The 96,479-nt window shown below is 44.0% G+C and carries 79 protein-coding genes and 9 pseudogenes; 67 read left to right on the forward strand and 21 right to left on the reverse strand.

Annotation, left to right across the window (positions count from 1 at the left end; translation table 11 throughout):
• The first annotated feature begins 800 nt into the window (after positions 1-800).
• Positions 801-1,106: a DNA-binding protein gene (locus HMPREF9010_RS20685; RefSeq protein ID WP_008647055.1), complete on the forward strand. Its 306-nt coding sequence runs from the start codon at positions 801-803 to the stop codon at positions 1,104-1,106.
• Positions 1,103-1,432: a hypothetical protein gene (locus tag HMPREF9010_RS20680; protein ID WP_008647060.1), complete on the forward strand. Its 330-nt coding sequence runs from the start codon at positions 1,103-1,105 to the stop codon at positions 1,430-1,432. The genes HMPREF9010_RS20685 and HMPREF9010_RS20680 overlap by 4 nt, the downstream gene beginning before the upstream one ends.
• 156 nt (positions 1,433-1,588) lie before the next feature.
• Here HMPREF9010_RS20680 and HMPREF9010_RS20675 read toward each other — a convergent pair whose 3' ends face one another.
• From HMPREF9010_RS20675 to HMPREF9010_RS20655, 5 genes and pseudogenes are all read right to left on the reverse strand, one after another.
• Positions 1,589-2,566, reverse strand: coding sequence for a hypothetical protein (locus tag HMPREF9010_RS20675; RefSeq protein ID WP_032852587.1), 978 nt, complete (start codon positions 2,564-2,566; stop codon positions 1,589-1,591).
• Positions 2,567-2,647: 81 nt separating this feature from the next.
• Positions 2,648-6,617 (reverse strand): annotated as a pseudogene (locus HMPREF9010_RS20670) (N-6 DNA methylase).
• 153 nt (positions 6,618-6,770) lie between these two features.
• Positions 6,771-6,950, reverse strand: a complete 180-nt coding sequence (locus HMPREF9010_RS26255) for a hypothetical protein (protein WP_008647065.1) — start codon at positions 6,948-6,950, stop codon at positions 6,771-6,773.
• The gene (locus HMPREF9010_RS20660; RefSeq protein ID WP_008647066.1) at positions 6,940-7,383 is read right to left on the reverse strand and encodes a DUF1896 domain-containing protein; all 444 of its coding nucleotides are present in this window, start codon (positions 7,381-7,383) and stop codon (positions 6,940-6,942) included. The genes HMPREF9010_RS26255 and HMPREF9010_RS20660 overlap by 11 nt, the downstream gene beginning before the upstream one ends.
• A gap of 104 nt (positions 7,384-7,487) precedes the next feature.
• Complete coding sequence (locus HMPREF9010_RS20655; RefSeq protein ID WP_008647068.1) at positions 7,488-8,783, reverse strand: DUF3945 domain-containing protein; 1,296 nt, start codon at positions 8,781-8,783, stop codon at positions 7,488-7,490.
• Between the two features lie 440 nt (positions 8,784-9,223).
• Here HMPREF9010_RS20655 and HMPREF9010_RS20650 point away from each other — a divergent pair, with 440 nt between their 5' ends.
• From HMPREF9010_RS20650 to HMPREF9010_RS20630, 5 genes are read left to right on the forward strand one after another with little or no spacing between them, the layout of a single operon-like run.
• Complete coding sequence (locus tag HMPREF9010_RS20650; protein WP_008647070.1) at positions 9,224-9,442, forward strand: helix-turn-helix domain-containing protein; 219 nt, start codon at positions 9,224-9,226, stop codon at positions 9,440-9,442.
• A complete protein-coding gene (locus HMPREF9010_RS20645) occupies positions 9,442-10,650 on the forward strand; it encodes a DNA cytosine methyltransferase (RefSeq protein ID WP_008647071.1) in 1,209 nt (402 codons plus the stop codon). Before HMPREF9010_RS20650 ends, HMPREF9010_RS20645 begins: the two co-directional genes overlap by 1 nt.
• A 2-nt stretch (positions 10,651-10,652) precedes the next feature.
• Positions 10,653-13,265 carry an ATP-binding protein gene (locus HMPREF9010_RS20640; protein ID WP_008647073.1) on the forward strand — a complete coding sequence of 871 codons (2,613 nt, stop codon included), beginning with the start codon at positions 10,653-10,655 and terminating at the stop codon, positions 13,263-13,265.
• Positions 13,262-13,957 carry a hypothetical protein gene (locus HMPREF9010_RS20635; protein WP_008647075.1) on the forward strand — a complete coding sequence of 232 codons (696 nt, stop codon included), beginning with the start codon at positions 13,262-13,264 and terminating at the stop codon, positions 13,955-13,957. The genes HMPREF9010_RS20640 and HMPREF9010_RS20635 overlap by 4 nt, the downstream gene beginning before the upstream one ends.
• Positions 13,944-14,687: a hypothetical protein gene (locus HMPREF9010_RS20630; protein WP_232284311.1), complete on the forward strand. Its 744-nt coding sequence runs from the start codon at positions 13,944-13,946 to the stop codon at positions 14,685-14,687. Before HMPREF9010_RS20635 ends, HMPREF9010_RS20630 begins: the two co-directional genes overlap by 14 nt.
• 167 nt (positions 14,688-14,854) lie before the next feature.
• Here the strand turns inward: HMPREF9010_RS20630 and mobC are convergent.
• The 3 genes and pseudogenes from mobC to mobA all read right to left on the reverse strand — a co-directional run bounded on the left by mobC (position 14,855) and on the right by mobA (position 18,685).
• Positions 14,855-16,882 (reverse strand): annotated as a pseudogene (mobC, locus tag HMPREF9010_RS20625) (conjugal transfer protein MobC).
• A gap of 47 nt (positions 16,883-16,929) precedes the next feature.
• On the reverse strand, positions 16,930-18,144 hold the full coding sequence (gene mobB, locus HMPREF9010_RS20615) for a conjugal transfer protein MobB (RefSeq protein WP_050428249.1): 1,215 nt from the start codon (positions 18,142-18,144) through the stop codon (positions 16,930-16,932).
• A 106-nt stretch (positions 18,145-18,250) separates the two neighbouring features.
• Positions 18,251-18,685, reverse strand: a pseudogene (mobA, locus tag HMPREF9010_RS26450) (conjugal transfer protein MobA).
• Positions 18,686-19,451: 766 nt separating this feature from the next.
• On the opposite strand from mobA, the gene HMPREF9010_RS26720 reads away from it, so the two are divergent.
• From HMPREF9010_RS26720 to HMPREF9010_RS20545, 22 genes and pseudogenes are all read left to right on the forward strand, one after another.
• On the forward strand, positions 19,452-19,544 hold the full coding sequence (locus HMPREF9010_RS26720) for a ParA family protein (protein WP_146110359.1): 93 nt from the start codon (positions 19,452-19,454) through the stop codon (positions 19,542-19,544).
• Positions 19,541-19,759: a hypothetical protein gene (locus HMPREF9010_RS26270; RefSeq protein WP_192919020.1), complete on the forward strand. Its 219-nt coding sequence runs from the start codon at positions 19,541-19,543 to the stop codon at positions 19,757-19,759. The genes HMPREF9010_RS26720 and HMPREF9010_RS26270 overlap by 4 nt, the downstream gene beginning before the upstream one ends.
• A gap of 52 nt (positions 19,760-19,811) precedes the next feature.
• Positions 19,812-20,216 (forward strand): ParA family protein, encoded by a 405-nt coding sequence (locus HMPREF9010_RS20605; RefSeq protein WP_032852590.1) that lies wholly within the window; start codon positions 19,812-19,814, stop codon positions 20,214-20,216.
• A gap of 5 nt (positions 20,217-20,221) precedes the next feature.
• Positions 20,222-20,713: a DUF3408 domain-containing protein gene (locus HMPREF9010_RS20600; RefSeq protein ID WP_008647085.1), complete on the forward strand. Its 492-nt coding sequence runs from the start codon at positions 20,222-20,224 to the stop codon at positions 20,711-20,713.
• A gap of 3 nt (positions 20,714-20,716) precedes the next feature.
• Complete coding sequence (locus HMPREF9010_RS20595; RefSeq protein ID WP_008647086.1) at positions 20,717-21,598, forward strand: hypothetical protein; 882 nt, start codon at positions 20,717-20,719, stop codon at positions 21,596-21,598.
• Positions 21,599-21,926: 328 nt separating this feature from the next.
• A complete protein-coding gene (locus HMPREF9010_RS20590) occupies positions 21,927-22,382 on the forward strand; it encodes a hypothetical protein (protein ID WP_008647087.1) in 456 nt (151 codons plus the stop codon).
• A gap of 21 nt (positions 22,383-22,403) precedes the next feature.
• Entirely contained in the window at positions 22,404-22,832 is a 429-nt protein-coding gene (locus tag HMPREF9010_RS20585; RefSeq protein WP_032852443.1) for a hypothetical protein, read from the forward strand.
• A 445-nt stretch (positions 22,833-23,277) separates the two neighbouring features.
• Complete coding sequence (locus HMPREF9010_RS0123975; RefSeq protein ID WP_032852444.1) at positions 23,278-23,577, forward strand: DUF4134 domain-containing protein; 300 nt, start codon at positions 23,278-23,280, stop codon at positions 23,575-23,577.
• Positions 23,578-23,600: 23 nt separating this feature from the next.
• Positions 23,601-23,921: pseudogene (locus tag HMPREF9010_RS26040) on the forward strand (DUF4133 domain-containing protein).
• A gap of 3 nt (positions 23,922-23,924) precedes the next feature.
• Positions 23,925-25,949: pseudogene (locus HMPREF9010_RS0123990) on the forward strand (TraG family conjugative transposon ATPase); the annotation flags it as partial.
• Between the two features lie 630 nt (positions 25,950-26,579).
• Complete coding sequence (gene ltrA / locus HMPREF9010_RS20580; RefSeq protein ID WP_008647089.1) at positions 26,580-28,226, forward strand: group II intron reverse transcriptase/maturase; 1,647 nt, start codon at positions 26,580-26,582, stop codon at positions 28,224-28,226.
• An 8-nt stretch (positions 28,227-28,234) separates the two neighbouring features.
• Positions 28,235-28,828, forward strand: coding sequence for a TraG family conjugative transposon ATPase (locus tag HMPREF9010_RS0123995; protein WP_032844123.1), 594 nt, complete (start codon positions 28,235-28,237; stop codon positions 28,826-28,828).
• A gap of 22 nt (positions 28,829-28,850) precedes the next feature.
• Positions 28,851-28,982: a hypothetical protein gene (locus HMPREF9010_RS26685; RefSeq protein WP_008020351.1), complete on the forward strand. Its 132-nt coding sequence runs from the start codon at positions 28,851-28,853 to the stop codon at positions 28,980-28,982.
• Positions 28,983-29,258, forward strand: a complete 276-nt coding sequence (locus HMPREF9010_RS0124000) for a hypothetical protein (protein ID WP_004313115.1) — start codon at positions 28,983-28,985, stop codon at positions 29,256-29,258. It begins immediately after the preceding gene.
• A gap of 4 nt (positions 29,259-29,262) precedes the next feature.
• A pseudogene (locus HMPREF9010_RS0124010) lies at positions 29,263-29,892 on the forward strand (DUF4141 domain-containing protein).
• A gap of 27 nt (positions 29,893-29,919) precedes the next feature.
• Complete coding sequence (gene traJ / locus HMPREF9010_RS20575) at positions 29,920-30,933, forward strand: conjugative transposon protein TraJ (RefSeq protein WP_008647096.1); 1,014 nt, start codon at positions 29,920-29,922, stop codon at positions 30,931-30,933.
• A gap of 30 nt (positions 30,934-30,963) precedes the next feature.
• Positions 30,964-31,587 (forward strand): annotated as a pseudogene (gene traK, locus HMPREF9010_RS20570) (conjugative transposon protein TraK).
• A 262-nt stretch (positions 31,588-31,849) separates the two neighbouring features.
• Entirely contained in the window at positions 31,850-33,118 is a 1,269-nt protein-coding gene (gene traM, locus HMPREF9010_RS0124020; protein ID WP_008647099.1) for a conjugative transposon protein TraM, read from the forward strand.
• A 7-nt stretch (positions 33,119-33,125) separates the two neighbouring features.
• The gene (gene traN, locus HMPREF9010_RS20560; protein ID WP_008647100.1) at positions 33,126-34,025 is read left to right on the forward strand and encodes a conjugative transposon protein TraN; all 900 of its coding nucleotides are present in this window, start codon (positions 33,126-33,128) and stop codon (positions 34,023-34,025) included.
• Between the two features lie 18 nt (positions 34,026-34,043).
• Positions 34,044-34,637 carry a conjugal transfer protein TraO gene (locus HMPREF9010_RS20555; protein ID WP_050428250.1) on the forward strand — a complete coding sequence of 198 codons (594 nt, stop codon included), beginning with the start codon at positions 34,044-34,046 and terminating at the stop codon, positions 34,635-34,637.
• 26 nt (positions 34,638-34,663) lie between these two features.
• Positions 34,664-35,125, forward strand: a complete 462-nt coding sequence (locus tag HMPREF9010_RS20550) for a TraQ conjugal transfer family protein (RefSeq protein ID WP_008647108.1) — start codon at positions 34,664-34,666, stop codon at positions 35,123-35,125.
• A 157-nt stretch (positions 35,126-35,282) separates the two neighbouring features.
• Positions 35,283-36,194: a M48 family metalloprotease gene (locus HMPREF9010_RS20545; RefSeq protein WP_008647109.1), complete on the forward strand. Its 912-nt coding sequence runs from the start codon at positions 35,283-35,285 to the stop codon at positions 36,192-36,194.
• A gap of 21 nt (positions 36,195-36,215) precedes the next feature.
• On the opposite strand, the gene HMPREF9010_RS20540 is transcribed toward HMPREF9010_RS20545, so the two are convergent.
• The 6 genes from HMPREF9010_RS20540 to HMPREF9010_RS0124030 form a co-directional block, all read right to left on the reverse strand.
• The gene (locus tag HMPREF9010_RS20540) at positions 36,216-36,677 is read right to left on the reverse strand and encodes a hypothetical protein (protein WP_008647111.1); all 462 of its coding nucleotides are present in this window, start codon (positions 36,675-36,677) and stop codon (positions 36,216-36,218) included.
• A gap of 361 nt (positions 36,678-37,038) precedes the next feature.
• Entirely contained in the window at positions 37,039-37,278 is a 240-nt protein-coding gene (locus HMPREF9010_RS26455) for a hypothetical protein (protein ID WP_008647113.1), read from the reverse strand.
• Positions 37,279-37,393: 115 nt separating this feature from the next.
• Complete coding sequence (locus HMPREF9010_RS20535; protein ID WP_008647115.1) at positions 37,394-39,295, reverse strand: ParB/RepB/Spo0J family partition protein; 1,902 nt, start codon at positions 39,293-39,295, stop codon at positions 37,394-37,396.
• A 26-nt stretch (positions 39,296-39,321) separates the two neighbouring features.
• Positions 39,322-39,912: a hypothetical protein gene (locus HMPREF9010_RS20530; RefSeq protein WP_008647118.1), complete on the reverse strand. Its 591-nt coding sequence runs from the start codon at positions 39,910-39,912 to the stop codon at positions 39,322-39,324.
• 66 nt (positions 39,913-39,978) lie between these two features.
• Entirely contained in the window at positions 39,979-40,995 is a 1,017-nt protein-coding gene (locus HMPREF9010_RS20525) for a hypothetical protein (RefSeq protein WP_008647120.1), read from the reverse strand.
• Between the two features lie 32 nt (positions 40,996-41,027).
• Positions 41,028-41,321, reverse strand: a complete 294-nt coding sequence (locus HMPREF9010_RS0124030; protein WP_032852447.1) for a hypothetical protein — start codon at positions 41,319-41,321, stop codon at positions 41,028-41,030.
• Positions 41,322-42,125: 804 nt separating this feature from the next.
• On the opposite strand from HMPREF9010_RS0124030, the gene HMPREF9010_RS20520 reads away from it, so the two are divergent.
• Both HMPREF9010_RS20520 and HMPREF9010_RS20515 read left to right on the forward strand, forming a co-directional pair.
• Positions 42,126-43,058, forward strand: coding sequence for a glycerophosphodiester phosphodiesterase family protein (locus HMPREF9010_RS20520; RefSeq protein ID WP_008647122.1), 933 nt, complete (start codon positions 42,126-42,128; stop codon positions 43,056-43,058).
• Between the two features lie 15 nt (positions 43,059-43,073).
• Positions 43,074-44,297, forward strand: coding sequence for a clostripain-related cysteine peptidase (locus HMPREF9010_RS20515; protein WP_050428271.1), 1,224 nt, complete (start codon positions 43,074-43,076; stop codon positions 44,295-44,297).
• Positions 44,298-44,318: 21 nt separating this feature from the next.
• Here the strand turns inward: HMPREF9010_RS20515 and HMPREF9010_RS20510 are convergent, their stop codons facing one another.
• Positions 44,319-44,954, reverse strand: a complete 636-nt coding sequence (locus HMPREF9010_RS20510; RefSeq protein ID WP_008647124.1) for an RNA polymerase sigma factor — start codon at positions 44,952-44,954, stop codon at positions 44,319-44,321.
• A 352-nt stretch (positions 44,955-45,306) separates the two neighbouring features.
• Here HMPREF9010_RS20510 and HMPREF9010_RS20505 point away from each other — a divergent pair, with 352 nt between their 5' ends.
• The 21 genes and pseudogenes from HMPREF9010_RS20505 to HMPREF9010_RS20425 all read left to right on the forward strand — a co-directional run bounded on the left by HMPREF9010_RS20505 (position 45,307) and on the right by HMPREF9010_RS20425 (position 65,929).
• Positions 45,307-46,263 carry a FecR family protein gene (locus HMPREF9010_RS20505; protein WP_008647125.1) on the forward strand — a complete coding sequence of 319 codons (957 nt, stop codon included), beginning with the start codon at positions 45,307-45,309 and terminating at the stop codon, positions 46,261-46,263.
• A 239-nt stretch (positions 46,264-46,502) separates the two neighbouring features.
• A complete protein-coding gene (locus tag HMPREF9010_RS20500) occupies positions 46,503-49,640 on the forward strand; it encodes a TonB-dependent receptor (RefSeq protein WP_229096857.1) in 3,138 nt (1,045 codons plus the stop codon).
• 48 nt (positions 49,641-49,688) lie between these two features.
• The gene (locus HMPREF9010_RS26045) at positions 49,689-51,020 is read left to right on the forward strand and encodes a hypothetical protein (protein WP_032852449.1); all 1,332 of its coding nucleotides are present in this window, start codon (positions 49,689-49,691) and stop codon (positions 51,018-51,020) included.
• 66 nt (positions 51,021-51,086) lie between these two features.
• Complete coding sequence (locus tag HMPREF9010_RS20495; RefSeq protein ID WP_151927034.1) at positions 51,087-52,109, forward strand: hypothetical protein; 1,023 nt, start codon at positions 51,087-51,089, stop codon at positions 52,107-52,109.
• A gap of 104 nt (positions 52,110-52,213) precedes the next feature.
• A pseudogene (locus tag HMPREF9010_RS20490) lies at positions 52,214-52,989 on the forward strand (DNA-binding domain-containing protein).
• 134 nt (positions 52,990-53,123) lie between these two features.
• Complete coding sequence (locus tag HMPREF9010_RS20485; protein ID WP_008647129.1) at positions 53,124-53,792, forward strand: hypothetical protein; 669 nt, start codon at positions 53,124-53,126, stop codon at positions 53,790-53,792.
• 248 nt (positions 53,793-54,040) lie between these two features.
• Complete coding sequence (gene rpsQ, locus HMPREF9010_RS20480) at positions 54,041-54,337, forward strand: 30S ribosomal protein S17 (protein ID WP_008647131.1); 297 nt, start codon at positions 54,041-54,043, stop codon at positions 54,335-54,337.
• 91 nt (positions 54,338-54,428) lie between these two features.
• Positions 54,429-54,875, forward strand: a complete 447-nt coding sequence (locus tag HMPREF9010_RS20475) for a hypothetical protein (RefSeq protein WP_008647138.1) — start codon at positions 54,429-54,431, stop codon at positions 54,873-54,875.
• A 224-nt stretch (positions 54,876-55,099) separates the two neighbouring features.
• Complete coding sequence (pstS, locus tag HMPREF9010_RS20470) at positions 55,100-56,206, forward strand: phosphate ABC transporter substrate-binding protein PstS (protein ID WP_008647140.1); 1,107 nt, start codon at positions 55,100-55,102, stop codon at positions 56,204-56,206.
• Positions 56,207-56,395: 189 nt separating this feature from the next.
• On the forward strand, positions 56,396-56,938 hold the full coding sequence (locus tag HMPREF9010_RS20465; protein WP_008647141.1) for a hypothetical protein: 543 nt from the start codon (positions 56,396-56,398) through the stop codon (positions 56,936-56,938).
• A 134-nt stretch (positions 56,939-57,072) separates the two neighbouring features.
• Positions 57,073-59,526, forward strand: a complete 2,454-nt coding sequence (locus tag HMPREF9010_RS20460) for a hybrid sensor histidine kinase/response regulator (protein WP_032852451.1) — start codon at positions 57,073-57,075, stop codon at positions 59,524-59,526.
• Entirely contained in the window at positions 59,504-60,799 is a 1,296-nt protein-coding gene (locus tag HMPREF9010_RS20455; protein ID WP_008647143.1) for a sigma-54-dependent transcriptional regulator, read from the forward strand. Before HMPREF9010_RS20460 ends, HMPREF9010_RS20455 begins: the two co-directional genes overlap by 23 nt.
• Positions 60,800-61,005: 206 nt before the next feature.
• Positions 61,006-61,647 (forward strand): RteC domain-containing protein, encoded by a 642-nt coding sequence (locus tag HMPREF9010_RS20450; RefSeq protein WP_008647144.1) that lies wholly within the window; start codon positions 61,006-61,008, stop codon positions 61,645-61,647.
• A gap of 410 nt (positions 61,648-62,057) precedes the next feature.
• Complete coding sequence (locus tag HMPREF9010_RS0124040; RefSeq protein WP_032852595.1) at positions 62,058-63,110, forward strand: DUF6047 family protein; 1,053 nt, start codon at positions 62,058-62,060, stop codon at positions 63,108-63,110.
• 4 nt (positions 63,111-63,114) lie between these two features.
• Positions 63,115-63,291, forward strand: a complete 177-nt coding sequence (locus HMPREF9010_RS26280; RefSeq protein WP_008647154.1) for a hypothetical protein — start codon at positions 63,115-63,117, stop codon at positions 63,289-63,291.
• Positions 63,292-64,008, forward strand: a complete 717-nt coding sequence (locus tag HMPREF9010_RS20440; protein WP_008647155.1) for a DUF6047 family protein — start codon at positions 63,292-63,294, stop codon at positions 64,006-64,008. It begins immediately after the preceding gene.
• A gap of 10 nt (positions 64,009-64,018) precedes the next feature.
• Positions 64,019-64,201 carry a hypothetical protein gene (locus HMPREF9010_RS24950; RefSeq protein ID WP_008647156.1) on the forward strand — a complete coding sequence of 61 codons (183 nt, stop codon included), beginning with the start codon at positions 64,019-64,021 and terminating at the stop codon, positions 64,199-64,201.
• 207 nt (positions 64,202-64,408) lie between these two features.
• Positions 64,409-65,161 carry a DUF6047 family protein gene (locus tag HMPREF9010_RS20435; RefSeq protein WP_192919019.1) on the forward strand — a complete coding sequence of 251 codons (753 nt, stop codon included), beginning with the start codon at positions 64,409-64,411 and terminating at the stop codon, positions 65,159-65,161.
• Between the two features lie 23 nt (positions 65,162-65,184).
• Complete coding sequence (locus HMPREF9010_RS26050) at positions 65,185-65,457, forward strand: hypothetical protein (RefSeq protein ID WP_032852452.1); 273 nt, start codon at positions 65,185-65,187, stop codon at positions 65,455-65,457.
• On the forward strand, positions 65,458-65,622 hold the full coding sequence (locus HMPREF9010_RS26055) for a helix-turn-helix domain-containing protein (RefSeq protein WP_008647158.1): 165 nt from the start codon (positions 65,458-65,460) through the stop codon (positions 65,620-65,622).
• Between the two features lie 4 nt (positions 65,623-65,626).
• On the forward strand, positions 65,627-65,929 hold the full coding sequence (locus HMPREF9010_RS20425; protein WP_008647160.1) for a helix-turn-helix domain-containing protein: 303 nt from the start codon (positions 65,627-65,629) through the stop codon (positions 65,927-65,929).
• Positions 65,930-65,987: 58 nt separating this feature from the next.
• Here the strand turns inward: HMPREF9010_RS20425 and HMPREF9010_RS20420 are convergent, their stop codons facing one another.
• Complete coding sequence (locus tag HMPREF9010_RS20420) at positions 65,988-67,217, reverse strand: site-specific integrase (protein WP_008647161.1); 1,230 nt, start codon at positions 67,215-67,217, stop codon at positions 65,988-65,990.
• 774 nt (positions 67,218-67,991) lie between these two features.
• Here HMPREF9010_RS20420 and HMPREF9010_RS20415 point away from each other — a divergent pair.
• From HMPREF9010_RS20415 to HMPREF9010_RS20375, 9 genes are all read left to right on the forward strand, one after another.
• Positions 67,992-68,561: an RNA polymerase sigma-70 factor gene (locus HMPREF9010_RS20415; RefSeq protein ID WP_004307824.1), complete on the forward strand. Its 570-nt coding sequence runs from the start codon at positions 67,992-67,994 to the stop codon at positions 68,559-68,561.
• A 246-nt stretch (positions 68,562-68,807) separates the two neighbouring features.
• A complete protein-coding gene (locus tag HMPREF9010_RS20410; RefSeq protein WP_004307825.1) occupies positions 68,808-70,010 on the forward strand; it encodes a FecR domain-containing protein in 1,203 nt (400 codons plus the stop codon).
• Between the two features lie 39 nt (positions 70,011-70,049).
• Complete coding sequence (locus tag HMPREF9010_RS20405) at positions 70,050-73,418, forward strand: SusC/RagA family TonB-linked outer membrane protein (RefSeq protein ID WP_008647162.1); 3,369 nt, start codon at positions 70,050-70,052, stop codon at positions 73,416-73,418.
• An 11-nt stretch (positions 73,419-73,429) separates the two neighbouring features.
• On the forward strand, positions 73,430-74,959 hold the full coding sequence (locus tag HMPREF9010_RS20400; RefSeq protein ID WP_008647163.1) for a RagB/SusD family nutrient uptake outer membrane protein: 1,530 nt from the start codon (positions 73,430-73,432) through the stop codon (positions 74,957-74,959).
• Positions 74,960-74,978: 19 nt separating this feature from the next.
• Positions 74,979-75,749, forward strand: coding sequence for a DUF4843 domain-containing protein (locus HMPREF9010_RS20395; protein ID WP_008647164.1), 771 nt, complete (start codon positions 74,979-74,981; stop codon positions 75,747-75,749).
• Positions 75,750-75,767: 18 nt separating this feature from the next.
• Positions 75,768-77,480, forward strand: a complete 1,713-nt coding sequence (locus HMPREF9010_RS20390) for a PKD-like family lipoprotein (RefSeq protein WP_008647165.1) — start codon at positions 75,768-75,770, stop codon at positions 77,478-77,480.
• 84 nt (positions 77,481-77,564) lie between these two features.
• Positions 77,565-79,874, forward strand: a complete 2,310-nt coding sequence (locus HMPREF9010_RS20385; protein WP_232284313.1) for a S9 family peptidase — start codon at positions 77,565-77,567, stop codon at positions 79,872-79,874.
• 13 nt (positions 79,875-79,887) lie between these two features.
• Positions 79,888-82,626 carry a prolyl oligopeptidase family serine peptidase gene (locus HMPREF9010_RS20380; RefSeq protein ID WP_008647167.1) on the forward strand — a complete coding sequence of 913 codons (2,739 nt, stop codon included), beginning with the start codon at positions 79,888-79,890 and terminating at the stop codon, positions 82,624-82,626.
• A gap of 6 nt (positions 82,627-82,632) precedes the next feature.
• Positions 82,633-83,055: a lipocalin family protein gene (locus HMPREF9010_RS20375; RefSeq protein WP_008647168.1), complete on the forward strand. Its 423-nt coding sequence runs from the start codon at positions 82,633-82,635 to the stop codon at positions 83,053-83,055.
• Positions 83,056-83,231: 176 nt separating this feature from the next.
• Here HMPREF9010_RS20375 and ybeY read toward each other — a convergent pair whose 3' ends face one another.
• Both ybeY and HMPREF9010_RS20365 read right to left on the reverse strand, forming a co-directional pair.
• Positions 83,232-83,651, reverse strand: coding sequence for an rRNA maturation RNase YbeY (gene ybeY, locus HMPREF9010_RS20370; RefSeq protein ID WP_008647169.1), 420 nt, complete (start codon positions 83,649-83,651; stop codon positions 83,232-83,234).
• Between the two features lie 16 nt (positions 83,652-83,667).
• On the reverse strand, positions 83,668-84,900 hold the full coding sequence (locus HMPREF9010_RS20365) for a nucleoside recognition domain-containing protein (protein ID WP_008647170.1): 1,233 nt from the start codon (positions 84,898-84,900) through the stop codon (positions 83,668-83,670).
• Between the two features lie 126 nt (positions 84,901-85,026).
• On the opposite strand from HMPREF9010_RS20365, the gene ruvB reads away from it, so the two are divergent.
• The 5 genes from ruvB (at position 85,027) to HMPREF9010_RS20340 (ending at position 91,943) form a co-directional block, all read left to right on the forward strand.
• Positions 85,027-86,058, forward strand: a complete 1,032-nt coding sequence (gene ruvB, locus HMPREF9010_RS20360) for a Holliday junction branch migration DNA helicase RuvB (RefSeq protein WP_004298040.1) — start codon at positions 85,027-85,029, stop codon at positions 86,056-86,058.
• A gap of 62 nt (positions 86,059-86,120) precedes the next feature.
• Entirely contained in the window at positions 86,121-86,897 is a 777-nt protein-coding gene (locus HMPREF9010_RS20355; protein WP_004298042.1) for a dienelactone hydrolase family protein, read from the forward strand.
• Positions 86,898-86,927: 30 nt separating this feature from the next.
• Entirely contained in the window at positions 86,928-88,424 is a 1,497-nt protein-coding gene (locus HMPREF9010_RS20350; RefSeq protein WP_008647171.1) for a polysaccharide biosynthesis C-terminal domain-containing protein, read from the forward strand.
• Between the two features lie 2 nt (positions 88,425-88,426).
• Positions 88,427-89,782, forward strand: a complete 1,356-nt coding sequence (locus HMPREF9010_RS20345) for a TIGR00341 family protein (RefSeq protein ID WP_004298044.1) — start codon at positions 88,427-88,429, stop codon at positions 89,780-89,782.
• Between the two features lie 19 nt (positions 89,783-89,801).
• Complete coding sequence (locus HMPREF9010_RS20340; protein ID WP_004311915.1) at positions 89,802-91,943, forward strand: S46 family peptidase; 2,142 nt, start codon at positions 89,802-89,804, stop codon at positions 91,941-91,943.
• 28 nt (positions 91,944-91,971) lie between these two features.
• On the opposite strand, the gene HMPREF9010_RS20335 is transcribed toward HMPREF9010_RS20340, so the two are convergent.
• Entirely contained in the window at positions 91,972-92,838 is an 867-nt protein-coding gene (locus HMPREF9010_RS20335; protein WP_008647173.1) for a DMT family transporter, read from the reverse strand.
• A 143-nt stretch (positions 92,839-92,981) separates the two neighbouring features.
• On the opposite strand from HMPREF9010_RS20335, the gene HMPREF9010_RS20330 reads away from it, so the two are divergent.
• Positions 92,982-95,639: an alpha-L-rhamnosidase gene (locus tag HMPREF9010_RS20330; protein ID WP_008647174.1), complete on the forward strand. Its 2,658-nt coding sequence runs from the start codon at positions 92,982-92,984 to the stop codon at positions 95,637-95,639.
• Here HMPREF9010_RS20330 and HMPREF9010_RS20325 read toward each other — a convergent pair.
• On the reverse strand, positions 95,633-95,872 hold the full coding sequence (locus HMPREF9010_RS20325; protein ID WP_085939278.1) for a sugar-binding domain-containing protein: 240 nt from the start codon (positions 95,870-95,872) through the stop codon (positions 95,633-95,635). The genes HMPREF9010_RS20330 and HMPREF9010_RS20325 overlap by 7 nt on opposite strands.
• A gap of 262 nt (positions 95,873-96,134) precedes the next feature.
• Positions 96,135-96,479, reverse strand: a pseudogene (locus HMPREF9010_RS26060) (IS66 family transposase); the annotation flags it as partial.

The raw sequence follows: 96,479 nt of genomic DNA on the forward strand, positions 1-96,479 counted from the left end.
TGCATACAATTATGTTAGACCGCATCAAGGCATACAATGAGAACTCCGATGGAATATATTCGTAAATGCAGTGGAAAGGTAGCTGAAGTCCCGCTCGTCGGGACGGGTGCTCCCGCCCCTTGCCGCTAGGGCGATCCCCGAGACGAAGAGTTTTTGTTGTTTAATGAAAGTTTACAGCCCGAAGTCTTGCACTTATAAGAGAAGATACATAATTTTGCAACATATCTAAAATGACAACTTATACAGGAATTACAAAGGGACAAGTAAACTTATTTAGGTTTTAAAAAATATTGAGTAAACTAACTTAGGTATAACAAGCGAAGTTGTCAACTAAATCCAGTACAGTACAAACCTTATTTGAAACACTTTGTTTCAAGGCTTGAAACGATTCGTTTCCTTATGAAAAACAAAATATTTCGATATAACTCTCTGAAGATAAGATAAATATAGAGAGTGTAAAAGATGCAGGTAACGATTTGGATATGGAAGTCCTGCTTCGGGTTACACTGCTTTGCATAGTTTCAAATAACTCACATACAAAAATAGGCAAAATTTGGAATATAACAAAATATTTTCTTGTTTATTTTTTGTATTATTCTGATTGTTAAAGCGTTAATGGTAAAACGTGTACCTATTGATGCTTGCTTGTCGTAAAATAGTCGGGAACAGTGCCTCCCGGCTTTTTTTGTCCCGACTTGTCGTTTCCTGTCTTTTTTTGGCGGTTGCTCAACGGTTGAGTAACCAACGGCCTTATAATATCTCCGTAATATTGCACCGTAAACAATAAAAACAAGGTCATTATGAACAACAGAAGAACTGCACCGGGTGGGCAGATGACCCACATGCTCAGTGCCATACTCGCCAAAGTAACCAGCATTGAGAAGTTATTGGCTCCTGCCATACATAACTTGCCCGACAGCGAGATACTGGATTCAAAAGGCGTGCGCCTGCTTACCAAGATGTCCGACAGGACACTTCTTAGACGCCGCAATGACGGTTCGTTGCCTTTCCACCGTGACAAGGGGAAGATTTACTACCGCCGTTCGGACGTGCTGCGTGCCATGCTGCTGGAAAAAGAAGAACACTCTAAAAATAAAAGGTTATGAGAAAGATGATTAAGGTTGAAAGCGGCTCGTTCGCCGCACTCGTGAGAAGTTACAAGAAGTCCCTCAACATGCTGGCCGTGCTGCAACATATCTGCGAGGACAACAGTGTCGAACTCTCCATGCTGCCCGATGAGGTTTGTGAGCTGATAAACCTCGACCCGGCAGAGATTGAGAAACAGCGTCTGAGCGGGCGTCTGCGTTTTGCAGAAGAGGAGAACGGGACCAGGCATTATTCGATTGTGGATATAATCAATCTGAAGGATTCCATTGACTGGAAGGTTATTAACAGACAGGTGGAGAGCCTTTCCTTTGAGGAAGAGGAATGACGGAATGGCTTTCTTCCCTTTACAGACAAGGGTATGGCCGGCAGGCCGGATTTATCCGGATGCCGGCCATACCTTTGTCCTTTCCTGAAAAGCGGCTCTTTGCGGCAGACTGCGGAAGCACAGCTTCCGGGGTTGCCGCAATGTGCCGCGGGAAACTTAGGATATTTTTTTCAGCCCGTTTGACGGGGCGGCAATTTTCATTGGGGGGACGTGCCTCGCTTTCTGTGACTGTTCCGGTCCGTCATCCGTTCCGTCTTCATGCCCGCCTGCCGGCTTTATGGCAAGCTGTATTTTCCGGTTCAGCGTGGCAAGCTCTTCATTCAGCCGTTTGATTTCCGCATCCTTGGGCCATGAGGCCGCCACAATCTCCTGAAGGACCGGGATGTCCTTCGACAGCTCCGCGTTCTCCTTCTCCCGTTTCTCTATCATGGCGGGAATGCGTTCCAGCGCATTGATGAAGTTCATGACGGCCAGTTTCGGGTCTTTGGCAATATAACCGTTGTTGTAGGTATATTTGATGCCGTCCAGCCCCTCGACCATGAACTTGTTCTGCAAAGCCTGCATGTCCCCCTCACAGGTCCTTTCGGTACGGACAAGGATACGGAAATCGAACAGGGTCCCGATTTTCATATAGTCATCCTCCGTCCGGGCATTCCGGTTGATTGCGGCAAGCCGGTTGCCGAGTACCTCGATATTGTCCGAGTCCACGCCGTCCAGTTTCAGGGGATTGGGACGGAGTCCGGTTTTCGCATCTGCGGGGGCCACCTTGTTGAAATATTCCCAGTCCCTGGTGAAACGCCCGATAAAGGCATTGTTTTTTTCTATTCCCGAAGTCCTTTCATTCAGCTTGCCTTTCGCGTTTCCCTTGTTACGGTGGAATGCCTGCCTCTCGCTTTCGAGGACCGCCAGTTTCTTGTCCAGCTTCGCCTTTTCCAGCAGGTCGTCGTTGCCTGAAAGGATGGCCACGTATTCGCTGAAACTGCCGCCTCCGTTTTCGTCAATCGCCCCCTCGTCAATGGTACGGGCGGCCAGATTGCGGCTTTTGAGCTGGTTGATGAACACCTGCTTGTTTTGCAGCAGGTTGAACTTGTAGCTGTCCAGTGACTTCTCCACCGCATAGATATAGCAGTCCACCTTGTTGCCGGCGTACTGCTTGGCAATAATATTGCCTTTTCTCACCGCACGTCCGTTGCGTTGCTCCAGGTCGGACGGCCTTCAGGGTATGTCCAGATGATGGATGGCCACGGCCCGTTCCTGCGCGTTGACACCCGTACCCAGTTTCTGTGTGGAACCGAAAAGGAAACGGATGCGCCCGGAGTTCATATCCTTGAACAGTTCCTTGCGTGCGTTGTCGCTGTTTGCTTCCTGAATGAATTTTATCTGCTTTTCCGGGATATTATGGTCTTCCACGAGTTTGCGCCTTATCTCACTGTAGATGTTCCACTGGTCGGGTTTATAGGTACTCAAGTCTGAAAAAATGAACTGTGTGCCTTTCTGGTCAAGATATTTATAGTAATATTCCGCAATCTTGGCTGCGCAATGGGACGCCTTGTTTCCCGGACTGTCACCGTACTGTTGGTCTATCAGCCGCATGTCAAGCGACATCTTGTTCGAGTAGTTGGTGGTGATCAGCATCTGTGCCTTCTCCTCCGCTTCGGACAGAGGCTCCCTGTCTATGTAGGTCGCATCCCCGGTTTCAGCGAACTTTATCAGTTTCTGAATGAAAACCTCCTGCTGGGGAGTGGGCGGTATGTGATACAGTTGCTCGTTGAGTTCCGGCCTGTCAACCCCTACGTCCTCGGCCGTTTTGTAATCGGTTATCTCCGCATAAAAATTGGCGAGTTCCGGCACTTTAATAAAATAGCGGAAACGCTCTTTCTGCACCACCTGGTTGGTCACTGAAAATTCAAAGTCCGTGCTTTTCTTCGCATAGACGGCCGCCCAACCGTCAAAACAGGTAATCCCCTGCCGCTCCATTTCCTTCGGACGGAGATATTTGAAAAGGAGATAGAGTTCTGTCAGGCTGTTGGAGATGGTCGTACCGGACAAGAAAGTGGCCCCCAAATCCCTGCCCGTACGCTCCTGTATGGTACGGATGGCGAAAAGCATGTTCATGGCCTTCATGCTTCCTTCGGGGTTGCCCAGACCGGAAACTCTTGCATGACGTGTATTGAACATCAGGTTCTTGAAATTGTGCGATTCGTCAACGAAGAGGTGGTCGATGCCCATCTGTCTGAAATCTGTAACATCATCCGTCCGGTCCTTTATATCCTGTTCCAGCTTTTCAAGTTTGGCCTCAAGGTTTTCCTTTCTTTTTTCCAGCCCCTTTTTTTATCCAGCCGGTCACTTCATTGCCCTGCTGCTCGAATACGGCGAGATTCTCTTCGATGCTGTCTATTTCCTGCGTATATATTTCCTGCTGTATTTCGGGGGACTGGGGTATTTTCCCGAACTGGTCGTGTGTCAGGATGATACAGTCCCAGTTATTATTTTTGATGTCATGGAATATTCCGACACGCTTCTCCGGCGTAAAGTCCTCCTTGCCCGGATACAGCACTCTGGCATTCGGATAGGCCCTCTTGAACGTGTCGGCTATGTCATGCACATTGCTCTTGAGTCCGATAATCATCGGCTTGTTCGCCAGTCCGAGACGTTTCATCTCAAAGGCGGCTATACACATGATAAGGGTTTTGCCCGTACCTACCTGATGGTCGATTATCCCGCCTCCGTTCATCTTCAGCATCCATACGGCATTTTTCTGGCTGTCGTACAGGGACGGTATGCCCAGCCCTTTCAGGTCAAGGAACGGGAAGCTTTGCAGGGAACCGTCGTAATCGGGACGTACATAGCAGTTGAACTTGCGGTTGTACATGTCCGCAAGGTTCTGCTTGAACTCGGGCAGCTGTTCATTCAGCCAGCCGGTGAAGGCGGAACGTATCTCGTTGATTTTGGTGTCGGCAAGCTGGATGGCCTCCGCATCACGTACCTTAATGTCATTGCCCTCCTTGTCCTGTACGGTCTTGGTTATGTCGGGTACGGTGTTGTGCAGCGCATGTTTCAGCAGGTCGTTTCCGTAATAGCCTCTCTTTTCCCCTTTCACATAATATCTGTCGGTGATGTTCGCGTTGGTGCTCTCGAAGCTTACGCTGAACTCGTCGATGGATTCCGTATAGTGGATATGGGCCTTTGTCTCAAAGAGGTATCCGGCGAATTCCTCATATACGGACATGGGTATCCACCGTTCTCCCAGGTTGAAGTCAAGCTGTTCGAAACTTATAGGCTCCGGTATGGCTTTCCGAAGGGCCTCCAATGATTTTCTGCTCGCGCCGTCATCGGGATAGTCTCTCAGGTGGTTCTCTATCCATTCTGCTTTGGCGATTACATTGCCAGCTATGAAACGGTCCTTGATTTCATGGCTCTTCATCATGGGATTGTAGAAGATGCGCTCTTCCAGCTGTTCGAGCAGTTCCTGCCTGCCGATGTCGCTGAGATTCTCCATATATTCCAGATTGACCTCGCCGAACTTGTTCAGGGATGCCGCAAGGGCTTCCTGCGGTGTATCCACATGTGTCACCTCGTTGGCGTTGAACGATACGGGCACGGTGAATATGTCCGCCTTCTGTATCTTCCCGTTGACGGAACGCTCCAACGAGAGCATTTCCCGTCCTCCTGCATCCAACAGCAGGAACTTGGCGTTGTCCTTTCCGTTCAGCTCCCTGAACATGCGGTGGAAACGGTCATACTGCCGGTTCAGTTCCTCCCTTAGTTCCGGCTGTTCGGTTTCTGTTTCGGCTTCCGCATTGTAGAGATTGTGGTAGGCTTCACGGAGCGGGATATAGTAGGCGGCCCGGTATTGTTGTGTGACAGTCAGCCTGAGCGGATGGAACTGTACTTTGGGAGTACCCAATCCCTGCAAATACCCGTATTGCTCACCGGCTTTCACGAGAGAGCCGTTCTTGTATTCGGGGCGTATTTCTCCGGTAAACGGACGTGGTTCCGTTTCTTTTTTCCGTTCTTCCTCGAACCGTAGTCTGCGCTCCTGCCATTTCGCTTCCGCTGCCGCCTGTTCCCCGGTCATTTCTTCTTGTGAGACAGCTTCATCATACATGTTCTCTTGCGAGAACAGATTGAACATTTCCGGTTCGTTTCCTTTTCTTTTGCGGGATGCCGACGCTGTCCGGCCCGGTGATGGCCGGCTTTCCATCATCTGCACCTCCGCTTCCTCCCCGTCCGCATAGGCGGCAAACAGATTAAGCATGGGTTCATAAGGCTTGGTTGACAAGAGACTTTCTTCCTGCATCTCCTGCCGGTGCTCCACTGCTGTTGTTTCCGGTGGGACTTCCGGTCCGGTTTTCAGGGCAGTGGAAACACTGGAACGGGACAGGTTTTCTTCATAAAGTTTCCGGTCAAGATGGTTTCCCACATCTTGCGCCAATAATAGCCTGAGATGTTCGGAAATGGCTCCGATACCCCCTTCATGGATAAAATTCATGGCCGGTTGTCCGTACATGTTTTTACCCATGGATACGGAAGTATGGATGATATAGTCCAAATCGGCATAGCTGTTGTTGATATTGATACTGCCCGATATAAGACGGGTTTCAATAAAGTTCCGTTCCTTTTCGGTCAGTTCCGATTTTCGGGTATTCTTCTGCAATACGATCAGGTCGCTGCCTACTTCCGTACCCGCATCGGTAAACAGATTGTCCGGCAGACGGATGGTAGAAACGAGATTGGCATGGTTTACCAGCCACTCCCTGACGGGACGGTTCTGTGGCGAGTCCATGACGCCCGAAGTCGTGATATAGGCCAGTATCCCGCCTTCACGCAGCGTATCCATGCCTTTGAGAAAGAAATAGTTGTGTACGGCAGCGAGTGAGGATTTGCGCACCGGGTCGTCACTCCGGTCAAAGTCCCGGTCATAAATCCTGGTATTCCCAAACGGGATATTGGAAGAAACAACATCGAAGTAACTGTTATAATAAGGCTGTATGGACTGGAAACCCTCTATGTTCACCTTGCTTTCCGGATAGAGGGATGAGAGTATCCTTCCCGTCAGCCTGTCCTTCTCGAAGCAATGGATTTCGGGGACATCCTTCAGAGTGCTGATGAACATGCCCGTTCCGGAGGAAGGGTCAAGAAAACGTTCCGGGCGGATTTCCGGTACCAGCAGGGCTTCCTGCATGGCCGTTACCACCGGCTCGGGTGTGTAAAAGGCTGTAAGGACGGAATTCTTAAGACTTTGGACGTATGACTTGTATTCTTTCTCGTCTTTGGAATACTCACGCAGAAGTTCATGCAGCAGCCGGACCTGGGGAAACAGCTCCCTGTCTGTCCTTCATTTTTCTATGTCCGTATCCTTCTCCGCCGGATTCAGGATGCACTTCAGTCCTCCGAAACCCGAATAACCGTTCAAGACCTTGCGTCCCTGTTCCGTAAGACAGAACTCCGGACGCATGAATATCAGTTCAAGTGCGGCTATGTTGTCCGCCAGATGTTGTCGTCTGTTATACGCCATATTGTTCTATATAGGATTGTATGAAACCTGTAAGTTCAACGGTAAGTGTATGACAGGCCGGAGATGATTCAAACCTGTCGTCTATGGAATATTTGCCGAATACCGCTTCTGCGGGTGACAATACCTTCAGGCAGAAATCCGTCCGTCTTTCGGGCCGTACTTCGGGAAACCACTCCGATACGACCTCGAAAACCGTATCGAACCGGGAAAAGCGCAAGTCCTGATAGAGAACGGCGTCAGCCTGTTCCAAAGCCTGCCTGACGGATAGGCCGTCACGTATGGCATGTTCGTAAGCCTTTGCGGCACTGTCCGCACGCTCCCGGATGAATGCCTTGTCATCGGCCATGTGCGGATGGCTTTCTCTCAAATAAAAAAGGAGAGCTGACTTGAAGCAGGACAGTTCTCCGTTGTTGTCATGTTGTGTAATCATCATCTGTTGTCATTGGATTTTGAATGGGGAAATAATTTGTGACATACCCGGTAACCTGAGAGGAAACCGGGTATATGGATTCGGTAAACGTTCCGCCTGCTGCCGGATTACGAGAACGAGAGGCTGTTCTTTCTGGCCTGCGGTCTGGGAGATACGACATGGCGGGCCGTCTGCTTTGTTTCTTGTTTCCTGTCGTTTTTGGGGGGTTCAACCGCCGGCTTGTATTCACGGGCATTGCGTCCTATGAGCAGGTTGTTGCTCTTGTTGCTGAAACGCACATCATCCGAGAACAGCTGTCTGGTCTTGGGATTGCGCATGTTCTCGATGAATACCATGCCGTGATTCTCCAGTATCTTTTTTTGTTCGGGGGTTATCTTGGCTCCTAAAATCGTATTGTTGACCTTCAGCTGCTTGTCGGACTGTTTGAATGCGATGTCCCTTATGGTCGGATCAACATAGGCCACACCGGAAAGCATGGTGTCGTTCTTGCGCTGTATGTCATTGATGGGGACTTCGCCACCTGAAGCGAGTATCTGCTTCTGCTTGTCGTCCAGTCTCTTCCCATAAATGTAGTCCGGGATTTTGATGGCATCCACGGGCATGGTGATGATGCGGTTGGTGGACTCGTGGAAACTGACATAGCATTTGCATACATTTCCTGTAAGCGTGTCCTTCATTTCCTTGATTCCTCCCAACGTACCCGTTTCGGCCAGTTTGTCCTTCTCTTCATCCGTGAATACGCCTTTATAGACCGGCAAATCATATTGGGGCTTGTCCAGACGGGTGAGTGTCTTGAGTTCCACTTTGCCGTCCGCACCTTTCACACACATGAAACAGGCCTCGCCCAAATCTTTCTTTTCTCCGTTTATCTCCTTGCTGATGGGCAGTGCGGTGGAAGTGATTCTTCCTTTGAGAAGTTCTCCCATGCAATGGTTGTTGAACAGAGTCTCCTTGTCAAGACCGAGTGCGTTCAGATCTTTCCACGGCAGCTGGTGCTCATCAAACTTATACCGCCGGGCCAGTTTGGCGATACGTCCCTCGTCGTTGAGTTCGCTGTTTTCTACCAGTTTCTTGCCGTCCGGTCCGGGGTCTTCCCCTTTCCGAATCTGGATGACCGCGTTCAGTGTCTTGTCCAAAACGGCAAGTGGTACAAGGAAGAAACTGAAGCTTGTAGGATTTTGGTACTGGTTCTTGAAATTCGTGAAGAACAGTTCCAGAGGTGTGGTACGGTCCAGTTTGAGAAAACTGTTGTTGTTCTTTTTGTCCGGCGGTACGACTTCGATGCTGCCGTCCTGTTCGTTCATCTTGGAGATGACTGCGGTCTTGTTCGTTCTCTTGTCAAGAACTGCCATTACATGCTCGTCCTGACTCTGCTCTTGTTGCTCTTGTTTTTTCTTAACCATAAAATTAATAGTTTAAGTGATACAATAATTAATCAATATCGGGTAAACCTTAGCCCGTCGGTGCGAATGTAGAAGTTTAATAAATAGTATGTTACGTTTTAAAGACTAATGGAAATGAGTGGCGGGAATTGGCATCAAATGGCGTAAGGAGTGCAATAAAAAAAGAGATTTTCTATTATCGTGTTCTTCTGTATCGGAATTTTTAAATTCTTCTTTCTCCCTGTTGTCTTTCTTTTAGCAGCTCTGTTGGTGTTTTTCTCCCCAAAAACACGAAAACGAACTAATAGATTGATTGTAAGTACTCAAAATAATAGGGACTTGTGCCAAAATTTGTTTGGTGTAAAAATTTACAGCCTTCAAATTAATGTTTCGATTTTCTTTATTTTTGTATTGATATTCTAAACCTTTGTTTATCTTTGCAAATGAATCAGTAGCTAAATATGACTATATTAGGAAAATATTTATCGGAAAAATCTATCAATAAAGCCGATGTGTCTCGTAAGACAGGTATTAGTAAGTCTAGATTGAGTGAGTTGAGTAGAAAAGAAACTGCAAAATTAAAGGCAGATGAAATTTACTTAATAGCACTTGCTATTGGCGTTCCTCCAGAAGAGATCTTACAAAAAGTTTGTGGCCATCTTAAATTAATTAAGCTATAATGAAAAAGCCTACCTATATTGATATATTTGCTGGATGTGGGGGTCTTTCTTTAGGACTTCATAATGCTGGATGGCAAGGCTTGTTTGCTGTTGAAAAAAATGCGGATGCCTTTAAAACGCTTGAATATAATCTTATAAAGAAAGTTAATCATTTTCTATGGCCTGATTGGTTTCCCAAAACCTCTCATGATATTAATGTTGTCTTGAAAGATTATAAAGAGCAATTGTTAGGTTTGCAACAAAAAGTTGATCTTGTTGTAGGTGGCCCTCCATGCCAAGGGTTTTCTATGGCTGGCAGAAGAAAGGAAAATGATCAACGTAATAATCTTGTAAAATCTTATATCAAATTCATCAAAACAATACAACCAAAAATAATTTTTTTTGAAAATGTAAAAGGGTTTACCTTGGAGTTTAAAAAAAATAAGGACAAGGGTAAAGAGTATTCTTCTTATGTCGAACGCGCTTTAAATAGAGCGGGATATTATGTAAAAGGAGAACTTGTTAATTTTGGAGAGTATGGTATTCCTCAAAAAAGAACACGTTTTATATTAGTTGGAGTAAGAAAGGATGTGCCAAATGTCTCTAAAGATACGGCTTCGCAATTTTTTAGTCTAATAAAGAATAATCGCCATTCTTTTTTGTCTGAAAAAAAATTGACCATCGAAACTACTTTAGGGGATGCTATTTCTGATTTATTAAGAGAAAATGGAGAGGTGGACTCGCCTGATACAAAATCATTTAAAGCAGGAATGTATTCCCCTATAAAAAGTTCCTATCAGCAATTAATGAGAATAGGAGTAAATCAATGTATTCCTGACAGCCATCGTTTTCCAAAACATCGCCCCGAAATCTCAAGTAAATTTCAAATTATTTTAGATACCTGCAGAAAAAATAAAGATATAGACTCTTATACAAGAGAGCGTTTTAATATAAAAAAGCATACAATAATACCGTTGGATGAGAAAAAAAAGAGTCCAACTATTACAACGCTTCCAGATGATTATATTCATTATTCAGAGCCTAGAATTTTGACGGTAAGAGAGTATGCAAGAATACAATCTTTCCCTGATTGGTATATTTTCCAAGGAAAATACACAACAGGAGGTAAAAGGCGGACACAGGAAGTTCCACGTTATACACAAATAGGCAATGCTATTCCACCATTGTTTGGAGAGCAAGTAGGAATTATCCTAAAAAAAATGATATAGAAATGGATTTACATTTTAAAACAAATATACAACTCAAAAGTATTATTGGTAAAGATCTTATCAATGATGACAATATTGCCATTCTTGAATTAGTGAAAAACTCTTTTGATGCTGATGCAAAGCGAGTAGATATTTCATTCTCAAATTTAAAAGAAAATGATGACAAATCAATTGATTCGTATTCAGAAAAGACTTCACGTTTAATTATTAAAGATGATGGCTTAGGTATGAATTTGGACGACATCAAGAATAAGTGGCTAAATATTGCATATTCAGAAAAAAAACAAAATACTCGTCAACATAATCGGATGATGGCAGGTGCTAAGGGAGTTGGACGTTTTTCTTGCGACCGACTGGGTGAGTTTTTAAATCTATATGCTAGAAAAAATGATGAAAAATCCTACATACTTCTAAAAATAGATTGGAAGATGTTTGAAGTTGAAGATGAAAATAAGGAAATACAAAGTGTCATCCTCGATTATAAAGAATTAACAGCAGAAGATTTAGTTAAAAGAAAAGTTGAGCCATTCAAACAAGGAGTTATCTTAGAGATAATAAAATTAAGAAGCAATTGGGTCTATGAAATTAAAAATGACAAAGGTATCATTATAGATTGGAATACAGACAAGCTTGTAAACCTAAAAAAATACCTTGAAAAATTAATTAATCCCAATCAGGCATTTGAGGAAAATGATTTTGGCATTTATTTGAATGCACAAGAATTTGTAATTGAAAATAATAATAAGGATGATTCTCAAAAATTTATAGGAAAAATAGATAATACTATTTTTGAGAAACTTGATTTTAAGACAACAAGTATCGAAAGTGAAATAATTGAAGAAGGACAAATTATTTTAACAACATTAAAGGATAAAGGAAAGACAATTTTTTGGATAAAAGAAAAAAATGAGTTTTATCCAGAAATAAAACATGCAAAATGTTACCTATACTATTTAAATCCATATTCTAAGGCTTTTTTTACAAAACAAACGGGGGTAAGACCTGTAGAATATGGCTCAATATACTTGTTCTTGAATGGTTTTCGTATTCCCCCATATGGCGAGGAGAGTGACGATTGGCTAAATTTAGAACAGAGGCGAGCGCAAGGTTATGCTAGATTTCTTAGTTCAAGAGATATTGTTGGACGGATAGAAGTTCTAGATTCAGAAAATTCATTCCAAATAATATCAAGTCGAGAGGGATTGGTTAGAAATGAAAGTTTTTCAAAATTAACTAATCGCGAAGGTTATTTTTATAAATCTTTTAAGCGGTTAGAAAAATATGTTGTTGATGGTTTAAATTGGGATAGCATTCCAGAGGAAGATAAAGATAAAATAAGGGATATTGAAAAAAAAATAATTTCGGGTCAGTTAAAAGAAAGTGAATTAATCTTTCGTGAAGATGAAGTTATAAAAAGAAGGCGTATTTATTCGAGTATTCATTCTATTATCGGAGCAAAAGCTAGCGATGTTATTGAGCTCTATATTAATGAGGATTTAATACTTGATAAAATCGAAGAAGAGAAGGCTAACGCAGAACGAGAATTTGAGCAACTTATTACTGATTTTGAAAAAAAGAAAATTGATGCTGATACCCTAAATCGAATTTTGCAAAAAAAAGCCATTGAAAATAAAGACCTAGAAAAACAAATAGCCGATTTCTCAAAATATTCTACTAATGAAGCCACTGCTAAGGCCATAGCAGAACTCCAATACTACAAAAATACCATAGAAAAGCAAACACGAATAATTGAAGAATTAAAACTTCAATTAGAGCGAGAAAAAGAAATTAATGAGAAACATCAACAAGAACTGGAAAAACTTCAAGCGGAAAAACTTCAAGCGGAAAAAACGGCAGAAGAAGAAACGAAAAAACGTGTTGATGTTGAGAAGGAAAAAGAAGAGATTGAAAAGGAAAAAGAGAAGGAAATTCAATTAGAAAAATTGAAAGTCGAATTTTATAAAAAGCAATCGACTCCGGAAACAGATGCTTTAATACATCATGTAAAAAATAATAACCAAAAAATAAAAGAAACAATTTCACTTATCATTAATAATCTTACAAAAGAACAACTTGGAAATTCTTTAAAAGAGTCAATTATAGAATCTTTATACGAGATTTTGCACTTTGCAGATAAGTCACTAAAAGCAACAGATTTGATTCTTGAAAGTGATTTGGATAAAGCTGATGCACAAAAAATTAATCTTCCAGATTTTATATCCGGTTATTCCAAGAATAACAAATATAAGATTAAGGTACATTCAATCAATGGTGTCCGCCTATTTTATATAATTGGAAGCAAACTTGATTTGGCTCTGATGATAGATAATTTTGTAGATAATTCAGCAAAATGGGGGGCGAAAAATATATGGTTTAAGACTAAATTAGATGGCAACTCTTTAATCTTAAACATATATGATGATGGAGAAGGGTTGTCTTCTAAGTATAAAACTAACCCTAATGATATATTCAAATTTAGAGAAACAGCAAAAGAAAATGGTACTGGATTTGGATTGTATCTCGTTTCAGAGTCTCTATCAAAAATGAATGCCAAAATAGCGATTGATGAGCCTGAAATAGGCAATGGTATGAATTTTAAGATTATTTTCAAATGATTCAAAAACACTTAATACTAGTAGATGAGCAATCTCAGAGTGCCGTCTTACAAAACATAAAAGCTACTCTAAAAAATGATGGCATTGAGTTAGTTTTTAAAGAATTTAATCCTATTAATTATCAGAAAAGGGAGAATGGAGAAATTCTATTTGATGCAGAGTCTTTTAAAACTGATTTATTAAGATTACCTTACTTTAGACAACTTGATTCTATTGTTTGTGATTACAATTTAATTTCAGGTGTTATAGATGGATTTCAGATAATAAAAATTATAAAATCAATAAATCCTAATTACAAAAAACAAGTAATTCTATATTCCGCACAAATAGAGAATGTTATTGAAGATATTATAAAAACAGATGACTTTGAAAAACAAAAAGAAAATCTTAAATCGCTGATTGATTGCAATATAGACTTTCGAAAACGAGACAATGATTATGAACAAGAGCTTGTTAAACATGTAAAGAAAGAAAAAGAATTCAACTTTGAAGATGAACTAATTAAATGGTTTTTTCTTCGAAGAGATGATACATTTAACTATTTATTTCCCAAATATGCAGGTAAAAGATTTGAGGAAATAGCTACTTGTCTTCAATCAAAAACACCTAATAGTATAGAGTTTAAAAAAGACTTAGTTGAACAGATTATCTCTTATTTGTCATCAATTAATGGCTTAGATGAAACATATTAATTTTATGACGAAAATTTTTGGCATATATCCTACAGATAGACAAGAATCTATTACATTCTTAAATAGGATAAACACTTATCTTTGTAGAAAGCTTGACAAGCAATGGCATTGCTATAAGATAAAATACTCTGATGCGGATCATGAGTCTTGTATAAAAAAAGCTATGGACAGTAATGCAAAGTTTATTTTGTTTATGGGACATGGGCGAAGCGATTGTTTGTTTGGTTCTTGCAATAAGAAATCTCAAGACTTTATAGCTGAAGAGGCTGTGATTGAGAATCCCGAATTTTACAGAAATGAGCATTTTATTCATTCAGACAATATTTCAAAGTTTAAGGGTAAAATTTTTTTTAGTCTTTCTTGTCTCTCCAATAGGAATGACACTAAAAGTCTTGCTCGAAGTGCAATAAATAATGGTGTTATAAGCTTTGTTGGATTTGGTGATATTCCAACTGATTATATTGTAGGGAAAAATATTCCATTAAAGGCTATTGCTATTTACAAGGGGATTATATCTAAAGTGATAAAAATTAGCATTAGCATATCCATCCAAAACAATTACACTGTTGAGGAAATGGTCTCTTTAATAAAAGTTCTTACAACTAAAGAAATACAAAAGATAATTCTTTCTCCATATAAGAATAGACACAAGGAGATCATAGTCAAAAATCTTTTTCTTTTTAAACAAGAAATTATGATATTTGGGAATAGGTATGAAAGGCTGTTATAACAATAATATATTAAATGATATATATACACAGAATTTTAGTTTATTAGAGGCTGTTTCTTCTTGTCCTTTCTTGAAGAACGTTTTTTGCGGCAATCTACGGAAGTGAAATCTGACAGCTTCCGAGATTGTCGCAATGTGTTGTGGAAAACATGTTGTTATGACATTGTTTAGGCTTTGCTCGGTTCCTTTTCGTTATTCCCTAACAGATGTTTGAGTTCCGGGTCATTCTCTATGCGGAGCAATTCGTTCTCCACTAATTCGACAATATCCTGCTTGATTTGCAGATAGTTGGCCTGTATCTGCTGCTCCATCGTATCATTGCCGTTCTCGTCCAGAAAGCTGCTGATTTCAGGAATGGGTTGATAGGCGGCTGTCTCTTTCTGTACCGCATCATTATCCACTACTATCTGCGCATGGAAAATCTTCTGCTCGATTGTCTCTCCGAAGTTGTCTGCTACGGCACCGACAAACATACCCTGCGAGAGTGTACTGATTTTACTGGCAGGTATCAGGCTATCCAGTTGTGTGCTGATGGAAGTGGAAGTATCGTTACGGTTGATACTCATAGACTCCCGCTTTTGCAGGATTTTCCCGAATCTTTCCGACAATGTTTTTGCCGTTTCCCCCACCACCTGACCGCTGAATATATTACCCACAGTTGACATGATGACGGCGGCCTCCTTGTCTCCGTAATCGCGCTTCAACTGGCTGAAATCCTGAAAACCTAACACAACCGCCACTTTGTTGCTTCGTGCCGTGGCAATCAGATTGTCCAAACCTTTAAAGAAAATCGTGGGTAACTCGTCAATAATCACACAACTTTTGAGTTGCTTCTTTTTGTTTATCAGCTTCACGATACGGGAGTTATACAGACCTAAAGCTGCCCCGTAAATAGAAATTCTATCGGGATTGTTGCCCACACATAACACTTTCGGTTCTTTGGGATTATTAATATCCAGCGTAAAGTCACTGCCGGACATTACCCAATAGAGTTGCGGACTTATCAGTCGGGACAGCGGGATTTTGGCAGATGCAATCTGCCCCATTAACTGCTCACTGGCACCGCCTTTCCATGCGTCAATGAACGGACTCAGATAGTTCTCAAGTTCGGAATAGCTTGTCAGAATGGTGAATACATCCTCGTACCTTTTGTTTAGTAGTTCTATCGCATGGGGGAATGTACAATACTTGCCGTCTTCATAGATTTTTAAAAACCATATTATCGCCGTAAACAGGACAATCGGGGATTCCACAAAGAAGTCCCCCTGCTTCTGCACCCACGACTTATTGAGGTTAAGCATTATGGTGTACGACGACTCGTAAGCGTCTGAAATATCCGTCATCAGTTCCGGTGCCAACGGGTTACAGCGATGGCTCTTGCGTGGGTTATCGAAATTTATCACGTAGAACTTGGGCGGTATCTTATAGCGGTGTCTGTACTTAATCAGATGGTTATAAGCGATAACGGACAAGTCATCAAATTTAAAGTCGTATATATAAAGTGCATAGGACTTCTCGATTGCCTGCTTTATGTAATTATTGACCACGGCATACGATTTCCCGCTACCCGGTGTACCTAAAATCATGCTGGCCCGAAAAGGATTCACCACGTTTATCCAGCCTTTCCATTCCTTTCTCCTGTACCAGAATTTAGTCGGCAGGTTAATGGAATACTCGTTTTCCATAAGGCGGGTTTCCTGCATGAACGATTCATTTTCGGTGTTGAAAACGTCCTCCAGCAAATTGTTCTTCAACAGACGGCTTATCCATAAACCGGATGCCAACAGGCAGAAGAAACCACCGACCAATGTCGTGGTATAAAGTATGACGCACACACCGGATGATGCGTCAATGGACAGCAACCACCAGTTCAGGAAAAAGAGTATGCTACCAGCTATGGCCGCAATAGTTATCTGCCTTCATGTGATTTCATGCTTCTTCACTCCCTTGTTGCCCATGCAGGACAGACCGAGGAAGAGGACACAAAACAGTTTGGTGTAAAGCAAAGATGAAAATAGTCCGGTGGTACGCTGGAAATTGGACAATATCTTATCCACAATATCAAGCGTCCAGCCCATTTCGTGTAGCCAGCCGTAACAAAACCAATAGATGTGTATCGTCAAAAATAGAAAACTGATGGCCCGCATAAAGTCCGTGACTTTGGCAAGACCTCTTAAATCATCTTCATTCTGCATAATTGTAACTGTTAAAATTCGACTTTTTGTTCTATACCTTAATTATATTATAATTTGCGCCTGCGCTTCTTCTTTTTCCTGCGTCCGAAGCAGAAGGCCGGATCGATGTACTCGTGCGTATGGTCATCTTCCATGAATACGGAGAAAATGTCAATGGCACCGAGTGCGGACGTATCAATCAGACTGCCGGACGGTTCACTCTGATAGCCTTGATTTTCCTGTTGCCGGTATTCTTTCCTTTCCAGTCTTTCTTCCGTATCTTGTTCCTGTCGGGGTGTATCCTGCTCCGGTGGTGGTATCAGCCTTGTACGGTCCGCATCCGGATTGTTGAACAGCTCGTTGAACACATTGGCCGAAAAGGCCTTGCCCAGACGCGAGCCGTTAAGCACTGTCCGGCTGGTATGGTCTATGAAAGTGATGCCGTACAGACGTCCTTCGGGATTGATACGGTAAACCGTCTCTATATCCGCCTCTTTCAGCTTTCGGGCGAAATCCTCTTTCGTGCCGATGTCCTGCATGGCTTTAATGACTTCCTGTCTTGTCCTTTCGGCAAGGCTGTTCCTTTTCACCTTTTCAGTAGAAGCGGCAAACTTCTTTTGCAGTGCTTCATAACCGAATGCCTTACCGAACTTGCTGGACTTGAAAGGTGTTCCCACCTGCTGTCCGTTATCATTCAAAGCTCCGTACATAATACCGTGGTATTCCTTCCCGTCCACACTTCCCCTGACTTCATAAACGGTTACGTTATACAGGTTCAGAAGAGTGCCATATTCGGCAAGCGAGTGACAGTTGTAACATTCCAGCAAGGTTCGGGCAGTATGCTTTACCTGTGCTTTCACGTCCCCTTTCGGATAATCCACTTTTTGTAGGGATGATAGTTCCCTCTCACCGTGTTCTCCGAATGTGGGATGAAGCCCGTACTTCACTTCCATTTCACGGCAGATGTTCTGTGCCCGGATAGCTTCCCGGTTATGGTCTATTTTTTCTCCGGTTTCATCAATACGTACCGATACGATGTGCATGTGCTTGCGGTCTATGTCTTCATGCAGCCATACGATATAGGGCTGGTTCCCGTAACCGAAGTTTTTCATGAACTCCTGAGCCAGTACGGTCATCTGCTCTTCCGAAAGAATGTCTTTCGGGGACGGGTTCAGGGAGATGTGGATAACCGGTTTCCGGACGTGCGAGTTGAGTGCGATGTAAGGTTCAAAAGCCTGTACACAGTGTTCAATCGGTACATTGTCGGAAGTGTCCGCTGCTATTTTCGGATGTCACAATACCTTTGCCGTACCGTCGTCCACCTTTATCTTATTATAGGCAATCACTCCATAGAATGAACTGCCGGATGTGATATTCGGCACCATGACGTTATTCCTTTTTAGTGAGATACTCCTTTTCGTACCGCTTTGTCAGTTCGATAACCTGCCTGCATACTTCTTCCAGTTTACGGGTTTCTTCTGCCAGTTTATAAAGGAACGCAAGCGATTTCTTTTCTCCATAAATGGCATGAATGACCTTTACACATTGGTTATAGTTATTCCCGATACGGCGGAACTGCTGATAGAAAGCGGTGAGCTGGGCATAATATTCCTGCGCTTCCTTATCAATCTTCACCACCTTGAACTCTCAGCCGAAGATACGGGCGAAGATAAATTCGGCCTTGTTCTTCATACCCGATTGTTCAAACATCATGAGGAATTTTTCATTTTCCTCACTGCTCAACCGCACTGAGTGGCGATGCACCCGTGGGTCTGCGAGCACCTTGTGCCCCTTTTCATTGCTTACAAGCATCCTTTTCTTCATGACATGAATATTTTAGAAGGTTCGACTTGGGAGAACCGCCACCCCCGAAAGACCTTTCGGGGCGGGACTTTGAGGGCCTGAACTTCAAGTGAGGGCCTCAAAGTACACCTTGCTATATGCTGACGCATATTAAAATCCGGCTGGGCCGGATTAAAGGTCTGAAGGATTTGTTTGACGTTCTCTTTTCGAGAACGGGCTGCGCTCTCCCGGCGACAAAGGTAGATAGTTTTTTCGGTATGGCTATTACCCGGTATCCCGCCAACAGCCGCCAATAAATGACTTTGAAACCACAGGTGCCTCACGGATGCTCTTTTTGAGGTTTATTTGCAGCCGGATAGCTATTCAGCTACTTATTTGGATAGATAAAAAGGTAGTTATCAGGATAGCTATCCGGACGGTTTTCTATCTGAATAGCTTTCTGTCTGAATAGCCATTTGATTAAGTATGTTTTCAGACAGGCATTCATAAGGCTATCTATCCGCTTATACAGCTATGCATATATAAAGATGTATAGACGGGCAGGTAGATATTCGGATAAATGAATATGTAAAAGGACTATTAGCTAAATATTTAGACAGACAGCCGGATAGCTATATAGCTATATAATTGAATAGCTATGTAAGTATGTAGCTAAATAGACAGATAGCTAAATAGCCATATAACTATTAAGCTAAACGGATAATGAAATGACTGAACGGATAAGTGGACAGGTATCTATCCGCTTAATTATCAATAAATCAAATTATTTACTTAAAATCAGGTTACAATGGAAAAGAGAAAGGAAACGGTATTCATTTCGTTCGCTTCCCAGAAGGGGGGCGTAGGTAAATCGACGTTTACGATTTATGCGGCATCATGACTGCATTATGTGAAAGGACTGAACGTAGCGGTGGTGGATTGCGACTATCCGCAACATTCGATTATGAAACAGAAAAAACGGGATATGGAAGTGGTCAAGACTACACCCGTTTATCAGAACCTCTTGGTGGAGCAGGCCGGGCGGTTGAAGAAAAAGGCGTATCCGGTTATTGGAAGCACACCCGCGGATTGCATGGCGCACTGAAGGGCATTTGAAGAGAAAGCGGATACGCATTATGACGTGGTGCTATTCGACTTGCCCGGAACAATGGGTAGCGATGGGGTTATCGCCACAATCAGTTCGCTCGATTATCTGTTCGTGCCGATAAAGGCTGACCGACTGGTACTGGAAAGCACGCTGAACTTTGCCACCACCATTAATGACCGGCTGATAAAGACCGGCGTGTCCGCTCTGAAAAGTCTTCATCTGTTCTGGAACATGGTTGACCGCAGGGAACGCACGACATTGTATGATGTGTATCAGCAAGGCTTTTCTTTGTTAGGGTTGGATTGTCTCAAAACACGTACCGTGCGCAGCAACTTTACCAAAGATTTGTCCGCTACGGGCGGCTCCGTTTACCGGAGTACGCTGTTCGCTCCTGATGCGGCATTCACCAAAGAGTGCGGCTTCGATACGTTTATGGATGAAATCATATCTATACTTAAAACCTAATAATCATGGCAAAGAAAACAAGCGGACAGAATCCGGTGGATGAAGCGTACCTGCGCAGCCTGATGGCAGGGGTTCCGATAGAGCCTCCTTTATCCTCCGCACCTTCAACCGGCGGAGGTAATGGCGAAAATAGAGAAACCGCTTTATCTGAGGAAAAGGGAAAAGCGGATGACATTGTGAATGAAACAGTAAGCGGTATTTCCGGTTCGGATGATGCCGGATGTTCGGCGGTTACGGAAAAACCGTCACCGAAAACGATTCGCACGGCACTGGCTGACTTTATACGCAAGTTCCTTACACCCTACAAATGTGAAGGCAGACAAGGGGTGTATATAGACAAGGAACTGCACCAGAAAATATCGGTCATCGTGGGCATTGCCGGAAAACGGCAGTTGACGGTAGGAAACTACATAGACAATGTATTGAAGGAGCATTTCGAGAAACATGCGGATGAGGTGAAGACCTATTTACAAAAGAGTTATAACAAAATATTTTAGGGTATGGATATACAATCAAGTTATTATGAGGCCGGAATCGTTTTGTTCTGGCTATTGTTCGCCTATCTGTTCATGGACAAGTTCGTATTCAGGGGACAGCTTGGCGAGATATGTTTCGGGAAGGCACGCCGCCGCATGGCAAAAGCGCTGAGGGGTATTGCCGGGTGGTTCGATCCGGTAAAGGAGGAACAGAAAAAAGGGCGCAGGCGCACGAAAGGGAAAGCGGAAAAGAAAGACCTCCCGGACACGCATACGGAAGTGAAAAACGAGGAAAAGGCAGAGGGCAGGAACATGGAAAAACCTCCTCAGAAACGGTCTGAAACAGGCAGCCTTGTCGTGACAAAAAGCTACGGGACACGCCAACGGCCGCCAATAAACGCCACCGGTTCCGGGGCTATTGCAGGTAAAGAAAATGCCTCTACTTTTGCTGGCAGAAACGAAGATACAGCGCCACAAAAGGCAGCACAAGTGCCGCCGGAGCGCATTCCGGAACTGTTCCGGGACAAGCGCGTGGAAGAGTGGCGGGCTTCTTCGGATGAGAGTTCCGGCAAGCGGGATGGCGATAGCGGACAGGGAGGAAACGGTGACGAAGTGGATACGGACGAGTTGAACGAGGAACTGGATGATTTGAACTGTATCCGCGAAGATTATTCGGGCGAAGCAACCGGCATAGGGCCGGAAGAGATCGACCTGATTATCGACCTCTGCAACGGCAAGGATATTCCGACAGACAAACGATTGTCCCTTTTAAGGGCGATCCACCATATCAAAGATACGCAGATTGAACGCTCGATACTGGAAAGTATCAATGGCAGCGACAGCCGTATCAGCAAATTTCTGGATGAAGCCGAGCAAATGAGCGGGGCTGCTCCAGACAGTGATTAACCGATTAAAAAAGGAGGTAACAATGACAAGAGGTTATTTTGATACGGGTTGACAGCCCGTATCACTTTAAAGAGAGAGATTCGCTATGGTATTAATGACTGAATAAACCAACAAAACCATGTATATGACTTATTTCGATTCGGGTTGATAAATGGATGTTCCCGCCTGATAAGGGAACACTCCGGGCAAGAAAAGACAATACCTTTGGTAACTTACTTATAAAACAGAATGGCTATGACAAAAGGCTATTACGATTCGAGATGACAGACCGTCTGCGGCATTCACCCGGTAGGGCAACAAGAACTATTCACCATTAAATTTTATCCGTATGAATATAGGACTGGTAGATGTGGACGGACATAACTTCCCCAATTTTGCGCTGATGCGCCTTTCGGCTTATTACAAGGCAAAAGGACATCTGGTGGAATGGGCGTTACCGGCACAGCGGTATGACAAGGTACTGGCAAGCAAGGTGTTCACCTTTAGTTCCGACTATGATTATAGCCTGCTGAATGCGAAGGAAGTCATTAAGGGTGGAACCGGATATGACATTACGGGCAGGCTTCCCGAAGCTGTGGAAAACAGCCGGATGATGGATTATTTCATTTACCCCCAATATCCTTTTTCCCTTCAGTTCTTTTCAAGGGGCTGCATCCGTAAATGTCCTTTTTGTCTCGTTCGTGAAAAGGAAGGATACATTCAGAGCGTGGAACCGGTGGAACTGAATCCGAAAGGAAAATGGATTGAGGTGCTGGACAATAATTTCTTTGCCAATCCGCAGTGAAGGTCGGCGGTGGATTATCTGATGAAGACCCGGCAACCCGTTAAACTGCACGGTGTGGACGTTAGGATTATGAACGAGGAACAAGCCTGGCATCTGAATAGAATGAAGATGAAACAGAACATTCATATCGCGTGGGATTTGCCCCGACTGGATCTGACCGACCGTCTGAAAGAGATGGTCAGGCATGTGAAACCTTACAAGATAACCTGCTACGTGCTGATAGGATTCAATTCGACCGTTGAACAGGATTTGTTCCGGTTGAACGTACTGAGGGAACTGGGGATTACTCCCTTTGTTATCCCTTTCCGGGATTATGCAAACAAGCGGACGCCTACACAGTACGAGCGTGACCTTGCCCGATGGGCGAACCGGATGTGGCTGTTCAAGTCCACCTCCTTTGAAGACTATACACCCCGCAAGGGTTTCAAGTGCGGGGAATACCTGAAATAAACCGATAAGGACAGTAAAGACAATGAGAACAAAAGGCTACTACGATTCGGGATGATTCGCATTCCGCTTCCAAGAGAGAATTAACAAGAGTGTTTCACCACAAAATCAAGTAACGATGCGAATAACATATTATGACTCCGGCTGATTCCCCACCGGAACTTACCCCCTGAATCAATAAACCATAAGCGGCCACGGCTGCCTTATGGGGATAGTGAAAGAGGGCAGTCCGTGGCTTTTTTAATTACTTACTGATTTTTCGCAAGTTCGGGTGTCTTTGCCAAATTGCATTTTGGTTACGCTGAAACCCCGTTTTGTCGAGTCAGCGACAAGAGGATGTCAAGTCAGCGACAAGGCAACGCCGAGTCAGCGACAAGACAAACAGGCTTGGATAACCTCAAATGCACGCTTGCGAAATATGAATCACCTAAAAAAATCACGGAAACAAATGAAAAAGAAAAGATTGATTATGATGCTGGCCGCTGTTGCGGCGGCAAGTGCGACAATGGCGCAAGGAAACGGACAAGCCGGTATCACCGAAGCGACACAACTCGTGACCGGATATTTCGATCCCGGCACAAAACTGATTTATGCAATCGGTGCTGTAATCGGCCTCGTCGGTGGAATCAAGGTATATCAGAAATTCAGTTCGGGCGACCCCGACACGAGTAAAACTGCCAGTTCGTGGTTCGGAGCCTGTATCTTTCTGATAGTCGCCGCCACCATTTTGAGGTCGTTCTTCCTCTAAAAACATAAAAAAGACAATAACTTATGGCTGATTTTGAAATAAATAAAGGGGTGGGCCGTGAAGTTGAGTTCAAGGGACTCCGGGCACAATACCTGTTTATTTTCGCTGCCGGCCTGCTTGCCGTATTCGTGATGTTCGTCATCATGTATATGGCGGGCGTCGGACAGTGAATCTGCATCGGTTTCGGAGTATCGGCAGCTACGATATTGGTATGGCTGACCTTTACGCTGAACCGTAAATACGGCAGCCACGGGCTGATGAAGCTGTTCGCGGCCCGGCAGCATCCCCGGAGAATCCTCTCACGAAAACGTATCACACGTCTGATCAACAAACAACAATCGTAAATTATGAGAAGTATATTAAAAGCATCCACACTGGAAAGCAAGTTTCCCATCATGGCGGTGGAACACGGCTGCATCGTCAGCAAGGACGCCGACATCACGGTCGCTTTCCGGGTCACACTGCCGGAAGTGTTTTCGGTATCATCCGCAGAATATGAGGCGATGCACGCCACATGAGCGAAGGCCATCAAGGTGTTGCCGAACTATTCAATCCTGCACAAACAGGATATTTTCATCACGGAGAAATACGAGCCGGACATCCGCCGGGACGAACTCAGCTTTCTCTCCCGCAGTTTTGAACGCCACTTCAACGAACGTCCCTACCTGCACCACGCCTGCTACCTGTTCCTCACCAAGACCACCAAAGAGCGCTCCCGGCAACAAAGCAACTGGAACACGCTCTGCCGTGGTTTTCTGGTTCCGAAGGAGATAAGGGACAAGGAAACGGTGGAGCGTTTCATGGAAGCGGTGGGACAGTTTGAAAGTATCGTTAACGACAGCGGACTTATCAGGCTGGAACGGCTGACCACGGAAGAGATTACGGGAACGGAAAACGAACCGGGTATTATCGAACGGTACCTTACGCTCTCGGCAGACGGAACTACCATGTTGCAGGACATGCAATTGAATCCGGACGGGATGCGTATCGGAGATAAGCGGCTCTGCCTGCACACGCTCTCCGACCTCGACTATCTGCCGGGAAAAGTGAGGACGGATGGACGGTACGAACGCCTCTCGACAGACCGCTCGGACTGCCGTTTGAGCTATGCCGCCCCCGTGGGCGTGATGCTGCCCTGCGACCATATCTACAATCAGTGGATATTCATAGACGACAGTAACGAAAACCTTTCCCGTTTCGAGAAGATGGCGAAGAACATGCAGTCGCTTTCCCGGTACAGCCGCAGCAACCAGATCAACAAGGAGTGGCTGGATGAATACCTGAATGAGGCGCACAGCAACGGACTGCAATCCGTGCGCTGCCATTGTAACATCATCGCATGGGCGGAAAACGGGGACGAACTCCGGCGGGTGAAGAACGATGTGGGAAGCGCACTGGCATTGATGGAATGTACTCCGCACCATAACACGACCGACCTTCCGGCTCTCTATTGGGCGGGCATACCGGGAAATGAAGCGGACTTTCCGGCCGAAGAGACGTTCTACACGTTTACCGGGCAGGCACTCTGTTTCTTCACGGCTGAAACCTGTTACCGGAACTCGCTCTCTCCCTTCGGCATCCGCATGGTGGACAGGCTGACGGGAAAGCCCGTCTTCCTCGACATATCGGATTTGCCCATGAAAAAAGGGGTAGTGACTAACAGAAACAAATTCATACTCGGCCCCAGCGGCAGCGGGAAAAGTTTCTTTACCAATCATCTCGTGAGGCAGTACTGGGAACAAGGGACGCATATCCTGCTGGTGGACACCGGAAATTCGTACAAGGGACTCTGTGACCTGATACATCAGAAGACCGGAGGGGATGACGGGATTTATTTTACATACAAGGAAAATGACCCGATTTCTTTCAATCCGTTTTTCACCGAAGATTACCGGTATGACATCGAGAAGCGGGACAGCATCAAGACACTGATACTCACCCTTTGGAAAAGGGAGGACGAACCACCCCGACGTTCGGAAGAGGTGGCGCTCTCGAATGCGGTCAGCCTGTATATCGAAAAGATAAAGAAGAACCGGAAGATAAAGCCGAACTTCAACTCGTTCTATGACTTTGTAAGGAAAGACTACCGGAAGGTGCTGGCAGACAAGAATGTGCGGGAGAAGGACTTTGACGTGGACGGTTTTCTGAACGTGCTGGAACCTTATTATAAGAACGGTGAATACGGGTATCTGCTGAACTCGGACAAGGAACTGGATTTACTGAACAAACGGTTTATTGTATTTGAGTTGGATGTTGTGAAAGATAATCCAATCCTCTTTCCGGTTGTCACCATCATTATCATGGAGACGTTCATAAATAAAATGAGACGTTTGCAGGGTATCCGCAAGATGATACTGATTGAGGAAGCGTGGCTGCGACATGTAAGTCTTGTATATGATTGTTTAACATTCCATTCCACGCGCTGGAAATAGAACGATTAAACCTGTTGTTTCGTCAACAGTAGCCTATGGGAGCGTGCGATAGTAAGCAATGAGGTCGTGCGATAGCAGAACCAACAATGAAGCCCTTCCGAAAGGAGAAGTCAGAACCGCGAGGGAACGACAACTGCCGTTAGTATCGAATGGCAGGGGAGCTAGGCTGAATGGTATGAATAACGTAATGTGAACCGTTGATAAACGTCGTAACTTCGAATGAGCTGTTAATGATACTGGGCTCTAACCCAAAAGGGACGCAGTCGGATAACCTTCTTCATGCTAAGGTTACACGAACATGATGACTGCCGGCGGATAGACGGATTCTAACCCATTCGTTTGTCATATACAAGAAACATGGTAAACCCGTATTTCTCCTGTATAACAGCAGGTAAGCAAACCGTAAGGAAAGCCGAATGAAATGCGGGCAGAGGAATGTGGAAAAAGCGAATGCCGTTCTGTAATGGAGCGGATAGAGGTTGAAACATCACCTCACACGAAAGTGGGCTGACTTCCGCAAGGTGACTTTTTACAAGAAACTTTTAGAACTTATTCAAAGGAGAAAAGCAAATGAACGAAAGTAAGACATCGTGTGCATCTACTGACCAAAAGTGGAGCACCTGGGAAAGTATAGACTGGAACAAGTGCGAAATAGCGGTTAATAAGCTACAAGCACGTATTGTAAAAGCTCAGAAAGAAGGCAAACACGGCAGGGTGAAAGCCTTGCAGTGGATGCTGACGCATTCGTTTTACGCTAAAGCTTTAGCGGTAAAACGTGTTACATCGAACAGAGGCAGTAAAACTGCGGGTGTTGATAAAGCTGTGTGGGCAACTTCCAACAGTAAATTCAAGGCCATCAGCGAGCTGAGAAGAAGAGGCTATACCCCTCAGCCTCTAAGAAGGATACATATTAAAAAGAGTAACGGGAAGTTGCGCCCATTAGGGATTCCGACGATGAAAGACAGGGCAATGCAGGCATTGTATCTGCTCGCATTGGAACCTGTGTCAGAAACAACTGCTGACAGCAACTTCTACGGATTCCGTAAAGAGAGAAGTGCTGGCGATGCAAGAGAACAATGTTTTTGCGTCCTTGCCAAGACAGCTTCTCCCGAATGGATTTTAGAAGGAGACATCAAAGGTTGTTTTGACCATATCAGTCATGACTGGCTGTTGGAAAATATTCCAATGGATAAAGTCATGCTGAAAAAATGGCTCAAATGCGGTTTCGTTTTCAACAAGGAATTATTCCCTACGGAAGAAGGAACTCCACAGGGTGGAATTATCTCGCCAACTCTTGCCAATATGACATTGGACGGTCTGCAAGCAATGCTCGCAGAAAAGTATTATAGGAAATCCGTTAAGGGACAAGTATATTATTCAAAGGTTCACATGGTTCGATACGCGGATGATTTTATCATTACGGGAAGGACTAAAGAAGCATTGGAGCAAATAAAGCCGTTAGTGGAGAACTTCCTTGAAAGTCGGGGACTTACTCTATCAGAAGAAAAGACAAAGATAACCCATATTGAAGAGGGCTTTGATTTTCTCGGGTACAATATCCGTAAATACAATGGAATACTTCTAATAAAGCCGTCCAAAAAGAGTCTGAAGGGATTCATGGAGAAAATCAGAGGAATCATTGATTCCAATAAAGGTAGTAAACAGGAATCTCTTATAAGACTTTTGAATCCGGTAATAGTCGGTTGGGTGAATTACTACAAGAATTGCGTGGCTTCGGACACATTCAGAAAAGCTGATTACTTGATATTTGAAAAGCTATGGCAATGGGCCAAGAGACGACATCCCAAGAAAGGTAAATATTGGATTGCCAGCAGATACTTTACACGAATAAAGAATCGTAACTGGTGCTTTGTGGCGAACTTCAAAAGGGGTAAAGCGGATGATAAGATTGCCCTCAAAAGACTGTACGACACGAAAATCACCCGATACGTAAAAGTGAAAGGTGAAGCCAATCCTCTCGACCCTGAATGGAAAGAATATTTTGAAAAGCGCAAGACTTACAAGATGCTCAAGTCGCTTAATGGTAGAAAATCATTGCTGTATATGTGGGAAAGACAAAATCATTTATGCCCCATATGCGGAGAACCCATAGACAAAGAACACTCGTGGGGAACTAATGAAAGAATTGTCAATGGAAAGAAAGTTAATTTCTTGGTACATGACAGTTGCAGAAGAAAAGTCATTCAACTTAAATAGATGTAACAATGAGCTGGTTTCTATTAGATAGAAATTTAAAGTTGCTTGAGCCGTATGATTGGAAACTTTCACGTACGGTTCTTAGGGGGGAAAGGGGCAGTAATGCCCCCGACCTACCCGGCAAGGCAATCGCCAAGGAAGGTATGGCAAACTACATCCGTTATCTTTTTAAAACAGTCAGAAAGTTTTACGGAGAGGCGGTTGTAGTGACGCAGGAAGTGGATGATATTATCTCTTCCCCCGTTGTGAAAGAGACGATTATCAACAACAGTGACTGCAAAATACTGCTCGATCAGCGGAAGTATCAAAACAAGTTCGACCAGATACAGAACCTGCTCGGCTTGACGGACAAGGAACGCAGCCAGATACTTTCTATCAATCTTGCCAATGCAGCGAACCGCCTTTATAAAGAGGTCTGGATAGGGCTTGGTGGTACGCAAAGTGCGGTATATGCAACAGAAGTTTCGGCTGAAGAGTACCTTTGCTACACCACCGAAGAGACTGAGAAACTGGAACTTACCCGCCTTACGGAAAAGCTGGGCGGAAACATCGAACTGGCTATCAAACAACTTGCCGAAAGCAAACGGCAGGAAAACAAGTAACCATATTAATCTATAGACAACAATGAGTAAGAAAGATTTATTAAGCCAATGCAGGGAAGCACTCGGAGATGCGACCCTGACCAATCTGGATCTGCTGAACCTGATTGGGGAAATGAAGAAAGAACTGGAACACGACCGCATCTGCGGTCACTGAATGAACAAGGAAGGCGGCTCCACGCTGACAATCCGTAAATCCAACCATGTGACGGACGGATTCAAGGGATACAAGGCTACGCTGTTCGCCGGAGAAATGAGTTATACCGAAATCAATATCCCGCTCCGGAAAGGGGACGACCTTTTCCTGCACGGGAACAAGGATGCCGGATGTATCGGGTATTTCAGCGGAAGCGAGGTATTGCTGTTCGGCTGTTACGGACTGTTTGCCCGTGATGACGACAGCCGGTATTTACTTACCAAAGAAAGGAGATAGACGCATGAAAAAGAGAATGATAATTTTATTCATGGCACTACTGTCCCTTTCGGTGACAAGCAAAGCACAGTGGGCAGTGATAGACCCTACGAACCTTGCTCAAGGCATTGTAAACTCGGCCAATGAAATTGTACAGACTTCCACAACGGCACAGAACATGTGAAGTAACTTTCAGGAGACTGTAAAGATTTACCAGCAGGGAAAGGCCTACTACGACGCTTTGAAATCCGTACACGATCTCGTAAAAGGGGCACGCAAGGTACAACAGACTATCCTTCTGGTAGGTGACATCAGCGATATTTACGTGACTAATTTCAATACGATGATGGGCGACCCGAATTTTACCGTGGAAGAACTCTCGGCCATTGCTTTCGGGTATAACCGGTTGCTTGAAGAAAGCAGCAACCTGCTGCTGGACTTGAAGGAAGTGACCACGGCTACCGGACTCTCGATGACCGACAAGGAACGGCTGGACATCATCAACCGGATATATGGCGAAGTGCTGGAATACAAGAACCTGACATGGTACTATACCCGAAAGAATATCGGCATATCGTACCTGCGCAGCAAGAAGAAGGGGGATTCCCAGCGGGTGCTTGCCCTGTACGGGACACACGACCAGCGTTACTGGTAATCATTCATCATTAAAAAAAGATAGACTATGATATTACTATCAATAGACTGGACGAACCTACATGAGTTGCTGCGTTCGCTTTACGATGAAATGATACCGCTGTGCGAGGATATGGCAAGCGTGGCAAAAGGTGTGGCGGGTATCGGTGCCCTGTTCTACGTGGCTTACCGGGTGTGGCAGTCCCTTTCAAGGGCGGAAGAGATAGACGTGTTCCCACTCTTCAGACCATTTGTGCTGGGCCTTTGCATCATGTTCTTTCCTACTATGGTGCTGGGGACAATCAACGGGATTCTTTCCCCCGTATGCAGTGCCACTTCCTCACTGGTGGAACAGCAGACTTTCGACATGAAGAAGTATCAGGAAGAGAAGGACGAACTGGAACGGGAAGCGATGCTCCGTGACCCGGCAAAGGCTTTCCTTGTGAGTGATGAGGAATTTGACAAGAAGATAGACGAGCTTGGCTGGTCGCTGGGGGACATGGACACGATGATAAACATGTACGGGCAGAAGGCGGTGTATGACATGGGGGAAAAGGTGAGGCAATGGTTCCGGGAACTGCTGGAACTCTTCTTTCAGGCAGCCTCGCTGCTGATAGACACGCTGAGGACTTTTTTCTTGATTGTCCTGTCCATACTGGGGCCTATCTCTTTTGCACTGGCCGTCTATGACGGGTTCCAGAGTACACTCACCACATGGTTGTCACGCTATATCTGTATTTACTTATGGCTGCCCGTGGGCGACCTGTTCGGCGCTATCCTCTCGCGCATACAGGTTCTGATGTTGCAGCAGGATATCAAACAGATGCAGGACCCGACATTCATACCAGACGCATCGGGCAGTGTGTATTGTATATTCATGATTATAGGTATCATCGGTTATTTCTGCGTTCCCACGGTGTCCTCGTGGATTATCCAGGCAGGCGGTGCGGGAGCTTACGGGCAGAAGGTGGGCGGTGCCGGGAAAATGGCCGGAAACGGTGCGGCGGCAGTCGGTGGGGCAGTCGGCGGATCGGTAGCCGGACGCATCAAGAAAATGTTCTAAACGTATCACTTAAAAAAACAGAAAGAAGACATGGAGTTCAAATCATTAAAAAACATCGAGACATCGTTCCGGCAGCTACGGCTGTTCGGAATGGTATTCCTGGGAGTATGCGCACTGGTAACGGTCTTCGCCACCTGAAAGGCATACGAGTTTGCCGAGGCGCAGCGGCAGAAAATCTATGTACTGGACAACGGAAAATCGCTGATGCTGGCACTCTCGCAGGACGTGCAGCAGAACCGCCCCGTGGAAGCGAGGGAACATATCAGACGTTTCCACGAACTGTTTTTCACCCTATCACCGGACAAGAGCGCCATTGAAAGCAACATCCAGCGTGCCCTTTACCTTTCGGATGAAAGCGCCATCGGTTACTACCGGAACTTGCAGGAGAAAGGCTACTTCAACCGGATGATAGCGGGAAATATCTCGCAGACCCTGACGGTGGACAGCATACGGGGAAACTTCAACAGTTATCCCTACCAGATGAAGACCTATTGCCGGCAGCACATCATCCGTTCGAGCAGCGTTACCGAAAGGTCGCTTGTCACGACCTGCCGTCTGAGAAATGTAACCCGGAGCGACAACAATCCGCAGGGCTTCCTGATAGAGAGTTTTACAATCATTGAAAACAGGGACATCGGACAGTATGAAAGATAACGGGATGAAAAAGGTCTTCCACTCGTTCAGAACGAAGAAAGACCGCTGTATGGTAAAACTCCGCAGACGCGGCGGCGATTGAGCTACCGGCAGCAAAGGATGATCATCCTTTACCTGCTCGGCCTTTTCGCCGCCATCGACCTTGCCTACATCGTGGGCGGATTTTGCGGGAAAGACAAATTTCCGATTGAGGTACAACACATCCAAAGGATTGTGCTTCCCCAAACGGACAGTATCCAACCATTCAAAAACAATATATCCAATGGCACAATCAGATAAGAAAGAAGAAAAAGAGAAAGAACGGGAATCACAGAAGGCGAAATCCGCTTTAGAAAAGGAAAAGAAGCAGGGCGGCAAGGCCGTTGAAAAACTCAAATTCTACGGCGTGGTGGCATTCCTCTCCCTGCTTTGTGCCGGGTTCATCTGGTTTATCTTCAAACCGGACGCGCCCGAAACGGTGGAAGGGATGGCGGGTATCAATACGACGATACCCGACGCTATCGCACCCGAGACGATGGCCGACAAACAGAAGGCCTATGAACTGGAAGAGATGAAGAAACGCCGCAAGGAAAAGGTAAGAACCTTGCAGGACATGGCGGGGGACTATCTGACACCGGACACGCTCGATGGGCTGAAGCCGGAAGAAAGAGCGCCGAGGGTGGATGCAATCCGCGAGTCCAGGGAGAAGCAGCGACAGATTTCACGCCAGATTACCTCCTTTTATCAGGAGCCGAAGGAAAGTCCCAGGGTGAGCGAACTGGAACGGCAGGTGAAAGAACTTAGCGAAAAGCTGGAACGTGAACGCAAGTCACAAGACCCGCTGGAACTGATGGAGAAATCGTATGAAATGGCGGCACGCTACTTCCCCGGACAGACGGGCGGACAGGTGAAAAGCATACAGACTGCCGGTGGAACGGGTGCGGGCAATCCTGCCGCAATAGCCGCCGGACGTGTCACCGAAAACGTAGTATCGTCACTGGCTGCGCCACCATTGCCGGATTCAATACCCCGTAATTACGGTTTTGCCACGGCCGTAGGCGGCGGGCAGTTTGCCGGAGCCAATACGATACGTGCCTGCGTGGCGGAAGACCAGACGGTGACTACCGGATCACGTATCAAGTTCCGGCTGTTGGAACCGCTGCAAGTGGGCAGTGTACTCGTCCCCGCAAACACTCCGCTATTCGGCACGGTGCGTATCGAGGGACAGCGGATGGCGGTTAGCGTGAACTCCATCGAAAGCGGCGGCAATATCCTGCCGGTGGAACTGGCGGCTTACGACATGGATGGACAGGCCGGACTTTTCGTCCCGAATACCGCGGAGCGTACCGCCATGAAGGAAGCCGCCGCCAACATCGGAAGCGGTTTCGGGACAAGCATCTCGTTTGCCCGCAGTGCCTCGCAGCAACTCGTCATGGACGTGACAAGGGGTGTACTTAGCGGCGGCTCACAATACCTGGCCACAAAGATGCGGGAAGTGAAAGTGTCCGTCAAAGCGAATTATCAACTTTTATTAATATCCCAAAAACAGTAATCAGATTATGAAGACAAGAATTATTTTATCAATAGTCATGCTTTTCTCTCTGCTGGGTGTAAAAGCGCAGGAACCGGTGGAAACAAAGATTTTCCCCACCAATCAGATTATCGCACCGCATAAGATTGAGGTGACTTTCCAGAAGACCGTGCATATCCTTTTCCCCTCGGAAGTGAAATACGTGGATTTAGGCTCGTTCGACATCATTGCGGACAAGGCCACGGGAGCGGAAAACGTAGTCCGCATCAAGGCGGCGGTAAAAGGATTTGAGGGGGAAACGAATTTTTCAGTCATCACCGCCGACGGTTGTTTCTATTCTTTTAATGTGGTCTATAAGGACGAGCCGGCACAGCTTTCCATCGAGATGGAAGACTGGCTCCGGGACAATCCCGAAGGCGGTTTTGCCGGCGACCGCATGTTCGTGAAGCTGAAAGAACTGGGCGGGGAGACACCGCTGGTGGTGAACCGCATCATGTACACGCTATATAAGAAGAACAAAAAGGACATCAGGCACATCGGCTGCAAGAAGTACGGGATTCAGACATTGCTCAAAGGGCTTTATATCAACAATGACCTGCTGTATCTGCATACTTCCGTGCGCAACACCTCGGACATATCGTTCGACATCGACTACATCCGCTTTAAAATCATCGACAAGAAGGTGGCCAAGCGCACGGCCATGCAGGAGAACTTCATAGAACCGGTAAGGACATACAACCGTCTGAGAACGGTGGACGGGAAAGCTACGGTACGTAACATATTCGTGTTGCCAAAACTTACCTTGCCGGATGACAAGCTGCTCGTCGTGGAGGTTTACGAAAAGGGCGGTGCCCGTCACCAGTCATTCCGCATAGAGAATACCGACCTTGTGGCGGCAAAACCAATCAGTGAGTTGCACCTGAAATAATAACCTCCATATAATATAATGTATATGCAAAGAATACTATTCATATTGGCATTAGCCGTGGCGTTGTTCTTCACAGCGGACAAGGCATACGCGCAGCGTGACCTGCCGGGACAAACGGGTGTACAGTTTACGACAGGTGGAGTCGACCGTTTCCTTTCGTGGAAGAGTGGCGGTGAGCGTCACTACTTCACCTCGCTGGCCTTTACACGTACCAACCGTAACCGTACCTACTGGCTGTACGGCCTGGATTATCAGATAAAGGAATACACGTATGAAAGTAAGGCGATACCCAAAGCGCAGTTTACGGGGGAACTCGGTTACTTCATTCCCGTAGTATCGAACAAGGGCCGGAACGTATGCTTCCGTATCGGGCTTTCCGCGCTGGGTGGTTTTGAGACAGTCAACTGGGGAACCTCCCTGCTTCCTGACGGGGCGTCAGTGACGAACGGGGACAGCTTTATCTATGGCGGCGGCCTGACGGCGGCTTTCGACGTCTGGCTGACAGACCAGATTATCCTGCTGATGCAGGTAAAGGAAAGGGCGCTCTTCGGAACGGATGCGGGGAACTTCCATACGCAGATAGGATTGGGCGTTCGCCTTATTATTAACTAATAAAAAGTGAAAGGAGAAACAGAAAAATGAAAAACGTATTATATATATGTATAGGCGCACTAATTACAGTGCTGGCCTTGAGTTCATGTAACGATGCGATAGACATCCGGCAGGATTATGATTTCAAGCTCTCTTCTTGGTATCTGCAAAAACAGATTACAACGGGTGAAACGGTGGAGATACGCTTTTATCTTGACCGTGAAGGGGACTATGAGAAGGCGGAGTATGGACTCGGATATATACAAGTGGAAGGTAAGGGTGAAGTATTCGACAGCGAAGGCGTGAAACTTATCAACCGGGAAGTAAGGCCGCTGGCGGAGGTGCCGGGGCTGGATACGGAAAATCCGGTGAAGCAGGTATTCACACTCTTTTACCGTTCGACAAGCGCCAAACGCTCGGAACTGAAATTCTTTGTCCGTGATAATTTCGGACGGGAAAGGGAACTGACGGTAACCTTTGATACGGAAAACAGTACGGCGGAAGAATAGCCGTTACCAAAATTCACAAGGAAAGACGGCGGGGCAACCTGTCGTCCCCTATTTTATGAAATTTGCTTAATGAAAACAAATGAATAAGTAATTGTTCCGGATTGCACAAAATTTGTTTCTATATTTAGCCGGAAGTTAATTAATCAATCAGATACACATGAAAACAACACTCAGGATATTCCGCATTGTACTCAAGTTGCTCCTGCTCTCTTACGTAGCAGTGGTAAACATTATCCTCATATCGGCCTTTTATGTCCTGCTGCTGGCAATCGTCGGCTGGGTGGCCCCTTCATTCCTGCCGGGGTTGTTCGCCCAATACTCCTTTGCGCATCATCTGGTCTATTCGTTGCCTTTTTATATCGTATTGCTTTATATCCTCTACAGCCTTTCGCCGCTGAACGTATGGGTGATGCGGATGAAAGAGGGGTACAAACCGCTGGATGCCAATGAACGGGCACGGCTGGAACGCCTGCTCCTGGAAATGGGGATGGAAAGGAAGCTGAACATTTACCGTAACAGGGACGCACGCACGAACGCCGTGACTTTCGGCTTCAACACTATCGGTTTGACGGGCGGCATACTCGGTGCGGCCTCGGATGAGGAACTCAAAGGGATCATCTGCCACGAAGTGGGACATATATCGCATTATGATTTCGTCTATCAGGTGCTTCTTTTCTCGATGCAGTCGCTGGGCTACCGTTGTCTGTACGGGCTGTTCCTTATTCCTTCCCTGATTTTCGGGGTGATTGGGAACTTTATGATCGGTGTGGTGCCTGCCGTCCGTTTTGCCGTGGGGGGAATAGCGAAATTGTGGTGGAGTGCCTACAAGTTGTTGCACCACACGATTTACGGTCTCAGCCGGATAGCCGACGTGAATATCAACAAATACGCCGAATACCGTTGCGACACGTATGCGGTGCGCTACGGTTGCGGAGAGGGCCTGCTCTCGTTCCTGCGACGGTTGGCGGTGGCGGAGACGGGCGGGGAGCGGACTTCGTTCACCGAATATATTATGAGTACGCATCCGTCAACAGAAAAACGGATAGCCCGGCTGGAAAAACTGCTATAACCTGCGGCAAAGAATAGGTGCCTATATCATTTTCCGGATATTGGTATAGGGAATGCCCAATGCACGCACCTGCCCGATTTCATCCGAAGTGTCTTCATAGTAACAGACGATGTGACTGCTTGTAAGCACTTCTTGAAGACTGTCTTTTTCTGAAAGCGTTTCTCTGTTGCCCGCCTGTTTGAGCAAATCGTCGTATAAGGCGCAATAAAGCTTGTCGGCGCCGGCCGGATAAGGTGTTTCGGGTATGACTGCCGAAAGAATGATGTCCGGGCATTTGTCCGCGTCGCGCAACATGACTATCGTATCGGCCGCCAACAGCCCGATATAAGTATTCAGGTGGCAGGAGAATGTGCGGTATCCTTCATCATACAGTGAAAGAATGCGCCGGTAGAGTTCCATGCGGATTTTATCTTCTCTGAATTGGTCGTATTTTGTTGTCTTTTCAATGGTACTGCCGGTTATGGCAATGTTCTTATTATACATCTTGCTATGGTTTATTGATTAGTACCTTGTCCGTAACTTCCTGCTAGGTACCGAAAAAAGCACGGTACTTAACAAGTTTTACTCTCAGGTACGACCAAGCACCCATGCAGGAAACGAGTTAAGACCGTGCCATAAGCGTATGACAAGGACTTCGCCCGTTTATTCTCCTGCATTAAAATTGGTCGTTTTGAGAGTAGAATAAACAGCTAAAAGCTATTATACTATGTAATCATTCAACTTTTTTTGTCTTCTAACTATCTTTTTAAAATTCAACTGCACAAAAATAGAAAAAAGCCGGGCAACCGCATTATGATTGCCCGACTTTTTTAAGATGTCTTTTGCAGGTGTGGGGTGTGGCAGGTCAGTCCACGGGTTCGCCGCCATATCTTAGGCGGCAGATGTCTTCATGGATTTCCCGCATGATGTTCAGTTGCATCCGCCTGCTGATATGGCGGCTTGGCGAACGCATGAACAACCGGTTCTCTATCAGGCTGCAAAACTTGGTGCCTTCTTTACTTACCATGCAAATGATTTGATTTTCAAGGAAAAATTCCCTATCGGTGGAATATTCAACGTTCGGGGATATTCTGATGTATTTCATACATTGACGGTGTGAAAGGTGATTACGGTGGCGGTGTGGGTGGGGTCGTCCGACCCTTCCCTGCCGCATGGGTGGGAAAAACGTGCCGGAATTGTCTCCGGCACGCCTGCTGTTTTTAAGCGGCTTTTCCGCTATCAAGTTTCTCCGCTTTCGGGGAGGTGACTTTCTTTTCCGTCTTTTCGGCTGCCGTTGTCGGTTGTTGTCCCGCTTCTTTGGCTGCCGCCTTTTCCGCTTTCCTCATTTCCTTTATCCTCTCGTCCAAACGTTCGTGACGTTTCTGATATTCTTCCTCGTGGGTGGCTTTGGCAAGTCCGTACTGGTCGGGGAAGTGCATGTTTGCGAAGTCCCTCAACAGTTTGGATGCGCTGTTGTCTCCGTAAGCGTCCTCGCAAAGAAAATGACTGATGAAGTCCCGTTTGATGACCGTTCTTTGTGCGTCCGTCAACTTGGCTACAATCTTCATGCGTTGTTTTTCGTCCAGCGGCAACGGCTGGTCTTTGATGCCGCAAAGCGGATAATGCTTTCTTTGCAGTCTGGTCAGCATGATGAAATACATCATCCCGTCCTCGTACTGCGTGAAAGGGCTTTCGGGATAGTCGTTTTCACGAACTACTTTCTTTGTATCGGCTACAACCTTCTCTACGGACAACTGTTTGAAACGCTTGTCCTTTTCCTGCAATGTTTCGATGGTGACGGGGGCGGTTTCTTTCTTGTTTATCTCAACATAGCAAAGTTCGGGTTCTCTCTGCCCTACCTTTACATAGGTCTTTATCCTGCCTTCTTCCTGCTTGCGGTTGAGTTCCTCCACTTTTAGGGTGTAGTCCGTCTGTTTCTTTTCAAACGTCTTTACGGCTTCTTCATACTCTTTCGGGTTGGTGAATTTTTCCTGCTGCGGTACTTCGGGGGCTTTGGGGAAATTCTGTGCCGAAACGGTGTAATTCAGTTCTTTTATCTCGTGCCCTTTCTTGTCGAGTTTTTGAAGTGCCGTTTCGTTCATGCCACCGTAATAGGGTCGGGCTATCACCAATTTCGGATCGGATTTCAACAGTTTCTCCGTCTCCTTTGCCACGAATGCGGCATTCTTGGCTTCCAAACACTTGCGGTTGGTGCAATGTCCGCACCCGTTATGTTCGGCAAAAAGGTTGTAGTTCGCTGCGTTGTGTACACATTCCCTGCATTCCGTCTTGTCGAACTTGTATTGTGCAAGGTCGGTGGTATAGTATTTCTCAAAATGCTTTTTAAAGAGGTTCAATGTATATCCCGTCCAATTGTCTCCGCTGCCCTCTTTGAGGTGCTTCTCGTAAACGTCCTTTTGGATGTGCGGTTCATAGGTGCTTATTTCCTCGGCTACGCTGATGGTGATTGTTTCATTGTCCAACAGTTCACCGATAGGCTGATACAGTTCGTTCAGTTTTAGGCGGGTATAGATATATTTCTCGCTCCGTCCGAAACGGCTGACGAGTGAATACATATCGTACCGTCCTTTTTCAAGCAAGCGTTTGAACGCTCTCGCTTCTTCGGTGGGGCGTACCTGCTCACGCTGCAAATTTTCACTCAGTGACATATCTTCCGCTTCATCATCCGTGATGTTGCCGTATATGGTTGCCTTTATCGTCTTTGCTCCTGCAAGCAATGAGGCACGGTAACGGCGTTCACCGTAAATGATTTCGTAGCCTCCTGCCGTGCGTGGGCGTACTGCGATAGCCTGCAAAACGCCTACTTCCCGGATACTGTCCGCAAGTTCCTGCAAAGATGCGTCATTGAATGTCTTGCGGTGGTTCTCTGCGCTTGGCTGCACGGTGGTTATGTCAAGGTCGGTTTCGGCTGTAGCCGTTGCAAGCGGGGTTTTAAACTCGGCTGGCTGCGGTGCTTCTTCAGTGGCGGCAGGCACATTCGGCCCACCGATTAACATCATCGGCTTTTGGATGACTGCCAAAGCGGTTACTTTTACTTCTGCTGTCGCTTTCTCTGATTTTTGTACAACGTTGTTCTTCTGTACTTTTTTGCTCGTTTTCATAATGATAAATTTTAAAATGTTGATAATTAATTAAATAACTTTCCGTCTGAAAGGTATTCCCAATTGTGGGCGTTACATTCCTCTACAAAGTATTCCATCGTTTGGGTGCTTTCCATATCATCCCGGCAGGCACGGAAAAAACTGCGAAGACAAGCATTTATAAGATTGTCAAACGTAACGTTCTCTGACGGGGATTTTAGAAAGTCATACATCGGGGCAAGAATATAGTTGTCTATGTAATATCCCGTAAGGGGGCAACAAGTATCTATAAAGATTCTGCTCTTTCTTCCTTTCGTCCCTTTCCAAAAATATTTGGGGGCGTATAGGTCGCTCCAATGGTTGTTCGTCAGATAGGTTGCCAGCCGCCAGCCGTTTAACCTGTCTATGCAGTCTTCCTGTCTGCTCCGATAGTCATAGCTATAATTGTATGCGTCATATCTCCAATTGCGGCACACAATGCCGAAGCGTTCGCAAAAGGTATCAAGGGTCTGTCGGTTCTCACCCGTCCAGCCGTAAAAGTATCGGTTGCATAACCATTCGATGTGCGCCTTTTCTTTGGCTTCTTCGGATAACTCGGTTATCTGATAAAGGGTATATGTTCTTGTTTCTGTTCTCATATCGTTATATGTGTTTAGAAGTTTTTAGATAGCGGGGCGGATTGCTCCGCCCTGCTGTGGGTGTTCTTATGCTTGGATGCACGCTGCAAGTGCTTCCCTTACTTTCGTCTCCTGCTTCTTGCTGTATATCCACCCTGCACGCCTTTCACCGTTATAGGTGAGGTTCGCACGGAAAAGACCGTTCAAGCCTTTGAGAACGTCCTTTATCGGCTTGGTATCACCGAATACGGCTATCGCCTTTTCACTGTACTCTACGATTTCAAGGTTAAGTGCAGAAAGGTCTGCGGATACTGTCGGCTGTTCGGCCGTGTCTGTCGGGGGCTGCGTTGTTTTCAGACAAATGTTCGCTTCATCCCCTGCCGTATGCGCATACCGTTCCAAGAGTTTTTCAAGGCTGTAAATCGGTTCTTTACTAATCGTCCAACCGTTGTACTTGTTCCTGCCCAAATACATACCGTCTCCCATGCTGTAATTTTCACGGTGTTCGTAGTCTGCGTTATATTCGGCCAAATGGGCTGTTCCCTCAAAATTGGCCGCATACTTGCGCATTTCTGAAAAGAGGTTGCGTGTATGTTTGGAAAAGCCCAAAATCACGGTTCTTTCTATACGGTAGTTGTAATAGTCCGTATAACTGTCGCATTCGCTTACCCGTAGTTCACCGATAATAACGGCTTTTGCGTCCGATGGGATGAGGGGGAGCAACCGTGCCGCACCGATTTTCGAGATACGTTCGTGTTCCTCCCGTGCTTCCTTTGCTTTGCGTTCTTCTTCGGCTTTCTTCTCTTTCGCCTTGGCAAGCAAAGCGGCTGTTTCCAACGGATCTAAAAATGTCGGGTTCTCGCTGTCGTAATAGATGCCTATTCCGAACTTTTCGGATAACGGGCGGATAAGGTCGGATGTGCTGAAGTCGTACGTACTTGTGTGTACGAGATGATAAGTAAATCCGTATCGGTCACGGGTGATGTCATAGACTACATAACTGCCGCCTGCATAACCTTCCAACACGACAATCTGATTGATAGAAACGGTCTGTACGTCTCTATCGTAGCTTCTGTTAGCTCCTAATAAATGTACTTTAGCCATAATGGTTTGATTTTAAATGAATTAATATTTAGTTAGAGTATCACGCAAATAAGAATGAGCAAAAGCGCATACACGCAAAGGGAAAGGAATGTCCAAAGGATGCGCCACACGGTACGGATAAGGAGGACCACCACTGCCAAAACGGCCAACGTGGGCAGCAAACCACCCAAACCAACGGCAACACCCCCAATAAAGGCACACACGAAACGCACCGCCACATACGCCACGAAGCCGACCGCCAACCATTTCACCAATTTTTTAATGCCGGTTGGAGCGGAGCCGAAGCCTCGTTTCAAATCTTGCTGTATTTCAGTTCTCTTTTTCATAACATTGACTTTTTTTTATGCCTTGTCGGTGGCTTCACCTTGCTCGTTTCAGGGGGCAGATACGGACGGGGAGAAAATATGCAAGGCTTTTGGTGAAAAATTTTCAACCGCCCCACTGGACGGATTGAAAAATTTTCGCCAAAACCCGTAGGGCGCGAAGCGGGCTTGCAGATTTTTAGGGGCCCCGGCCGTAGCTTCGCACCCTGAACTACGGCAAGGTGAAGTCATGACAAGGTTATAAAAAAGGGGAAATGGCTATAGTGGGGAAAAGAGAACTGAAATACGGCAAGATTCGGAAGGCTGTGCCGACCGGATTATTTATATGATTATAATCGGGTTTTATATCGGGGAAAAAGAAATGGATGTTTATATCCATAAAAAAAGTGCCTCTATCTTTTGGGGATAGCGCACTTCTTCAGTTGTGTGTCTTCAAATAATAGGTCCTCACGGATTTTCTGATTTTATATTTAATGCCTATTGAATTAATATAACTATTACAAAATCAAGCTGGAACAAAAGTAAATGTTGTAAATGGCAATAAAAAGTAACACAAATAACAGGATGAAGCATTTATCATTCATTAACGATTTACATAAGGTGATGCTACGCAGGTATTACAAATATTTGTTTTCCAGTATCATTAACTGTAGTTGAATGATTGCATTAAAGATGTAATAGCAAACATCGTTGGGAATACAAAAAAGAAAATAAGGATAATATCTTAATCAAAGAACTTTAGTTTGTAGTAAAATCGTAATATGGTTTTACTACATTTGCCACATTGACAATCAGATACATAGAATTATGAAAAGTAGATTATGGTTATTTGCCTGCTTGTTATTAACGGCAGGGACTGTGTTTCGTGGATGCCATGTACCCCAGAAAGAGAAACTTCCCCTTGTACACGCACATAGAGGCGGTGCGGCACTTTATCCCGAAAATACGATACTTGCAATGACACATGCTGTGGCAACGGGAGTTCCGGTCATGGAACTGGATTTGCATGTGACGAAAGACAGTATGGTAGTAGTATCACATGATGCCTATTTGAACCATGTTAAAACACTGACACCCGAAGGGGAACCGATTCCGGCCGGCAAGGACAAGGATTATAAGATCTATGCAATGACCTATGACAGCCTGCGGCGGTATGATGTGGGCAGCCTTCCGAATCCGGCTTATCCGCGGCGGAAGAATGTGAAATGCTGCGTGCCCCGGGTTACGGATTTGATTGACAGCGTGGAACTTTTGACGGAAAGCAATGGCATCGCTCCGGTGGGCTATAATATAGAGATAAAGTCCGATCCGTTAAAGGACAGCATTTATTCCCCGGATTACCGGACGTTTGCCGACTTGCGCATGAAAGTGCTGTTGAGCAAGAAGCTGGGTGACCGATTGCTGGTGCAATGCTTTGACGCGCGTACATTGAACTATCTGCATGAAAAATATCCGGATGTCCGTTTGTCCTATCTGGTGGAGGATAAAAACACCACCTTCGAGGAACTAATGTCGCGTTTGGACTTTGTGCCGCAGGTCTATAGCCCGCAGAGCGACATGCTGACGGAGGAGATTGCCGTGAAAGTCCGTGCGAAAGGGATGGAGCTCGCCCCGTGGACGGTGGATGACAAGCCGGAAACAGGGCGGCTGAAAAAGTTGGGCGTGGATGCCATCATAACCAACCGACCGGACAGCGTAATGCAGTGGTTGGGATATCCGCAGAATAAGAGGAAAGAATAATTAATGAGCAACATTATGAAACCAATCATTATTGTATTTTTCAGACCCTGCAAACAGCTTTTCTTGTCGGGCATGTGCCTGCTTCTTTCCGTATTCACCGGCTGTTCCAATGACAAAGAAGACCTGCCGCCTGCTCCCGTTTCTTACACCGCCCTGATATATATGATAGCCGATAATTCAATGGATTCGGATGTGGACTACAGCATCAGTCAGCTTAAAGCCGGGGCAAGGCACAGCGCAGGAACAGCCGTAGTCTATGTGGACCGCTTGAACGAAGCTCCGCGCTTGTTCAAGATTACCCAGGCGGGCGAGGAAGTGCCGCTGAAAAGCTATGCAGAAGACAACTCTGCCAATATTGAAACACTGGTGGAAATGATAGAAGAAACGAAGAAACTTGTGCCCTCGGAGAAATTCGGGCTGGTGTTATGGTCTCACTCCATGGGATGGCTCCCGAACGGATATTCTTCCGGTTTGCGCATGACGCGCGGCAAGGCGGAGCAGGACTTTCCACGCACACGGTATATCGGGCCGGACTTTCATCCGGGCGATGTCCCTACTTCCGATAACATGATAGAAGTGGATGAACTGGCTGAAAGTTTGCCCGACCATGTAGCCGAATATATCTGGTTCGATGTCTGTCTGATGGGCTGCGTGGAAGGTCTGTATGCGGTGCGGAACAAATGCAATTACCTGATAGCCTCGCCTACGGAGGTGCTGGCGGAAGCCGACTATGACGCGTCGGGCATTCCCTATGCTAAAGTACTCCCTTACATGTTTGGCGGTGCAGAGGAATTGAAACAGGCTTGCCGGGCATACTACAACCACTATAACGGCATGAAATATGACGTGCTGCGTTCGGCTACCATAACTTTGGTGGATGCCAAGCAACTGGACGGGCTATATGACGTCGTACATGGGATACTGGGCGGTCATTTATCAGAGGTGGAAAGCATGGACACAAGCGGGTTGCAGGCGTATCATACAAAGGACGTGCCGGGGGTGTTTTTCGACCTGAAAGATATGGTGAATCGCTTGAAGAGTACGGATGATGCCATATTGGAGGCCCAATTAGAAAAGACAGTTGTTTATACAGAAGCTACGGTTTCGTTTAAGAATGTGGCTATTGACAGAAATAGATATTGCGGACTGAGCGTTTATGTTCCTCTGAGAAAGTGGGAAAAGAATGCGGAGTATAAATATTACTTTGAAAGTTTAGAATGGGGAAGAATATACGATTAAGAAACCTCCGGGACCGTTGTGTTATGACAAGCTGCAAAAGCAGATGCACGTGAGCAGGCTGTAGTAATACCCGGCCAGTTTGAGCTGGAAGCGTAAATCCTTCATTATGATAGATACCTTCTTGTAAATGCTTTCAATGCTGATATTGAACTGGCTGGCGGTTCGTTGGGCAGGATAGTCCAATTCTTTCTGACAGATGAAAACCTGTTTGTCCAGTTCGGGATATTTATTGAGTACCTTCTCTGTTATCTTGCGAATCTCCCCGGCACAATAGTCGGATTCGGGTGATGAAGAGGATGAATCATTGTCGGGTAGATTGAGAAAATCATCCAGCGGGCTTTCTTTACTACACTTGGGAGAACGGTAGTAATCGACTACACGTTTCGTTGCCATATTGAAGAAAAGGCTTTCAGCCGAGTCCATGTTTTCGTATATGAGCCGGGATGCATTTTGCCAGATGTATAGCCAGAAGTTCTGGCTTAAATCCAAGGCGGTATCAGTATCGTTCGTTACATTATCAAAATACCGTAACAGCTTTTGCCCATACCGGTCATAAAGAATTAAAAATGCTTCAGAATCGGCCGATGTGGCGATTGCCTGTAACAATATCCGGTCTGCCTGGAGTTTCTTTAGTTGATTTGATACATTTTTATTCATACTTCTTTTTAGGATTTTGTGCCTCAAAAGTAAAAAGAGGTTATTTCAGAGTTGTGACAGTCCATTAAAAAGATAGATAGGTCGTTAAAATTTACATGGCTGTAATGTGCGTGAAACAGAAGTGTAATATTTGGCAGGGTAATCGGCCGGAGGACAGGATAATGTATATAAGTGATAGCTATAAATCGGAATATAATGGGAAAGTTAAAAAGCAGGGATAAATGCAGGAACCTTTTAGTTTTAACTCTTTTTAAAGGAAGGTTTTGAGGGTATCAAACGATTTATTAGTGTAAAGGTTCTCAAAGTGATGCGGGAACTTGAATGTAGAACAAATAAAAAACAGATAATTGATATGATTAAATTTTGGAGAAACAGGACGAAAGTAACACCTGAACAAGAAAAACGCGTATGGAACCATATAGATTCCCTCTATTCGAAACTTGAAGAAGGAAATGCTACCGAAGATGAACTCAAGCAGATTGACGGCATCTCCAAAATAATTATGGATGTTATCGGCAAGAGTAGCAAGGTGAAGAAAGAAAAGAGATTGCAGTTCTTCCATAGTATAAAGTATGCGGGAGTAGGAGTTGCAGCAAGCGTTCTATTGGTGATGGGAATTTCATACTCTGTGAGTGAAAAGCTTGCGGATAGTACGGATGCCATGGCATGCAATGTAATCCAATGCCGGAATGACAGTGTGCTTCACCTGGCAGACGGCACGGTTGTTTACCTTGCAGGCGGCAGTAATCTGAGCATTGCGAATAATTTCGGAAAGAAAGACAGAACGGTGGCCTTGACAGGAGAAGCCTTCTTTGAAGTGGCAAAGGACAAGAAGAAATCCTTCATCGTAAAGACGAAAGAGATTAATGCCATTGTACACGGAACCTCGTTCAATGTGGTAGCTTACGGCGGGACAGTGGAGAGCCAGGTTGCAGTCCGCACTGGATGTGTGGAAGTGGCGAAAGGGGAGCAATCTTTCGGTAAGTTCCACTGTGGCGACCGGGTGGTTTATGATAAGGCAGCCAACAGAGTTTCGCATGACACGGTGAATCCCGATAATATCGGAGCATGGACTACCGGTGGTTTCGTACTGGAGGATGCTACGGTAGAGGAGCTGAAAATAAGGGTGAAGAACCGTTTCCACCGGGAACTGGTGATAGAGAAGGATGCCATACCTGCGGACGCCCGAATCAATTATTGCTCGTATAGGCTGGAACAATCCGGAGTAAATAATGTGATGAAAAATATATGTGCCATTTACGGTACGCGATATGAAATCAGTGACAACCGGATTGTTGTAAGCCGGTAACCATATACATCCACGCGCCACCTTACGAGGACTGCACGCGTAACGAAAGAATAAAGAAAGACAAGCCTGTGGTATGCGGTGACGAGCTGCATACGTGAAAGAGAAATTTCCCTATGTAAAGGGAAACGGCCATTGCCTTGTCTTTTCGGAAATGAAAAATGAAAGTTTAACTAATTGAAAATAAGTGATTTATTAAGTAAAATATTAACGAATTAAAGATGAAAAGGAGTAATAAGAAAATGAGATTACGAACGGGCATATTGTTCCTACTGGGAATGTTGCTGCTATCGTCGGTCTGCCATGCGAGTGACGACCAAAAGGCAACGAGCTATCCGGCAGAGGCACTGGAACTACGGTTGAACCGCATCGCCAAGACGTATAAGGTAGAGGTTGCATTCGACGGGAAGAATATGAAAGCCATTAGTGTGCCTGCTGCGACCAAGCGCAATTCAGTAGAGGTGGATTTATCCAACAGTCTTTCAAACACCGATTATTCATATAAGAAAGTATCAGCGGAATCATATTCCGTATATCAGGACGATAATAAAAACAAGAAAAGTTCCGGAAAGGGAACTATCACGGGAACCGTACTGGATAAGGACGGATTTCCGATACCGGGAGCTACGGTGGTCATTGCCGGCAGCAACACCGGTACGGCAACGGACATTAAGGGAAACTTCACACTGAAAGATGTGCCGGCACGTACCTATATGGTAGAAGTGAGCTGTATCTCGTATCAGAAAATGCGCATCAGCGACGTGAAAGTAGCAGGAGGAAGAACCACTCCGTTGGATGTAATCCTGCAAGATGAGACAGAGATGCTGAATGAAGTGGTGGTAACCGCTACCTATAACAAGGCATCTGCCAATGCGCTGTACTCCAAGCAAAAGACAATGGTTGCTATGAGTGACGGTATAAGTGCCGATCTTGTGAAGAAAACCAGTGACAACAATATGGCGCAAGTGCTTCGCCGTGTGTCCGGTGTGACGATTGATAACGGCAAGTATGTAAATGTGCGTGGTATGGGCGAACGCTATAACAATGTGCAGTTGAACGGTGCATCCCTGCCAAGTACGGAGCCGAACCGCAGAAACTTTGCTTTCGATGTGATACCGAGTGGTTTGGTGGATAATGTGACTATTGCAAAGACCTTTACTCCCGACCTGCCGGGTGAATTTATCGGAGGATTGATAGAAGTACAAACCTTAGCGGTACCGAGTAAGAAGTTTTTCGATATAAGTCTGGGTACAGGTATGAACACCCAGAGTACGGGAAAAGACTTCTTGAGCAACAAGCGTTTCAAATCCGACTGGCTGTTCGGTGAAATGAATGACCGCCAATGGTATGCCGGCAGAAGTGAAGACGAAGGTAAAATAGGCACGCAGAATGCTGCATTGAAAAATACTTTCGGAATGAAGAAATTCACAGCTATGCCGATACAGAACTACTCTCTTACCTTTGGTGCTCCTATCGAATTGGGTTACGGACACAAACTGGGGGTAGTGGCTGCTTTGACCTACCGTAATGAACAGACTACGGAAGAATATAAAGAGATGAATACCATAACTAAAGACAGTTTGAACGGACCGGGTAAACGCTATAAGTTTTTGACTTCTGTCGGTGCTGTGGCTAATATCGGTTGGGAAATTCAGAATCATAAGATTACCTGGCGAAACATGTTCAACAACCGTTTTCAACATACGAATCTTGAACGTTACATTTTTAAATATACTACAGCGTTTAATACCTATGAGCAGTATAGTGTCCCTTTGCGCAGCCAGCTCTGGCAAACCCAATTGGAAGGCGAGCATCGGTTGTTCAACGAAAATCTGATAGCGACATGGAATGCGTCTTATAATCAGGTTGGTCGTACCAATCCGGATGACCGTTACGCATTGGGAAATGTTCAAGGAGATGTGGAAGATGGCTTGGTTGATTGGAGCAGTACTGTTACCAGCAGCCAGTTCGGACTTGAAGACGGACACTTGATGTATAGTAACCTGAAAGAGAAGAAGAAAAGCATTGGCTTAAATCTGGAACATCCTTTTGTAGTAAAGGGAAATAAGCAAACCATCAAGACCGGATATATGGGAACTTTCCGGACCTCCAATTATGAACAGCAATATCTTCATGCTATGTTTGGCAACAAAGGAGAAGGATGGGACGCATGGAAAGAACTACAGGAATCACATCCGGAATTGGGAGAGTTGTATGACCCGAAGAACTTCGCAAGTAAGGCAATTTATTATGCACCTTCCGGATTATCCGGATTAAATGAAGCCGATTACTACGAAGGGAAACAAAACATACATGCGGCATATTTGATGGGCGAATTTACGTTCTTCCGTAAACTGCACTTAACGGCAGGTGTCCGTATGGAAGATGCCACTACTGAAGTGCAAACAACAATCGGAGCGGATAGAGTTGATAGTTTGGTTTCGGTAAAGAAAGCCGACTGGTTGCCTGCCGCTACTCTGGTGTATAACATCACGGATAACATCAATGCCCGCTTTGCCTACAGCCGCACCATCGCACGTCCGGACTTTAGAGAGCTTACCCCTTGTAACTATTATAATGTAGACGACCGTATAGAAGTGAAAAGCCGTGGAGGCTTGAAGCAATCCCATTCGGATAATTTCGACCTCCGTTTGGAGTGGTATCCACAGGCAGGTGAAGTAGTTTCGGTAAGTGCTTTTTATAAGAAATTCAAAGATCCTATTGAAATGGTGACGCGAGAGACGATGGATTTACGATATGTCCTGCACCCTTTCAATATAGATGATGCCAGCGTAAAGGGTATTGAGATTAATCTTCGCAAGTCATTGGCCTTCATTGCTCCGGGTTCTTTCTTGAAGGATGTGTATGTCAGCGGAAACGCAACTTTTCTGAGTGGAGACGTTACATACAATCTTGAACGATTGCAAAACGCTGCTTCCGGGATTGATAGAGAAGTTAAAACGCAAGACCGCAGTCGCCCCTTGCAGGGATTGTCTCCATATACTGTGAATGCCGGATTGGCCTATCAGGGAAAAATACTCGGTGCAGCATTGAATTACGGGCGTAATGGACGTAAATTGCTGTTTGCCGGAGATTACGAAAAGTATGACCAATACGAAGCATCGAGAGACGTACTTGACTTGCAAATCTCTGCCCGTTTCCTGAAAGAAAAGTTGGAAGTGAAATTCAATGCCAGTGACCTCTTAAATCAGGACGTGATAGTGTACCGCAATTGCGGATATGAACCGGGTGTTGACCCGAATAACGATAAAGGATATGCTGATTTAACTTCAAATATGAATTATAATAGCGGAGATTGGGTGCTAAGCCGGATAAAAAAAGGTATAAACCTGTCTCTGTCAGTTGGATATAAATTTTGATTTTTCAGTGTTTATCAGTTTTATTTATTAACTTAAAAAAGAAAAGTTATGAAAATTAATTTGAAAAGCCTTGTAGGTGTTTTAAGTGTAGCAGCTACAGCAGTGTCGGTTACTTCATGTAGCCAAAGTGAAGAGATGCTTCCCGTGGGTAATACCCGTGCAGCCAACGTGGTAACCGTATCCGGTGTTATCAATACCAATATGACTTGGAGTGCTTCAAATGAATATCATTTGAACGGTAAGGTTTATGTGTCTGGTGGCGCTACATTGACTATTCAGCCGGGTACGAAGATTGTAGGTCTGTACAATGATGTTCCGGCAAAAGCTTCTGCTTTAGTTATTACCCGTAATGGTAAAATTAACGCAGCAGGTACCGCTTCCAATCCCATTGTGATGACAGCAGAGTCTAATCATCAATATCCTGGTGGTTGGGGTGGTTTCGTTGTATTGGGTAATGCTCCTATCAACCAAACTAACAATCCAGTTATTGAAGGCATTGAATCAGATGAACTTCCTGCCGATGTAGATATTCATTATGGTGGTAGCAATGCTAACGATAACTCCGGTACGATTCAGTATGTACGTGTTGAATATGCCGGTGCTAACGTTTCACAGGACAATGAATTAAATTCATTTACTTTCGGTGGAGTAGGTGCAGGTACAACTTTTGACCACTGTCAGGCATACTACGGTGAAGACGATGCATTCGAATTTTTCGGTGGTACAATTAATGGTAAATATTTGGTATCTACCAGTACTCATGATGATGCATTTGACTTCGACTTTGGTTACACAGGTAAACTTCAGTTCTTGGTAGCAACTGTAGATGCAAATAGTACTTATTATACTAAAGATCCCAATGGTATAGAATGCGATAACGACAGTAAAGGAACATCTTTAACTCCGTTCACTCACCCGACAATCAGTAACTTGACAATAGTTGGTACCGCTGATGGTAAGGTAGCAAAGTCTGCAATGTCTGATGGTAAATCCATGAAATCTTGTGCTAACTTCCGTAGAAATTGTCAGTTTACTTTAGCGAACAGTATTCTTTACGGATATCCTACCGGTATCTTGTGTGAAACATCTAACAGCTATGTTTTCAAAAACAATGTTGTAAATGGTGTTTCAACAAACTTCTCTGGAATTACTGCTGATGCTACTAATACTGCTGCTGCAAGTGTTGATGCTATTGGTTTGACTTCTCCATGGGGTGCATATAAAAGCCAAACAAATCTGCGACCTAATGCTGCTCCGGCACTTTCTGGTGCCGATTTTGGTGGTTTGGATTCTTGGTTTACTGTTACTTCTTACAAAGGTGCAATTCCCCCGACCACTGGAGGTGCAAACTGGATGATGCAAGGAACTTGGGTGAAATAATAATTAAGTAAAGTTGAGCCGTGAATGGATTTTAAGTCTGTTTACGGCTCTATTTATTGATTGGAAATGAAGAAAAATATATATTTAATATTATTTGTATTTTCACTGCTTTTTGTCAGCTGCGATACTGAAGGTGATTTTATAGAACATGGTTATACCAACTATCGAATAACAGTCATGTATCCGGACCATTTTGCTGACTTTAACAATCTGTCGGTTACTATTGACGGAGAAGATATAAAAGATGGAATCTTTAAGGGAAAAGAAGAAAGAATAGGTATATTGGCAATATCCTATCTGGATTATGTACCATTTCAGCAAAAGGTTAACTTGCAACCGAATGAAACGTTACAAATATTATTATTGCCTGGAAAAGAAATTGAACTATATGAAGAAGAAAAGTATATCACTTTTAATGGTAGTTTTATATTGAATAGTGGGTATACTGTAAAAATAAACGGTCAGGAACTTATACAAGGTCTTAATTATATTAGTAAGGAAAAAGCAGTGGGAAATCTTGAATTTTATAAGGAAGGAGAAGATGAACCGATAGCTACGATATCTGATATATCTATTGAAGCTGATTCCACTCTGAATTTAATGCAATTATCTGATACGGAATTTATAGAAGTACCAAAAGACGATGAACCTGATCCGCTATCCAATAAAATATTGAAAGCACGTTTTCTTTATTTGGGCGATGACATGCTTACAATGGATAAAGTTCAAGTAGACTTTTATATCAATGATGATTGGTGCTGGATGTTCTTCCCTGAACGTATAGGTACTATAACGTTAGAAAAGGGAGAAATGTCTGAATATATCGAATTGGATTATTCATTTAGAGAACCTGATGCTTATGGTAGTTGTACTAGTGAAGGTTATGGATATTCATTCTATTATGATGTTATAGATCCCGAAACTAATATCACGATAGTGGACCACAATTCTTATTCAGCAATTTTGGGTGCTAATGATATGCCAAGTATAGACTATATGTCTTGGACATATAAGAAAGCTACATTTATTTTGAAAGATGGCGGCAATGCCTGCGATTTTCAGAAAGGATTAGGTATACCTTGGAATTAATAACTTTGTTGAAGCCCTCTGACAAAAAGCAAATTCCGGCATGTGTTAAATGTCAGAGGTGCTTTTCTTGATAATGAATATTCACTAATTAAAAAGTAAGAATAATGAAACACACCCTAAAAGGTTGGTTGGTAGACAATGCCGTCACCGTAGACAATAAAGAAGACAAAATTCTGATGCTGGAATCAGTCGGCAGCCTTACGCTGGAGGATATACTCAGCGAAATGAAGAAAGAAGACACAGGTCTTCGTGAAGAAACCATTGAGCACGCAGTGAAGCTATACCACCGTGTGTTATCAGACTTGATACTGAGCGGCTATTCGGTGAATACTGGACTTTTCCGAGCCGTACCCCAATTCCGTGGTGTCGTAGATAACGGGCAGTGGGACCAAAAAAGAATTCAATCTACGTCTCTTTCACACAGGACAAGGACTTGCGCGAAGCCATTGCGCAGACTTCGGTCAACATCTTGGGAGAGAAACGGGACGCCATGTATATAATAGGTGGCGAAGATGCCGCCACCCGTGCCACGGACGGCATGGCAACCGCCGGACGCAACTACACCTTGAACGGACGCTTGATAAAAGTCGTCGGTGAACATGAATCGGTAGGTATCACCCTGACTGATGCTTCCGGCAAGGTCAGCAAGTTGCCTAATGATATGTTGGTGGTGAACAACCCCTCACAACTCATTATCTTGCTTCCCTCCGATTTAACGGACGGTGACTATACGCTGACGGTCACTACGCAATACAGTGGTACAAATACATTGCTGAAAACTCCGCGTAGTACGAGCAAAGTGATTACCATCGGGCAAAGTAGTGGTTCCGAAGATGGAAATACCGGTGATGGTGGAATAGATGAGAATCCTTTAGGATAAAGCCTCTTATCCGGCCTTTTTAGACAGAGCTGTCTAAGGAGATTAGATAGGGCTATCTAAAGCTCTTCGATAAAGCGGTTTCAGACATCAAAACAAATGCTTTCTTTCATTGAATAATTTGAAATAATAAAAGAATGATAGACATTATAGCAAACATAGCTTCTATTCTGGGTTTTACCATGCAGATGAATGACAAGTTCTTTGCGCATGGAATGAATAAAGAGCAGGCGGACAATGAAATGCTGCTGTTGTTTCTGAAGCAATTGTCCGTCAAATCCAAAGCAATAAAAGAGATACATCAGAAGTATCATTCGTTGAGTAATGATTTTCGCCTTGTAGCTGTTTTCCTGACTAATCCCGTCATCTACGAGAAAATAGTGACCAACCGGAGCCGGGCATTAAGAAATGCACTGAAAGAATCCCTGCAAACGCCGTCGGCACGTATCGCTCAAACACAACTTTCTGCCCAGTTGCGTCCCTGCTTTGAAAATCTGTTGGTGAGCATAAAGGACGAATCCCACTTGTCTGTGGAGTTTTCCGGGATAAATGATTGCGAGATGAAAGCCATATTGCGGAAAATACTTAATGCACAGAAAGAAATCTTCCAGTTGCACCAACAATTCTGTGGAATAATGAAAACCATCGGCAGTTATCCTCTCGGTAACTGGGGCGACAGTGAGTTTGACTTTATCAAAACGAACCAACGGGTATTTATCTCGGATTTCTATAGCATCATTGATTATGCGGATATCATCCTGATGGGATATTTGGATATCTACCATTGTGCATTGAACCTCAAATAACGGATTGTATGGAAAATGGTATTGAAGAAATATTGAAAGAACATGAGGCACTGTGCAGCCGGGTATTTCATCTTCTGAATACAGGTAATCCGCAAACTAAGGATATAGAACTTATCATACCTAAAGTGAAAGAACTGTTCGGAATGCTGGAAGCCATCAATACCAAACAAATTACTGCACAGCAATATAACGGCTTGCTGAATGTGATGAGTGAATGGAACGCTATTTTCAGCTATTTCAATATTAAGATGGTGCCGTGCCGTTTACGGCCTTTCTTATGGAACTCTCCAAAGGTAGCAGTGAAAAGAATACCCCGGCAATGTATCGAGGGGATAGTGGTAAGCACGAAAATGCAAAAGACGGCTGTCATAGAGGTGGAACGTACGAAAAAGCATCCGAAGTATGGGAAAACAGTACAATATACGAAAAAGTATAAAATACATGATCCCCTGGAGGAATGTAGTGTAGGAGACCGGGTGCTTGCTCATGAAACCAGACATTTCAGTAAGACTAAATATTTTAGATTTTACAGGAAACTGTATTGAGACGGTAAAAAAAGAGTAGGTATTTCAGGATTAATATTGGATATATCACTATATGGAAAGCAAATGCATTAACAATTAAGGACTATTGATTATGAGAAGACTAACCGTACTGCTGTTCCTTGTTTGTCTATTCTCTTGTCAAAACGATGATAATGAGAAAGAGACACAACCTGAAGAGAAAGAAAGCGTATTCAGGTTTATTGATAAAGCTAATATCACAAATACGGACACTTATGAGAAAGCCGAATTTTGTTTAAGAATATACTATCCGAAGGGGGACTATACCAAATTTATAAATGACTTTATATATGCGGATAATATCCCTGACACTTTGGATTACACAGTGCCGGAACTGTATGAAGGATGTATCTATGAGTATCGTGTCTTTTTGAGTAACAAGTCGTGGGATGCACCCAAGAAGTCAAAGGAATATCGATTTGCGGAGGTCAGAGTGGAGCATTCATGTGATTCCGTGCATTTTGAATATCCTAAGGATACGATAAATGCAATTGAGGCATTGGAAATAAACAGACAATGAAATTTAATGTATCTCTAATAAAAACACCTCTTGCTCGAAAAACAATTGCTCTTTGACAGAATGGGAAATATACGGAAATAAAGTAAAGATAAGCCATTGATAGTTTGTGTATTTGCGTAAAATAATTTTAAAATAATGGTTTAAAACATCACTCAGACATTTTCTTTATTTCCGTCCCACTATGTCTGAAAAGGATATAATTTTAATCAATAATAAAAATATTTATGGCAACAATTAGAAACAAAAAGATTAGCAGAACAGGCAGTGTACGCCTGTCATTCGTAGCTGTACTGGTAATAGCGGCAGCTACCCTGTTCACCAGCGGAAAGCCGGTTGAGGAATTATCCGGGAATGCCGCCGCAGGCCGCAAGCCGGTCATCACCGCCGCCGGAGCCACCCTGCCGCTGCCTTTCTACAACGAAGCATTCAAGAAGTACTGGGAACAGAACGACATCCCCGTCACCTATGCCGGCATCGGCACGGAGAAAGGCTTCAAAAGCCTGAAAAACGAACAGATAGACTTTGCGGGCGTCGACGTACCGCCTACCAAAGCGGAACTGGACAGCCTGCCCGCCAAAACGGTGCTCGTGCCCACCTGCATGGGCGCCATCACCATTGCCTACAATCTGCAAGGCGTGGACAACCTGCGCCTGACCGGTGAACTGATAGCGGACATCTACCTGGGCAAAATCGTAAAATGGAACGACGCAAGGATTGCCACCGTAAACCCCGGCATGCAACTGCCGGACAAGGAAATCTACCCCGTATTCCGCCTGGACGGTAGCGGAACGACCTACATCTTCAGCGACTACCTGACGAAGACAAGCGCGGACTGGAAAGCGGCAATGGGAACCGGCAAATTGCTGGCATTCCCGCGTGGCGTGGCCGCCGCCGGAAATCAGGGCGTAGCCGGACTGGTGGGTAAAATCCCCGGTGGCATCGGTTATGTGGCAACGGAATATGCCGCCAGCTTCGGCACGCAAAGCGCACGGGTGAAGAACGCCGCCGGGAACTTCGTGCAGCCCTCGCAGCAGAGCATCATCACCGCCGCAAGCACGGGCGATGCCACGGGAATGATTACCAACTCGGAGGTAGCGAACGCCTATCCCATCAGTTGTTTCACATGGGTGGTGCTTTATCAGGAGCAGAACTACGGGGGACGTACGCGGAAAGAAGCGGAAGAAACCGTGAAGCTGCTGGAATGGCTGGTCGGCCCGCAGGCGCAGGCCATCACTACCCGGGTGCAATATTCACCGTTGCCGCAGAAGGCCGTGGAATATGCCAAGCAGGTGCTGGGGCAGATTACTTACGGCGGAAAGAAGTTGAAATAAAGGCCCGGGACTGTTGACTTTTGACAAGTCGCCGCATGCCGTGCCGAAAAAAAATCTGATATGGATTAAATAGAACATGTCATGACGAAGGAAGAAACAATTCTCTGTTGGAAGGCGCTTGTCGCCTTTCTTTTTGTGGTGGCTGCCATGTTCCTTAGCGTCCTCACCTCGTAAAAGCATTTAATACCAATGATTCAATATAACGGAATAATCTTGCTGCGGGACGAGGACGGAAGCCCGCTGCAAGTAAACATCGACCTGCGGGTGCACGGCACGGAAATGGATGCCTTCATGCGTGCCCACGGGCTTGCCTCGCTGGAACAAAACGAGATGGCGCGTTCGGTGACCGGGAAAGGCATCTCCCCGACTTATGCGGCCTGCGAGACGGCGCAACTGCATATACGCTATTTGCCGGAAGTAAAAAGATTAGTGCAAGCGGAAACAGACCGCCTGTTTGCAAGCAGGAAGACAGGACCCGTGGGAGTGATAAAGAAAGAGTTCCCGGATTTGCTGCTGCATCGCATCGACCGCGCCCTCACACCTATCCCCCGCACGAAGGTGGCAACGCCGAAGGCCTTTGAGCGGTATTGCGGGCGGGATACCTTCTGGACGCGGTTCAAGATGAAGCCCGTGCCGGATGTCGTTTGGTGTGTCTTCTTTACGATACATGACGGGGGGATTGTACTGGTGAGGCACCTTGCCGCCACCGCCGGAAACGAGGAGGAGCTATGAACGGCGGGATAATCATCGGAGTGCTTTTCATCTGCATATCCATCGGCTTTCTTGCCGCGTTGGTGTGCATAGGGGGCAGCGCGCAGGGCAGAAAAGCGTATGGGGACGAGGAATAGAACGAAACGTTTGAGAGAATGGGATTGAAGTTTAAAATATTTATAGGTTATGCCATGCTGGTACTGTTGCTGGGATTCATCATTTATCTGTTCCGGGGGGAACGTGTGAAACGGGATGAGTTGGAACGCGAGATGAAAGAGCTGGGCGTGACGCGCGAGCTCACACGCAAGGCTTACGGCTGCCTGCTGGAACTGGCATCTCAGGGCGAAGTGGCAAGCATCTGGAGTGAAAGCGACTTGTGGCAATACCGTGAAAAAAGAGAAAAGACGTGTGGCGTCCTGAAGGAACTCAGAGAGTTTGTACACGTGCCGCAGCAGCAGGAACGCATAGATTCGGTGTGCCTGCTGCTCGAACAGAAAGAGATGCTTCTGGCGGCAGCCATGAGCACGTTTGACGAACTGGAGAGCATCGGCGAGACGGTGGGCGAGAAAGTTCCGGTTATTGTCAGGCAGGTGCGCAGGCAGCCGGCAAAGAGAGCCCGTGCCCTTGCGGTAAAGGAAGGCCATGCCGGGGAAGGAGTTTCCGGGGAAGAACCGCCGGAGAAGGAGAAAAGTTTTCTGAAAAGGATTTTCGGCGGAAAAGAGAAGAAATCCGCTTACAGGCAACAGCGGGAGCGGCGACAGGCGGCAGAGGAAAAAGCGCTGCCGCCCGCCATCCAAAACGACGGAAACAATGCCGCGGTCCATCTTCTGCATTCGCTGGACCGTGAAGTGGCCGGAAAGCAAAAAGAACAGCGGGAAAAACTGTTTACGCAGATGGACAGCCTCCACCTTAGCAGCCAGGCGCTGAACAAGAGGCTGAACGGGCTGGTCGGCGATTTTGACAAGGTAGCCGGCAAACGGCTGGAAGCAAGATATAATGCCATCGCGACAGACCGTGAAGAATCCTATAACGTGGCGGCAATGCTCGCCCTTTTCGTATCCCTGCTTACCATCGTATTGTATGCCATCCTGCACCGCGACGTGAACAGGCGCACCCGATACCGCAGGGAGCTGGAAGCTTCCGACATAAAAAACAAGGAACTGCTGCAATCCAGAAAAAACATGATGCTATCCATTGCCCATGACCTGCGTGCACCGCTGGCGGCTGTCAGGGGATACGCGGAACTGATGCCCGGAGAGGCGGACGGAAAACGGAAAGACGAGTATGCGACGCATATCGTCTGTTCGTCCGACTACATGATAGGACTCGTGAACTCGTTGATCGAGTTCTATCTGCTGGATGCGGGCAAGGGGAAAATGAACGTGGCGGTTTTCCGTCCGCTGTCGCTTTTCGATGAGATAGTGAAACTGCATACGCCGACGGTCAGAAAGGCGGGGCTTTTGCTTTGTACGGATTTCTCAGAACTTGACATAGTAGTGGAAGGAGACCGCCCGCGTATCATGCAGATAGCCAACAATCTACTTTCCAACGCCATAAAATTCACCCGGAAGGGAAAAATCAGTCTGCAGGCGGCATACAGGCAAGGAGAATTACACTTCAGCGTGCAAGATACAGGGCCGGGCATGACGGAGCATGAACTGCGAAGGATATTCAGTGCTTTCGAGCGTCTGGACAATGCAAGGCATCTGCCCGGATTCGGCCTCGGACTGGCCGTTGTATCCCGTCTGACGGAACTGCTGGGCGGGCGCGTCACAGTGGAGAGCTGTCCCGGAACAGGTAGTCTGTTCCGGGTGGCCCTCCCCCTGCCGGAAGTGGCAGAACATGAGGAGGACGGAGAAACCGGACATGCGGAGGACTACGGACTGGAAGGCGTACATGTGCTGGTTATAGATGACGACCGGATACAACTGGATGTAACCCGCAGGATGCTTGTGAGGAACAAGGTGCGGTGCGAATGCTGCCGGACGGTGCGGGAACTGATGGCGGTATTGAGGGAAAGAAAATACGACCTGCTTTTGTCTGACATGCAGATGCCGGACATGGACGGTTACAGGATGCTTGACCTGCTGCGTTCCTCCAATATGGAGAACGCACGCATGATACCCGTACTGGCGGTCACCGCCTGCGCCGAGGATGAAGAACATTATATTTCCTGCGGGTTCGTGGGTTGCCTGCGGAAACCATTCTCAATGGACGAACTGGTAAGCTCCGTAAGCCGTTTGGCGATGAAAAACGGGAAGAAAGAACCTGATTTTTCGTTCATCCTTTCGGGGGAAGAGGACAAGGGAAAGATGCTCGACATCTTTATCCGGGAAACGGAAGAGAGCATCAACACACTGGAAGGGGCGCTTCACCGACGTGATAGAGATGCGATCCATAAGGTGCTGCACAAGAACCTTCCATTATGGGAAACGGTGCGGATGGATTTTCCGATGGTCCACCTGCGCAATTCGGTGACTCACAAGGCGGCTGTATGGGAGGAAGGACAATACATGAAAGTCGGGGAAATAATCCATGCGGCGAAAAAACTGGCAGAGTCGGCAAGAAAAATCAGGGAGGGAACAGATGAAGGCAATACTGATTATTGAGGATGACATCATTTTCAGCCGTACCATAAGCAACTGGCTGGTGAAGCAGGGCATGAAGACACAGTGCGTGACGACCATAGCGGACGCCCGCAGGGCGATTGCGGGAAAGGCATTCAGCCTGATACTGGCCGACATGCGTCTGCCGGATGACAACAGCTTGTCCTTGCTGGAATGGATGAAGGAAAAGCGGTGCACGGTTCCGGTCATCATCATGACCAACTACGGGGAAGTGGAAAATGCAGTGACGGCTATCAAGCTGGGAGCCACGGACTATCTGCGCAAGCCCGTGCAGCCCGACATTCTGCTGGAGCTTATCGCCGGAATAAGGGAAGAGGACAGCGGCAAGCCGTCTTTCTACCGTGGCGAAAGCTCGAAGACGCAGGAGATGTACAGACAGATAGAACTGATAGCGTGCGCCGACATTTCGGTATTGCTGCGGGGAGCTTCGGGTACGGGAAAGGAGCATGTGGCACACGAAATACATGAGCGGAGCCACAGACGGGACAGGCCGTATATTCCCGTTGATTGCGGTACAATTCCGGAAGATCTTGCGGCATCGGAGTTCTTCGGACATCTGCGGGGCGCGTTTACGGGTGCGGAGAACGACAAGGCGGGACTGTTCCGCACGGCTGACAGAGGTACGCTGTTTCTGGACGAGATAGGGAATCTCTCGTACCGGACACAAGTAATGCTGTTGAGAGCCTTGCAGGAAAAACGGTACAGGCCGTTGGGAGACACAAAGGAGTACCCGTTTGATATACGGCTGATAGCCGCCACTAATGAAAATCTTGAGAAAGCCATTGCAGAGGGACGTTTCAGGGAAGACTTATTCCACCGTCTGAACGAATTTACCATACGCCTGCCGTTATTGACGGAATGCAGGGAAGACATACTTCCGCTTGCGGATTTCTTCCTTGAAGAGGCCAATAGTAAACTGGGAAAAAGGGTGGAAGGCTTCGGCAGGGAAGCCCGGAACAGGCTGGTTGCCTATCACTGGCCGGGAAATATGAGGGAAATGAAAAATGTAATAAGAGGTGCCGTGCTGCTCACACCCGACAGGAAATGGATAGCACCGGACAGTCTGGTTTTTCCGATGACGGAGAGGGACGGGGCAGGCGTATCGGGGGTGACGGCACTGAATGATGCGCAAAAGGAGAAGGAATGCATCCTGCGGGCACTGGAACAGACTGGAGGCAACCGCAAGGAGGCGGCAAAGCTGCTGGGAATATCAAGGAGCACGCTTTATGATAAATTGCGGAAGTACGGCTTCTAATAGCCTCATATCTGATTTTATGTGTGTCCGGTCTCCGTACACGTGTCCGGCTTTTACACAACACATCAAGATGCACATATTCTTTCATAAAGCGCTCAAGTGTTTGTAATACATCGGTTTGGCTTTGTTGTTGTCAACTAATTCCGCACGATGGCATCTTTCTTGCCTTTCTATGGTATGTAAATAAGATAAATACAATTATTGCCATGAAAATCTTGAAAGACACTATCTTGTTCGGATTGTTCGCCTCTTATGCGGACGGAATCCGCAATGGTGCGGAAAAGCTGCCTTCCGCCTATAATGATTTTGCCATGCTGCTGGCTACACTCCCGGCAGACGGGACAAGTGTATGCGCACAACTGCGCAGGCTGTTCTATACGAAAATAGAATTGAAAGGGATTCAAGAGACCATTTCCGCGAATGGAACGGAAAAGCATGTCCTGTTCGAGGTATATATTAATAAGGCACTGGCATTGCTGGATGCGGAGGAGCAAATGATGAAAGAGGTGCTCCGGCATGGAGGAACGGGAGCAATGGGATTGAAGGAAGCAGCAGCAGTATGCAGCAACGGAAAGAAGGGCTCTGTAACATTGACCTGGAACGGTACGGACAGCGACCTGATAGAACTGGTGGCTGCACTGATGGCTGCCGGAGTGATAGGAACGGCGGAAGGCAGGGAGTTGAAAGTAGTGGATGTCATCCGGGTATTTGAAGAAATATTCCATTTGAAAATTAATGCGCTGTACACCAAACGGGGCAAGGTGTTCGACCGATGCACGGACACCACTCCCTTCATCGACTCCCTTCGCAAAAGCTATAACCAAATGCTGGACAAGCGACTGGCATAAGGATTGCGCGCCAACAGCCGCCAACGGACGACTTGCGTGTCCGCCGTGTTGCAGATTGGCGGACAAAGCGTTTTCTTTGCGGTTATAAATTTCTGTAAATTAATCAAGTTATGGGACTATTGAAAGATTGGAGGACGCGCTGGAGGTTTCGCCTGCCGGAACGTCCGGCGGCTGAGCCGGGCAACGTGTTCATCACGATGGACGAGAAAAATACACCGGTGGATGTACGCACGGGTAATGCAACGCCGAAAGCGTATGAGGACTATATCGGGAAGATGGTGAAGGAGTTCGACAAACGAGGCTACCTGCCCGGTTGAACGATTCTAAAAGTGGATTTTGCAGACAAAAGGAAAATCCCTTCCCGACGGGGAGACTTGGCGAACTGGTATTTCCATAAGCTGGTTCCGGCTATCCATAAACATAAGGCTGTCACAGGAAGGCAGATTCCATTAAGGGATGCCGCTTATACGCTGAAGGCGGGATTAAAACTGTTCAGCCGCCGGACATCATCCGCAGCACTGCAAAAGGACAAGCAATACCGGGAGTTCATACGCCATAACGAGACGGAAGGCTGGAACAGCGGAAAATCGGCTGAAGAAAAGAAACGGGTGTATGCCGTGGCTACGGATGAGGGCGTGCTGTTCTTTTCGGACAGCGAAAAGGGTATGAAAGCCCGTAACAGCTATCTGCAACATCTGGCAGACGGCTTTTTCAACTTTTCCAAAGGAATGGAAACATTGAAACTGTATGAGATAGAAAACCCGGTTCGGCAGGTGGCGGAACTGGTGGACAACAGCATCGACAAATTGGCAAAAGCTGACCTGCGCAGTGCCGATACGCAACTGCGTAAATCGGAGTTTAGTTTCACCCAAGAAAAACTGGCCGGAAAAGAGATGCTGGAAGGTGCCGTCTGCACGGACAAATACGACCTTCGCCCGGACTATAACAACTTTGACCGGTTGACTAAGGACTTCAATCTGGGCATTTCTCCCCGCAATTATGATGTTGCTTCCTTGCTTTATATCTCGGAAAACGGATATGCCGGTCATGTGGCGGCGGACTATTTTCATCCGTTCAGTTATGAGTATGAGTTCAGGGACTTAGCCGGAAAACTGGGTGACAGCATCAAGGCACGACAGGAAGCACCACTGTCCTTGCATGATTTCGGCTATGCGGCTTTACAAATGGAAGCAAAAGTAATGGCAAGGGATATTCTGCAATCGGAGTTCCATATAACAAACGGAGAGTTTAGGCTGGGCGGAAGTATCAACCGGATGGAAAAAACGGAAAGAATGCAAACTGCTTCCTATCAGCATTCTAAGGAACAAAGGCCAGGTAAGTCATTCGATGTAGCCCCCATACGGGAAGCTCCTGCTGAGAAACGGGGTAACGGTAAACGGCAGGCAAAACATGTAGCTTCCATTACCCTAAAGAAGAAGGAAAAGAAACAATTAATCATATAAATGTATGAAAGAGAAGAAAATGCAAATGACGGAAAGCGGTAGTTTGTATATGACGCTGGACGCTTTCTACCGGCCCGTTTATTTAAGTATGCGGGGCCAGGGAGAAGAAGGGTTCTCCCGTTATATCAGTAATAACGTGCGGTTTCATACCGCAGGCAGGGAGTTTGTGCCCGACCACTGAATGTTCCGTTTCGATTTCAGGGATAAAAGTCTGATTCCTCCCATATTTGGAACGGACAATGCGGATTATCTGGAAAGGCTGTGCCCGGTGCTGGAACGGGAAAAGATTCATCCTTCGGGTGTGGTAAGACTTAGGGATGCGGCATTTTGTGAAGAAAGAGGCATCGTTCAATTGTCATCATTGTCCGAACATACGGCTTTGCTTGAAAACGAAGATTACCTGCGGCTGGGACATCGCTTCGGCATGGACGGGGATGTGATAAGGAACGGACTGGCGGCTTTCCCCACTTGTACGGCTGTGGAATACGGACAGAAAGTATTGTTGCTGGGAAAAACGGATAAAGGAGATAAGGCTATGGAAGAGTTCCTGAATGATTTGGCGGGGCACTTTTTCGACGGGAAACGAAAGCCGGAGGAATTAAGGTTCCATGAGGTGGCACCGCTGGATGCAAAGTACCGGGTAGAGATTGGAGATTGCAAGACTGCCTCACCGGATATACTTCGTTACGGGATTTGCACGAAACGCTGTAACATGGCACCGACACTAAGAAACTTTAATCGCCTCAGAAACCTGCAATTGATGAGTAAACCACTGACAAAGGAGCAGGAACGGATTGTTTCGTTGCTGGTTACACGGCCGGATAATGTCTGGTTCCCGGAGACGGAAGTAAAGACGAGGATACCTTTTAAAAAGAAGGGGCAGAGTATAAACATTTAACTACAGTAGAATGAAGATAGAAAAGAAAGAAGACAGGAATTGGCAAGAAAGTGGTAGTTTGTATATCGCAATGGATGAGAATTTCAATACCTATCATATCAGTATGAAGGGAAAAGGCAAGGAAGGGTTGGTGGAGTTCTTGCAGGAAGACGTGGAAAGGGCTTTGAAGGGAAAAGACATGCCTTCGGGGTGAATAGTGCATTACGAGGTGCCAGAGATGTTTATCCTGCCTGCCATCATGAGAGACCATAACGAGGATTACTATCACCGGGCTGATAAGGTGCTATATGAATATCACGGCATAATACCGGAAAGGATGCTTTCGATTCCACAAATAATCAAACGGTTATGGAATGAAGAGGACATATTGAAAACAGGTACTAAAGATAAGGCGAAAGATATGCTTCAGGAAGCGGAGTGGCAGTTGATGAAAGAAAGTCCGGAAGCTGTTGAGGATATGCTGGATGATTTAAAACACGGAAACCGTTACTATACGGCCATAGAGACGGACAAAGGTTTGCTTTTCTTCAGCCGGGATATGGAGGGACGAAAACAGTGCGGAGATTATCTGACTGAATTTGTAGCAAACCGTTTCTTCGATCCCGGACTGGATATAAAACAGCTGACGGTACATGAAATGAGAGGTTGGCCTTCGATTATGGATAAGAAGGTGAACCGTTGCCGTAACTGTTTCGGTGAATGGGAACCGGAGGATATTATGAAAGAATGGGTGTACCGGGACAAGTCGGAATTGAAGAACGTGACGGATTCGGAAACCTATGACCTTGCACCTACATGGGAAAACTATTCCACATTAACAGATAATGAGAAAGGATTGGGGCTACCTCGTAGCGTGGACAATTATGACCGGATGACATTGCTGTATATCATGGATAAGGGTTATCCGATGGACGGGCTGATAGACGAATATCCGGACAATTTCAGTTTCCATAAGAATTTTGAGAAGATTGAAAACAAATTGCTGAGTAGGGACAGATGGAACGTTTACGACGAGATGCAGGAGAAAGCAAAGAAGCTGGCGGAGAGATTGCTGAAAGAGAATTTTCCGGCTATGAGGCAGAAAGCAACTGCAACACCGGAAATAAAGGTTGAAAAAGAAATACCAAAAAAGAGTAAAGGCAGAAAGATGTAGGATAACAGAAGACAACTCAAAGGATGGAAGGCCGGTTGCTGCGTGGATGCAGGGACGGGCCTTTGCGTTGTCAGGCCAATGCACGCCAACGGTTGACTTTGGTTTCAGAGGTTTGGAAGGAATGTAAGATGTGCTTTATTTTGCCGCATATTCAGAAACCTAAAAATGATTTTAGTATGGAACTGACGATTATTGAAACAAGTGCGTATCAGGAGTTGAGAAGGCTGGTCTGTACACTGGCCGTACAAATGGGTGACTTTCAGAAAAAGATTGCCCCGCCTACACCCGACAAATGAATGGATGCACAAGACGTATGTCTTGCTTTGGGCATATCGAAAAGATGCCTTCAAAACTACCGTGATAACGGACTTATCCCTTACTCGAATATAGGAGGGAAATTCTTTTACCGGGAAGTGGATATTCAAGAGATTTTGGACAGTGGACTAATCAGAAGAAAGTAAGGGTATGACAGAGATTATCACAAAAGATTCGGAAGAGTTCAAGGAACTGACCGGATGGATCAAGAGAACGGGAAAAGCGGTAGAGGAAGCAACAGAGCGAATACGACCGACTATTGCGGATGAACATTACCTGACTGGAGATGACGTATGCGCCATGCTACACATTTCACGGCGGACGCTGCAAACGTTGAGGGATGAGAAACTGGTGCCCTATACTACTATAGGTGGAAAGCTGCTTTATCCGGAAAGTGGATTGTATGAAGTGCTGAAAAAGAATTATAGGGATTTCAGACGGTTCAGGAAATAAGAAGAAACGTCCTTCGGCCAATGGCTTGGGGACGTTTCTTTTTTGCGGGCAGTCAGTATTACATGGCAAGCTTGTAGATATGACCGATTTTTTCACACAACTTGTCGGTATCTTCGCCTACTTTGGGGTTGATAAGTTCGGCATATATCTGTGTAGAGAGAATAGAATTATGCCCTAATACTTTTTGCAGAGTTTCCAGCGGCATCCCTTTAAGAATAGCCAGAACAGCGAAAGTATGGCGGCCAATATGTGGGGTGACTTCAACCTTACAACCGCATTTCTTGCCAATATATTTGAGGCTACTCAGCAGTGCCTGATATTCTCCCACAGGAAAAACATGTTCGGGAGAGATCTTCCTTTCATTTACTCCTTTGTATTTTTCTATGAGTTCAATAGCAATGGGGAGCAATTTTACCACATAGGCGACACCGGTTTTTACACGGTTGCCCATTAACCATGTGCCTCCGTCGGAGTCGGTATGAATATTCGTATAGGTGATAGCTTTCAGGTCTGCATAAGCAAGCCCGGTAAAGCACATGAAAAGAAACATATCCCGATTGGCCCGTTGACGTTTATGGTTCAGCTCTAAATGAATCATTTTCTGCAATTCCTCTTCGGAAAGGAAAGAACGTTTTTTATATTCGGGTACACATTCGAAGGATACAAACGGATGGACTCTTATCCAGCCTCTTTCCTGGGCGATGTACAATAACCATTTTAAGGTGTTGACCCGATTGAAGGCTGTGGCATTTGCATTCCCTGCCGTCCCGAGCATCCATGTATAGTAGTCTTCAATGAACGTTTTTTCGAGTTCATCAATAGCTATATCTTCAATGTTCTTTTTGCTTTTCATGAAAAGCAAAAGACTTTTATAATCAGCAACAAGTCCACGGTAGGTGCTTTCCGCCTTTCCTTTACCTATCTTTTCTTTATACGATGCAAGCTGTTCCTTGAAAAGTGCCATAAGCGTGTGGCACTCTTCACCGAAACCGACATAACGGTTATAAACCTTCTTGGCTGTGACAAAACTGTCATGGTCGCAAATATACTGATAGTGTTTGGTTATTTGCGCCTTGATATTATCAAGCTCCTGATTGAGTGTGCGGGCTTCTTCGGATTTACCTTTTGCCCGGTTAGCTTTAACGTCCCATAAATTAAGGGACACTTCTTTCTTACAACTGAAACCTGCTTGGGTTCCGTTAATGGTGATACGACCCATAATGGGTGCCTTACCATTTTTTACAGACTGGTTCTTTGTGTAAAATAACACTTTAAAGGTGCTTCTCATAACTCAACTTTTTTTAGTTACAAATTTAATTACTGTTGAGTTATTTGGTGTTATGCAAAAGTAGGCAACTAACTGAAATTTAATCTATTACACTGTTTAATGGTGCTATTTGGAACGAGTTACGATTTAGTAACGTAACTCGCTTCCAAATGTGCTTTCCTTTGCTTCTTTTTTCAATTCCGCTAAAAAACATGTTTTATAACTATTTGATTTTTAGCATGGTTGCGTTATCTTTGCGCATCTTTAAAAAATACTTTGTTTCTCGGTGTGAAACAAAGTGTTTCCCGTAATGAAACAGAGTGTTTCAAAGCATGAAACAGATCGTCGTCTTGTGGGATACGAACTGCCGTCCTATAGCTTACGATTGTTTTGTCAGCATTTGTCTTGTCTGACTCATATTTGAAATCAAAAAATAAAGTCTGGTGGCTATCATAGGACAAGATTCCCGGTAAAATTGAAGGGAAAAAGCAAGAAATCAGAGCGATAAATGGTGGTGATAGATGATAGATAAGGTGATAGGTTACCGGCAATCTATCACCATGCTTGAAAGTACTATGAATAAACTGTTTCAAGAAGTCTGGTGATAGATGAAAGATGAAAGTGAAAAAATCTCTATGTATGAGAAAGAACTTTTTTATTTTCTATTTTGTAAGCCGGCAAAGTCTGCGTTTTTGAAAAAAAACAATATATTTGCAATCGTAAATATCGCAAAAGTAAGTAGTTACGGCGATTTTTATGAATTCTGTTTCCTTTTTTCGCAGGTAATGTGACAGTATGAACGATAAAATTGACACCATAGTAGCGGGAGTAAACCGGAAGGATGAAAAGATGTGGGGCGATTTCTACGATCGTTTTTATACTGCCTTATGTGTTTATGTATCAAAGATATTGCCGGTCCCCGATGCGGTAGAAGATTTGGTGCAAGACGTTTTTATTTCTGTATGGGAAGGGAAGCGTACCTTTTCCGATATAAAAGAGCTTACCAATTATCTTTATCGTGCCTGCTATAATAATACCTTATTATATATACGCAATAATCAAATTCATGATACCATATTGAATTCTTTAGCCGAAGAAGAAAGCGTGGAGGACGAAGATATGATTTATGCATTGACGGTGAAAGAAGAAATTATCCGGCAACTCTATTGCTATATCGAAGAACTTCCGTCCGAGCAACGCCGGATTATCTTAATGAGAATCGAAGGACATACATGGGAAGAGATAGCGGAACGTTTAGAAATAAGTATCAATACTGTTAAAACTCAAAAGACACGCAGCTATAAATTCCTTCGTGAGAGGCTGGGCGACTCTGTTCATTCTATTATTCTTTGTTTATTTCTCTAAAAAGATAAAAAAGTCAATTTGATACATCTTCATCTTTTTATTGATTACTTAAGATTTGTTTTCTTTGTTAAAAGCGAACGGATTCCTTTTATATCGTGACATAATGTTATATTCTTACTCTTAAAATCCTCTTCTTTGTAATCTTATCTCAAAAAAATATCATCTTTTTGTCACCCTTTCTGTGAGTTATGTATATCTATAATAAAGCAAATTAAACAGTTGTTTAATTTAAAAAGGAGAAATAAGATGAAGAAGTTCGAAAATGTATATCAAGATGCCGCTTTAATGAAGAAAGCTCTTTTAGGAGAAGCTAATGAATCGGAACAGCAAGAGCTTGAAAAGCGATTGGCGGAATGTCCGGACTTGCAAAAAGTGTATGAGCAATTGCAGAATGGTGAGACATTAAGAGTTGCATTTGGAGAATATAAAAATTATTCATCAAAGAAAGCCTATGAATCTTTCCTTCAGAAAATCGGACAAACGGAACCGGAGGTAATAAAGAAGCCTCGTACTTTCCGGGTTTGGTGGTCTGTTGCAGCAGCTGTTGTTTTTTTAGTAATCGGTTTATCTTTCTATATGTCGAATTATGGTTCGATTGAAGAGGAAAGCAGACCATTGATTCAGCCGGGAGTTCAACAGGCACAATTGACTTTACCCGATGGCAGCATTATTGATGTGCATAAGAAAGAAGTTAACGTAATAGTAGACGGCGTCCAGGTAAAATATAAGGAAGGAGTGCTGTCATATGAACCAACCGTCACAACACAACACGAAGAGAAAAACGTCGAAGAGAAGCCGGTTAAGTCAAATGAACTTATTATACCACGTGGAGGGGAAAATACTGTAATCCTCGCTGATGGAACGACAGTTCATTTGAATGCTGGTTCTAAGTTGACTTATCCGGTACGTTTTGCGGGTAAACGCAGGGTTGTAGCTCTGGAGGGTGAGGCTTATTTTGAAGTTGTGCAGGATGAATCTCATCCATTTGTGGTACAAACTCATCTTGGTGAAGTGATGGTGCTTGGTACGGCGTTTAATGTGAATGCTTATACTAATGCTTCCGTTTGTTACACTACATTGGTGCGCGGAAAAGTACAATTCTCTGCACCGAATGTCGGAACGGTAACTCTTCAGCCGGGCGAACAAGCAGTAGTCTCTGCCAATGGCACAGAGAAACGTACCGTTGATCTGGACGAATATATCGGTTGGGTAAACGGTGTGTACAACTTTAAAAACCGCTCTTTAGGGGAGATTATGGAGACATTCGAACGCTGGTATGATATACAGGTTTATTATGAAACGCCGGATCTACGCGATATAACTTACAGTGGTAGTTTGAAACGTTATGGAGCAGTCAATTCTTTCTTGGATGCTTTGGAACTGACAGGCGATCTGACTTATAAAATCAGTGGCCGGAAAGTGTTGATATACGATGGAATGAAAGAGTAAGAATAAATAGAATATTAGGTAAAGTTTAATCATTAATTTATGAGAGAAAAACGATGGCTACTATGTTTTTTAGTGGCAGTGTGTTGCACATTTAGCACATGGGCTCTACCGTCACAGGATAAGACGGTAACTTTGAATCTGCATAATGTCTCTATCGAGACAGTTTTGGATGCAGTGAAGAAACAAACAGGAGTGAATATGTTGTATAATTCACAAATGTTTAAAGGAGTTCCTCCCGTATCAATTAATGCAAAAAATGAGAAATGGGAAGTCGCTCTAAAGTTGATTTTAAATCCCCAGGGATTTGATTATGTGGTGAAAGATGGTATTGTTGTTGTTCGTAAATTGCAGACCGAGAAGCGTGATAATCGTATCCATGGTACGGTTGTTGATTCGAATAAGGAACCGATACCAGGAGCTAGCGTCATCGTAAAAGGTACTCGTACGGGTACTTCTACCAATATCGAAGGTGAGTTTACGTTGGATGTGAAAAGTGACAAAGTGACTTTGGAAATCTCTTTTATTGGTATGAAAAAGCAGACTCTTCAAGTGGATGCTACTCGTCGGAAAAGTCTTGAAATTACTTTGGTTGATGACGTAAAAACACTGGAAGATGTGGTTGTGACAGGATATAGTAATGTTCGTAAAACTAGCTTTACTGGTAGTTCTACGCAGATTACAGGCGATGATTTACGGAAGGTATCGCAAACTAATGTAATTGATGCTATGCAGTCTTTTGATCCTTCTTTCCGTCTTATGACAAATACGCAATTTGGTTCAGATCCAAATGCATTACCAGAGATGTATATTCGTGGACGTTCAGGAGTTGGAGTGAGGGATTTGGATAAAGATCAACTTTCTAAATCAAATTTAGAGAATAATCCTAACTTGCCTACTTTCATTATGGATGGCTTTGAAGTGAGTATAGAGAAGGTGTATGATCTTGATCCTACCCGAATTGAAAGTATGACAATTTTGAAGGATGCTGCTGCAACTGCAATTTATGGTTCACGTGCAGCAAATGGGGTTGTTGTCATTACTACAGTGGCTCCTAAACCGGGTGAGGTACGTGTGTCGTATAATTTTACAGGGACTTTGGAAATGCCTGACTTGAGAGATTATAATTTGGCTAACGCATCCGAGAAGTTGGAAATAGAGAGACTTGCCGGGTTGTTTGATGTATCGGCAGGAGATAATATGGGAAATATCATAAATTCATATAGTAAAAAATATGCGCAGATACGAAAAGGAGTGGATACAAATTGGTTAGTATTGCCATTAAGAAATTCTTTTGATCATAAACATAGTGTGTACGTAGAAGGAGGAACACAAAACCTAAGGTATGGTGTGGATGCTTCTTATAATGGAACAAAAGGGGTTATGAAAGGATCCTCTCGCGATCGTTATAGTGTCGGTTTCTCTTTGGATTATAGAATGAAAAGCCTTCAAGTAAAAAATACAGTGTCTTTTACTCATACGAAATCAACTGAATCACCCTATGGCTCATTCAGTGATTACACGAGCATGCAACCTTATGATACTCCTTATGAAGATGGAATATTAGTAGAACAACTAGCCTTCTCGAAAACGGATAGGAATAGTGCAGCAAATAATCCTTTATACGAGGCAACTTTGGCGAATTATGATTGGAATGCATATGATGAGATTACAAATAATTTAAGTTTAAATTGGTACTTGACTGACTATTGGACTGTAAGAGGCCAATTTAGTGTGACTAGAAAGTATGCTAATAGTGAGAAATTTATAGATCCGTTATCGTCTAAAACTAGTGTGCTGGGGGAATCTTCAAGTGGGAATGAAGATAAGGTAGGGGATCTATATACAACTAATGGGAATAATTTAGACTGGAATGCAAATGCTTTTTTGTATTATACACGTACATTTGAGAAAAAACATAATTTAAATGTATCTATAGGATGGGAAGCCTCGGCAGGTTCGCAGGATAATACGAGTGCCCATTATCGTGGATTTTCATCAGGACAATTTCACTCTTTAAATTATGCTTCAGAAATCTATAAAAAACCAACACGTACAGAAGGAACTTCTCGCATGGTGAGTGTATTGGCTACAGCTAACTATACATGGAATGATATTTACTTAGCGGATGTTTCGGTACGTTTTGATGGTTCTTCTGCATTTGGTTCTAATCAAAGGTGGGCACCCTTTTTCTCAGGAGGTTTGGGAGTAAACTTGCATAATTATGATTTTTTAAAAGGAAATAACTGGGTGAATAAATTGAAAGTACGTGGTTCTTACGGACGTACGGGAAAAGTAAATTTCCCTTCCTATGCAGCAACTACAATGTATGAAACTCTTTTCGATGAATGGTATGCAACTGGTTACGGAGCTGTATTAAAAGCTTTGGGTAATAAGGATTTAACATGGGAAAAAACAGACAAGTTTAATATTGGTGTAGAAACGCAGTTCTTTGACAGGCGTTTAACAGTAGAAGCTGACTATTATTATGAGAAAACGATAGATTTAGTTAATGATGTCAGTCTTTCTAATACTTCAGGTTTTTCTACCTATAAAAGTAATATGGGTGAAGTTATGAATAAGGGGTTTGAGTTGACTGTACGTACTGATGTATATCGGAATCGTGATTGGATAGTAGCTTTGTGGGGAAATATGGCACACAATACCAATAAAATATTGAAAATATCTGATTCACAGAAAGCATATAATCAACGTGTAGCTGAATTTTATAAAAAGGAGCAGGATGCACAGAATATAAATTATTCATTGAAAGATGCTAATTATTCTGTGCCTATTGCACAATATGAAGAGGGGCAATCATTGACATCCATTTGGGCAGTTAAATCATTAGGTATCGACCCGACTACTGGTAAAGAGATCTATTTGAATAGAGATGGTACAGTGTCCGATAAATGGGATGCTACGCAAGAAGTTGTTGTGGGTAATACAGAACCGAAATTTAATGGAGCATTTGGTGTAAATCTTACTTATAGAGAATGGAGTCTGTTTGCTTCTTTCTTATATGAATGGGGAGGGCAAGAGTACAATCAGACTTTGGTAGATCGAGTGGAGAATGCAGCGATAGAGCGAGGAAATGTGGATTTACGAGTATTGACAGATCGCTGGCAAAAACCTGGTGATGTTGCCCAGTTTAAAAATATTAAGGATAGTAAATTGACTACTTTGCCTACATCACGTTTTGTACAGGATAAATCTTATATCCGTTTGAGTGCATTGACATTGAGTTATGATTTCAAACGTGAATGGATAAGGAAGTATTTAGGTATGAATATGCTTCGTCTTGAGGCCAGTTCAAGTGACTTTATAAATTGGAACTCCATCCGTCAAGAGCGTGGATTAAGTTATCCAAAATCATGGAAAGTGAATTTTTCAATTAAAGCACAATTTTAAGACTTACTATAATGAAAAAAATATATAGAACAATCATATCATTAGCCTGCTTGGCACTAACGTTTTCATCCTGCCAAGACTGGCTTGATTTATATCCTTCTGATGAAATCAAGGAAGAATATCTTTTTTCTTCAGGTGATGGATTCCGGACAGCATTGAATGGTATTTATCGTAAATTATCAACATTTGATTTGTATGGAAGTAATTTGACGTGGGGGATTATAGATGCTTGGGGACAAGTGTATGATAAGAATAGAGCTCCAACGAGTGGTAGTGGACAGGCAATGAGTAAAATCTGTAATTTTAATTATAAGCATTCAGAGTTGACACCAACAACAGATGCTATGTGGAATGCAGCTTGGAATATTATTGCCAACTGTAATAACTTGATACAGCAGGCAGAGGTTGCTGATCCTGCATTATTTTATGATCACGATACTGAACGCCGTATGATTTTGGGAGAAGCAATAGGATTACGTGCATATATGCATTTTGATTTACTTCGTATGTATGCTCCTGCTCCTGCTGCGAATCCTAATACACGTACTTTTATTCCGTATGTAGACAAATATCCTAGTTATGTGAATGATAAACAAACGGTTAGCTATTGTCTGGAACATGCTATTGCTGATTTAAAAGAATCACAACGTATTTTATTTGATATAGATACAGAGAGTACAAATTTTAATCCTGATAGGCGCTTTGTGCAAAAAGTGGCTGGTGAAGGTGCTTTTGCTGCGTTAAGAGGGTACCGCTTGAATTATTATGCTGTAACAGCCATATTAGCAAGAGTATATTTATATGCAGGAATGAACGACGAAGCATATGCGGAAGCGAAGAAGTTGATAGATGAAGAGGAGAAAACAAAATATTTTGCAGCCGACGAATCTTATTATGCTTCTGATAACTTTAAGAACGGTAATATGAAGATGTATGATAATATAATTTTTGCATTGTATTCTCCTACAGAATTAGTAGACTGGGATAGTGAGATTAATCATCTGACTGATGGTAAATCAGAATCTGATCAGAACTATTTGTCTTGGAGTAGTAAAATGATTGATGCTGTATATGGTATAGAGAAAGAGAATGATTTTCGCTTTAAGTATCAGTTGGAATCAAAATACTATGGATATAATTACCGTACATTGAAATATTATAAACAAGTGGAAAGTACAGAATACGGTAAGGCAAATAATCAGATTATTCCGATGATTCGCATGTCTGAAGTATATTATATTGCGGCTGAAGCGATTTATACAGAAGGCGATTTGCTTAAAATAGCTGAAGCAAAAAGTTACTTAGAAAAAGTGAAAAAAGGACGCGGTATTAAGACTGTAGATTATTCATCTGTTTCTTCTAAGAATGATTTTGTAAATATGATTGTAAATGATGCACGTCGGGAGTTTTTTGGCGAGGGACAAACATTATACATGTTTAAACGTCTAAATAAAGTTTTGACTTGTGATAGTGGTGAAATTCCAATGACGGAAGAATATGTCGTATTACCGTTACCTGATTCGGAAAGTAATATCAAATAACTAAACTTGGAGTAAGAAAATGAATATCAAGAATTTTATAATTCCTGCTATAGCATGCTTTTGCTGCTCTAGCTTTTTTATCTCTTGTGAAGAGAAAGGTTTGATGGTCAATGATAATGACGTCTCGTATATTATCTTTGCCAAAGATATGACTAAAGACACTACAACTGTTTCATTTAAGGTTTATAATGAGGGCGAAGTTCCGGAGATTCCATTAGAGGTTTCAGTATATGGTAAAGTGCAGGATAAAGATCTGAAGTTTTCTGTAAGTGTAGATGAAGATCGTACAACTTTACCTGCCAATTTATATGAATTACCAACAGAGTGTCTGATTGAAAAAGGTCAGCTGACGGGAAGTGTTTGTATAAAATTGAAGAATTCAGAAATATTGAGTACTAATACATTGATTTTAGCATTAAAAATAGATGAGAAGGAAGAAGTAAGAGAGGGAGCAAGACAATACTCAAGAGCAATTGTTACTGTAACAGATCGTTTATTTAAACCCAGTTGGTGGTCGGTAGCTGATACAGGTGGTGCTGATACTCCTCTCAATTCGGTTGAAGAATATTATTTAGGGATATATTTAGAAGATAAATATAAAATGTTTTTGGATGAGTTGAAAAAGGATGATATGGTATTTGATGGCAAGAACAAACAAGTACTACGTAAATATGCATTGAAGTTGAAAAATACTTTGAAAGATATTAATGCGGAAAGAGCAGCACAAGGTTTGGGGCCATTGGTTGATGAGAAAACACAATTAGAGATTACAGTTCCTGTTGCAGGGTAATAGAAAGGAAGTTAGTTTATGAATAAATCGTTTGTATATATAATCATAGCAATCTTATGTGTAGCTATGTCAGCTTGTCTGGATGATGACAACAATTATAATTATGATAAGTTAAATGAGCTTCAAGGAGGATATCAATCTATTGGAGGACTTAAAGATGATTATAGCATTGCTGTAGATGAAAAGTTAACTTTAACACCGACTTTTAAGTTTACAATTGATAGTATTGCACCGGATGTGAGTTATGAGTGGTATTTGGATGGCCAATTGTTAGCGGATGAACAAGGCCCATCCTATACTTTTTCTTCTTCTAAAAGTGGTACTGCTCGAATTACTTTTGCTGTGATAGATAATAAGTCGGGGGTAAAGTTTGCGAGATCAACAACTGTTAAGATTCGGACAGAGTTTCAACGGGGATGGGCTATTCTTTCTAGAGGAAATGATAACAGGTCTATTTTGAACTTTATTATTCCTTCCACTGTAACCTATTTTACAACTATAGATGGGAATGAGGAAGCACGTGATTCATTAGTGTATCATAGAGTGAAGATGGATGTAACTCCTAATTTAGGAATGAATCCTATTGGTTTAATGGAAAATCTGGGTAATATGGATTACTATAGTTCATTGGGTCTTGAAGTATATGATGAACTGCTTGTAAAGCAAGATAAATGGGCTGAATTGAATGGTAATACTTTGGAACATGAATTGTATACTTTTGAAGAGTTCAATAATGATTTACCTGATAATTTTTCTCCCGTAGAAGCTGCTATGACATATTCGGCAAAATTACTTCGTAATGAGAATGGGCATATTTTCTTAAATAATAAAATCGATGCGGGTGACTTTCATGCGGGATTTTATACATCTGTTCCGTTAAATAATGGAATGAAGTTTCGTAGACTGTTTCAGAGTCTTAAAATTAATGACCTTTATTGTTCCGTTATTCCAGCATTGAAGGAAGATAATACATTAGTTGGAATTTATGACGGTGGTATTACTGTTAGTGATTATAGTACAACCATCAGTGAGAATTCTACTAAACTGACTGGAAATGTTTATGAAATTACAGAAATGAATGATCAGAAGCATTTTCAAAAAATGTCTCAAGAAGTTGTGGATATGATTCCTGCTGCTAGTGCAAGGAAAAATGATTATGATGTTTCGGCAGCTGTTCCTGCTTGGGTCGCTCTGATGAAAGACCCCGGTAGTAATTCGTATGGATTGAGATATTTCGCATTGGAAGGAAAAGATGGAGGAGGTGTTGCAACTATTTCAGAGACTGAATATTTTGAGAAAGAATTAGGGGTAATACCAAGTTATAAAGACATTGCAGTTTTTAATAATAAAATGTTTGTTGTAATTGCAGATGGAAATAGACTATGGTATTGTCAATATGGTCAAGATCCGGAGACTGGTACTAACCATAATGAAGCAATGCTTTTGTTAGAAGAAATGACTAGTGATATAGTATCGTTAGCTGTTAATGACTTGTCTGCTTCTCCATATATGCCAAGTTATAATGGGCAGTTGGGAGTTGCGTTAGCGGATGGAACATTCAGTATTTATGAAGTTAAAGAAACCAAAAATCAGGCTACTGGGGTTTGTGAAGAAGTTACTTTAGGTAAGCTGTTCCCTAATGAAGTTATAGAAGATAACCACTTTGGTAATGTTGTTGATGCACTTTATAAACTTGGTCGTGGGTTTGATTATTTCTGGTTTGAGTTTTAATTAATATATGAATGTTTTTTTGAAAGAATTATTATAATGAGTATTAAAGTTTTTTTTGTAACTACTATACTAACATCTTGCACTATGGTGCAGATGATTGCTCAGGTATCTATTGGTAAATCAAGCAATATATTTGCCAATTATGAATTGGCAGATAAATTTCAAGATTTTACTTTAGGAGGTAAATTGTCTAATATTAGTCTATCGGTTTACCCTCGGGGAATTAACGATACAGATAGTTTCTGGTTTGAGTTTCAAACAACATCAGGCAAGGAATATTATTATGTAATGCCTGCTGCAGGAAAGCGTGAACCTCTATTTGACAAAGGGAAGATGGCTATGCAGTTAAGTGAATTTACCAAAGGTGTAGTAGATAGAAATAAACTGGATATCTCATCTGTAACTTTTGCCAAAGACCAAGGCTCGTTTGAGTTTGATTATAAGAGTAAACGATACAGCTATAATCGTCTGACGGGCAAGTTGACATTAGTAGAGAAGAAGGAAGAAAAGAAGGAGCCGGAAGAGCCCGTTTATAGCTGGATGACTTTTTCACCTGATAAAAAGTATATTTTGTATGCTAAGAATCACAACCTGTATGTAAAAGGAAATAAAGCATTGGGAGTGGATACAACCGAGGTACAGTTGACTACGGATGGGGTGGAAAATTTTTCTTATGCTCGTGAAGAAGAAGCGGGGGAGAACGGAGAAGTGCCGACAACAGCACTTTGGTGTCCGGATAATCGTCATATTTATGTAGTACGTGATGATAACCGTTTGTTGCGGGATTTTTGGGTAATTAATTCATTGGAAGATTCTCCTTCATTGATAAAGTATAAATATGAGTTTCCTGGTGACAAGTATGTTACTCAGAATGAATTGGCGATTATCGATATTGTAGAGAAAACAGTGAAAAAAGCAAAGATAGATAAATGGAAGGACCAATATATAAGGCCTCTTCATGTTACTTCGGATAGCAAATACTTGTTTTTTGAACGTACTAAGCGTACTTGGGATGAAGTAGATGTATGCTCTGTTAATCTGTCAACTTTGGAGGTGAAAGAAATCATTCATGAAGAAGATAAGCCATACCGTGATCCACATGCTCGTAATGTTGCGATCTTAAATGATGGAAAAGATATTCTGTTCCGTTCAGAACGTACTGGTTGGGGGCATTATTATCACTATGATGGAGACGGAAATCTCAAGAATGTGATGACTTCTGGTGAATGGGTAACAGGCTATATTAATTCTATTGATACGCTGAAACGCAAAGTTTATCTGTATGGATATGGTAAAGATAAAAAAGTAAATCCTTTCTATTACATGCTTTATGAAGTTGACATTGACAGAGAAGGAGTAACTCCTTTGAGCACGGAAGACGGACAACATAATGTGAATTTCTTGAAATCTCATAATTACTATGTCGATACCTATTCAAGAGTGGATATGGAGCCTAAGATTATGTTGAAGGATCGAAGAGGCAAGGTGATTATGGAACTGGCAAAACCGGATCTGGACCTGGTCTATGCATCAGGTTGGAAAAAACCGGAACGTTTTGTCGTGAAAGCTGCTGATAATGTTACCGATTTGTATGGGGTGATGTGGAAACCGTCCAACTTTGATCCGGAAAAGAAATATCCGATTATTTCAGTCGTTTATCCTGGACCTTATTTTGGATTTGTACCTACAAGTTTTACGTTGGATGATAGTTATTGTACTCGTATGGCGCAGCTTGGTTTTATTGTAATTACAGTAGGACATAGGGGGGATACGCCGATGCGTGGTAAAGCATATCACCGTTATGGTTATGGCAATATGCGTGATTATCCGCTGGCAGATGATAAATATGCGATTGAACAGTTAGCTCAACGTCATGCGTTTATTGACGGTAAGAAAGTCGGTATTTATGGGCACTCTGGTGGTGGATTTATGGCTGCGGCTGCTATTTGTACTTATCCGGACTTTTATACGGCTGCTGTTTCTTGTTCCGGAAACCATGATAATAATATCTACAATCGTGGTTGGGGAGAGTGCTATAATGGTGTGAAAGAAGTGGAAAAGGTTGTGAAAGACAGTCTGGGTAATGAGACGAAAGAGTATGAATATAAGTTTAGCGTGAAGTCGAATGCAGAAATTGCTAAGAACCTGAAAGGTCATCTGATGCTTGTAACAGGAGATATGGATAAGAATGTCAATCCAGCACATACTTATCGTATGGCTAAGGCACTGATTGAAGCCGGTAAAGACTTTGATATGTTAGTGATTCCGGGGGCTGGTCATGGATATGGTTCTGCTGATAAGTATTTTGAAAGGAAAATGTATCGCTTTTTTGCCAAACATTTACTGGGTGATACTCGTGCAGACTGTTGGGAAGACATAAACCGTAGTAAATAAGACGATAAACTATATGAAGAACTCTTTCTTTAGGTATTTCTTTTTGGTAGCTGTGCTGCTGTCATACACCTCTGTCGAAGCACAACAAAAAGCGAAAGATCAGTCTGCGGAACAACAGTCTCATTTATTGAAACCGTTGGATATAGCAGCTTGTATGTCGTGGAAGCGCGTCGAATCACCAGATATTTCCCCGACAGGGCGATGGGTGACTTATCGCATTGCTCCGATGGAATATAATTCGGATGATAAGGAGTCGAAGATATTGCATCTGTTTGATTCGCGTACACGAAAAGAAATAGTATTGCCTGATGTCGAACAGATTCAATATTATGATGCAGACCGAGCTGTTTATTACGAACAGGCGGATACTGCCGGAAATATGAAGACTATATTGATGTCGTTACCTTCCGGAGTGAAGACGGAGTGGACGTATAAAGAATCTTTCCGTCCTGTGGAAGGGGTTCCTTATTCGGTGTCTGTGAGCAATGTACCGGAAGATACGGTCAACCATATTCCGTCTTTCGATCGTTTGGTGGTACGTCACCTTAAGACTGGAACTGCATTTCAGATTGATAGTATAGGCTATTATACGTTGTATAATCAGAATCGTTCGATTCTTTTTATTCGTAAACAAGCCAAAGGAAATGCTTTGTGTTATGGCCCGTTGGTAGGTCCCTACCGGACTATTTATCAAAGTTCTGTCAAGAAAGGATTTTCTTCTTTCAGTCTTGACAAAGAACGGATGACCGGAGAGTTTACTGTGAAGGATTCATTATGGTATAATTTCTCTTTGAAGAATAATACTTGCGACCTTGTATTCGACCGTAAGGAGATTGTCATTCCTGCGGGAATGGAACTTGTCCGGGCTAGTCTGTCAAGTAGCCAGAAGTTTTTGACAATGGAACTCAGACCTTATCAGGAGAAAGTAAATAAAGATAAGAAAGAAGAGGAAATAAAGCCGGATAAGAGTTTTGAACTGGAGTTGTGGACCTGGGATGAATATGAAGTACCTACTTTGCAGACTCGTAGCCGTTATTCCCATCCTCAATATTCGAAATATATCTATGACATTACTTCCCAAAAATTGACGGAAGTAGCTCCTGGACATGCTGATTTGTTGGAGCCGGACCGTGCGGAAGAGATTCATTATGTGCTTTATACGGACGAAACGCCTTATCGTTCGCAGAAAGACTGGCTTAATGAAATGCCGTTTGACATCTATTCTGTGAATGTACATACGGGAGAAAAGCAATTGGTAGGACGTAGCTACCGGACAAGACCGAGGTGGTCGGTGAACGGCAAATGGGCTGTGATGTATGATCCTGTTGCACAGGTATGGAATAAGTTTGACGGAAAAACGGGTGAGGTTACCGATATTTCAACAGCTATTGGGTATCCGATATTCGAGGAAACTTATGACAAACCAAATCCTGCACCTGCTTATGGTATTGCTGGTTGGACTGCTGATGGTAATAATGTGTTGATTTATGATGCTTATGACTGGTGGAAGATCGATTTGACCGGAGAACGTCAGCCGGAATGTATCACTAAGGGGTATGGTCGCAAAAATCAGAGATCTATCCGTAAAATGACCAGCAATATTGACAAAGAAGTATTCAATCCGGACGAGACGATTATAGTTAGTGTATGGGATGAAAACACAATGGATGAAGGTATTTATTCACTTGACATGAAAGGTCGCTTGAAGAAGCTCGCAGAAGGTCCTTACATCTATTCAATTCATCGTTTTTCTGACAATCAGAAGTATTGTATTTGGAATCGTCAGAATGTATCAGAATTCCGTGATCTGTGGTGGAGTAAATCGGATTTCTCTGATCCGATTCGTATAACGAACGCTAATCCTCAACAAAGCGAATACAAATGGGGTACTGCAAAGTTAGTGGAATGGACTAATTATGAGAATAAGCCTAACAAGGGAATACTTTACTTGCCGGAAGATTATGACGCTAAGAAAGAATATCCCGTTCTGGTACAGTTCTATGAAACACATTCCGGAGGACTGAACACTTATCACGCTCCTATGTTGAGTAGCGCAATGGCGGATGTGATGTACTTTGTAAGTAATGGGTACATTGTATTTATGCCGGATGTGCATTTCACCATAGGAACACCGGGACAGAGTAGTTATGATGCAGTAGTAAGCGGAACGAAATACTTGATAGAGCAGGGGATAGCGCATCCGGGAAAAATAGGTCTTCAGGGACATAGTTGGTCAGGTTTCCAAGCTAGTTATCTGGTGACGAAGACGGATATATTCGCTTGTGCTAATATCGGGGCTCCTATTACTGATATGGTAACCGGTTATTTGGGTATTCGTGGTGGAAGCGGTTTGCCGCGTTATTTCATGTATGAAGAATGGCAAAGCCGTATGGGAAAGAGTTTATGGGAAGCCAAAGATAAGTATTTGGCAAGCTCTGCTATCGTAGAAGCGGATAAGATACATACTCCATTATTAATTTGGCATAATGATAAGGATGAGGCTGTTGCCTACGAACAAGGTCGTGCACTTTATTTAGCTATGCGTCGTTTACAACGTCCGGCATGGCATCTTAATTACAAAGGTGAAGGGCATTTTCTTGGTAATCAGGCTGCACAGAAAGACTGGACTATCCGGATGAAACAGTTCTTTGATTATTACCTGAAAGGAACAAAAGAGCCGCGTTGGATGAAAGAGGGTATTCATTTGCGAGAACGTGGAATTGATCAGAAATATGATTTACTAGAAAAATAAATTAAAATGAAGAAACTATTAATGACAGTTATGGCTCTGTCTTGCTTTGCATTCAGCAGCTACGGACAGAAAAAAGTGGAGAAACAAATTATTGGTAAATGGTGCAACCCTTATACCTATGAATCAACAGGCGAACTCAAGGGGTTTGAGTTTAAAAAAGGTGGAAAATGCTCTGCCATCAACGTACCGTCTTTAGATCTTAGAACATGGAAGATAGATGAGGACGGCTATTTGATTATAGAAGGATTCAGCAAAGAAGACGATGGAAAAATAGAAGTGTATAAGACGCGTGAACGTATTGGTTACGTAACATCTGATTCATTGGAATTGGTTGTTCAGGAAGCACAGCCGCGATTGGCTTTTCTGTATCTGAATACGAAATCAATCAAGAAGCTGGTTACTCCGGAAGTAACTCCCGACAAAAAGTAATAAATCTCTCTCTTAATAATTTAGTGTTAATATTAGCATGTTGTTGCTAATGAAACGCCCCGTTGTAGTGATTACAATGGGGCGTCTTCGTTTTACAGAATTTATACAGTATGTTGCAGTATAGTCTGTTTTAGTAAACCGTTTATTTATTGAAATCGTTTGCAGTTGAGGCTTGCTTACGCTTGTCGCATGGTCAATGCTTGATTCTCCGCAGCTTCCATAACTTCCCGTTCTCCGGGACCTTTATCGTTGATGCCGCACAAGTGAAGAATCCCGTGGATAATCACACGATGTAGTTCATCTTCGTATGAAGCACCAAATTGTTCCGCATTGGTGCGTATCGTGTCCAGGCTAATGAATAAGTCACCTGATAGACGATCGCCTTCACAATAATCGAAAGTAATAATGTCCGTGTAGTAGTCATGTTGCAGATATTGACGGTTTACCTCCAGAATCTTTTCGTCCGAGCAGAAGATATAAGCGATTTCACCGAGTCTTTTCCCGTAAGAAGAAGCTACGGTCTTTATCCATTCCGTAGTCTCACGTTTCTTGATATCAGGCATTTTTACGCCTTCTGTTTGATAAGTTACAGCCATAATTGAATGTTATGATTTAAAAGAAAAATAAATAACTGATTAAGATGGCGGCTATGATGCCCGAGAAGTCTGCTATCAGACCGCAAGTCACCGCATTACGAGTCTTGGTGATCCCCACACTGCCGAAATAAACGGCCAGAATGTAGAATGTGGTATCTGAAGCTCCGCGAACTACACAACTCATACGCCCAACAAAAGAATCTGGTCCCAGTTCTTTCATCGTATCGATCATCAATCCGTTTGCACCGCTACCGCTAAGCGATTTCATCAATGCGGTAGGCAGTGCACCTACAAAGCTCGTGTCAACTCCGCATAAGCCTACTATATAGCCGATGCCTCCTACCAGAAAATCCATTGCTCCCGAAGTGCGGAATACTGCAATTCCTACAAGGAAAGCAACCAGATAAGGAATGATGCGCACAGCCGTCGTAAATCCCTCTTTAGCTCCCTCCACAAACGAATCGTATACATTGATTTTCTTTCTGACTCCCGTCAAAATAAACAGAATGATGACACTGAACAGTAGAATATTCGCTATCAGCGTAGAATAAGTACCCATATCTTCCCGCGAGACACTTAGAAACAGATAAATCAAGCCGGAAAAGAAAAGGCAGATAACGCCCATTAAAAGGAGAATAGGCTTATTGATTAAGTTTATCTTTTGAGCGATGCTAACTGCTATGACTCCTACTAAAGTGGAAATGAAAGTACTTAGCAGGATAGGGATAAATACATCTGTAGGCTGTGCAGCCCCCATTTGTGCACGATATACCATGATGCTGATCGGAATAATGATGAGGCCGGAGGTATTAATCACCAAGAACATAATCATCGGATTGGAAGCAGTGTCCTTTTTCGGATTCAGATCCTGTAGCTCTTTCATAGCTTTCAACCCCAGCGGGGTGGCGGCATTGTCGAGACCGAGCATATTGGCGGACATATTCATGAAGATGGAGCCTAACACCGGATGCCCTTTAGGAATGTCTGGAAACAGACGGCAAAGCACCGGACTAAGAAAGCGGGCCAGTGCATTAATCAATCCGCTGTTCTCGCCAATTTTCATGATACCTAACCAAAGGGCCAGTACACCCGTAAGTCCCAGCGATATCTCGAAAGCTGTCTTTGAAGAGTCGAATGTAGCGTTCATGATAGCCGTAAATATCTCCGTATCTCCCAAAACAATCACTTTTATAAGAGCGATGATAAAGGCTATGACGAAGAATCCTATCCAAATGTAATTTAGAACCATAGTTGATAACGTGTATATAGATAGTGCAAAAGTAGTTATTACGTTTCAAATAAACTAAATCTTCGTCTTTCTTATACTGAAAATGAATGTAAATCTCTATCTTTGTCTCCTACTTTCAAGAAATAAATGGAACAGGAAGATTTTAACATACGCGAACATCAGCTTACTTCAAAAGAACGGGATTTCGAGAATGCACTCCGTCCGTTAAGCTTTGAAGACTTTAGCGGGCAGGACAAGGTGGTGGAAAACCTTCGCATTTTTGTGAAGGCGGCACGTCTGCGTGGCGAAGCACTCGACCATGTACTGTTGCACGGCCCTCCCGGATTAGGAAAAACAACTCTTTCGAATATTATCGCTAACGAATTAGGAGTTGGCTTTAAAGTAACTTCCGGTCCGGTACTTGATAAACCGGGTGACCTGGCAGGTGTATTGACCAGCCTCGAACCGAACGACGTGCTTTTTATTGATGAAATTCATCGGCTGTCGCCTGTGGTGGAGGAATATCTTTATTCGGCGATGGAAGATTACCGCATCGATATTATGATCGATAAGGGACCTTCGGCACGCAGCATCCAGATAGATTTGAATCCTTTCACGCTGGTTGGTGCAACCACACGTAGCGGTCTGCTGACGGCCCCGCTTCGTGCACGTTTCGGTATTAATCTTCATTTGGAGTACTATGATGATGATATTTTGAGCAATATCATTCGTCGTTCTGCGTCCATACTGGATGTGCCTTGTTCGGTACGTGCAGCATCGGAGATCGCTTCCCGTAGCCGCGGAACGCCCCGTATTGCCAATGCCTTGCTCCGTCGGGTACGTGATTTTGCGCAGGTGAAAGGCTCCGGTTCTATCGATACGGAGATCGCCCAGTTTGCATTGGAAGCACTGAATATTGATAAGTACGGCCTGGATGAGATAGACAACAAGATACTTTGCACCATTATAGACAAATTTAAAGGTGGTCCGGTAGGTATCACTACCATTGCCACGGCTTTGGGAGAAGATGCGGGAACCATTGAGGAAGTTTACGAACCTTTCCTGATAAAAGAAGGATTTATGAAGCGTACTCCCCGTGGACGTGAGGTGACCGAACTTGCCTATAAACATTTGGGAAGAAGTCTTTATAACAGTCAAAAAACGCTGTTTAATGACTAACATAAAGCGTCATGTGACAAGTGGTATTAACGGTATAAAAGAACTTTATAAAGCATAGTTGGATGATGAAGCAATGGACTACTTTACTTGTTTTTCTCTTTTTGAGCTTGTCTTTATCGGCTCAACAGGAATATGGGAGGGATATTTTTGTCTCTTCTAAAGGAGACTCTTTACCTTATCGGATGATTCATCCCGAATCGGTGAAGCCAGGTGAAAAGTATCCGCTCGTACTGTTTCTGCATGGAGCCGGCGAACGGGGAAATGATAATGAGAAACAGTTGACTCATGGTGGACAGATGTTTCTTAATCCGGTCAATCAAGAGAAGTATCCCGCTTTCGTTCTAATTCCACAGTGTCCGACAGACGGTTACTGGGCTTATACAGGACGTCCGAAGTCGCTTATCCCTACAGAAATGCCAGTGGGACAAGAGATCAGTCCTATATTGCAAACGCTTAAACAGTTGCTCGACTCTTATCTGGTAATGCCCGAAGTGGACACACAACGGGTTTATATTATCGGTCTTTCAATGGGAGCGATGGGAACGTATGATTTAGTCGTGCGTTATCCGGAGATTTTTGCAGCTGCAGTTCCTATTTGCGGTACAGTCAATCCAAGTCGGCTATCGGTTGCCAAGGATGTGAAATTTCGTATCTTTCACGGAGATGCGGACGATGTAGTTCCGGTGAAAGGTTCTCGCGAAGCGTATAAAGCACTGAAAGCTGCCGGTGCAGATGTGGAATATATTGAATTCCCCGGTTGTAATCATGGGAGCTGGAATCCGGCTTTCAATTATCCCGGATTTATGGATTGGTTGTTCAAACAAAAGAAGAAACGTTGAACCAATCTGAATGATAATTACTAATAAAACATGGCTGGACTAAAATCATTAGCTAAAGATACTGCAATTTATGGGTTGAGTAGTATTGTCGGACGGTTCCTTAACTACATGCTGGTGCCTTTGTACACAGCGGTATTGCCAGCTTCCACCGGAGGTTATGGAGTTGTTTCAAACGTATATGCGTTTACAGCCCTGATGCTTGTACTGCTTACGTTCGGTATGGAAACGGGATTCTTCCGTTTTGCCAACAAATCGGGAGAAGACCCGATGAAAGTATATGCCAACTCCTTGTTATCGGTAGGAGGGGTATCTTTGATTTTTGTTTTCCTTTGCTTGTTATTCCTGCAACCTATTTCCAATTTACTGGATTATGGCGATCATCCGGAGTTTATAGCGATGATGGCTGTTGTGGTAGCTTTAGACTCTTTCCAATGCATTCCTTTTGCCTATTTACGGTATAAAAAGCGGCCTATTAAGTTTGCTGCTATTAAACTGCTCTCTATCGTTGGTGGCATCGGTTTGAATTTATTTTTCCTATTGGTGTGCCCGTGGCTGAATGTACATTGTCCGTCAACGATCTCCTGGTTTTATGATCCGGATTATTTAGTGGGATATATCTTTATTAGCAACCTGATTATTTCGGTTGTCCAGATGCTCTTCTTTATTCCGGAACTGACAGGTTTTGCTTATAAGTTGGACAAGGTATTGCTGAAACGAATGGTCGTATATTCTTTTCCGGTATTAATCTTAGGTTTGGTAGGTATTCTAAACCAGACTGTGGATAAGATGATCTATCCGTTTCTTTTTGAAGACCGGCAGGAAGGGTTGGTGCAATTGGGTATCTATGCAGCAACCAGTAAGATTGCGATGGTGATGGCAATGTTTACGCAAGCTTTCCGTTATGCTTACGAACCGTTTGTCTTTGGCAAAGACCGAGAAGGAGACAACCGGAAGATGTATGCCGCTGCGATGAAGTATTTTCTTATATTTTCCTTGCTGGCTTTCCTTGCTGTCATGTTCTACCTCGACTTGCTGCGTTATCTGGTGGCAAGGGGTTACTGGGAAGGCCTGGGGGTAGTAGCTATTGTAATGCTTGCAGAGATCTGTAAAGGGATCTATTTCAACCTTTCCTTTTGGTATAAACTGACGGATAAGACCTATTGGGGAGCCTACTTCTCGGTGATTGGTTGTGTTATTATTGTCGTATTGAACATCCTGTTTGTGCCGGTTTACGGTTATCTTGCTTCGGCATGGGCTTCTGTTGCAGGCTATGCAGTCATCTTGCTGCTATCCTACTGGATAGGACAGAAAGAATACCCGATTCATTATGACTTGAAGAGCCTGGGACTTTATGTTCTGCTGGCAGCGGTACTTTACGTTATTGGAGAGCAGGTTCCTATCCCTAATATAGTGCTCCGTCTCGCTTTCCGTACCGTACTCTTATTGCTATTTATAGCTTATATTATCAAGAAGGATTTACCATTGAGTCAGATTCCTGTTATTAATCGATTTATAAAGAAGAAATAACTATGAAGACAGATGAACGTAATAAGTTTGCTATCAAGTCCTTTCTGGGAGAATATCTGGACTTGAGGAAAGATAAGGATAACGAACTGGCCACAGTGGATTCTATCCGTAAGGGGGTAGAGTTCAAAGGTGCCAATTTATGGATTCTGATCTTTGCCATATTCATGGCATCACTCGGATTGAATGTGAACTCCACTGCCGTTATTATCGGTGCCATGTTGATTTCTCCATTGATGGGACCTATTATGGGAGTAGGACTGTCTGTCGGACTGAATGACTTTGAATTAATGAAACGCTCTTTGAAGAGCTTTCTCATAACGACTGCTTTCAGTGTGACTACGGCAACAATCTTTTTCCTTCTTGCCCCTATTGCCGGTTCACAGTCAGAGTTGCTGGCACGTACATCGCCCACTATTTATGATGTATTCATCGCGCTTTTTGGTGGTTTGGCAGGTGTCGTGGCTCTCTCTACCAAGGAAAAAGGAAATGTGATTCCGGGTGTTGCCATTGCTACTGCATTGATGCCGCCGCTTTGTACGGCAGGTTACGGACTGGCTTCCGGTAATCTCATTTATTTCCTGGGTGCTTTTTATCTTTACTTTATCAACTCTGTTTTTATCAGCCTGGCTACTTTCCTCGGTGTTCGTGTGATGCATTTCCAACGGAAAGAGTTTGTGGATAAAACCCGTGAGAAGACCGTACGTAAATACATCGTTCTGATTGTAGTGCTTACCATGTGCCCTGCAGTTTATCTGACATTTGGAATTATAAAGAGCACTTTCTATGAAGCAGCAGCCAATCGTTTTATAAACGATCAGTTGAGCTTTGAGAATACGCAGGTACTTGATAAGAAAATTAGCTATGACCATAAAGAAGTACGGGTTGTTTTGATTGGTCCTGAAGTGCCTGACGCTTCGATATCTATTGCTCGTAGCAAGTTGAAAGAGTATAAGCTGGAAGATACGAAACTGATTGTATTACAGGGGATGAACAATGAGGCGGTAGATGTATCTTCTATCCGTGCCATGGTCATGGAAGACTTCTATAAAAACAGTGAGCAACGGCTTCAACAACAGGCGGTGAAAATTTCCCAACTGGAGACAACACTGGAGCAATACAGAACGTACGATGCTATGAGCCGTACATTAGTACCCGAATTGAAGGTACTTTATCCTTCCATCACAACTCTTTCCATCGCTCACTCGCTCGAAGTGCGGGTCGATTCGATGAAGACGGATACGGTAACATTGGCTGTCCTTAAATTCGCCAGACATCCGTCTGTTGCTGAAAAAGAGAAAATCAGCGAATGGCTGAAAGCCCGCGTAGGAACGAAGAAGTTGAGGCTGATTACAGAATAATGAATCTAAAAATAATAATATGAAGTTCAGACTAACCGTCTTGATAGTCTTTTCTCTCTGTCTGTCGAATGTATTTGCCGATGAGGGAATGTGGTTGTTGGGAAATCTCCGAAAGAATAAACAGACTGACCGGGTAATGAAAGAACTTGGTTTGCAGATGCCTGTGAATAAAATATATGATCCGAAGAAACCATGTCTGGCAGATGCTGTTGTCAGTTTTGGAGGCTTCTGTTCAGGAGTGGTGGTTTCTGAAGACGGTCTGGTGTTTACTAATCATCATTGTGGCTTTAGCAGTATTCAGCAACATTCTTCAGTGGAACATGATTATCTGAAAGATGGCTTCTTTGCACGTAGTCTTGAGGAAGAACTGCCGAATCCGGAGTTGTATGTTCGTTTCCTGCTTCGTACGGAAGATGTTACTAAACGTGTATTGTCTGCCGCCCGGCATGCTAAAACGGAAACAGAACGTCGTGTGGCTGTTGATTCGATTATGAATGTAATCAGTATGGAAGTCTCCGAAAAGGATTCTACATTGACTGGTATTGTAGATGCTTATTATGCAGGGAATGAATTCTGGCTTTCTGTTTATCGTGATTATAATGATGTCCGCCTGGTTTTTGCACCTCCTTCTTCTGTCGGGAAGTTCGGATGGGATACGGATAATTGGATGTGGCCGCGTCATACGGGCGATTTCAGCGTATTTCGTATCTATGCTAATGCCAAGAATGGTCCGGCGGATTATTCTCCTGAAAACGTCCCTTATCATCCCGAATATGTAGCACCCATTTCTTTGGATGGATACAAAGAAGGTTCTTTCTGCATGACGCTTGGCTATCCGGGCAGTACGGAACGTTACCTTTCCTCGTATGGTATCGAAGAGATGATGAATGGAATCAATCAGGCAATGATTGATGTACGGGGAGTGAAACAAACCATCTGGAAACGGGAGATGGACCGTCGTCCGGATATTCGCATTAAGTATGCTTCAAAATACGATGAAAGCTCCAATTATTGGAAGAATAGCATCGGAACGAATAAAGCCATCAAGCATTTGAAAGTGTTGGAAAAGAAGCGGGTGGCTGAAGCAGAGCTTCGTAACTGGATTCAGTCTCATCCGGAAGAGAGAGAGAAACTGATTCGTTTATTTTCTTCTTTAGAGTTGAGTTATAGTAATCGCCGTGAAACCAATCGTGCGTTGGCTTATTTCGGTGAATCGTTTATAAATGGTCCCGAGTTAGTGCAGCTCGCTCTTGAAATTCTCAATTTCGACTTTGAGGCGGAAGAGAAGTTGGTGATAACCCGCATGAAAAAGTTACTGGAGAAGTATGATAATCTCGATCTTTCCATTGATAAGGAGGTTTTTGCTGCCATGCTCAAAGAGTATCAGTCGAAAGTGGATAAAAAGTTTCTGCCTGCTATGTATGAGAAGATAGATACGCTCTACAACGGGAATATTCAGACCTATGTAGACTCTTTGTATGCAACTTCCAATATAACGTCTCCTAAAGGCTTAAAACGCTTTCTGGAGCGAGATACTACTTATAATCTCATAGAGGATCCGGCTGTTTCCTTAAGTCTGGATTTGATTGTGAAGTATTATGAGATGAATCAAAGCATTTCCGAGGCTTCCGAGCAGATAGAGGAGGGGGAGCGTTTGTTCAATGCAGCCATGCGCCGGATGTATGCTGATCGTAATTTTTATCCGGATGCCAACTCTACCATGCGGCTTAGTTTCGGAACGGTTGGAGGATATACTCCTTTTGATGGAGCCACTTATGATTACTACACAACCGTGAAAGGCATTTTTGAGAAAGTGAAGGAACATGCGGGTGATATTGACTTTGCCGTTCAGCCGGAGTTGTTGAGTTTGCTTTCTTCCGGTGATTTCGGAAGATATGCCAATGCGCAGGGAGATATGAATGTTTGTTTTATCTCCAACAATGACATTACAGGCGGTAATTCCGGCAGTGCCATGTTTAATGCCAAAGGAGAATTACTAGGCTTGGCTTTTGATGGCAACTGGGAAGCAATGAGCAGTGATATCGTATTCGAACCAGATTTGCAGCGTTGCATCGGGGTAGATGTGCGGTATATGCTCTTTATCATAGAGAAATACGGTAAGGCAGCCCATCTTATTCAGGAATTAAAAATGGGTCGATGAAGTAAATATTCCGATGAAACCGCATTTTTTATCGTTTTAATATAATAACGATTACGGCAGCGATAATCAGTGCAATACCTACACCAATGCTTGTGGTGAAGGCTTCCCCGAAAAGAAAGATACCTACGCATACAGCAGTTACCGGCTCCATAGCTCCCAACACAGAGGTGAGTGTGGAGCCGATGCTTTTTACGGCTCTTACTAGAGCAAGATTAGAAACTACGGTAGGGATTAAAGCTAATAGAATCAAGTTGCCGGCAGTATGCCATTCGCTGATGGGTTGAAGCTGGCTGATGGTTTCCGTTCCGATAAAAAGGAGAATACCTCCGAAAAGGAATACGTAGAAAGTAAGCAGTAGCCCCTTCATCTGTCCAATTTTTAGTTGGCTCATTGTGACGAGATAAAGCGCATATCCGAGTGCCGACAGAAGAACAATGAAAAGTCCCAGGAAAGAAAAGCTCCCCGTTTTTGTATCTCCGCCGGATAAGAAATAAACCCCTGCCACTGCGGATGCAATGGCAGCGATCCGCCAGCCGGACTTCTTTTCTTTAAAGAAGAGCATCATGATTAACGTGGTAAGCACCGGATACATGAAATGAATAGTGGTGGCAACTCCGCTAGCCATAAACTTATATCCCCAGAACAGGAATACGGCAGACATTAAATAAAGAAGCGCAAGAAGAAACAGGGAAGGAATGTCCCGCCTTTTGATGCGAAATGATTGACCATTCACCAATAAGATTCCGCCTAACGCCAGACAGGCAAACAGGAAACGATAGAAAAGTATCGATTCAAATTGCATCCCTGCTTGCATGGCAGGAATGGTAAATAGAGGGATAAGTCCAAAAGAAGCCGATGAAAGCAGCCCATATAGTAAACCATTAACTTTATTCATAGTCAAGTATATATTCGGGCCGCAAAGATATAGCTTTTTTGAGGCAAGTAGATAAAGCGTCCATACAATATTTTTCGTAAATTAGCACGCGATGTAAATATGGCATCCGATTGAAAGAAAATACAAACTAATTTTTGGATAAAATGAAACGATTGACACTATTACCGGGATTACTATTTTTAATGCTGCAAGCAGCATTTTCACAAGAGTCAGGCAGCTGTAAACCAGTGAATCTGGTTTGTGATTATTTGGTGAATCCCTTGGGAATAGATAATCCTGCTCCCCGGTTATCATGGATGCTGAATGATGCTCGAAAAGGAGCACGGCAAACAGCCTGTCAAGTCATCGTAGACAAAGACTCTCTTGAGTTGATTGCAGGGAAAGGGACTATCTGGGATTCGGGCAAAAAGGACTCCGAACAGATTCTGATTACCTATTCCGGACAGGAACTTCGTCCTTTTACCAAGTATTATTGGAGAGTGAATGTATGGGATAAGGATGGAGTGAAATCTTCTTCGGATATTAATAGTTTCGAAACGGGCATGATGGGGATGGAACACTGGCAAGGGGCTTGGATTAGCGATAACAAAGATATTAATTACCGTCCTGCTCCCTATTTCCGGAAAGTGTTTGATGCACGAAAGAAGATACGGTCGGCAAGGGCATATATTGCCGTAGCAGGTTTGTATGAACTGTATATCAATGGTGAGAAGATTGGAAACCACCGGCTGGACCCGTTATATACCCGGTTTGACAGGCGTAATTTCTACGTCACTTATGATATTACTTCCCAAATACAGAAAGGGAAAAATGCGATTGGCGTGTTGCTGGGCAATGGATGGTATAATCATCAGTCAATGGCCGTGTGGGACTTTCATCGTGCACCTTGGCGTAATCGTCCTGCTTTCTGTATGGATGTGCGGATTACTTATGAGGATGGTTCCGTTGAAGTCGTTTCTACGGAGCGGGACTGGAAAACTTCATCCGGCGCATTGATCTTTAATAGCATTTATACAGCTGAGCATTACGACGCCCGTTTGGAACAGAAAGGCTGGAATACCGTGAACTTTGACGATTCTAAATGGAATGGAGTAGGATATAGGGCTGTTCCTTCACAGAATGTGGTGTCACAACAAGTGCAGCCGATTCGTGCAGTAGAAACAATCCCCGTAAAAACCTGGAAGAAACTTAATGATACAACGTATGTATTCGATTTTGCCCGCAATATGGCAGGAGTCACCCGCATTAAAGTGTCCGGGGAAGAGGGAACTGTAGTGAGACTGAAACATGGTGAGCGGTTGTATGACAACGGACGAGTGAATACGTCAAATATTGATGTGTATCACCGCCCGGTAGACAACTTCGATCCTTTTCAAACGGACATCCTCGTTTTGAGTGGAAAGGGAGAGGATGAATTTATGGCACGATTCAATTATAAAGGTTTCAGATACGTGGAAGTAACAAGCACTAACCCCCTTGTATTGAATGAGAATAGTCTGACTGCCTACTTTGTGCATAGTGATGTTCCGCAGAAAGGGACGATTCATACTTCGAACGCACTTATCAACCGTCTTTGGTGGGCAACAAATAATGCCTATTTGTCCAACTTGATGGGGTATCCTACCGACTGCCCCCAGCGTGAAAAGAACGGATGGACAGGCGACGGTCATTTTGCTATTGAAACGGCATTATACAATTATGACGGTATCACTGTTTATGAGAAATGGCTTGCCGACCATAGAGACGAGCAACAGCCCAATGGTGTACTTCCCGATATAATTCCTACAGGAGGCTGGGGATATGGCACGGATAATGGACTGGATTGGACAAGCACTATTGCTATTATTCCATGGAACATTTATATGTTTTATGGCGATCATAAACTGTTGGCAGATTGTTATGAAAATATAAGGCGGTATGTAGACTATGTGGATCGCACCAGTCCGACCGGATTGACCTCATGGGGAAGAGGAGACTGGGTGCCTGTTAAATCACATTCTTCCAAGGAACTGACCTCTTCTGTCTATTTCTATGTGGACACCAAAATACTTGCCAATGCCGCAAAGATGTTTAATAAAACGGAAGACTATAAATATTATTCTGCTCTTGCCAATAAGATAAAGAACGCGATTAATGACAAGTTTCTGAATAGAGAAACGGGCATTTATGGTAGCGGCGTTCAGACGGAACAGAGCGTTCCTTTGCAATGGGGCATTGTTCCCGAAGAGTTGAAGAGAAAAGTAGCCCGGAATCTGGCAAAACAGGTGGAAGCAGCCGGCTTTCATTTGGATGTAGGTGTGTTGGGGGCAAAAGCTATATTGAATGCGTTAAGTGAGAACGGTGAAGCTGAAACGGCTTATAAATTAGCTGCACAAGACACTTATCCATCATGGGGCTGCTGGATTGCCAATGGTGCTACCACATTACTGGAGAACTGGGATTTGAACGCCACACGTGACATATCGGACAATCACATGATGTTTGGTGAAATTGGAGGATGGTTTTATAAAGGATTGGGTGGAATCTTCCCTGACCCCGAAAATCCCGGATTTAAACATATTCTCCTTCGGCCTAATTTCCCCAGTGGATTAAATGAGTTCGAAGCCAGATATCAATCACCTTATGGGGAAATCTGCTCTAAATGGGAACGTAAAAAGAACCGTATTGTCTATCATGTAACTGTTCTGGCAAATAGCACTGCTACCTTTTATGCACCCGACAATGTGAAAGGAGAGCGTGCAGTAAATTTGGAAGCAGGAAAACATATCTTGGAATTACCTATAAAGAGAGCTGTTTATTGAATGTCTTTCGATTGGCAATCCCGGTTGCTGTTTACCCAGATGTAAAAAACAGCTTCTACACCATTGAAACGGATGAATATATCTCTCCCCTTCCATGAATCGGGCAGAGTGAAATCCCTCCGATAGCTACCTACCGGATTGGGCATGGAAGCGAAAGTATAATCTGCCGGACGAGGCTGGATGACATTGGGCCACTGCACTCCTTTGCTATAATCGCAGAATGGATAGATCACGTTACAATAGAGAGGTTTGTCCCAATTTCGTGCTTTTGTATAGCTGCTTTATAACTAATAGATGGAGTGTTTTGAAATAAGAACTTGACAAACGACTTTTTATTTTGTATCTTTGTGATCAGAAAAGAAACTTATTGATTGGAAATTATGTGTATGAATAGTATAATATTAGAACAGAGTTGCCGACGATTTACCTCTCTTTAGGTAAGCGTCTCCGCGATTCTATATAGTGTATTAAAATAAAAAGGCTAATGATCCCTTTTTAGTCATTAGCCTTTTCCCATCTGTCAGGAAGCAGTTCCCTGTATTTTTCAATTGGTGTGTTCGGTTGCCATTCGGCTGTTCTGTTTATCACATCCGTGAGATACTCAAATAAATTCACTTTATGCATCCTACAAGTGAGTGCTATTGTATAGAGTATGGCGCCTCGTTCGGCCCCCTTATGGCTGCCGAAGAACAATGAGTTTTTCTTGATAAGGATATGTACCGGTTCATCCGTTCAACCATATTGTTGTCCAGATAAGTGTCACCATAATTAAAGATGTCCACCACTGCATTCCACTCATTGCGAAGATAGGTAATGGCTTCCTGCAGTTCGCTCTTAGGT

The organism is Bacteroides sp. 3_1_23, from assembly GCF_000162555.1.
Lineage (GTDB): Bacteria > Bacteroidota > Bacteroidia > Bacteroidales > Bacteroidaceae > Bacteroides > Bacteroides ovatus.

What these genes read in the sequence shown, in the direction of transcription:
- HMPREF9010_RS20415 (WP_004307824.1), top strand. Translation starts at nt 67,992, where the DNA reads ATGAACGATAAAATTGACACCATAGTAGCGGGAGTAAACCGGAAGGAT.
- HMPREF9010_RS20460 (WP_032852451.1), top strand. Translation starts at nt 57,073, where the DNA reads ATGGGATTGAAGTTTAAAATATTTATAGGTTATGCCATGCTGGTACTG.
- HMPREF9010_RS26720 (WP_146110359.1), top strand. Translation starts at nt 19,452, where the DNA reads ATGGAAAAGAGAAAGGAAACGGTATTCATTTCGTTCGCTTCCCAGAAG.
- HMPREF9010_RS20540 (WP_008647111.1), bottom strand. Translation starts at nt 36,677, where the DNA reads ATGTATAATAAGAACATTGCCATAACCGGCAGTACCATTGAAAAGACA.
- HMPREF9010_RS20475 (WP_008647138.1), top strand. Translation starts at nt 54,429, where the DNA reads ATGAGAAGACTAACCGTACTGCTGTTCCTTGTTTGTCTATTCTCTTGT.
- HMPREF9010_RS20465 (WP_008647141.1), top strand. Translation starts at nt 56,396, where the DNA reads ATGATTCAATATAACGGAATAATCTTGCTGCGGGACGAGGACGGAAGC.
- HMPREF9010_RS20425 (WP_008647160.1), top strand. Translation starts at nt 65,627, where the DNA reads ATGACAGAGATTATCACAAAAGATTCGGAAGAGTTCAAGGAACTGACC.
- HMPREF9010_RS26455 (WP_008647113.1), bottom strand. Translation starts at nt 37,278, where the DNA reads ATGAAATACATCAGAATATCCCCGAACGTTGAATATTCCACCGATAGG.
- HMPREF9010_RS26055 (WP_008647158.1), top strand. Translation starts at nt 65,458, where the DNA reads ATGGATGCACAAGACGTATGTCTTGCTTTGGGCATATCGAAAAGATGC.
- traJ (WP_008647096.1), top strand. Translation starts at nt 29,920, where the DNA reads ATGATATTACTATCAATAGACTGGACGAACCTACATGAGTTGCTGCGT.
- HMPREF9010_RS20550 (WP_008647108.1), top strand. Translation starts at nt 34,664, where the DNA reads ATGAAAAACGTATTATATATATGTATAGGCGCACTAATTACAGTGCTG.
- HMPREF9010_RS20350 (WP_008647171.1), top strand. Translation starts at nt 86,928, where the DNA reads ATGGCTGGACTAAAATCATTAGCTAAAGATACTGCAATTTATGGGTTG.
- HMPREF9010_RS20530 (WP_008647118.1), bottom strand. Translation starts at nt 39,912, where the DNA reads ATGAGAACAGAAACAAGAACATATACCCTTTATCAGATAACCGAGTTA.
- HMPREF9010_RS20520 (WP_008647122.1), top strand. Translation starts at nt 42,126, where the DNA reads ATGAAAAGTAGATTATGGTTATTTGCCTGCTTGTTATTAACGGCAGGG.
- HMPREF9010_RS20355 (WP_004298042.1), top strand. Translation starts at nt 86,121, where the DNA reads ATGATGAAGCAATGGACTACTTTACTTGTTTTTCTCTTTTTGAGCTTG.
- HMPREF9010_RS20410 (WP_004307825.1), top strand. Translation starts at nt 68,808, where the DNA reads ATGAAGAAGTTCGAAAATGTATATCAAGATGCCGCTTTAATGAAGAAA.
- ruvB (WP_004298040.1), top strand. Translation starts at nt 85,027, where the DNA reads ATGGAACAGGAAGATTTTAACATACGCGAACATCAGCTTACTTCAAAA.
- HMPREF9010_RS20505 (WP_008647125.1), top strand. Translation starts at nt 45,307, where the DNA reads ATGATTAAATTTTGGAGAAACAGGACGAAAGTAACACCTGAACAAGAA.
- HMPREF9010_RS20590 (WP_008647087.1), top strand. Translation starts at nt 21,927, where the DNA reads ATGAATATAGGACTGGTAGATGTGGACGGACATAACTTCCCCAATTTT.
- HMPREF9010_RS20525 (WP_008647120.1), bottom strand. Translation starts at nt 40,995, where the DNA reads ATGGCTAAAGTACATTTATTAGGAGCTAACAGAAGCTACGATAGAGAC.
- HMPREF9010_RS20515 (WP_050428271.1), top strand. Translation starts at nt 43,074, where the DNA reads ATGAAACCAATCATTATTGTATTTTTCAGACCCTGCAAACAGCTTTTC.
- HMPREF9010_RS20595 (WP_008647086.1), top strand. Translation starts at nt 20,717, where the DNA reads ATGGATATACAATCAAGTTATTATGAGGCCGGAATCGTTTTGTTCTGG.
- HMPREF9010_RS20640 (WP_008647073.1), top strand. Translation starts at nt 10,653, where the DNA reads ATGGATTTACATTTTAAAACAAATATACAACTCAAAAGTATTATTGGT.
- HMPREF9010_RS20585 (WP_032852443.1), top strand. Translation starts at nt 22,404, where the DNA reads ATGAAGACCCGGCAACCCGTTAAACTGCACGGTGTGGACGTTAGGATT.
- HMPREF9010_RS20440 (WP_008647155.1), top strand. Translation starts at nt 63,292, where the DNA reads ATGTTCCGTTTCGATTTCAGGGATAAAAGTCTGATTCCTCCCATATTT.
- traN (WP_008647100.1), top strand. Translation starts at nt 33,126, where the DNA reads ATGAAGACAAGAATTATTTTATCAATAGTCATGCTTTTCTCTCTGCTG.
- HMPREF9010_RS20500 (WP_229096857.1), top strand. Translation starts at nt 46,503, where the DNA reads ATGAGATTACGAACGGGCATATTGTTCCTACTGGGAATGTTGCTGCTA.
- HMPREF9010_RS20380 (WP_008647167.1), top strand. Translation starts at nt 79,888, where the DNA reads ATGAAGAACTCTTTCTTTAGGTATTTCTTTTTGGTAGCTGTGCTGCTG.
- HMPREF9010_RS20635 (WP_008647075.1), top strand. Translation starts at nt 13,262, where the DNA reads ATGATTCAAAAACACTTAATACTAGTAGATGAGCAATCTCAGAGTGCC.
- HMPREF9010_RS26255 (WP_008647065.1), bottom strand. Translation starts at nt 6,950, where the DNA reads ATGGCGTATAACAGACGACAACATCTGGCGGACAACATAGCCGCACTT.
- HMPREF9010_RS20330 (WP_008647174.1), top strand. Translation starts at nt 92,982, where the DNA reads ATGAAACGATTGACACTATTACCGGGATTACTATTTTTAATGCTGCAA.
- HMPREF9010_RS20400 (WP_008647163.1), top strand. Translation starts at nt 73,430, where the DNA reads ATGAAAAAAATATATAGAACAATCATATCATTAGCCTGCTTGGCACTA.
- HMPREF9010_RS20455 (WP_008647143.1), top strand. Translation starts at nt 59,504, where the DNA reads ATGAAGGCAATACTGATTATTGAGGATGACATCATTTTCAGCCGTACC.
- pstS (WP_008647140.1), top strand. Translation starts at nt 55,100, where the DNA reads ATGGCAACAATTAGAAACAAAAAGATTAGCAGAACAGGCAGTGTACGC.
- rpsQ (WP_008647131.1), top strand. Translation starts at nt 54,041, where the DNA reads ATGGTGCCGTGCCGTTTACGGCCTTTCTTATGGAACTCTCCAAAGGTA.
- HMPREF9010_RS0124000 (WP_004313115.1), top strand. Translation starts at nt 28,983, where the DNA reads ATGAACAAGGAAGGCGGCTCCACGCTGACAATCCGTAAATCCAACCAT.
- HMPREF9010_RS20680 (WP_008647060.1), top strand. Translation starts at nt 1,103, where the DNA reads ATGAGAAAGATGATTAAGGTTGAAAGCGGCTCGTTCGCCGCACTCGTG.
- ybeY (WP_008647169.1), bottom strand. Translation starts at nt 83,651, where the DNA reads ATGGCTGTAACTTATCAAACAGAAGGCGTAAAAATGCCTGATATCAAG.
- HMPREF9010_RS0124030 (WP_032852447.1), bottom strand. Translation starts at nt 41,321, where the DNA reads ATGAAAAAGAGAACTGAAATACAGCAAGATTTGAAACGAGGCTTCGGC.
- HMPREF9010_RS26270 (WP_192919020.1), top strand. Translation starts at nt 19,541, where the DNA reads ATGACTGCATTATGTGAAAGGACTGAACGTAGCGGTGGTGGATTGCGA.
- HMPREF9010_RS0123995 (WP_032844123.1), top strand. Translation starts at nt 28,235, where the DNA reads ATGAGCTGGTTTCTATTAGATAGAAATTTAAAGTTGCTTGAGCCGTAT.
- HMPREF9010_RS20660 (WP_008647066.1), bottom strand. Translation starts at nt 7,383, where the DNA reads ATGATGATTACACAACATGACAACAACGGAGAACTGTCCTGCTTCAAG.
- HMPREF9010_RS0123975 (WP_032852444.1), top strand. Translation starts at nt 23,278, where the DNA reads ATGAAAAAGAAAAGATTGATTATGATGCTGGCCGCTGTTGCGGCGGCA.
- traM (WP_008647099.1), top strand. Translation starts at nt 31,850, where the DNA reads ATGGCACAATCAGATAAGAAAGAAGAAAAAGAGAAAGAACGGGAATCA.
- HMPREF9010_RS26280 (WP_008647154.1), top strand. Translation starts at nt 63,115, where the DNA reads ATGAAAGAGAAGAAAATGCAAATGACGGAAAGCGGTAGTTTGTATATG.
- HMPREF9010_RS20420 (WP_008647161.1), bottom strand. Translation starts at nt 67,217, where the DNA reads ATGAGAAGCACCTTTAAAGTGTTATTTTACACAAAGAACCAGTCTGTA.
- HMPREF9010_RS20345 (WP_004298044.1), top strand. Translation starts at nt 88,427, where the DNA reads ATGAAGACAGATGAACGTAATAAGTTTGCTATCAAGTCCTTTCTGGGA.
- HMPREF9010_RS20365 (WP_008647170.1), bottom strand. Translation starts at nt 84,900, where the DNA reads ATGGTTCTAAATTACATTTGGATAGGATTCTTCGTCATAGCCTTTATC.
- HMPREF9010_RS20405 (WP_008647162.1), top strand. Translation starts at nt 70,050, where the DNA reads ATGAGAGAAAAACGATGGCTACTATGTTTTTTAGTGGCAGTGTGTTGC.
- HMPREF9010_RS20435 (WP_192919019.1), top strand. Translation starts at nt 64,409, where the DNA reads ATGCTTCAGGAAGCGGAGTGGCAGTTGATGAAAGAAAGTCCGGAAGCT.
- HMPREF9010_RS20395 (WP_008647164.1), top strand. Translation starts at nt 74,979, where the DNA reads ATGAATATCAAGAATTTTATAATTCCTGCTATAGCATGCTTTTGCTGC.
- HMPREF9010_RS20385 (WP_232284313.1), top strand. Translation starts at nt 77,565, where the DNA reads ATGGTGCAGATGATTGCTCAGGTATCTATTGGTAAATCAAGCAATATA.
- HMPREF9010_RS20600 (WP_008647085.1), top strand. Translation starts at nt 20,222, where the DNA reads ATGGCAAAGAAAACAAGCGGACAGAATCCGGTGGATGAAGCGTACCTG.
- HMPREF9010_RS20555 (WP_050428250.1), top strand. Translation starts at nt 34,044, where the DNA reads ATGTATATGCAAAGAATACTATTCATATTGGCATTAGCCGTGGCGTTG.
- HMPREF9010_RS20630 (WP_232284311.1), top strand. Translation starts at nt 13,944, where the DNA reads ATGAAACATATTAATTTTATGACGAAAATTTTTGGCATATATCCTACA.
- HMPREF9010_RS20655 (WP_008647068.1), bottom strand. Translation starts at nt 8,783, where the DNA reads ATGGTTAAGAAAAAACAAGAGCAACAAGAGCAGAGTCAGGACGAGCAT.
- HMPREF9010_RS20485 (WP_008647129.1), top strand. Translation starts at nt 53,124, where the DNA reads ATGATAGACATTATAGCAAACATAGCTTCTATTCTGGGTTTTACCATG.
- HMPREF9010_RS26045 (WP_032852449.1), top strand. Translation starts at nt 49,689, where the DNA reads ATGAAAATTAATTTGAAAAGCCTTGTAGGTGTTTTAAGTGTAGCAGCT.
- HMPREF9010_RS20450 (WP_008647144.1), top strand. Translation starts at nt 61,006, where the DNA reads ATGAAAATCTTGAAAGACACTATCTTGTTCGGATTGTTCGCCTCTTAT.
- HMPREF9010_RS20375 (WP_008647168.1), top strand. Translation starts at nt 82,633, where the DNA reads ATGAAGAAACTATTAATGACAGTTATGGCTCTGTCTTGCTTTGCATTC.
- HMPREF9010_RS20605 (WP_032852590.1), top strand. Translation starts at nt 19,812, where the DNA reads ATGGGTAGCGATGGGGTTATCGCCACAATCAGTTCGCTCGATTATCTG.
- HMPREF9010_RS20685 (WP_008647055.1), top strand. Translation starts at nt 801, where the DNA reads ATGAACAACAGAAGAACTGCACCGGGTGGGCAGATGACCCACATGCTC.
- HMPREF9010_RS24950 (WP_008647156.1), top strand. Translation starts at nt 64,019, where the DNA reads ATGAAGATAGAAAAGAAAGAAGACAGGAATTGGCAAGAAAGTGGTAGT.
- HMPREF9010_RS20340 (WP_004311915.1), top strand. Translation starts at nt 89,802, where the DNA reads ATGAAGTTCAGACTAACCGTCTTGATAGTCTTTTCTCTCTGTCTGTCG.
- HMPREF9010_RS26685 (WP_008020351.1), top strand. Translation starts at nt 28,851, where the DNA reads ATGAGTAAGAAAGATTTATTAAGCCAATGCAGGGAAGCACTCGGAGAT.
- HMPREF9010_RS20335 (WP_008647173.1), bottom strand. Translation starts at nt 92,838, where the DNA reads ATGAATAAAGTTAATGGTTTACTATATGGGCTGCTTTCATCGGCTTCT.
- ltrA (WP_008647089.1), top strand. Translation starts at nt 26,580, where the DNA reads ATGAACGAAAGTAAGACATCGTGTGCATCTACTGACCAAAAGTGGAGC.
- HMPREF9010_RS20650 (WP_008647070.1), top strand. Translation starts at nt 9,224, where the DNA reads ATGACTATATTAGGAAAATATTTATCGGAAAAATCTATCAATAAAGCC.
- HMPREF9010_RS26050 (WP_032852452.1), top strand. Translation starts at nt 65,185, where the DNA reads ATGGAAGGCCGGTTGCTGCGTGGATGCAGGGACGGGCCTTTGCGTTGT.
- HMPREF9010_RS20495 (WP_151927034.1), top strand. Translation starts at nt 51,087, where the DNA reads ATGAAGAAAAATATATATTTAATATTATTTGTATTTTCACTGCTTTTT.
- HMPREF9010_RS20645 (WP_008647071.1), top strand. Translation starts at nt 9,442, where the DNA reads ATGAAAAAGCCTACCTATATTGATATATTTGCTGGATGTGGGGGTCTT.
- HMPREF9010_RS20535 (WP_008647115.1), bottom strand. Translation starts at nt 39,295, where the DNA reads ATGAAAACGAGCAAAAAAGTACAGAAGAACAACGTTGTACAAAAATCA.
- HMPREF9010_RS20510 (WP_008647124.1), bottom strand. Translation starts at nt 44,954, where the DNA reads ATGAATAAAAATGTATCAAATCAACTAAAGAAACTCCAGGCAGACCGG.
- HMPREF9010_RS20545 (WP_008647109.1), top strand. Translation starts at nt 35,283, where the DNA reads ATGAAAACAACACTCAGGATATTCCGCATTGTACTCAAGTTGCTCCTG.
- HMPREF9010_RS20390 (WP_008647165.1), top strand. Translation starts at nt 75,768, where the DNA reads ATGAATAAATCGTTTGTATATATAATCATAGCAATCTTATGTGTAGCT.